Annotated in this window: 93 protein-coding genes (2 of these 93 running past the window's edge); 63 read left to right on the top strand and 30 right to left on the bottom strand. The window is 50.1% G+C overall.

Annotated elements, in window-relative coordinates:
* On the bottom strand, positions 1–467 hold the 5' end (the start) of the coding sequence (locus tag HH215_RS16010) for a sensor histidine kinase (protein WP_169280814.1). The gene continues 1351 nt to the left of window position 1, outside the view; 467 of the gene's 1818 nt are visible here — the first part of the coding sequence; the start codon lies at positions 465–467; its stop codon lies off the left edge, out of view.
* A gap of 211 nt (positions 468–678) precedes the next feature.
* Here HH215_RS16010 and HH215_RS16005 point away from each other — a divergent pair, with 211 nt between their 5' ends.
* From HH215_RS16005 to HH215_RS15980, 6 genes are all read left to right on the top strand, one after another.
* Positions 679–2103 carry an ABC transporter substrate-binding protein gene (locus tag HH215_RS16005; protein WP_169280813.1) on the top strand — a complete coding sequence of 475 codons (1425 nt, stop codon included), beginning with the start codon at positions 679–681 and terminating at the stop codon, positions 2101–2103.
* Between the two features lie 129 nt (positions 2104–2232).
* Entirely contained in the window at positions 2233–3141 is a 909-nt protein-coding gene (locus HH215_RS16000; RefSeq protein ID WP_169280812.1) for a carbohydrate ABC transporter permease, read from the top strand.
* Positions 3142–3156: 15 nt separating this feature from the next.
* Positions 3157–3996 carry a carbohydrate ABC transporter permease gene (locus HH215_RS15995; RefSeq protein WP_174887621.1) on the top strand — a complete coding sequence of 280 codons (840 nt, stop codon included), beginning with the start codon at positions 3157–3159 and terminating at the stop codon, positions 3994–3996.
* 65 nt (positions 3997–4061) lie between these two features.
* Positions 4062–6119, top strand: coding sequence for a DUF5107 domain-containing protein (locus HH215_RS15990; protein WP_169280811.1), 2058 nt, complete (start codon positions 4062–4064; stop codon positions 6117–6119).
* A gap of 225 nt (positions 6120–6344) precedes the next feature.
* Positions 6345–6704 (top strand): helix-turn-helix domain-containing protein, encoded by a 360-nt coding sequence (locus HH215_RS15985; protein ID WP_169278257.1) that lies wholly within the window; start codon positions 6345–6347, stop codon positions 6702–6704.
* Between the two features lie 17 nt (positions 6705–6721).
* Complete coding sequence (locus tag HH215_RS15980; protein ID WP_169278256.1) at positions 6722–7606, top strand: IS3 family transposase; 885 nt, start codon at positions 6722–6724, stop codon at positions 7604–7606.
* A gap of 1138 nt (positions 7607–8744) precedes the next feature.
* Here the strand turns inward: HH215_RS15980 and HH215_RS15975 are convergent.
* The 4 genes from HH215_RS15975 to HH215_RS15960 all read right to left on the bottom strand — a co-directional run bounded on the left by HH215_RS15975 (position 8745) and on the right by HH215_RS15960 (position 12548).
* Positions 8745–9569, bottom strand: a complete 825-nt coding sequence (locus HH215_RS15975; RefSeq protein ID WP_169280810.1) for a sugar phosphate isomerase/epimerase family protein — start codon at positions 9567–9569, stop codon at positions 8745–8747.
* Between the two features lie 119 nt (positions 9570–9688).
* Positions 9689–10606, bottom strand: a complete 918-nt coding sequence (locus HH215_RS15970; protein WP_169280809.1) for a helix-turn-helix domain-containing protein — start codon at positions 10604–10606, stop codon at positions 9689–9691.
* Positions 10607–10618: 12 nt separating this feature from the next.
* Positions 10619–11392 carry a sugar phosphate isomerase/epimerase family protein gene (locus tag HH215_RS15965; protein ID WP_169280808.1) on the bottom strand — a complete coding sequence of 258 codons (774 nt, stop codon included), beginning with the start codon at positions 11390–11392 and terminating at the stop codon, positions 10619–10621.
* 34 nt (positions 11393–11426) lie between these two features.
* A complete protein-coding gene (locus tag HH215_RS15960; RefSeq protein ID WP_174887620.1) occupies positions 11427–12548 on the bottom strand; it encodes a Gfo/Idh/MocA family protein in 1122 nt (373 codons plus the stop codon).
* A gap of 253 nt (positions 12549–12801) precedes the next feature.
* Between HH215_RS15960 and HH215_RS15955 the strand changes: the two genes are divergently transcribed.
* The gene (locus HH215_RS15955; RefSeq protein ID WP_169280807.1) at positions 12802–13383 is read left to right on the top strand and encodes an SLOG family protein; all 582 of its coding nucleotides are present in this window, start codon (positions 12802–12804) and stop codon (positions 13381–13383) included.
* A 175-nt stretch (positions 13384–13558) separates the two neighbouring features.
* The gene (locus tag HH215_RS15950) at positions 13559–15844 is read left to right on the top strand and encodes a carbohydrate-binding domain-containing protein (protein WP_174887690.1); all 2286 of its coding nucleotides are present in this window, start codon (positions 13559–13561) and stop codon (positions 15842–15844) included.
* Positions 15845–15951: 107 nt separating this feature from the next.
* Here the strand turns inward: HH215_RS15950 and HH215_RS15945 are convergent, their stop codons facing one another.
* Positions 15952–16749 carry an AraC family transcriptional regulator gene (locus HH215_RS15945; RefSeq protein ID WP_169280805.1) on the bottom strand — a complete coding sequence of 266 codons (798 nt, stop codon included), beginning with the start codon at positions 16747–16749 and terminating at the stop codon, positions 15952–15954.
* 187 nt (positions 16750–16936) lie between these two features.
* Here HH215_RS15945 and HH215_RS15940 point away from each other — a divergent pair, with 187 nt between their 5' ends.
* The 20 genes from HH215_RS15940 to lspA all read left to right on the top strand — a co-directional run bounded on the left by HH215_RS15940 (position 16937) and on the right by lspA (position 43969).
* Positions 16937–19960, top strand: coding sequence for a glycosyl hydrolase (locus HH215_RS15940; RefSeq protein ID WP_169280804.1), 3024 nt, complete (start codon positions 16937–16939; stop codon positions 19958–19960).
* 27 nt (positions 19961–19987) lie between these two features.
* Complete coding sequence (locus HH215_RS15935; RefSeq protein WP_169280803.1) at positions 19988–21430, top strand: L-fucose/L-arabinose isomerase family protein; 1443 nt, start codon at positions 19988–19990, stop codon at positions 21428–21430.
* A gap of 132 nt (positions 21431–21562) precedes the next feature.
* On the top strand, positions 21563–23143 hold the full coding sequence (locus HH215_RS15930) for an extracellular solute-binding protein (RefSeq protein WP_169280802.1): 1581 nt from the start codon (positions 21563–21565) through the stop codon (positions 23141–23143).
* A gap of 74 nt (positions 23144–23217) precedes the next feature.
* Positions 23218–24165, top strand: coding sequence for an ABC transporter permease (locus HH215_RS15925; protein WP_254450503.1), 948 nt, complete (start codon positions 23218–23220; stop codon positions 24163–24165).
* Positions 24166–24176: 11 nt separating this feature from the next.
* Positions 24177–25052, top strand: coding sequence for a carbohydrate ABC transporter permease (locus tag HH215_RS15920; protein WP_254450502.1), 876 nt, complete (start codon positions 24177–24179; stop codon positions 25050–25052).
* Between the two features lie 63 nt (positions 25053–25115).
* Entirely contained in the window at positions 25116–26927 is a 1812-nt protein-coding gene (locus tag HH215_RS15915; RefSeq protein ID WP_169280799.1) for a sensor histidine kinase, read from the top strand.
* Positions 26924–28012 carry a response regulator transcription factor gene (locus HH215_RS15910; protein ID WP_169280798.1) on the top strand — a complete coding sequence of 363 codons (1089 nt, stop codon included), beginning with the start codon at positions 26924–26926 and terminating at the stop codon, positions 28010–28012. Before HH215_RS15915 ends, HH215_RS15910 begins: the two co-directional genes overlap by 4 nt.
* A gap of 31 nt (positions 28013–28043) precedes the next feature.
* Positions 28044–31217, top strand: a complete 3174-nt coding sequence (locus HH215_RS15905) for a glycosyl hydrolase (protein ID WP_169280797.1) — start codon at positions 28044–28046, stop codon at positions 31215–31217.
* Positions 31218–31407: 190 nt separating this feature from the next.
* On the top strand, positions 31408–32391 hold the full coding sequence (locus HH215_RS15900) for an SGNH/GDSL hydrolase family protein (protein ID WP_169280796.1): 984 nt from the start codon (positions 31408–31410) through the stop codon (positions 32389–32391).
* Positions 32392–32663: 272 nt separating this feature from the next.
* Positions 32664–33680 (top strand): ABC transporter substrate-binding protein, encoded by a 1017-nt coding sequence (locus HH215_RS15895; protein ID WP_169280795.1) that lies wholly within the window; start codon positions 32664–32666, stop codon positions 33678–33680.
* Positions 33681–33695: 15 nt separating this feature from the next.
* Positions 33696–34685, top strand: coding sequence for a FecCD family ABC transporter permease (locus HH215_RS15890; RefSeq protein WP_375140506.1), 990 nt, complete (start codon positions 33696–33698; stop codon positions 34683–34685).
* A 1-nt stretch (position 34686) separates the two neighbouring features.
* Positions 34687–35466, top strand: coding sequence for an ABC transporter ATP-binding protein (locus tag HH215_RS15885; protein ID WP_169280793.1), 780 nt, complete (start codon positions 34687–34689; stop codon positions 35464–35466).
* 39 nt (positions 35467–35505) lie between these two features.
* Positions 35506–36012: a HugZ family pyridoxamine 5'-phosphate oxidase gene (locus HH215_RS15880; protein ID WP_169280792.1), complete on the top strand. Its 507-nt coding sequence runs from the start codon at positions 35506–35508 to the stop codon at positions 36010–36012.
* Between the two features lie 16 nt (positions 36013–36028).
* Complete coding sequence (locus tag HH215_RS15875) at positions 36029–36481, top strand: DinB family protein (RefSeq protein ID WP_169280791.1); 453 nt, start codon at positions 36029–36031, stop codon at positions 36479–36481.
* A 348-nt stretch (positions 36482–36829) separates the two neighbouring features.
* Complete coding sequence (locus HH215_RS15870) at positions 36830–38614, top strand: sensor histidine kinase (RefSeq protein WP_169280790.1); 1785 nt, start codon at positions 36830–36832, stop codon at positions 38612–38614.
* A 16-nt stretch (positions 38615–38630) separates the two neighbouring features.
* Positions 38631–39959, top strand: coding sequence for a response regulator (locus HH215_RS15865; protein ID WP_169280789.1), 1329 nt, complete (start codon positions 38631–38633; stop codon positions 39957–39959).
* A gap of 127 nt (positions 39960–40086) precedes the next feature.
* The gene (locus tag HH215_RS15860; protein WP_169280788.1) at positions 40087–41544 is read left to right on the top strand and encodes an ABC transporter substrate-binding protein; all 1458 of its coding nucleotides are present in this window, start codon (positions 40087–40089) and stop codon (positions 41542–41544) included.
* Positions 41545–41616: 72 nt separating this feature from the next.
* The gene (locus tag HH215_RS15855; RefSeq protein WP_169280787.1) at positions 41617–42522 is read left to right on the top strand and encodes a carbohydrate ABC transporter permease; all 906 of its coding nucleotides are present in this window, start codon (positions 41617–41619) and stop codon (positions 42520–42522) included.
* On the top strand, positions 42519–43394 hold the full coding sequence (locus HH215_RS15850) for a carbohydrate ABC transporter permease (RefSeq protein ID WP_310735600.1): 876 nt from the start codon (positions 42519–42521) through the stop codon (positions 43392–43394). Before HH215_RS15855 ends, HH215_RS15850 begins: the two co-directional genes overlap by 4 nt.
* Positions 43395–43519: 125 nt before the next feature.
* Entirely contained in the window at positions 43520–43969 is a 450-nt protein-coding gene (gene lspA / locus HH215_RS15845) for a signal peptidase II (RefSeq protein WP_169280786.1), read from the top strand.
* Between the two features lie 8 nt (positions 43970–43977).
* Here lspA and HH215_RS15840 read toward each other — a convergent pair whose 3' ends face one another.
* Complete coding sequence (locus HH215_RS15840) at positions 43978–44475, bottom strand: DinB family protein (protein WP_169280785.1); 498 nt, start codon at positions 44473–44475, stop codon at positions 43978–43980.
* Positions 44476–44696: 221 nt separating this feature from the next.
* Here HH215_RS15840 and HH215_RS15835 point away from each other — a divergent pair, with 221 nt between their 5' ends.
* Entirely contained in the window at positions 44697–45701 is a 1005-nt protein-coding gene (locus HH215_RS15835) for a stalk domain-containing protein (RefSeq protein ID WP_169280784.1), read from the top strand.
* A gap of 28 nt (positions 45702–45729) precedes the next feature.
* Positions 45730–46320 carry a P-loop nucleotide/nucleoside kinase family protein gene (locus HH215_RS15830; protein WP_169280783.1) on the top strand — a complete coding sequence of 197 codons (591 nt, stop codon included), beginning with the start codon at positions 45730–45732 and terminating at the stop codon, positions 46318–46320.
* Positions 46321–46380: 60 nt separating this feature from the next.
* Here HH215_RS15830 and HH215_RS15825 read toward each other — a convergent pair whose 3' ends face one another.
* Genes HH215_RS15825 through HH215_RS15815 form a run of 3 tightly spaced genes read right to left on the bottom strand, consistent with a single transcriptional unit; the run spans position 46381 to position 49873 of the window.
* Positions 46381–47967 (bottom strand): DUF3369 domain-containing protein, encoded by a 1587-nt coding sequence (locus HH215_RS15825; protein ID WP_169280782.1) that lies wholly within the window; start codon positions 47965–47967, stop codon positions 46381–46383.
* Positions 47968–47971: 4 nt separating this feature from the next.
* Positions 47972–49468: a sensor histidine kinase gene (locus HH215_RS15820; protein ID WP_169280781.1), complete on the bottom strand. Its 1497-nt coding sequence runs from the start codon at positions 49466–49468 to the stop codon at positions 47972–47974.
* Positions 49469–49492: 24 nt separating this feature from the next.
* Positions 49493–49873, bottom strand: coding sequence for a hypothetical protein (locus tag HH215_RS15815; protein WP_169280780.1), 381 nt, complete (start codon positions 49871–49873; stop codon positions 49493–49495).
* A 194-nt stretch (positions 49874–50067) separates the two neighbouring features.
* On the opposite strand from HH215_RS15815, the gene HH215_RS15810 reads away from it, so the two are divergent.
* Entirely contained in the window at positions 50068–50286 is a 219-nt protein-coding gene (locus tag HH215_RS15810) for a hypothetical protein (RefSeq protein WP_169280779.1), read from the top strand.
* A 120-nt stretch (positions 50287–50406) separates the two neighbouring features.
* Complete coding sequence (rnz, locus tag HH215_RS15805) at positions 50407–51342, top strand: ribonuclease Z (protein WP_169280778.1); 936 nt, start codon at positions 50407–50409, stop codon at positions 51340–51342.
* A gap of 36 nt (positions 51343–51378) precedes the next feature.
* Here the strand turns inward: rnz and HH215_RS15800 are convergent, their stop codons facing one another.
* Positions 51379–52719 carry an FAD-dependent oxidoreductase gene (locus HH215_RS15800; protein ID WP_169280777.1) on the bottom strand — a complete coding sequence of 447 codons (1341 nt, stop codon included), beginning with the start codon at positions 52717–52719 and terminating at the stop codon, positions 51379–51381.
* Between the two features lie 288 nt (positions 52720–53007).
* Here HH215_RS15800 and HH215_RS15795 point away from each other — a divergent pair, with 288 nt between their 5' ends.
* The 4 genes from HH215_RS15795 to HH215_RS15780 all read left to right on the top strand — a co-directional run bounded on the left by HH215_RS15795 (position 53008) and on the right by HH215_RS15780 (position 58556).
* On the top strand, positions 53008–54558 hold the full coding sequence (locus tag HH215_RS15795) for an ArnT family glycosyltransferase (protein WP_169280776.1): 1551 nt from the start codon (positions 53008–53010) through the stop codon (positions 54556–54558).
* A 113-nt stretch (positions 54559–54671) separates the two neighbouring features.
* Positions 54672–56264: a putative bifunctional diguanylate cyclase/phosphodiesterase gene (locus tag HH215_RS15790; RefSeq protein WP_169280775.1), complete on the top strand. Its 1593-nt coding sequence runs from the start codon at positions 54672–54674 to the stop codon at positions 56262–56264.
* A 142-nt stretch (positions 56265–56406) separates the two neighbouring features.
* Entirely contained in the window at positions 56407–57603 is a 1197-nt protein-coding gene (locus HH215_RS15785; RefSeq protein ID WP_169280774.1) for an ROK family transcriptional regulator, read from the top strand.
* Positions 57604–57611: 8 nt separating this feature from the next.
* Positions 57612–58556 (top strand): ROK family protein, encoded by a 945-nt coding sequence (locus HH215_RS15780; protein ID WP_169280773.1) that lies wholly within the window; start codon positions 57612–57614, stop codon positions 58554–58556.
* A 107-nt stretch (positions 58557–58663) separates the two neighbouring features.
* On the opposite strand, the gene HH215_RS15775 is transcribed toward HH215_RS15780, so the two are convergent.
* From HH215_RS15775 to HH215_RS15745, 7 genes are all read right to left on the bottom strand, one after another.
* Positions 58664–59833: a murein hydrolase activator EnvC family protein gene (locus HH215_RS15775; RefSeq protein ID WP_169280772.1), complete on the bottom strand. Its 1170-nt coding sequence runs from the start codon at positions 59831–59833 to the stop codon at positions 58664–58666.
* 250 nt (positions 59834–60083) lie between these two features.
* Positions 60084–60455, bottom strand: coding sequence for a LytTR family transcriptional regulator DNA-binding domain-containing protein (locus tag HH215_RS15770; RefSeq protein ID WP_169280771.1), 372 nt, complete (start codon positions 60453–60455; stop codon positions 60084–60086).
* 9 nt (positions 60456–60464) lie between these two features.
* Positions 60465–60593, bottom strand: a complete 129-nt coding sequence (locus HH215_RS15765) for a cyclic lactone autoinducer peptide (RefSeq protein ID WP_169280770.1) — start codon at positions 60591–60593, stop codon at positions 60465–60467.
* 14 nt (positions 60594–60607) lie between these two features.
* The gene (locus tag HH215_RS15760; protein ID WP_169280769.1) at positions 60608–61126 is read right to left on the bottom strand and encodes an accessory gene regulator B family protein; all 519 of its coding nucleotides are present in this window, start codon (positions 61124–61126) and stop codon (positions 60608–60610) included.
* The gene (locus HH215_RS15755) at positions 61123–61494 is read right to left on the bottom strand and encodes a hypothetical protein (RefSeq protein WP_169280768.1); all 372 of its coding nucleotides are present in this window, start codon (positions 61492–61494) and stop codon (positions 61123–61125) included. Before HH215_RS15755 ends, HH215_RS15760 begins: the two co-directional genes overlap by 4 nt.
* Before the next feature lie 756 nt (positions 61495–62250).
* Positions 62251–63525, bottom strand: coding sequence for a 2-oxoglutarate dehydrogenase complex dihydrolipoyllysine-residue succinyltransferase (odhB, locus tag HH215_RS15750; RefSeq protein ID WP_169280767.1), 1275 nt, complete (start codon positions 63523–63525; stop codon positions 62251–62253).
* Positions 63526–63531: 6 nt separating this feature from the next.
* Positions 63532–66429: a 2-oxoglutarate dehydrogenase E1 component gene (locus HH215_RS15745; protein WP_169280766.1), complete on the bottom strand. Its 2898-nt coding sequence runs from the start codon at positions 66427–66429 to the stop codon at positions 63532–63534.
* A 315-nt stretch (positions 66430–66744) separates the two neighbouring features.
* Between HH215_RS15745 and fliD the strand changes: the two genes are divergently transcribed.
* The gene (fliD, locus tag HH215_RS15740; RefSeq protein WP_169280765.1) at positions 66745–67992 is read left to right on the top strand and encodes a flagellar filament capping protein FliD; all 1248 of its coding nucleotides are present in this window, start codon (positions 66745–66747) and stop codon (positions 67990–67992) included.
* A gap of 321 nt (positions 67993–68313) precedes the next feature.
* Here fliD and HH215_RS15735 read toward each other — a convergent pair whose 3' ends face one another.
* Both HH215_RS15735 and HH215_RS15730 read right to left on the bottom strand, forming a co-directional pair.
* Complete coding sequence (locus HH215_RS15735) at positions 68314–69144, bottom strand: 1,4-dihydroxy-6-naphtoate synthase (protein ID WP_169280764.1); 831 nt, start codon at positions 69142–69144, stop codon at positions 68314–68316.
* The gene (locus HH215_RS15730; RefSeq protein WP_169280763.1) at positions 69141–69794 is read right to left on the bottom strand and encodes a futalosine hydrolase; all 654 of its coding nucleotides are present in this window, start codon (positions 69792–69794) and stop codon (positions 69141–69143) included. Before HH215_RS15730 ends, HH215_RS15735 begins: the two co-directional genes overlap by 4 nt.
* 159 nt (positions 69795–69953) lie before the next feature.
* On the opposite strand from HH215_RS15730, the gene HH215_RS15725 reads away from it, so the two are divergent.
* Positions 69954–70517, top strand: a complete 564-nt coding sequence (locus tag HH215_RS15725; RefSeq protein ID WP_375140523.1) for a ribonuclease H-like YkuK family protein — start codon at positions 69954–69956, stop codon at positions 70515–70517.
* Positions 70518–70559: 42 nt separating this feature from the next.
* On the opposite strand, the gene HH215_RS15720 is transcribed toward HH215_RS15725, so the two are convergent.
* A complete protein-coding gene (locus HH215_RS15720) occupies positions 70560–71438 on the bottom strand; it encodes an AraC family transcriptional regulator (protein WP_169280762.1) in 879 nt (292 codons plus the stop codon).
* A gap of 130 nt (positions 71439–71568) precedes the next feature.
* Here HH215_RS15720 and HH215_RS15715 point away from each other — a divergent pair, with 130 nt between their 5' ends.
* From HH215_RS15715 to HH215_RS15700, 4 genes are all read left to right on the top strand, one after another.
* Positions 71569–72630 carry a Gfo/Idh/MocA family protein gene (locus HH215_RS15715; RefSeq protein ID WP_169284417.1) on the top strand — a complete coding sequence of 354 codons (1062 nt, stop codon included), beginning with the start codon at positions 71569–71571 and terminating at the stop codon, positions 72628–72630.
* Entirely contained in the window at positions 72627–73484 is an 858-nt protein-coding gene (locus HH215_RS15710) for a sugar phosphate isomerase/epimerase family protein (RefSeq protein ID WP_169280761.1), read from the top strand. The genes HH215_RS15715 and HH215_RS15710 overlap by 4 nt, the downstream gene beginning before the upstream one ends.
* A 22-nt stretch (positions 73485–73506) precedes the next feature.
* A complete protein-coding gene (locus HH215_RS15705) occupies positions 73507–74391 on the top strand; it encodes a sugar phosphate isomerase/epimerase family protein (protein WP_169280760.1) in 885 nt (294 codons plus the stop codon).
* 155 nt (positions 74392–74546) lie between these two features.
* Positions 74547–74744, top strand: a complete 198-nt coding sequence (locus HH215_RS15700) for a cysteine-rich CWC family protein (RefSeq protein WP_254450501.1) — start codon at positions 74547–74549, stop codon at positions 74742–74744.
* Between the two features lie 661 nt (positions 74745–75405).
* Here the strand turns inward: HH215_RS15700 and HH215_RS15695 are convergent.
* The gene (locus HH215_RS15695) at positions 75406–76422 is read right to left on the bottom strand and encodes a transposase (protein ID WP_169278269.1); all 1017 of its coding nucleotides are present in this window, start codon (positions 76420–76422) and stop codon (positions 75406–75408) included.
* Between the two features lie 151 nt (positions 76423–76573).
* Between HH215_RS15695 and HH215_RS15690 the strand changes: the two genes are divergently transcribed.
* From HH215_RS15690 to HH215_RS15615, 16 genes are all read left to right on the top strand, one after another.
* Positions 76574–78322 (top strand): sensor histidine kinase, encoded by a 1749-nt coding sequence (locus HH215_RS15690; RefSeq protein WP_169280759.1) that lies wholly within the window; start codon positions 76574–76576, stop codon positions 78320–78322.
* Positions 78319–79992: a response regulator gene (locus tag HH215_RS15685; protein ID WP_169280758.1), complete on the top strand. Its 1674-nt coding sequence runs from the start codon at positions 78319–78321 to the stop codon at positions 79990–79992. The genes HH215_RS15690 and HH215_RS15685 overlap by 4 nt, the downstream gene beginning before the upstream one ends.
* 103 nt (positions 79993–80095) lie before the next feature.
* Positions 80096–81784 (top strand): extracellular solute-binding protein, encoded by a 1689-nt coding sequence (locus HH215_RS15680; RefSeq protein WP_169280757.1) that lies wholly within the window; start codon positions 80096–80098, stop codon positions 81782–81784.
* A gap of 51 nt (positions 81785–81835) precedes the next feature.
* Positions 81836–82882, top strand: coding sequence for a phosphotriesterase family protein (locus HH215_RS15675; protein ID WP_169280756.1), 1047 nt, complete (start codon positions 81836–81838; stop codon positions 82880–82882).
* Positions 82883–82898: 16 nt separating this feature from the next.
* Positions 82899–83684 carry an amidohydrolase family protein gene (locus HH215_RS15670; protein WP_169280755.1) on the top strand — a complete coding sequence of 262 codons (786 nt, stop codon included), beginning with the start codon at positions 82899–82901 and terminating at the stop codon, positions 83682–83684.
* Positions 83681–84532: an amidohydrolase family protein gene (locus HH215_RS15665; RefSeq protein WP_169280754.1), complete on the top strand. Its 852-nt coding sequence runs from the start codon at positions 83681–83683 to the stop codon at positions 84530–84532. Before HH215_RS15670 ends, HH215_RS15665 begins: the two co-directional genes overlap by 4 nt.
* On the top strand, positions 84529–86013 hold the full coding sequence (locus tag HH215_RS15660; protein WP_169280753.1) for a hypothetical protein: 1485 nt from the start codon (positions 84529–84531) through the stop codon (positions 86011–86013). Before HH215_RS15665 ends, HH215_RS15660 begins: the two co-directional genes overlap by 4 nt.
* 21 nt (positions 86014–86034) lie before the next feature.
* A complete protein-coding gene (locus HH215_RS15655; protein WP_169280752.1) occupies positions 86035–87231 on the top strand; it encodes a M24 family metallopeptidase in 1197 nt (398 codons plus the stop codon).
* A gap of 12 nt (positions 87232–87243) precedes the next feature.
* Positions 87244–87621: a sensory rhodopsin transducer gene (locus HH215_RS15650; protein ID WP_169280751.1), complete on the top strand. Its 378-nt coding sequence runs from the start codon at positions 87244–87246 to the stop codon at positions 87619–87621.
* A gap of 13 nt (positions 87622–87634) precedes the next feature.
* Positions 87635–88534 (top strand): ABC transporter permease, encoded by a 900-nt coding sequence (locus HH215_RS15645; RefSeq protein WP_169280750.1) that lies wholly within the window; start codon positions 87635–87637, stop codon positions 88532–88534.
* 17 nt (positions 88535–88551) lie between these two features.
* Positions 88552–89436: a carbohydrate ABC transporter permease gene (locus HH215_RS15640; RefSeq protein WP_169280749.1), complete on the top strand. Its 885-nt coding sequence runs from the start codon at positions 88552–88554 to the stop codon at positions 89434–89436.
* A 28-nt stretch (positions 89437–89464) separates the two neighbouring features.
* Entirely contained in the window at positions 89465–91498 is a 2034-nt protein-coding gene (locus tag HH215_RS15635; protein WP_169280748.1) for a hypothetical protein, read from the top strand.
* Positions 91495–93588, top strand: coding sequence for a glycoside hydrolase family 36 protein (locus HH215_RS15630; protein WP_169280747.1), 2094 nt, complete (start codon positions 91495–91497; stop codon positions 93586–93588). Before HH215_RS15635 ends, HH215_RS15630 begins: the two co-directional genes overlap by 4 nt.
* Positions 93589–93673: 85 nt before the next feature.
* On the top strand, positions 93674–94348 hold the full coding sequence (locus tag HH215_RS15625; protein WP_169280746.1) for an SGNH/GDSL hydrolase family protein: 675 nt from the start codon (positions 93674–93676) through the stop codon (positions 94346–94348).
* Between the two features lie 206 nt (positions 94349–94554).
* A complete protein-coding gene (locus HH215_RS15620) occupies positions 94555–99555 on the top strand; it encodes a DUF4838 domain-containing protein (protein ID WP_169280745.1) in 5001 nt (1666 codons plus the stop codon).
* 139 nt (positions 99556–99694) lie between these two features.
* Complete coding sequence (locus HH215_RS15615; protein WP_169280744.1) at positions 99695–99982, top strand: late competence development ComFB family protein; 288 nt, start codon at positions 99695–99697, stop codon at positions 99980–99982.
* Between the two features lie 207 nt (positions 99983–100189).
* Here HH215_RS15615 and HH215_RS15610 read toward each other — a convergent pair whose 3' ends face one another.
* Entirely contained in the window at positions 100190–102547 is a 2358-nt protein-coding gene (locus HH215_RS15610; protein WP_169280743.1) for a beta-propeller domain-containing protein, read from the bottom strand.
* A 175-nt stretch (positions 102548–102722) separates the two neighbouring features.
* On the opposite strand from HH215_RS15610, the gene HH215_RS15605 reads away from it, so the two are divergent.
* Positions 102723–104120: an MDR family MFS transporter gene (locus HH215_RS15605; RefSeq protein WP_169280742.1), complete on the top strand. Its 1398-nt coding sequence runs from the start codon at positions 102723–102725 to the stop codon at positions 104118–104120.
* 93 nt (positions 104121–104213) lie between these two features.
* On the opposite strand, the gene HH215_RS15600 is transcribed toward HH215_RS15605, so the two are convergent.
* From HH215_RS15600 to HH215_RS15585, 4 genes are all read right to left on the bottom strand, one after another.
* A complete protein-coding gene (locus tag HH215_RS15600; RefSeq protein WP_169280741.1) occupies positions 104214–104882 on the bottom strand; it encodes a hypothetical protein in 669 nt (222 codons plus the stop codon).
* 86 nt (positions 104883–104968) lie between these two features.
* Positions 104969–105727: an AAA family ATPase gene (locus HH215_RS15595; RefSeq protein ID WP_169280740.1), complete on the bottom strand. Its 759-nt coding sequence runs from the start codon at positions 105725–105727 to the stop codon at positions 104969–104971.
* 180 nt (positions 105728–105907) lie between these two features.
* Positions 105908–106267 (bottom strand): hypothetical protein, encoded by a 360-nt coding sequence (locus HH215_RS15590; RefSeq protein ID WP_169280739.1) that lies wholly within the window; start codon positions 106265–106267, stop codon positions 105908–105910.
* A 133-nt stretch (positions 106268–106400) separates the two neighbouring features.
* Positions 106401–106817, bottom strand: a complete 417-nt coding sequence (locus HH215_RS15585; protein ID WP_174887619.1) for a pyridoxamine 5'-phosphate oxidase family protein — start codon at positions 106815–106817, stop codon at positions 106401–106403.
* A 167-nt stretch (positions 106818–106984) separates the two neighbouring features.
* On the opposite strand from HH215_RS15585, the gene hprK reads away from it, so the two are divergent.
* From hprK to HH215_RS15570, 3 genes are all read left to right on the top strand, one after another.
* Positions 106985–107899: an HPr(Ser) kinase/phosphatase gene (hprK, locus tag HH215_RS15580; RefSeq protein WP_169280738.1), complete on the top strand. Its 915-nt coding sequence runs from the start codon at positions 106985–106987 to the stop codon at positions 107897–107899.
* A complete protein-coding gene (locus HH215_RS15575) occupies positions 107896–108921 on the top strand; it encodes a TraB/GumN family protein (protein ID WP_169280737.1) in 1026 nt (341 codons plus the stop codon). The genes hprK and HH215_RS15575 overlap by 4 nt, the downstream gene beginning before the upstream one ends.
* 84 nt (positions 108922–109005) lie before the next feature.
* Positions 109006–111009, top strand: a complete 2004-nt coding sequence (locus tag HH215_RS15570; protein WP_169280736.1) for a helix-turn-helix transcriptional regulator — start codon at positions 109006–109008, stop codon at positions 111007–111009.
* Positions 111010–111063: 54 nt separating this feature from the next.
* Here the strand turns inward: HH215_RS15570 and HH215_RS15565 are convergent, their stop codons facing one another.
* The 3 genes from HH215_RS15565 to HH215_RS15555 form a co-directional block, all read right to left on the bottom strand.
* Positions 111064–112320: a PQQ-binding-like beta-propeller repeat protein gene (locus tag HH215_RS15565; RefSeq protein ID WP_169280735.1), complete on the bottom strand. Its 1257-nt coding sequence runs from the start codon at positions 112318–112320 to the stop codon at positions 111064–111066.
* Positions 112321–112449: 129 nt separating this feature from the next.
* Entirely contained in the window at positions 112450–113526 is a 1077-nt protein-coding gene (locus HH215_RS15560; RefSeq protein WP_169280734.1) for a phosphodiester glycosidase family protein, read from the bottom strand.
* On the bottom strand, positions 113523–113963 hold the full coding sequence (locus HH215_RS15555) for a hypothetical protein (RefSeq protein WP_169280733.1): 441 nt from the start codon (positions 113961–113963) through the stop codon (positions 113523–113525). The genes HH215_RS15560 and HH215_RS15555 overlap by 4 nt, the downstream gene beginning before the upstream one ends.
* 391 nt (positions 113964–114354) lie before the next feature.
* Between HH215_RS15555 and HH215_RS15550 the strand changes: the two genes are divergently transcribed.
* Positions 114355–115343: the 5' portion of an ROK family transcriptional regulator gene (locus tag HH215_RS15550; RefSeq protein WP_217362296.1), read on the top strand. 211 nt of this gene lie beyond the right edge of the window; 989 of the gene's 1200 nt are visible here — the first part of the coding sequence; the start codon lies at positions 114355–114357; its stop codon lies beyond the right edge, outside the window.

The following is a 115343-nucleotide window of genomic DNA, read 5'->3' as shown; positions in this document are numbered from 1 at the left end:
TAACTGAACTCTTCGAATCCGCTGACGTACACAGTCGAGCTGTCTTGGATTTCCTTCTCCAACTGCTGAACGTAATCGATACCTCCGTTGAGACTGTACCTCGTGCCGTTCGTGCCGATTAAGACGATATCTTCGAACCCTTTCCGGCCGGCTTTAAGCGATATGATCTTGCGGTCCAGTTCCTTTGCCATTTCGTACGAGAGGCTCGGATCGTTCTGCACCATGAACTTCTGCACGGTGGGATCGTATCCGAGGTTAAGCATAATCTGACTGATCTCGTCGACCTTCTGCGAGATTCCGAGCCTGAATTTCCGAATCGTATCTTCCGAATATTGATTATTGTTCTTAATCACGATCTTGGAGGTTTGGGAATACAGGGAGTAAATGATCGCAAGCATGATGACCATGATACATGTAACCGCTATCAAGATTTGCGTTTTGATACGTAGCTTCTTTAGTAGGCCCATGAGAGAATCCCCCGTCTGAACAGTAAGGGACATAACGTTCGCTATACCCTGGTCGTGTGTTTACATTATAGCATCTTCGTTTTTATCATAGGGACTCTAGAACATAGACCTAACTTTTATCCATTTTTATATAACTGGAGAACATACTTTTGGCCCGTTTCATTGCCTATACTCAACTTGCATTCAAACCAATCGCAGGGGGAATTCATCCGTGAACAAGAAAAGAAAAGCATTCGGATCTTTATTACTCGCAGTGATGTTAACGCTTACAGTAGTGTTGGCAGGTTGCGGTAAATCCAACAACGCCGAGTCGTCTTCATCGCCTAGCGCTTCACCTAGCGCATCGCCATCTGAAACCGCTTCAGCGAGTGCGAGCGATAATGCTGAGACGCCTGCCGCTTCCGAACTGGAAGGCAAAGTCGTCTTCTGGTCGATGTGGAGCAACACGGAGCCTCAAGCCAAAGTCATCGACGAAGCCGTTGCCGATTTTAAGGCGGCTAATCCGAAGGTTGAGGTAGAAGTAAAATATAACGGCCGCGACATTAACAAGCTGATTAAACCGGCATTGGAAAGCGGGCAGCAGATCGATATTTTCGAACAAGATCCGGGCGCGGCTCTGGCCAATCTGAAAGATCACGTGCTTAAGCTAGACGACTTGCTCGAGCAGCAGTCGATCGGAATGGATGGGAAGTCGGTTAAGGATTCTATCATTCCTTCGCTTATCGAATGGGTAAAATCGTTATCCGGTCCGGCAGGTTTGGAAGAAGGATACTACGCGATCCCTCAGCAACCGTACGCCGTTCTGTTCTTCTACAACAAAGCGTTGTTCAACAAAGCGGGCATTACGGCAGTTCCTACTTCATGGGAAGAGTTTCTAGCCGCATGCGAGCAGCTTAAACAAGCGGGCATTGAACCGATCACGTTCGACGATGCTTACCGGAGCCTGTTTATCGGCGGATATTTGGGCAGCGCAATGGGCAGCGATTGGACGGATAGCCTAGTCAAAGATAAAACGGGCGACATGTGGAAGGATCCGATCGTGCTCCAATTCGCCAACGATATTCAGAATTTGAAGCAAAAAGAATACTTCTCCAAGAGGATCGCGGGCAATAAGTACCCTGCGGGACAACAGGATCTCGCTCTCGGAAAAGCGGCAATGTATTTGAACGGCTCATGGCTGCCTAATGAAATTGCCGCAACGGCCGGACCGGACTTCCAATGGGGCTCTTTCCAGTTTCCGACCGTTCCTAACGGCAACGACAAAGGAGGCCAACAAGGACTTACCTTTGGCGCGCAAGGCCTTCTCTTGAACAAAAACAGCAAAAACGTTCCTGCGGCTTTCGAATTGGTGAAATATTTGGTTAGCAAGAAAGCGCAAGAAGCGATGGCCGTCCAAGCGGTCGCGATTCCGGCTACCGTCGACTCTAAGTGGCCGGCACCGTTGGAGGACGCGGCTATCGCGTTCAATAACGCGAAAGTAAATATGCCATGGGGCGCGGGTATCGAGAACGGCGCGGACTTCTCTACGGGGACGGTAATCCCGGTATTCATGGAATTGGCCACCGGTAAAATCACCGCCGACGAGTACGTCGCCAAGATGGCCGCGGAAGCCAAGAAGTTCTACGCGGGCAAATAAGTAACTTTGTCTTCGTCCGAGCGCGGCGGATCGAATCATCGCCGCGCTCGGATTTTATGGTGGAGGTCCGTAAGCATCAGCACCAACATCAACATCAGATTGCGTGTGAAACGATTCGGAGGTGTTGCCATGAAGCTCAGCAAATCGATTATCGCGTTGTTTTTAATGCCGGCCGTCCTCGTTTATCTCGTCATTTTCTTATATCCGACCTTGCGAACGTTGGCCATGAGCTTTTATGAGATTCCTTCCTTATCAAGCAGAGTGAAGGAATGGGAATTCAAAGGCTTTCAGAATTACAACGATCTGATTCATAATTCGTATTTTCTGGAATCCGTGCGGAACGTGTTAGGGATATGGGCTATCGGAGGCGTTCTGATCTTTGCATTTGCCTTTCTGTTCGCTGTTATACTGACCTCGGGCATCCGGGGCAAAAGCTTCTGGAGATCGCTTATTTTTCTGCCGAACACCGTTTCGGCGGTTGTATTGTCGGTCGTATGGCTGCATTATATTTTCAATTCCAATTACGGTTTATTGACTACGGTATTTAATCGCCTCGGTTTAACGGCGCTTGCCAATATACAGTGGACGGACAACGAACATATTTATTTCTCGATGATCGTCGCTTTCAGCTTCGGCTCGATTGGATATTTCATGCTGATCCTGAACGCGGGAATCGACAGAATCCCGACCGATTATTACGAGGCGGCCACGCTGGACGGAGCGAGCGTCGTCGTGAAATTTTTCAAAATCACTTTGCCGCTGCTGCGAGACGTATTTCGAACGACTCTTGTTCTATGGACGATTAATGCGTTTAACTTCTTCGTATGGTCGGCAACGTTCGGTTTGGACGATCCCCATACGGTTACGCCGGGCTATTACATGTATCAGAAAGTGTTCGGCAAGGGAACCAGCGTGTATAGCGAGGAAGTGTTTAACGTCGGGGCGGGGGCCAGCGTCGGCATCTTGATTACGGTAGCCGTACTGATCGTCACCGCGCTCATCAACCGGTTATTCCCGAAAGACCGTTTAGAATATTAAGCAGGAGGGGACGTCATGCTTCAATCCAAGCCTATGCATCGCAAGAATCTATGGCCCGCGTATATCCCGCTTATCGCTTGGCTGATCTTTTCCGTCGTTCTGTTCGGGTGGGTCATCTTGGCTTCGTTGAGCACGACGAGAGAAATATTCACGAATACGTTGCTTGCCAGCGGCCCGAAATTTGCTAATTATATCGATTTGTTCAAAACTCAGGCAATGGGTCGCTATTTCATGAACAGCGTGATCTATACGGTGGCGTCTTGCATTGGCATCGTCGTCGTTGCCGCTCCGGCGGCTTATATTTTAGGGCGGGTACAATTCAGGGGCCGAAGTCTCGTGAACGCGATGTTCGTATCGGCGCTTGCCATCCCGGGATTATTGATCGCCATTCCGTTGTTCTCGTTGTTCGTGGAATTGAAGCTTACCGGCTCGATCGCGACGTTGGTATTGATCTATATTTTTACGAATGTGCCTTTCGGCGTATTTTTCCTGACCAGCTTCTTTACTTCCATTCCCAAGGAGTTCGAGGAATCTGCGGCGATGGACGGCTGCGGCCCGATCAAAAGCTTCATAAAGATCGTATTGCCGGTCGCGCAGCCTGGTATCATTACGCTATCGATCTTTAACTTCTTAGGGGTTTGGAACGAATACTTCTACGCCCTCATTTTCGCGAACGATCCGGGTACGCGCACGTTGGCCTTGTCCCTTCAGTCTATCGTCTACGGTTACTCCAATACGGGCAATTACGGTGGCATATTCGCGGCTTGCATGATCGTGTTCCTGCCGAGTTTTATCGTTTACTTATTCGTATCGAAGAGGATTATAGCAGGGATGACGTTGGGAGCGGTAAAATAAGAGGAGCGTAAGAAGCTTAGGGGCTGAGGAATTTTGAACAACCTCTTAAAAGGAGCGTGCTTGAGGTGCAGGTTTACAAGTCAACATTACGAATAGAAGGTTCGACGTTAGAAGGGGAAAATCCGTTACCGAAGTTTCGAAGCGACAATCGTCATCGCGAAGTTTCGGATAACGGGACTCTCCCGGAAGAGTTGAGAGATAAGCTAGGTTACGAAACCGGCGAAAGATATTTGCCTTATCGGATGCAGGATCGATATTCAAGAACGAGAACGGAGCTAGCCCTGGATACGATCGTCTTGGAGAACGAAATTTTGAAAGCCGTGTTCTTGCCCCAGTACGGAGGCCGGCTGTATTCCCTCGTCGAGAAAAAGACGAACCGCGATCTTCTCTACACGAATCCGGTTTTTCAACCGGCGAATCTGGCGATCTTAAACGCATGGTTCTCCGGGGGCATAGAGTGGAATATCGGCCAAATCGGCCATACGTTCACGACTTGCTCTCCGGTTCATGCGGCCAAGCTTACGGACGATAACGGGGACGAATTTCTGCGCATCTATGAATACGAGCGTTGCAAGAACGTGTTCTGGCATATCGATTTTCATCTGCCTTCACGGTCGGATAAGCTTCTCGTCCATGTCAGAATCGTCAATGACAACGCCGATTCGGTACCGATGTATTGGTGGACGAATATCGCCGTGGAGGAAACGGCCAGAACGCGCGTATTCTCCTCGACGTCCGAAGTCGTCTATATCGACCATAACGTGAAAGGGTTCGGCTTAGGAGAATTGCCGATGCTGCCTACGGTTCCGGATACGGACGTGACTTATCCGATGAACTTCCCGTTCGCGAACGAGTATTTCTTTCAAACGGCGGCGTCCTGCGAGGCTCCTTGGGAAGCGGTCGCTTACGAAGACGGCAGGTTATTCTACGAGCGTTCGACCTCAAGATTGCGTTATCGGAAAATGTTCTGCTGGGGTAACCACGCCGGCGGAAGGCGCTGGTGCGATTTTCTGTCCTCTCCCGGCAAAGGGGATTACCTCGAGATTCAAGGCGGCTTTGCGCCGACGCAATTGCACGGATTAGACATGCCGGCTCATTCGGAATGGGACTTCACGCAAGCGTTCGGTTTATCGGATATAGACACGGAACAGGCGTATCGCGAGGATTGGACTCAAGCGAATGATTATATTCGCGAATGCGTCGATCGGCATATCCGGCCCGATGAGATGACGAAGCTGCATCATGTTCTGCAAGGGTATGCCTCCCGTATTCCTGAGCTAGCGCTGCACCGCGGTTCGGTTTGGGGAGCTTTGGAGCAACGTCGCAGGGAAATGAAGGAGGGACGCTCCATTCCTGAGGGCTTCTTATTTTCCGGTGGAAAAGATGGTGGAAGCGATGGAGGAAAAGATAAAGGCGGCTCGGGTGAGCAAGATTGGCGCACGTTGTTGGAGAAGGGATACCTGCCGGAACGGGATGTCAATGAGGTGCCTATTCCTTGGATGATCCAGGAGGAATGGTTTGATTTATTGCACGCGAGTCTGGAAATCGCCGACCATCGGTCATGGAACGGATACATGCATCTAGGCGTGATGTTGTATGAAAAAGGACTAGCGGGCGAGGCGATCCGCGCGTGGGAAACATCGATTGAATTGAAGCCGTCCGCGTGGGTTTACCGCAATCTTGCCGAGGCTTGGAAACGAAGAGATCGCATGGATCTGGCTTTTGCCTATTGGGAGAAGGCGTTCGGGATTTCCGGTTCCTTCCCGGATCGAGCATTGGCCGAAGAATATTTGAGCTTGCTCGTCGAGCGACGCATGTATCAAGAAGCGTGGGAAACCTATTCGGCGCTGCCGGAAGATTACGCGAACGCGGACCGAATTCGGATCATCGTCGGGGTTGCGGCCCTTGAGCTGGATCAGACGGCGTTCGTCAATGGGTTGTTCGCGCATGAGTTCGCGGTCATTCGCGAAGGAGAAGTGTTGATCATCGACCTATGGTACAAGTACAACGCGAAGAACCTGGCCCGGGCCAGAAACGTGCCGATGTCCGATGCGATTCTCGAGGAGGCGAAGTCGATGTTCCCGCCTCCGAACAATATTGATTTCAGAGTCATTGGGGAGTAGGTTGAGGCTGTCGCTACTCCAGAAATAGAGCGGCCTAGCCGCCTTAAATCGGAAAAAGTGGCTCCGTAAGCAGAAATAGAGCGGTTTAGCCGCCTTAAATCGGAAAAAGTAGCTCCATAAGCATAAATAAAGCGGCCTAGCCGCTTTAAATCTATTAAGCCCCCTAAATGAATTGGAGAATGGCTAGGGAAATAAGGTAGTATTTCATTAGGGGGGCGAGCGGAAATGAGACAGCGAAATAATGCCTTTAAGGAAGTACGTTACAAAGCAGCACAAGAGGCTCTTGCGGGAATGAAAGCAGGCGTGCTGGCCAGAAAGTATGACGTGACTCCGAAAACAATTAGAGCATGGGTAGTGGAATATCAAGAGACGTTTGGGGCAGATTCATTGCCAACGATCGACGAACGAGTTATGGAGTCCAAGCGACTTGCAGATCTGGAAGAAAAGTACGAGCGTGCATTAAAGGCGTTAGGGCAAAAAGAGTTAGAGATCGAGGTGCTGCGCGAACTCGTAAAAAAGACGAACCCTGCCTCAATGACAAACTCGACGTTGCCCAGACGTTCATTGAGCAGGGACATACAGTAGCTAACATCTTAAGCATTGTGGGGGCCGCGTCTTCGACGTACTACGAACGAAAGAAAGCATCACGTGAGGATACAACTACAGAAACAAAAATGCCACTCCGAGGACGCCCTGTAACTAAGCATTCTCTAACGGTTTGCGGAAACGTAATAAGTAATGCACAGATTGAAGAGTGGTTAATGGAGCTGGTGTCTGGCGAAGAGCATAGCTACGGCTATCTGTTGTTAACAGAATGCTTACACGTACAGCGCCAACTCATCATCAATAAGAAAAAAGTGTACCGCCTCTGTAAGAAGCTCGGTATTCTTCATCCGCAACGACGTAAGAAGGTTCACTATCCAAGGCGCCTAGCACGCAATCACACGATAACAGGTTCCAACCAAGTCTGGCAGCTCGATATTAAGTATGGATACGTTGCGGGGTATGATCAGTTTTTCTACATCGCAGATATGATCGACGTTTACGATCGCAGTATCGTCGGCATCCATATCGGTACGAATTGCGAAGCCAAACACGTATGCGAAGCTGTGAAAAAGGCGTTACAGTCACGTCTAAAGCCCGAAGAGAGCAAGCCGATCATTCGCACCGATAACGGCCCCCAATTTATCAGCAAGGCGTTTGGAGAGTTATGCGAAGCAGAGGGAATTATGCATGAGCGCATTCCTCCAAAGACACCTAATATGAATGCATACATCGAGTCCTTTCATGCCACCCTTGAGCGAGATCTGCTTGGAAAAGAGAGCTTTGAATCTTTTCAGGAGGCACACGAAGCTGTACGGAATTACATTGATTTTTACAACAACCGCCGCATGCACAGAAGCCTGGGAAAACGGTCCCCAACGGCTTTCATGAAGTGGGTGGAGCAAACGACTGATTCTTTAGAAAAGTACACTCGAGCCGTTTAAGAATCGAAATCCTGAGGAAAACGCTAGTAAACCAAGTATTTTTACGACAGCAACGTATTTCATCAGTAATACTCCGGATTTAGGGGGTCTAACCGAAATCGGAAAAAGTGGCTCCGTAAGCAGAAATAGAGCGGCCTAGCCGCCTTAAATCGGAAAAAGTGACTCCGCAGGGAGAAAAAGAGCGGTTTAGCCGCCTTAAATCGGAAAAAGTGGCTCCGTAAGCAGAAATAAAGCGGCCTAGCCGCTTTAACTCCAAGCATGGAGCCGACTTCAGAGTTTTAAACCTGCTGGTCCGCTCTAAATCTCCACTCGGGAAGCCGTAAGCCGCTGAGGACGGTCAAATTGGTCGGATATCGAGGAAAAGTGTGCCGTAAGCCGCTGAGAACAGTCTAATTGGTCGGATATCTAGAAAAAGTGTGCTGTAAGCCGTTGAGAGCGGTCTAATTGGTCGGATATCTAGAAAAAGTGTGCTGTAAGCCGCTGAGAGCGGTCTAATTGGTCGGATATCTAGAAAAAGTGTGCTGTAAGTCGATGAGAGCGGTCTAATTGGTCGGATATCGAGAAAAAGTGTGCTGTAAGCCGTTGTGAGCTGTCTAATTGGTCGGATATCTAGGGAAAGTGTGCTGTAAGCCGTTAAGAGCGGTCTAATTGGTCGGATATCTAGAAAAAGTGTGCTGTGTGCCGCTGAGTATTTACAGAAGTGACTGAGTGGTGAGATAACGCACAAAAAGTGATATATCGGACGATAGTAACCAAAATCTAGGGTTAAACCGAAGAGCATTAGCAGGCTCGAGTTTGGCGGAATTTCCGTCTGTTCTCCTCCAGCGCCCGCTAGTTGGCTTGAGTTAAGCGGAAAATCCGTCTAATTCACCTCCAGAGCCCGCTAGCTTGCTCGAGACAGACGGATTTTCCGCCTATCAATCCTCCAGTACCCGTAAGTTATCCCGAAATAGCTGGTTTTTCCGCCTATCTTTCCTCCAAAGTACTCTAGTTGGCTCGAGATAGACGGATTTTCCGCCTATCAATCTTCCAGCGTCCCCCTATTGGCTCGAAGTAACCGGATTTTCCGCTTTTTCTCCTCTGCCATAGCCTAATTGGCCCAAAGTAGCCTCATGCACCGTATCCCACTTTGCTCGAGTCAGACGTCATAAGCGCTTTTGATTTTGGCTAACCCGTAAGCAGCCGTTTCCAAGGCGGATTTGCCGCCATAATCCGAAGCGAATAGCTCAAGCGACAAAAAACCTTGGTAGCCGCTCGCGGTTAGGAGCCTGGCAAACTCGGCCGATGGGGCGATTCCGTCCCCGGGAAAGAGGCGATCTTCATCCGTGATCGTTTCCCGTGGCGGCTGGAGCGGATAATCGTTCGCGTGAACGATTCCGATACTACTCCCGTTTATTGCCGACAGATCGTCGAGCGAGCTGCCCCCCGTATACATATGAAATGGATCGAGCAACAGCTTAACGTCACCTACGCCACTTTGCTTCGCAACGGAGACGGCTTCGCTTAGAGTAGATAATTTCTTGGCTCTGCCCCAGAATTCTAGGATCGGAGAGATGCCATAGCTGCGCGCTTGTTCGTTCAACTGTGCGAACCGAACCGCCATCTCCTCAAGCGTAACGCTCTCCACGTTCCCGAAAGGCGGAGCTGCGAATGCGGGACAGCCAAGCTCGGCGAGCAACGTCAACTCTTCGTCGGTTTGCAGCCTGCCTTTCGTACGGACGGCTTCATCCGCATCCGCCCATGGAAGGAACGAGATCGCGTTTACGATCTCGATTCCGAGATATGCCGCCCTGCTTCGAAGTCCGGCGACGGAACCGCCATTTTCCGCATAGGCTTGCAAATCCTTCATCCAGATTTCGATTCCAGCGTAACCTGCTTGCGCCGCGACTTGAATCTGCTCCCAGATTCCTAGCCGGTAAGGGAATAAAGTCGAGGCATTCAGAGATGCCCGAAATGGAAACATGGCTGCTCCTCCGTTCTTATCGTGTGTTCAAAACCGGTATGCTGGCTCAATACAAGACTCGATGCCGAATCCGCTTCTTGCTTCCTTCGCGATTGCAATTTGAATTTTTGAACTTCTTTTTACAACTCTCCGAAGAATACCCGATTGGAAGGATAAGGAGACTCCCTGTCATTGACGGGAGCCAAATCCCCATATCGCGGGTTGTAGTGCTTAACGCGGTATTCCGTTGCGGTAATGGCTTTGGCCGTCTTGAAGACGCGGCAAAAATAATTCTCGTCCGCGAATCCGACTTCGAAGGCGATTTCCTTAATACTCTTCTGTCCATACAACAGCAGATGACATGCGCGGTCGATCCTCTTCCGCTTGATCGCTTCCTTGGTCGATAACCCGAGATGGCGAACGAAAGAACGGGACAGATGCTCCGGCGTCCAACCGACCAGGCCGGCTAATCGTTCGACGGTATGATCGGATGACAGCGAAGAGTCGATCGTGTCCAATACGGTCGAGATCTGGGGCGGAAGCCGTTTCGTCGCTTCGGCGACCGGTTCATCGACGACGAGGGAGTGAATTTCCGCAAGCAGTGTCAGCAGAAGCAGGCTCCCCCGTTCTTGCAGCCGTTCCGGCTTCGCGTGCGCGATCGCCATGATCTGCTTCATAAGCAAGATCAGAAATTCTCCCTCGTAAGGAATAACGGAGGGACCGTTCTGCATTAACAAGGGCAATGAATCCGCCGGGAAGTCCCTTAACCAGAAGTGGATGAACAGATGTCTGGTCGGCTTATTCTTATCGTAAATATAACTATGAAGCTCTCCGGGCCGCGTAAGAATAAAGCAAGGGTGACTAAGCGTGTATTCCTGCCCGTTGATCCGGTAGATGGAATCCGAACCTTCGGGGAAACAGAGTACCTCGTAATCCGGGATATCCCGTTCGTTAATCCCCGTTCCTTGTTTACTTACGAAGTCGCCGAGCACGCGGATCGAGGGAAGGCTAAGCGACGAGCGAAGGGAAATCTCCGTCTCCAATGCGTGATCAGGCATAAAGATTTCCTCTTAGGATGGATTCGCGCGTTTGCTTGCGATCAAATCCATGTTAGCCAGATTGCGGTAGCTGATCGCCAAGCTCTCGAACGGATCCCGGCGGCATTGATCCTGCTCGACGACGAGCCATTCCGTGCCTACTTGTGCGGCGGTGTCCGCAATCGCCCGGAAGTCTAATATCCCTTCTCCGATCTCCGCGAAAAACTGATCCTCTCCGGCTTCGACGTCTTTGATATGCAGAAGCGGGCAACGGTTAGACAGCTTGCTTAAATAGGCTGCCGGATCCTCTCCGCCTTTGCGAACCCAATACGTATCGAGCTCCAGCTTGACGAGCTCGGGGTCGGTTTCGCGCAGGATGATATCCAGCACGTATTCGTTATCGTATTTCGCGAACTCCCAATCATGATTATGGTAGAGAAGAGTGGCATTGCCGTTCCGGCATAACTCGCCGATCGTATTGAATTGCTCGCACTTGCGCAGCACGTCGTCCTTGGAATCGAATCGCATCGACAAGGCGATATACTTGCCGCCCGTTCGATGAAGGTAATCGGTTAACCGCCCGAAGTCGACGTCCAAGTTGTCGAACGAGGCGTGCGTGCCGATGACTTGCAGGCCGAGACGATTCAGAAGCGCGATCTGTTCGTCGATCGTCATTCCTTCCGGAGGAAGACCAAGCTCGATTCCTTCATATCCGATTGCGGCAAGCTTCTCCAAGGTGCCTACGTAATCTTGGCTCATGGCTTCTCGAACGGTATAGGGCTGAATGGCGATTGGGAAACGGTTCATTGGGGTGACACTCCTTTTATCGGGTTATGGACTTTTATATATCGCTAACGTCGAGCCGGTTATATTTCAGCCCTAAACTCAGCGGCTCCGGGCGGTCGACGGTCGTTTCGAGCATCACGTGACGCCCTTCGTTCGAAGCATCGAAGATGCCGAGGGAAATATCGAGCACATGCCGCGCCAACCGACCGCTCGCGCGATGAGGTCGACCGTTGCGAATGGCGTAAGCCATATCCGCCAGACCGATTCCGCGTGTATCTTCGGTGAAGCCGTGGGAGTAGGGAATGTCCTTCGTTTCTCCGTTAGGAAACTGAATCGCGATTTTACCGCCGAAGAAGTTCGGATCCGGAACGATCAGGTTGCCCTCCGTTCCGAAGATTTCCAATCTCGGCAAGTAACCGAAGCTTTCTTTGGCCGCTTGAAGGCTAGCTACGGCTCCGTTTCGGAAATCAAGCACCGCTGAAACGTTAGTCGGAGCTTCGATCGCGACCTTCTCGCCGTAAAAGGGGGATTTCGGATTAATAACCGTAATTTCCTGATGCAACTGCCTAGCCGTCCCGGTTACTCTGCCAACGGGTCCCAACAGGAAAACGAGCGCTGTTAAGTAGTAGGGAGCCATATCCATGATCGGATCTCCGCCAAGCTTGAGGAAGTTCTGGAAATTCGGATGCATGCCTCCCGAAGCGTTACCCATGATGATCGTACCGTTGGCGGAATACGGCGTTCCGATCCAGCCCTCGTCGATCAGCTTACGGCAAGTTTGCAACCCGCCGCCGAAGAACGTATCCGGAGCGCATCCGACGAGGAGCCCCTTCTTGTCGGCGACTTGAAGCACCTCGTCCGCGTCCTCGCGCGTTAAGGCAAACGGCTTCTCCGTATAGACGTGCTTTCCGGCCCGCAAGGCGAGCAGGTTAATCTCTGCATGTACGACTGGCGCGGTCAGATTCAATACGATCTCGATTTCGGGATCGGCTAAGAGTTCCTCCACGGTCCATGCGTTCGGGATGCCGAACTGCTCCGCGCGTTTCCGCGCAAGCTCGACGACTTTGTCCGCAACCGCTTTCACTTCTACGATGGCGTCGAACGTTTCCGTCAGATTTTTCAAGTAAATCCCGCTAATTTGCCCCGTGCCGATAATACCGACTTTCACTTTGCGCATGATCGATCTCTCCTCCGCGAATAGCATGGCATGCTCTCATTATTGCTCATGATTGCGTCGATCTCAATGGAAAAAGAGGAGGTTATACTGGACGAATCTGATATTTATATGGATTTCAATCGGAGCGAGCCGCAGTCGATTGCCGCATGTTTTTTTCCGAAAGGGGTCGTCTATGGCAGTTGTCCCGAATTCCTGTTACAGTTAACGATGGACGGAAATCGGATAGGTCGGTTCAACCCGAAGGGAGCTCCAAATGAAAAATCTTCTGATCACCGGATATCGGGCGCACGAGCTTGGTATTTTCGATCAAAAACATAAAGGGATCGTCTTTATTCAGAAGACGATAACATCTAAGCTCATTCCCTTGATCGAGGAGGGTCTGGAATGGGTCATCACACCCGGTCAGTACGGCGTCGACCTGTGGGCTTGCGAAGCGGTCATAGGATTGAAACGGCAATATCCGCAACTGAAGCTGTCGATCATCACGGCATTCCTTAATCAAGAGGAGAAGTGGAAGGAAGACAAGAAGGCCTATTACGATGGTTTATTAAAAGACGTCGATTACGTAGGCGCGGTAAGCAAACAGCCTTATATCGGTCCATGGCAGTTCGCGGCTAGAGACGATCTCTTGTTGAGAAAATCGGATGGGATTCTCTTGGTCTACGACGAAGACTCTGGCGATGGCAGCCCTAAGTTTATGAAGGAAAAAGCTCTGCGCAAGTCCGCTACGGATGGTTACCGATATATCGGCATAAGCGCGGAGGATATCCAGGGCATGGCGAACGAAGAGGATTTCGGCGCATTCGAGTTCTCGGACGATTATCGACAAAACTAGCGATTGAAAAACGCGGAAGGTTGAATTATAGTTAAGAAAACGTTTTCTATATTTTTCAAAGGATGAAGAGGGAGGCTGGGAGCCTGGTTCTTTCAAAATGAAAGCGATTTCCGGATTGAGTTGCTGATTGACAAGCTAAACCATTTCTAATTCTATTGGAGGGTTCACTGTGAAAATGAGAATGTCTTCGCGGATTCTAGCTATCGTCATCGTAACGGGGATTATCGTGGCCTATTTGCCAGGGTCGAGCGGAGCTGCCGCGGAACAGGATAATGGCTCAAAAGCGGCCTATTCGCCGAGTAAATCGGAAGCCGAATATGCTCGGGTCATCGGAAAGGATGCCGTCATTAAACCTTCCAAGGGAGGAGCCTTGCGATTAGTAGCGAAAAACGGAATCAAAACTCTGAGCGATGCCAGCGGAAAACCGATTCAATTACGAGGAATGAGTACTCATGGCTTGCAATGGTTTCCCCAGATCGTCAACGACAATGCTTTCGCCGCTCTAGCCGAAGATTGGGAATCGAACGTAATCCGTCTTGCCATGTACGTAGGGGAAAACGGATATGCGTCTACTCCGGCCGTGATCAAACAAAGAGTCATTGACGGAATCGAATTCGCGATCAAGAACGATATGTACGTGATCGTGGATTGGCATGTTCATGCGCCCGGAGATCCGAATGCCGAAGTGTATGCCGGAGCCATGGATTTCTTCTCCGAAATATCCGATCTCTACCCGAACAACAAACATATTTTGTACGAATTGGCCAACGAGCCTAGCAGCAACGAGCCTGGAGTAACGAATGACGCTGCCGGATGGGCGACGGTCAAATCGTATGCGGAACCGATCGTCAAGATGCTTCGAGGCAAGGGCAACGATAATATCATTATCGTGGGCAGTCCGAACTGGAGCCAACGACCGGATCTGGCTGCCGACAATCCGATCATGGATCTCAATAAAGGAGTCGCGGATGCCAATACGATGTATACGGTGCATTTTTATACCGGTACCCACGCGGCTGCGGATAAGAGCTCCGATCGGACGAACGTTATGAGCAACGCCAGATACGCGCTCGAACATGGAGAAGCGCTGTTCGCGACGGAATGGGGAACAAGCGAGGCAAGCGGGAACAATGGACCATTTCTGCAGGAGGCCGATGTATGGCTCGATTTCCTTAACGAGAATAACATTAGTTGGGTGAATTGGTCGCTTACGAACAAGAACGAGACTTCGGGTGCGTTTACGCCATTCGAACTAGGGAAGACGGAAGCTACGAATCTTGATCCGGGTATCGATCGAAAATGGGACGTATCCGAATTGAGCATATCCGGCGAATATGTTCGGGCGAGAATCAAGGGGATTGCCTATGAGCCGAAGGAACGCGTTGTCGCAGAGCAAACGATCGTGAATGCTCCACTCGGTGTTCCTACGCTTCCTTCGAACTTCGAAGATTCGACGCTGCAGGGATGGGGTTGGGACGGAGCTTCGGGCGTCAAAGGAGCGCTGACGATCGAAGAGGCGAATGGCTCGAAGGCGGTTGCTTGGGAGGTCGCTTATCCCGAGGTCAAGCCTACCGACGGTTGGGCATCCGCTCCTCGCATCATGCTTGCCGGAATTAACGCGACTCGAGGAACCAATAGGTACTTAATTTTCGACTTGTTCCTTAAGCCGGTCCGAGCAAGCGAAGGCAAACTTTCCATTAATCTGGCGATGGCGCCTCCGAGTTTAGGATACTGGGCGCAAGCTTCGGATAATTACGATATTTCTCTTGCTAAGCTCGGAGAACGTCCGAAGACGGCCGACGGCTTATATCGTATCGAAGTCAGCTTCGATATGAACAAGATTAACGAGAATAAGTCGATCGAGGCGGAAACCGTTTTACGGGATCTTACGATTGTCGTCGCCGACGTCGATAGCGATTATGCGGGAACGATGTATCTGGATAACGTTAGGTTCGCGAATCAACCGAGTCAGTCGGGTGGCGAAAAAGGCGACGGTGGTGGCGAAGGAGAGGCTGTTGCGGTCGAGCAAGCGACTAGAGCGGAATTCGTGGCCGCGCTCGTGAAGGCGTTAGGGCTTACTGCATCCGCCGAAGGAAAGTCCGCGTTCGTCGACGTCGATCCGGCGAACGAGAACGCGGGAGCGATTGCCGCGGCGCATGAGGCCGGAATCGTTAAAGGCCGCAGCGGAGAACGGTTTGGTCCGAACGAAGCGATTACGCGCGAGGAGATGGCGGTAATGATCGCTCGTGCGTATGAGCATAAGTCGGGTAAGGAACCGCCAGCTGGCGAGCCGAATTTCGCGGATAATGCATTGATCAGCAGCTGGGCGAAAGCGGCCGTTGGAGCCGTTCAGGCTCTAGGGATCATGAAGGGGAGCGGAGACAAGAGATTCGATCCCAAGGGAACGGTAACCCCGGCGGCAAGCGAAGTGATCATTCGGCAATTGATGCGCAAAGCATAGCAAGTCGGGAAGAGGGGGCTGCCTGTATCATTGGGCAGCCTTTTTGCTGTGCCGATGCAGCCGGGGTTAAACCGCGGAATCGTCGCCATGTCCGCGGCGCTCCATGCTCACATCCCCTGAGGAGAAGCGAGGCCGTATCTGTACTCTTTAATAAACGCGGAAGGCGGAAGGCCTGTCGCCTTCTTAAACACTTTATTGAAGTATGATTGCTCGCAGAAACCGAGATGATTCGAGATTTCGCCGATCGTCATATGCGACTTGGTCAACAAATCGCGGGCGGCGGCAAGCCGGATTTGTTGCGTGTATTCGGTGATCGTTTGCCCCGTGACGGCACGGAAAACCGAGCTAATATAGCTGGGGGTGCGATTCACGAAGCGGGCTAGATCGGGCAATCCGATTTTCTCGCGATAATGCCTCGTGATGTATTCTTGAATTTGCAGCACCACATTGTTGGAGCTCGGATCGGCTTTGTGCGTGATTTCGATATTTAACAGAGTGAGCAGCTCTAGCAGCAGATAATGGCAGGTGATGTCGTAGTAGGTGTTCTTGCCTAACCATTGCTGCGTCAGCAAAGAAAACCGCTGCTTGTAGTAGGCTTCATTGGAGATGTTGGCATGGCAAGCCGTGCCCTCCACTAGAAGAGGCAACGCAACGGAATCAGGCTCGTAATGAAAATGCGCCACGTACATCTCGTGCTTTTGATCCAACTGATGGCTGGCGGAACGCAAGGAGCCTTTAGGCACATAAACGGCGTCTCCGCCTCTTAGAACGAAGGTTCGACCGTCGATCGTATATTGCATGATTCCCTCCGTTACAACCATTAAAAGGTGATTCTGAATCAAAGCTTCGGTGACTCCCCATCCCGAATCGCACTGTTCGAAATAAACGGCTATAGGCTTCAACATCTTCCGATCACTCCTCCTTATCCAATAATATATCATCTTTTCCGACTCCTTATCGCAGTTAGATAGGATCTTTTTTGTTTTCAATCGTAAAATTATTCAAAAAACAAAAAAGGAGTTCATTGCTTGGGAATATCGCGATTTCATATGATTAAGTCACATCCATCACGTGCAAAGGGGGAGAAGACATTTGATCTTTAATCCAGTTCGAAGTCCCGGACCGGCTTATCGGGGCGTGAACCTATGGTTCTTGAACGACCGATTAGAGGACGAGGAATTGACAAGGCAGCTTCAAACGCTCCACGAAGCGGGCTGCGGAGCAGTTATCGCGAGAACGTTCGACGGCTTGAGAACGGAGTACTTAAGCGAGGATTTCCTGAATCGGATGCGGACGATCGTAGAGCAAGCCGATGAACGAAGTATGAAAGTGTACTTGCAGGCCGGATATATGCCGGGTGGAATTCCCGAACTGAAGCCCGAGCATCGCGCCTGCGTCATTGCCGCGCTTGAAGAGGGTCAAGAGAAGGAGCCAGGAGATCAAGTTCTCTTGAAGGATGATCGTTTTACATACGTAAAACGGTACATCCCGAATTATATCAACCTGCTCGATCAAGAGGCCATAGCCACCTATTTGCGGCAATGCTACGATCAGCCGTGGGAGCGGATGCAGGATGCCTTTGGCCAAGGGATTTTCTCGGTGTGGGTCGATGAACCCGAGTTTTTCCCCCATCACGTTCCGTGGTCCGAGCAATTGCTCATCCGTTTCGAAGAAAAGTGGGGATATCGGCTGCAGGATCGCATTGCCGACCTGTTCCATCGTTCCGAGTCCTCTTATAAAGTCAGATATCATTACCGAAGAATTCAATTGTCGCTATTTATAGAAGCTTACTTCGAACAGGTATCCAAGTGGTGCGCCGAGAGGGGGCTGCAATTCAGCGGCCATCTTATGGGAGAAGACAGGCTGGATTCGCAAATCGGCTATACCGTCGCGGCGATGCCTCTGTACAGCTACATGCAGCTGCCGGGAATCGATCATCTGACCGGTAATCTAAGATGGACGGCCATGGATCGCTCCGGCGAAATGAGCATTCCTTTTATCATGACGCCCAAGCAGTGCTCCAGCATCGCGCATCAAGAAGGGAAAAAGACCGTTCTGGCCGAGCTGTACGGGGTGAGTTCCCAAGCGCTGACCTTTCAGGATCAAAAAAGAATTGCCGAATATATGGCCATTCTGGGTATCAATCATCGTTGCTTACATGGTTCTTTCTACTCGATGCGAGGCAGACGCAAACGAATCTATGTGCCGCATCTATCGGAACAGCAGCCATGGTGGGAGCAGTACGGATATGTTTCCGATTATTTCGCCCGGCTCAGTTACGCGCTGCATCAAGGAACTTTCGCGGCCGACGCTCTCGTCATTCATCCGATTGAATCCGCCTATGGTTCATATGATCCGCTGGATTTCATGAAGCGTCAGGCAACCGACTTGTCGGTGATGAATGACCAATTGACGCAACTCAGCATGAACCTGATGGCTGCCCAGATCGGCTTCGATTACGGAGACGAGCACGTCATGGAGCGGAAGGCGGCGGTCGATTCGGAGGGTAGCATTCGGATAGGCGAGATGTCGTACCGTACGGTGATCTTGCCGATGCTGACTACGATTCGCGAGTCGACCCTGCGCTTGCTTGAGAGGTTCGTCGAACTTGGCGGCGTTCTGATCGCGACTTCATCCTTCCCTACCCTCGTGGATTGCGAGGAGTCGGAATCCCTGCTGCGCCTGAAGGAGAAAGCGATCTTGATCGACAATAGCACGCAGGCTTTACGGAAGGCCGTTTATCCGCAAGCGCAGGAGCGAGCGGTTCAAGTGCTTGCAGGCGAGGAGATCGATTCGATATGGGTATATGAGCGAGTGTTGGATGATCAACGTCTCGTCTATGTGCTGAATACGAATGATTCGCGGAGAGCGGACGTCGAGTTACGGTCGAGTCGATACCGCTCGGCTCATCAATATGATTTAGAGAGCGGGCTATTGGTGACGCTGGCTAGCAATGAAAGCGAGAGCGTCAGTATCGAGTTCAGCTTGGAGCCATGGCAATCCAAAGTCATCGTCTTCGAACAAAGAACCGCCCTACCGGATCACAGTGCCAAGATATCGTCAGGTTCCTCCGTAAATTTAATAGATACAGTCTCGGTATCCGCAGAGCAAATGGCTATGCGCAGAGCCGACCCGAACGCCATGACGCTGGATTATTGCCAATATAGAAAAGGCGATGAGCCCTATTCGGTGACGGTACCGGTTATTGCGGTGCAGGAAATTCTTACCGAAGAGGATTACGAGGGACCGGTTACGCTGCGTTACGATTTTCAAGCCGAAGCTTTGCCTTCCTCCATGGCGGTAGTCGTTGAGGAAGCGGAGGATTATGACATTCTCGTGAATGGAACCCGCGTTCGCTATGATGGCTTGCCCTATTATATGGATCGCTCCTTCTTGCCGATTGAGATTACTTCCCTCATCGTGACAGGGGTGAATCGGATCGAGATGACGCGACGGTTCAGCCCGTTAAGAAAGACGAACTTTTTCCACGCGAACCGCTTTCAGAACATCCCCGGCGTGGAGCTCGAATCCATCTACCTGATCGGCGATTTCGCGGTATACGGCAACCTTTCCGAGCGGGTCGCCCGAAATCGCTGCGAACGTTTGACGCCTCGGCTTACAGTAGGTTCCGAGCGCGCGTCCGCGGGAGAGAACTGGCCGTCCGGCGGCTATCCTTTCTATTCCGGTACGATGGTATATGTGACGGAAGCGATCTTCGAAGTTGTAGCGCCGGATGAACGAATCGAGATTTCTTTATCGGGTTTGGAAGCATGCGTTGCGGTCGTGAAAATCAACGGTCAAGAAGCGTCGAAGCTGGCGTGGAAGCCTTTTAAGGCGGATATTACGGAGTGGGTGACGGAGGGAAGCAACTGCATCGAAATCCATGTGACCAACACGCTAAGAAACTTGTTAGGCCCGCATCATCAACCTAAAGGAGAAACGGATTATTGTTATGGCCAAGACTCCTACAGCGGACGCCGCTCGCCCGAGACGGGTACGAGTTATCCGAATTGGCATGCGAACAGAGACGAGGACACGTTGGCGTGGACGGACGATTATTTTTTCCTGGCCTATGGTTTAGCAGGGATTCAGATCAATAGATACTCGAACAAATAGATTTTCAACCAACAGGAGGAATAACAAATGAGAAACGCAACGGTACGCAAAAAAGCAAGAGTCGGAGTCGTAACGATCGGACATAAGCCTTATTGGGTTCAATTCCCGGGACTGGAAGCGGAACTGATCGGATATGGCAAACAATTGGAGGAGATTATTCGCGGTCATGAGGTGGAGGTCGTATCCGGAGGTTTCGTCGACGACATGGCCAGCTCCTTCGCGGTAGCCGAGATGTTGAAAAACAGCGATCTGGATTTGTTGTTCTGCAATCTCAGCACTTATGTGACTTCGGCGGTTGCAACGGGCGTCATTACGAACGTAGGGGTTCCGACGGTTTTGGTCGCTCTTCAGCCTAGACATGCTTTGGACTACGCGAACACGACGACTTACATGCAACTCGTCAACGATAACATATGCGCGTTGCCGGAAATCAGCGGCGTGTTGAGAAGAATCGGTAAACCGGCCGCGGGAATGGTCGTCGGCACGTTGAACGAGGATCCGAGAGCTCGCAACGAACTGAAGGATTGGTGTCTGGCCGCTAACGCGAAGCGTGCCTTCAAGCGTTCGAAGATCGGGTATCTCGGACATACGTATGAGGGCATGTACGATATGCACTCGGACCCGACCGCGTTTACTTCGGCTTTCGGAGCGCATGTGCAGATGCTGGAAATGTGCGACTTGGCCAAGCAGGTGAACAGCGTAACGGATCAGGAGCGGAAAGCCAAGCAAGAGGAGATTTTAAGCGTATTCGAAATCGCGGAGCCGTTCATCGATCCGATCACGAGGCTGGTCAAGCCAGAGGATATGGAGTGGGCATCGAAGGTTGCCGCGGGCATGGATCGTCTGATCGCGGAGGAGGATTTGGCGGGCATGGCTTATTATTATCGCGGAGTGGACGGGAACGAATACGAGCGTATCGCTTCCAACATGACTTTGGGTAATTCCCTACTGACCGGCAAAGGAATTCCGCTCGCGGGCGAAGCCGACCTGAAAACTTGCGCGGCAATGATGCTGATGGATCGTTTAGAGGCGGGCGGGTCATTCTCCGAGCTGCATCCGTGCGATTTCCATGACGATATCGTGCTTGTCGGGCATGACGGTCCTCATAATGTGAAAATAAGCGATGGAAAGCCGATTATTCGGGGATTGGATCTGTTCCATGGCAAGAGCGGCTCTGGAATCGGAGTGGAATTCAGTATCAAGGCGGGTCCGGTGACGTTGCTGTCGATTTCGCAAAATCAAGACGGAAGCTACCGGTTGATCGCAACGGAGGGTGAGTCGATCAAGGGCGATATTCCGAGGACGGGCAACACCAATACGAGATGCCAGTTCAACAGGGGAACCGCCGAGTTCGTAGAGAGCTGGTGCATGGCCGGCCCGACGCATCACTTCGCGCTTGGAATCGGCCATATCAACGGACGGTTGAAGAAGGTGGCCAGCTTGATGAATCTCGAATTGCACATCGTATAGACGAAACTCGGTATTTAACCCATGATCGGTATTTAACCCCACTAGATCGGTATCGAACCATCTGTTCTTGAAGCTATCCAGTCATTAAGATGGAGATGTACACAAATTCATAGACAAGCAGGAGGCATTCCATTGAAGAACGGACTTAAGATCGCATTACTGCTAGCGCTTTCGATGATGTTGCTTTTCTTAACGGCTTGCGGGGGCAATAACAACTCGAACGAAGAGCAGGCATCTACGCCAGCGCCGACGTCTTCACAGACGCCGCAAAGCACGGAAACAAGCTCGGCGGCGCCTACAGAGAAGCCTAAATTGACCGTGTTTTTCTCGGATCATAATTTACCGATGCCCACGGGCAAGTTGAACGAACTCGAAGTAATCAAATATATGTCCGACAAATTGAACATCGACATCAACCCTGTACCAATTACGCATTCGGGTTACGCGGATCAACTTAAGCTGAAATTCGCGAGCGGGGATACGCCGGATTGGTATCAAACTTGGGGAATCGCAGCCGATGAAACGGTCGCGAGCGGCAGAGCGCTTGTGCTGAACGATCTGCTTCAACAATACGGCAAAAACCTGCTCGAGCGAATTCCGCAAACCGCATGGGATGCCGTTACGGTGAATGGCAAGATCATGGGAATCCCGCAGCCGACGGCAGTAGATTCCAACAAGATTATGTTCGTTCGCAAGGACTGGATGGACAAGCTGAAGCTGGAAGTTCCTAGAACGTCGGACGAGTTTCTGGATATGCTGCGCGCCTTCCGCGACGGCGATCCGAACGGAAACGGCAAGAAGGACGAGATTCCATTCTCCATGCGCGAGAACTTAAGCTGGGCAGAAAATATTTTCGGAATGTTCGGAGTGAATCCGGATTCTCCGATGCTGGTTAACGACGAATTGATTCCGGGCATGATTCATCCGAATATGAAAAATGCGCTGGGCCTTATGAAAACGATGTACGACGAGAAGCTTCTCGATATCGAGTTCCTTACGAACTCCAGCCAAATTTGGACGCAGAAGATCAACTCGGATTTGGTCGGCGCATGGGTACACAACTCGTCGAACGGTTACCACTGGAGATTGCAGCATCTTGAATTCCTGCCGGACAAGAAAACCGAAATCATCGCGATCCCAACTCCTCAAGGCGTAGGATACGACGGACCTGTGGGCGTTAAGGAAACTTCGGTAAACAAGACTTACGTTCTGTTCGATAACGCGAAACATCCGGAAGAAATTATCAAAATGTACGATTGGTTGATTTCGGACGAAGGACAAATGTGGGCAGGCTTGGGCTTGGAAGGCCAAACTTACTTCAAGGAAGGCGAAGGCTATAGATACGATCGCGAAGCCGACGAGGCGAAGGGCTGGAACTGGCGCGTTGCGCCGTTCGGAATCTATGGCTTCAGCGAGAAGGTCGAGCGCGTCAAGAACGACGAAGCGGGTTTTAACGCGATGAAGCAAGGTATCGACGTCGCGATGAATGAAGGATTGGCGAATAGGGTCGAAGCGATGCCTGAGCCGAAAGCTTATAGCGACAATCCGGATTTGAAGCCATCGGGCTCGCTGTGGCTCGAAGCGGCGACTTTGATCATTCTTGGAGACAAGCCATTGGATTATTTCGATGAATTCGCGGCTCAATGGCGCAAGCAAGGCGGCAACGACGTGATTGCCCAGATGACGGAATGGTACAACAACAATAAGAAGTAAATCGTTAACGGGGGAATTGCCGGCGGATGACAGGCAATTCCCTCGCAACTTACACCAGGGCAAGGAGGAGCAAAGTGGCAACACCCCATGTAACTCTTAAAGCCGGTAAATTCCGACGGGAATCGTTCACGCGTTACGTTTCCAGAAACCATCCTCTATACGTCATGCTCATTCCATGTATCCTGTTCTTCATCGTCTTCAAGTACGTTCCGATCATGGGGAGCATCATCGCTTTTCAAGACTATAAAATCTTTGAAGGGATTTTGAAGAGCGAATGGGTAGGGTTTAAGTGGTTCGAACAGCTGTTCAGCTATCCGCAATTTACTCGCTTGATCGGCAACACGTTGTTGATTAGCTTCTACCAATTGATATTTTCGTTCCCTGCACCGATTATACTAGCTGTCTTGTTGAACGAAATTCGCTCGTCAGGCTTCAAGCGCACCATTCAAACGATCGTTTATTTGCCTCATTTTCTATCGTGGACCATTATCTTCGGATTCGTCTACATGCTGCTGTCGCCGCAGACGGGCATGATTAATGGCTTGATTGCGGATATGGGCTTCGAGAAGATTCATTTCCTTCAAAATAACGAATACATTCGTTCGATCATCGTCGGTTCAGGGGTTTGGAAGGAGATGGGCTGGAGCTCGATCATCTTCCTGGCAGCGATCGCGGGCATCAATCCTTCGCTGTACGAGGCGGCTCGAATCGACGGAGCTAGCCGTTGGAAGCAATTCTTGCACGTCACGTTTCCAGGCGTTTTGGCTGCTGTCGTGATCTTGCTGCTCCTGAAGATCGGACATCTTCTCGATCTCGGATTCGAACAGATTTATATTTTCCTGACTCCCGCCAACTTCAGCGTTGCGGACGTGCTGGACACGTACACCTATAGAATCGGTATCAAGAACGGTCAATACAGTCTGACGACGGCTATCGGATTCTTTAAATCGATCATTGGATTTTCCTTGCTTGTCGTCGCCAACCGAATGAGCAAATGGCTGACGGGAGAAGGATTATACTAGGAGTTGAGCTTGTGAAGAGAACGTTCGGAGAGAAGCTATTCGATGGATTGAACGTTACGATATTACTTTTGTTAAGCGCCTGTATCTTGATTCCTTTGTTGCACGTCCTTGCCGGATCGCTCAGCTCTTCCTATGCGCTGACGCATTCCATGGTGAAGATATGGCCGGTGGAACTTAACTTTAAGAACTACGAAATGGTATTGCAAAATCCTTTATTCTGGAATTCGTTAAAGATAACCGTCATTGTCGTGCTGATAGGAACGACCATCAATTTGGCTTTGACGAGCGTCAGCGCGTATCCCTTATCCAAACCTGATCTTAGGGGACGCAAAATTATTATGCTGTTCATCCTGTTTACGATGATCTTTAACGCGCCGATCATTCCGACCTATCTGGTCGTGAAGTCGCTTGGTATGATGAACACCATCTGGTCGCTCATCATTCCGACTGGAATTTCGGCGTTTAATCTTATTCTGTGCATCACGTTCTTCCGCAACTTGCCGTCCGAATTGTTCGATTCGGCCAAAGTCGACGGTCTGTCGGAGTACGGGATGGTATGGAGGATCGCGGTACCGTTATCGATGCCGATCATGGTGACCTTACTGCTGTTCTACGCCGTGGGGCACTGGAATAATTACTACATGCCGTTGCTCTACGTGACCGATATGGACTTGCGCACGCTGCAGCTCTACCTCTATTCTCTAATCGCCCAAAATAATACGAACGATGCGATGGCGGGCTCGGGTGGGATGGATCTCGTGAACATTTCTCCGCAAGGCTTGCAGATGGCAACGGTCGTAACGGCAACGATTCCTATCGCGATCGTTTACCCCTTTTTGCAAAGACATTTTATTAAGGGAGCTCTGCTGGGCTCGGTCAAGGGATAGACAACTGGCTATCTTGCCCACATACTGTTTAGAGGTATTTCCAAGCAGTGGGGAGAGAACATCATGAGAACGAAACTCAAGTCCATCAAATGGAAATTCATTTTAATCTTGATCATGGTCATTTCGCTCGCGACGATTCCGATCGGTTGGCTAAGCTATACCCAGACCTCCAAAAATATGATGAAAGACGTCGAACGATTCAGCAGCCAGGTTCTGACTCAGGTGAATCTGAATATCGATCGATACTTCCGCGAATATGAACAGGGCGTGTTCTTGCTCGGTTCCAGCAGCGAATTTTCCAATTGGCTGCAAGCGGAGCAAGGCAAAACGGCCGAAGTCGTTCTAAGATTCCGCAGGGTGGAAGAGAAGTATATTAAGCCTTTAATCGCCAGCCACCCGGAAATCTTGTCGATGACCTTCCTCAACGAGAACGGAAACGAGATGCATTACTCCCGTTCGCCCGGGCTAAGAAGCGGATATACGGCAAGGAACGATTCCGAATTGCTAGAGGTTCCCTTTAAGAAGCAGCTAACCGCTTATATCCGTAAGTCTAGCGATTATCTGAGCAACGATAGCAAGAGTATGGAGATGCAAGTCATTTCGCTCGTCAAGAAGCTGAGATACGGAACTTCTAGCGGATATATCAAAATCGATATTTCTCTTGAGCCTACGCTCGCTATTCTGAACGAGATTCAGCTTGGCGAAACCGGAGTCGGATTTATTACGAACGAAGCCGGGATGATTATGGCCCACCCTAACGATGATAAAGTAATGACCCTGCTAAGCCGAAAATGGATGGATAAGATGATGAAATCCTCTTCCGGCGCGTGGATGGATAAGGACTCCAACGAAATGGTTATTTTCGAGACGATCCCTTATACGAACTGGAAGAGCGTAGCTACCGTCCCTTATGACGAAATCGCGGAAGGCGTGTATCGGACAAGGGATTTGACGATTCTCATCGTGACGTCCAGCTTGATCTTCGTCAGCCTGTTAGGCATTGTCCTCTCCTCTTCCATCACGAATCGGATTCTAAGCTTAAGACGAGTCATGGCGCAGACTCAACTTGGCCATTTCCAAGCGAGAGTTAAGCTCGAAGGCGACGACGAGGTGACCGATTTGGGCAGAGCGTACAATAAGCTGCTCGACCGGTTGAAGTCCTCGATCGAACAGCTGACGGAGAGCAGAGTTCATCAACAAGAAGCGGTGCTGTCGATTCTTCAGTCGCAGATCAATTCACACTTCCTGTACAATGCGCTTGAGTCGATCAATTCCATGGCGACGTTGTCGGATCATAAAGAGATCAGCGCCACGACATTGTCTTTAGCCAATATGCTCCGTTATACGTCGAGCCATCAACATTCTATCGTCACGATTCAAGAGGAACTCGATCATCTGTCCGACTACTTGAGGATTATGGAAGCGTTATATCAAGACGACCTCGCTTGGGAATTCCATGTTTCCGAGGACGTAAAGGATGTCCCGTGTCTGAAAGCGATCCTGCAACCCATCGTTGAGAACTCCGTTAAACACGTCTTGGAGACGACCGGAAATCCCTTGCATGTCGTCGTAACGGCAGCGAGAATGGAGGATCGTTTCATTCGCATCATCATCGAAGATAATGGTAGGACTTTTACGCAGGATCAGCTGAACGATATTCAAGATCGACTGTCCGAAGTGTCGAACGCGGACAACTACAAGAGGCAAAAGTCGTTGGGTCTGACCAATGTGCATTACCGATTAAAAATGACCTATGCTCATGAGTACGCGGGTTTGGACGTCGCACAATCGCCGACCAGAGGCGCGCGAGTGACTTTGACTTTTCCGACTGCCATTGACGATAAGACGATCGTACGGGAGGTGACAGCGATATGAATCGGGTGCTCATAGTCGACAATTCGCCATTAATTCGCAATAGCTTAAGCAAACAAGTGGAGGAATCGGGGGATCATTACTGGCTAGCGGGAACGGCCGCCAACGGAATGCTTGCTTTGGAGTGGCTGGAGCAGAACTATGCGGATATATGCATTACGGATGTTCGAATGCCGGTCATGGACGGGATCGAATTGCTGCGGCAAATCCGCGCAAAGTATCCGTGGATGGTATGCATCATGGTTTCGAGTTACGACGAGTTTGCTTATGCGAAGGAAAGCATTCAACTGGAAGCCATCGATTATATTCTAAAACCGGTCGATCGCGATCTGCTTTATTCGACGCTGGCCAAATCGTCCGCCAAGCTGCAAGATGCCCGATACAACGAAGCGTACAAGCTGTTGTTGAAGTATTTGCCCAGTCATAGAGACATTTTGGCGAGATGGATGAACGAGTTGAAGCTGGCTCGGCGGGAGAACATCCCGTTATTGATCGTGGATATGCTCGATATTCTGACGAAGTGGACGGAAGGCAAGTACTACTTGCTGAATGGGCTCGCCATGGCTTGGCTGAACTTATTGGCCGAGGAGATGAAGCTGGAAAATCTGGAGATCACCTTATTCGAAGGAAAGGATTATGCCATTGGAGAATCCGTCCTGTCCGCGGACAAGGTGAGATATTATTATCGCGTATGCGCGGTTCGGCGTCTGGAGGAAGGAGCCGAGAAGTTTCTGGATCGCGTAACCGAGGCGTTGACGCAGCCTAACCGGAAAGTGGTCGAGCAGATCAAGCAATTGCTGCGGAAGCACTATATGGAGAAAATCGACTATCAGCTTCTTGCCTCTTCGGTCATGCTCAGTCGAAATTATATGTCGGATTTGTTCAAGCAAGAGACCGGTATGACCATGGGTCAATACGCGGTCTACTTGCGTATGGAAGAGGCCAAACGATTGCTTCAAGACACTTCGCTCAAAACCTACGAGGTCGCTCATCAGGTAGGCTATGAAGACTATATTCACTTCGCCAAGGTGTACAAGAAGTATTGCGAATTTAGTCCGATGGAATATCGAAAAAGGTTAGGTATTTAAAAGGGTGGATAAAGAAGGGGAGTTATCTAAAATGAGAAAAACGTATTCATTTTTGTTAGCGCTTACAGTATTTTTATCGATTTGTGTTAACGCTTCAGCTTCCGCATCGGCAATAAACCTGCAATCCGAAACCGAGCCTAACTACGACTTGGCGACTTTTAACTTCGATCAGGATTTGGAGGGATGGCAGGTTCGCAGCAGTTATCAAGCTTCTTTCGGCACCCCCGGTATCGAGCATTCTACGGCGATCGGCGGAGGAGCAATGCGAATCAATGCAGTGATAGGTACATCAACGAATTGGCAAGAACTCAAGCTGGTTCGCGCTCTTCCATCGATCGGGCAAGCGACGACGGTAACTTTCGACGTCTACATGGATATGTCCTTGATTGATTTAGAGCTGTACGGGGACAAAAAAATAAAGCCGTATATCGCGGTAGACCCGGGTTGGGTCAAATTCGGCCAAAATGAAAGCGTATCCTCCGTTAGTGATCTTCAGAGGGTGAACGAAGGCGGCAAAGAATACGGCGTTCTTCACGTAATTAGCAGATTGATCGGCGGCCACGAGGCGGGTACTCAATTAAACCTTAATTTCTTATCCGATGGAATCGTCTATACCGGACCGATCTATATCGATAACGTTAAAGTAAGCAACGCGCCCTTCAATGGCGGTTCAGGAGAAGAACCGGGGGTATTGCCGGATAATAACCAAACGCAGATCAGTACTTTGAACTTCGACACGAGCCCGATCAAGCTCGTAGATCGCGATGCCACAGCGGAGTCAAGATCGTTGTTCTCCTATCTGAAAAACGTGAGCGGTAATTATCTCTTATTCGGCCACCAGAATTCAACGACCAGAGGCGCGACGATCACTCAGAACAATGGAACGCAATCCGACGTTTACCAATCCGTCGGAGCCTTCCCGGCCGTTTACGGATGGGATACGAACGCGCTTGATGGGAGCGAGCCTCCGTATTCGCCCGAGGCTTTGCGCACCGCGATGAGACTGGCCTATGAAAGAGGCGGTATCGTTACTTTAAGCGCCCATATGCCGAACTTCGTGAGCGGAGGCAATTTCTACGATACCGTTAGGGTTGTCGAGAATATTTTGCCCGGTGCAAGCCATCATCAGCAATACCTAGACTATCTGGACAAGATCGCCGATTTCGCAAACAATCTGAAAGATTCAGAGGATACGTTGATCCCGGTCATCTTCCGACCTTTCCATGAGCATAACGGAAACTGGTTTTGGTGGGGGGCTCCGTATGCCAAAGGCGACGAATACATCGCACTTTATCGTTTTACGGTCGAGTACTTGAGAGATGTGAAAGGCGTCCGAAATTTCTTGTACGAGTTTTCGCCCAACGGATTCTTCAGCGGAGACAGTGAGCAATATCTGTATCGATATCCCGGCGATGAATACGTCGATATTCTGGGTTTCGATATCTACGACGGCAGCTACAATCAGATTTTCAGAGACCAGCTCGTGGAGGATGCGGCTATGCTCGTCCAACTGGCGGAATCCAAAGGAAAGATCGCGGCGCTTGCGGAGGCGGGCGTCCGCAATGGGCACACGGTGAGCGGCAATCCGAATTTGAACTGGTGGACGGAACTGATGGAGGATCTGAAGGCCGATCCGGTCGCCAGAAAACTGGCGTATATATTGACTTGGACGAATAGTTCGGCTAATTCCTTCTGGGTACCTTACCGCAATCATCCGGTATTCGGCAACAGCGAGATGCTGGAGGATTTCATTACGTTCTATAACGACGATTACACGGCGTTCGGAGATCGGTTGAGCGGCGTCTACGATCTTCAGGTTCAGATCGATTCGAACGATTCGCCTTATGCCTATCTAGCGACTCCCGTTCGAAACCAAATCGTGAAAGGACCGATCACGATTCGAGCTGGCGCCTACGGAGATACGGTCACGAGCGTCGTCTACTCGATAGCGGGAGGACAACCGCAACAGATGCAGTGGAATCCGGGCACCGGATATTATGAAGCAGCTTGGACTCCGGGGCCGGAGTTGAACGGTCAAACAGTGGATATTCAAGCGCAAGTCGCTTTCGGTTCGACGATAATTAACGAGCAAGCGCAGGTCGCCGTGCGGATGGATACGATCCAGCAACAATTTGCTTTCGGCGATGCGAACGAAGCGCTCCAATTTTCGAACGGAGGCACCTACAACGCGGCTAACGGAACACCGGCCTTGGAGCATGACTCCGCGCTGGAGGCGCTTCGGATTAACGCCGACATAAGCGGCTCTAACGCGAGCCAGACGTGGCAAGAACTTAAGGTGAAGATCAATCAAATTCAGAATGCGGTTCCGCTCGCGAACATAGACAAGATCAAGTTCGACGTTCTTATTCCGACGGCTTCGTTGCCGACGACTTTGAATCAGGCGGAAGTCAAGTTGCTGCCGAATCTTTATTTGTTCCCGAATACGCAAGTAAAGTACGGCAAAACGAACCCACAGGCGAGGCTGGCGGATCTACCTAGAGTGCTCCGGAACGGCTCCGAATTCGCGAAGCATTCCGTCAGCATCGACTTGACCGGCGAAGATAAAAAAACGGCGACGGATTTGGTTATCGCGCTTGTGTTCGGCAAATTGAACTATATCGGTCCGATCTATATGGATAATGTTCAGTTTATTGTCGCGGCTAATGAAGGCACGATCGTCGATCCGAGTATAATCGATGATTTCGAAACGTATGACGATGACAATAATGCACTTAGGGAAGTATTTACGAGCGTAGGCGATACCAATAAGATTTCGCTCGCGCAGGCTCCTAAGCATAACGGGCAGTACGCCATGAAATTCGACTATCGGCTTGCGACCAATGGCTATTCGGGAATCCAGAAGCTGATGGGGAATTCCGATTGGCGTGCCTACGACAAGTTGAATTTCTGGTACAAGCCCGACGGGTCGGGACAGAAGATGGTCGTGCAAATCAAGGCACAGGGCATATCGTTCGAATATTATCCGTCATTGGCGGGAACGGGCGAGGATTTGTTGGAGATTCCGTTCAGCGCATTTCGACCGGCTCCATACGAGGCCAATCAGAACGCGGTGCTCGATGCGTCTAATTTGCAGAAAATCGAGAAATTCTCGATTTTCGTGAATGCCGCCTCTCCGGGATATGTCGGAAACGGAACGCTCTATTTGGACGAAATTCGGTTATCCGGCGCGTCGATCGCGCTCTGAAGAGAATTAAGCAACCAAGGGGGGTTCGGGAAAACCGAACGCTCCTTGGTGTGCGCTTGGCAGCGCAACAGCCCTGCTGGCTGACAAGATCGGATGTCCCTGTGCCAAAAGGGGATGTCCAATACACCAAGGATCTCGGAAGTTAGGAGGACTGGATTCGGGGTGAACCGATAAATGAGGAGGATTAAGAATGTCCGGCAATGTGCAACTGCTTAAATCTCTTTTTACCGGTTGCTTGGACGTGACCGAAACGGAGGAAGGTGTAGCCCCGGTTCGATTCACGGAACGGCAGCTAAACGTATACGCTCCCAATGAAGGTCTTAGTATCCGAAGCCGCTGTCTGGCAGGATGCCGGTTGGAGTTGCGGACGGATAGCGAATATATTAGGTTTGATTTTATCCGAAAGAGCTCAGTTCGTAATTTCATCTATTTCGATATTTGGGTCGATGGCAGATGGGTGGCGGATATCGGGGAAGACAACCCGGAAGGACAAGCAGGATCATTTTGTTATGAAACAAGCAGTAGCGTGGGTGAGGTAAGACATATTTGTATATACCTTCCTCATTGCGCGGAAATCATATTCCGCTCTTTCGAGCTTTCGCCTAACGCTGTTTGCGAGCCTGTTGGTCAGACTTATAGCGGTTTATTGTGCCTAGGCGACTCCATCTCGCAAGGAATGGACGCTAAGCACCCGTCCAGCACATATGCGACTTTGCTAGCTCGATCTCTCGATATGCCACTGCTCAATCAAGGCGTTGGCGGGTACATATTCAACGCTGACAGCTTGGACGAGAATATGCCTTACAAGCCGCAAATTGTCACGGTTGCGTATGGAACGAACGATTGGGTCCTGCATGAAACGATAGCACGGTTCCGCGACAAATGTGCTGGATACATCGATACCGTCTGCCAGCAGTACGCTTATGCCCGCATATATGTCATAACTCCGATATGGCGCAGCATCAGGAATGAACAGAAACCGCTCGGTACGTTCGATGAGCTTGTGCAGATGATCAAAGAGATATGCGCCGGGTTCCCCGAAATACATGTAATAGACGGGGAAAGCCTAGTTGCTAATTACGGCAGACTATTTGCGGACGGCACTCATCCTATCGACGAGGGCTTCGTTCATATGGCATTGAATTTGTATAAGCAAATCCGGAACACGTTGTAACCGTCAACAAAACCTTGGCGCTTTATTTGGATGAATCCATCGGAAATGTGGGCCAAATGGCATCAGTTAGCTTAATGGGGCATATTTCACGAAATAATTGTGAGAAGAGTGAAGACCGGGTGCAAGTTGCTCGGTTTTTTTGTTCGAAATGGAGTTATGGAAGAAAGATACATTGACTTTAGTTAATGATAACGATTATCATTATTAAGCAATTGATAATCATTATCAAAAAAGAGATCATTCATTTGATGCAAACCTCGGGGGGATTTATTTTGAAAAAGTTTTTATTGCTTACTTTAATCGCAATGGTTACGGTCGTATCCGCATGTTCGTCTAATAACGCTAAAGATAACGGGGCTAGCCCGTCCGCGAATACGGAAAGTCCGTCGAACAGCGAAGCGGCAGAGACGGGTTCGAGCGAGCCTGCCGGAACGGAATACAGCCTAGAGAACGATGGCGTCGATCAAGCGGCTTTGGACGAGGCGCTAAGCCAATTCCCGGCGACGGTCCCGACTAAGATCGTAACGACTTCCGTGCCCCTTACGGAGATGCTTCACGTGTTAGGCATTACGCCGATCGGAGTTCCGACTTCGACCAATCCGATTCCTGCCGATTTCGATGCCGTTCCTAGAATCGGTTCTCCTATGCAGCCGGATCTGGAAGTCGTAACGAAGCTTGAGCCGGAATTGCTTCTTGGCGCGGAATCGCTTCGTAGCACGTTGGATAAAAGCTTGGAAGGCATTGCAATCGAGAAAGCCTATCTGAAGACGGAATCGTTCGACGACTTAAAATTGAGCTTCAAGGCTCTCGGTACATATTTCAAGAAGACCGGCGAGATGAACGCGGTGCTGACCAAAATCCTGAACAAGGAAAATGAACTGGCCAAACAAGCCGAAGGCAAAACGTTGCCTAGCGTCATGCTAATGATCGGGACGGCGGAGTCGTTCATGGTCATGAGCGAGCGTTCTTATCTGGGCAGCCTCGTGAAGAAGCTTGGCGCGGACAATATCGCGACATCCGTGCTGAAGGTAACGGATACGTACTCGCCGATTAATATGGAAAGCGTAGTTGCGGCAGATCCGGACGTTATTCTCGTTCTGGCATCCGGAGACCACGGCGCTTCGGAGGACAAATTCCAGAAGGAAGTCGAGAAGAACGATGCTTGGACCAAATTGACGGCTTACAAAAACGATAAAATCCGAATTTTGGATTACAGCACATTCGGCGTAACGTCGATTAACAATGTGGAAAAAGCGCTGGGCGATATCGCAAAATACTTCTATGAATAACTAAGGAGCATGCAGGTGATCCGTATATCTCGTAACTGGACGATTGTCATTGTCACGTTCCTTCTCGCAATCGTAGCCGCGATCGTCGCGATGGGATTGGGAAGCGTGACCCTATCGATACAAGACATCTTGGCAACGGTTTTCTCTACGTCGTCGAAAGCCGTGAACGATACGATCATATGGGATATTCGATTACCCCGCGTGCTGTTGGCGTTGATCATCGGAGCGAATATCGCGATCTCGGGAGCTTTATTGCAAGCGGTAATGGGTAACCCGCTTGCGGACCCGGGTTTGACGGGCGTGACGAGCGGTGCGGCTGCTTGCGTACTGGTCATTATGTTAGCCGCGCCTAAATATACTCAATTTATTCCGCTGGCCGCGTTCGTCGGCGGATTAGTTGCGGCGAGCATCGTGTATGCGCTCGCTTGGAGAAGGAACGGCATATCGCCGATCACGATCATTTTGTCGGGGGTCGCGGTTAACGCTCTCTGTGGAGGCGTAATCGGATGCCTGACGATCTTGTACAGCGATCGGTTGCCCGGCGCCGTTCAATGGCTGAACGGAAGCCTCGCGGCCAAAGGCAACAAAGCTTTGTTTATGGTATTTCCTTACGCAATGGCCGGTTGGATCTTCTCGATCTTCGCCATTCGCAAAGCGAATATTATCCGATTAGGCGAGCAAGTGGCCTCGAATCTGGGCGAGAACGTAAATCGCATCCGCATTTTGCTTTCTTTATTGGCGGTATTCTTGTCGGCGATCTCCGTAGCCGCGATAGGGATGATCGGATTCGTCGGATTGGTCGTTCCTCATATGGCAAGGCTGATCGTGGGATCCGACTACAAGTACATGCTCCCGATGAGCATGGCGCTCGGCGCTTTGGTATTGCTGTTGGCCGATACGGGAGGGCGTACCTTGTTCGCTCCGCTCGACATCCCTGCCGGCATTCTAATGGCGGTCATCGGCGCTCCTTATTTCTTGTACTTGATGAGAAGGAGGACATTCTAACATGTTCACGGTGGACTCGATTTCGATTCGGTATGAACAGAAGAGCGTCATCCGGGATTTTTCTTTTTCCGTGAACCAAGGGGAGGTCGTGTCGATTATCGGTCCTAACGGCTCCGGCAAATCGACTTTGCTGAAGGGGATTTCCCGGAATGTTCCCTTTCATTCCGGTCAGGTGGAGCTCGAAGGCACGAACATCAAGTCGCTGAGCTCCAAGCAGGTTGCCCGCAAGATGTGCATGCTCAGCCAGAAGAATCAGGCTCCGAGCGATATGACCGTTATCGATCTTGTCTCGTACGGCAGATATCCGCACAAAAAGTGGTTCGAGAAATTGAACCAGGAAGATATGGACATCGTTCATTGGGCGTTGGAGAAGACGCACTTGACCTCGCATAAGGACCGTACCGTGTCCTCGATGTCCGGCGGGGAATCCCAACGCGCATGGATCGCGATGGCGCTCGCGCAACGGCCGAAAATCCTGTTGCTGGACGAACCGACGACGTATCTCGATATTTCTCATCAATACGAAGTGCTTGAACTGGTACGCGAGCTCAATCAGGAAACGGGAATGACCGTCTTAATGGTATTGCATGACCTGAACCACGCGGCGAGCTACAGCGATAACATTATCGTCGTGCAGGCCGGGGAGAAAGCGATGAGCGGTAAGCCGAACGAAGTGATGACGACGGATATGATTCGGCGGATTTACCGGATGGATTCCGAAATTCAATATGTAGCGACGGAGAAAAAGCCCCGCATTCATTTGTTAAGCACCGCGAGATAGCGGAACCCAATATTGAGTTATCCGATGGAGGAACAGACCATGAAAAAACCCGTGGACGTAGAGAAAAACAAAGAAAACTATTTGCAGTTTATCGCGAACCGCAAAAACATGATATTAAGCTTAATCGACGACGAAGGTAAGCCTTTCATCAGCTATGCTCCTTTCGTGAAAAAAGAAGGCAAGTTTTATATCTATATTAGTAAAATCGCCGACCACTATCGATTCATGGAAAACAACGATTTCGTCGATGCGTTGCTCATCGCGGACGAATCGGCAACGAACAACAAATTCGCGACGGAACGCGCTCGTTGGAATTGTACGTCGCAGAATATCGGCAACGAGGGGCACGATGAAATTTTCGCGTTGTTCAACGAGTCGCACGGGGCTCCGATGATGGATTTATTGCGCGGGTTGGACTTCTCGCTGTTCGAACTCACTCCGCTGCGCGGACGTTACGTCGTCGGCTTCGGTTTGGCGTTCGATCTCGATATCGACGCTACTTTCTTTAATCATGTCGTCGTGGACAAGAAGAGCGATAAAGCATAGAGGAGTCGATCCAGCCATGTCATTCTCAACCGTATTGCCGATCTGGCAAGCCGTACAACAAAGATTCCATAAGACGGCCAAAGCATTGCCGGAACAAGATTTAGATTTGCAATCGGGGTCCTCTACGATTGGGTCTTTGCTTCGCCATAACGCGGAAGTCGAGTTCATGTTCGCGGAATGGTACTTCGGCAGAAGCATCCCGGAAGAAGCGAAGGCTGCTTTAAGCCGCGGTAAAGAGGGCAACGATGAGCCGCCTCTTAATAAAGAGGAGTTAATCGCCTTGCTCGAAGCATCGAACGACAATCTCATCGAAGCGATGAGAAGTCTTACGGATGAAGCCTGGCAACAACGCGTGGAGTCTTCCTTCGGCGCGTCGTCTCCTCTGGAAGCAGTCGGAAGGTTAATGTATCATACCGGAATTCATTCGGGGCAAATCTCGTTTATTCAAAAAAACGGACGCAGCCAGTAAGCTGAGCGGTCCGATTGGATCTAATACAATACATTCGAATAATGCGCGGAGAGCCATCCCGAAGTCATTGGACTGGGGATGGCTCTTTTTGTATGCCGATAATAACGGCCGATAACGTAAGCGTCAGGATTGACGGCCTGACGAAGTGTGGGATAATCACAATAAACGGATAGCGATCGTAACAAAACACCGCATATTCATGAAATCGAACATCGCCCCCGGTCCTCGAGGTTCCTATGATAGATGGAGAGGCCATCTGAACGCTCTATATGAACGACTCTATTGTCGACTTAAGCTCGACGAAGTCGTTCGGCTTTACAATACGAGTGCAGGACGGATGATTCAGTCATGTTGAGATGGCTATCGAGAATGAATTTGATTCAGAAACTGGTCGTATTCATCATTATTCTTGTCGTGATTCCGATCTTGGTCGCTTATTGGATCGTGTCGGTTAAGGTAGCCGAGATAACCGAGGACCAGATGGGCGACACGTTGTTCGAATTGGTCAAGACGAGCCATCTTACGTTGGACCGGGATATTACGTCGGTCGACGGGACGACGGAGAAGCTCATGTTCACGCCGGAAACGCAGATGATGTTCGATACGACCGAACTTAGCGAATACGATCACCTGCAGAAATATTTATCGCTGGATAAGCTGCTTACCGGTTACTCCAAGAACGCCATCAACTTCGCGGTGTTCATTCCCGCCATCGCGGACGATTATCCTTTTGCGCCTCCTTCGGACGTTAAGCAGAACGGGGTGTTTTTCGCATGCGATACTTCTTCGTCAAGTTGGTTTCAAGACGCGATTAACGCGAGGGGAACAGGCATTATTCGAATTATGAACCAACTGGGGAATAACCCGAACGGACTCAAGACGGCCGCGTACATTCGCAGCATGAATAACGATCTGGACGATGGTACGCCGAGCGGCGTCATCGTAATGACGGGTTTGGACTCGCTGCTGCAGAAGGACCTGGAGTCGCTTAAGATTCCGAAGGACGGGCAGATCGTCCTGTTGAACAAAGCGAACGAGGTGCTGGCGAACACGTCCGATCTTGGGATCGGCACCGTGTTCAGGCTTCCGCAGCAAATTTTCCGCGCCTCGGAAGGCGTATTTATCGATCGCGGCGGCAACGAATCGTGGCTCTATGCCGTTCATAGAAGCTTCAGCAGCGACACGAAGCTTCTATTTAAGATCCCGATCAGTTCTATCATAGGGGAGCACGAAGCGGTAAGGCAGCTCGTGAACTACCTGATGATCGTCTATTTCTGCGTGCTGTTGATCGCGAGCATTTATTTTTTCCGGCATATCCTTAGTCCCCTCTCGAGATTAGCCAGATTAAGCCGGTCATTTGAGCCGGGAAGACCGCTTACGAACGATTTCAAGGTGACGCGGCGGGACGAGATCGGCCTGCTCAACAACGCTTTCATAGAGATGACCAAGCGGCTGAACCAGACGATACACGACAAGTACGACTTGGAGCTCAAGCATAAGGAAGCCGAGCTTACGATTCTGCATTCCCAGATTAATCCCCACTTGCTCTATAACACGCTCGAATCGATCTTCTGGCGTACGACGATAGAGGGCAATACGGAATCGGCGGAGATGATACGGGATCTCTCCCTCTTGATGAGAATCGGCTTAAGCCGCGGGAAAACGTTGATTCCGATCGCGGAGGAACTGAACCATATCGAAGCTTATTTGAGATTGCAGTTGAAGCGAAACAACTATGTTTTCTCGATCGTTTGGGACATCGACGAAGCCGTCAAGCCGTACCTTATACCGAAGGTCGTGCTTCAGCCGTTGGCGGAGAACGCTATTATTCACGGCATCCGTAAAATGGACAGCGAAGGGCAACTGCGGATCGCGATGGAAATCCGGGAGCAAGAGGTGCTTATCGCGATCGAGGATAACGGGTATAAATCGGCGGATATCGACAAGTTCAACGCCATTGCGAACGGAACCCATACCCGGGAAGGCTTCGGCATTCTGAACGTCAATAAGAGAATCAAGCTGCATTTCGGCGAGGAATACGGCATAAGGTTCGAACGGCGATTCGGGGGCGGAACAAGAGTGCTTATGACCCTTCCGGCAACTACGGAAGACCATTCTAGCGAGCAAGAATAGAGCAGGGGGAGATCCTATGTATCACGTGCTGGTGGTAGACGATGAGCCGATGATCTGCATGGGCGTCGCTACCGTATTGATGAACGCTGGAATCGGCATCGCCGAAGTGTTCGTCGCCAATAACGGATTCGAAGCGCTCGATTATATTCGGCTGGAGAAAATCGATCTGATCATCACCGACATCCAGATGGATTTGATGAGCGGTATCGAACTGATCGAGACGATATTCACGGAAAACCCGATGGTTCCGATTATCGTTTTGTCGGCGCACGGAGAATTCGAGTACGCGCAGAAGGCGTTGCGGTTCGGCGTGAAGGAGTACATCGTCAAGCCCGTCGTTCCAGCAGAGCTCGTGCGGGCGGTACATACGTTCCTGACCGAACGGGATACGCAGCGGCGTTCGATATCGGAAGCCACCTTTCACCAGAAGTTCGTCTTCGAGGATATGGCCTCGAATCGCAATCATATCTTGAACGAGCTCGTGTCGGAAGGAGTCGCCGAAGAAGAGGTCGATGAAGTGTTCGCCTACCTAGGCTGCCGGTTCGAGGGACCCTTTTATTGCATGCTCGCGATCGAACTGAACTTATCGAAAGCGGGGCTGTTCAAAACCGACATTCGCTCCTTCCGTGACAGGAACCTGTTAAGGTATGCCGCTCTGAACGTCGTAGAAGAAACGTTAAGCCGTTGGGATAGCCTCGTTTTCTATAGCGGAAGCCACACGCTCGCGGTCGTTCTGCAGTTTACGGAGGATGAGATGGCTAGTCCGACCCAACTGAACGAGCAGACGATGATCGCCCAATTGCTCCATAACAACCTGCTGAAATTTATCCATCTGCATAACGTGATCGGAATTAGCCGCGTCCGGGAAGGGATTCCCGCTTGGGTATCGCTCTATAAGGAAGCGAACGAAGCGATTCGCTGGAGCGGCGTGCATAGCGACCATAACGTATTTTACATTGGGGATTTCGGCAAGCACGAAGAGCTTCCTTCGACCGGAGGGATCCCTATCACGAAACAGATTCTCGAGGATAACAACTCTTTTATCCATAGCGCCATTCAATATATCGACGGGAATTACCGTCAGAAGGGCTTGAAGCTTCAGGAAATCGCGGAGTCGATCTGTCTGAGTCCGAATTATCTTAGCTACTTGTTTAAGAAAATCGCGGGCATGAATCTATGGGATTACGTGACGAAGCTGCGAATGGAAGAGGCCAAACGGTTGTTATTGACGACGGACATGCGCAGATACGAGATTTCCGACGAGATCGGTTATGAGTCGCCGGAGCATTTCAGCAAAATCTTCAAGAAGCATTTCGGCGTGAATCCATCGGAAATCAAAAGTTGATCGAATGGACGCCGATCATAATTTATCCCTTCTCAAACGATATATCGCACATCGACTTGGGATATATCGGGGTTTTATGATAAATATGCAAGATGAATCGAAGAGTCGAGAGGGGATAAGGTTAAAAATGAAACGGAGAAAAAGTTTGCTAATCAGCGCGCTGGCGCTCATGATCCTGTTGTTGGCAGGTTGCGGTAGCGGAAATAACGAACCGTCCGCTTCGAGCGAGGTTTCGCCATCGGCGACTTCTTCCGATCCTGCCGCGGAGGGAAGCTCGGCGGAGCCGTCGCCATCGCCGGCGAACGCGGATCCGGTCAGCATCGTCGCTTATGCGTTCCCTGCGGATAAGACCGAGGAAAACGCGACCTTGGACGCGAAGATCAAACGGTTCGAAGCCAAAAATCCGAACGTAACGATAACGCCGAAATACTGGAAGTACGAAAATACGGAAATCGCGATCAAGATGGCATCGAACAGCGCCCAAACGGAATTCACGACGTGGGCGACGGAAGGCAAACTGTTATCTAGCAAAAAATGGATCATCGATTTGACCGATCATCTCGCCAACTGGCCGTATGCGAAAGATCTGAACGAATTCGCGTTGGCGCCCTACGTCATCGAAGGCAAAACATACGGCATTCCGATCGATGCTTACGGAATGACGATTACGATCAACAAGAAGCTGTTCGAAGCGAAAGGGGTTCCGTTGCCTCCGCTCGACTGGACATGGGACGAATTGATCGAAGCCGCGAAAGCCGTTAACGATCCGGCCAAGGGCATCGCGGGTTTCATCCCGATGGGCAAAGGAACCGAAGCCGGATGGAACTGGACGAACTTCCTCTATTCGGCCGGAGGGGAGGTTCAGACCGTCGCGGACGGCAAAGTAACGGCGGCCTTCAACTCCGAAGCGGGGCTCCAAGCGTTACAGTTCTATAAGGATCTGAAGGACGCGAACGTCATTCCGAAAAACTGGGCATTGGGTTACGGAGACGCTCTAACGCTGTTTAACCAAGGACGCGGAGCGATGGTCATGTGCGGAAGCGGCAACGCGCTCGACGGAGCGATCAATCAAGGCGGCATCAACAAGGACGACGTGCTGCTCTATCCGATTCCTTCCGTGACGAAGGGCGGCAAGCATGTCGGAGTGGCCGGCGGCAATTATAAGGTCATCAACGGATTGGCTACGAAGGAACAACAGAAAGCCGCATTCGATTTCGTCGTCGATGAATATTTCACCGATGCGTACCTGGATTCGATCGATGCGCAAATTACTTCGCAGAAAGCGAAAAATCAAGTCTATGTTCCGCAACTGATCAACTATTGGAACGACAGCTCGGAATACGGCAAGAAATACGAAGAGATCTTAGCGAAGCACGACAACGTCTATCAATATTCCCCGGAGCTCAGCAAGCTGATGGAATCCAAACCTGAAGCGACCTATGAGACTCAAGCCTACTACGGCGAGATGGCAAACGCGATCCAGAAGGTGTTCACGAGCAAAGGCGATCTGGATCTGCAGAAAATTCTCGACGATACGGCAGCCAAGCTTCAGAAGGGCTCCTTCGACAAAGTGAAAATCGAATAGCAACGAGGGAAAACGAGAAGGGTCTATACGGAAGCCCGTATAGACCCTGATCCATAGACGGGGAGTGGGAAGATGGAGCTGCAATTGGATTCTCCGATCGGAAAACCGGTAAAGCCTAGGCGCAAGCCGTGGTATTTCTGGGGATTGCTCTTCCTGGTGCCGGAGATCGTTATTTTTTTTATCTTCTTATGGATGCCGATTATTAAGGGAGTGTCTTACAGCTTCTATAATGTAGATTTCGTTAGCGGAAATGCCTTCGTCGGATGGCAAAATTACGATGAAGTTCTAAGCAATCCGGATTTCTACACGGCTATCCAAAATACGCTCGTTTATATGGGATTGGCTCTATTGATCGGGTTCTGGGTACCGATCGCGATGGCGATAGCCGTGTCCGAACTGAAATGGTTTCAGGGACCCGCCAGGGTCATCGGTTATCTGCCCAGCATTATTCCGGCCATCGTGCTGTACGGGATGTGGCAATGGTTCTACGATCCGGTAGGTCCTATCAATTCGTTCTTGAATTTCTTGGGATTGCCTAGCTTTGATTTCTATAGCAAAGAGCATGCCGTATTTTCGCTGATCATCTTGGAGACGTGGCAGAACTTCGGTAGCGCGACGTTGATCTACATTGCCGGACTAGCCGCCATCCCGAAGGATCTGTACGAGGCGTCGGAGCTGGACGGAGCGGGCGTGTGGGCCAGAATCCGGTACGTGACGCTTCCCAGCTTGAAAAACTTGATCGTGCTGCTAGCCGTTCTGCAGTTGATCGCAACGTCTCAAGCGTTCCAATCGCAGCTGCTCATGTTCGGCGGAGGACCCGATAACGCGACGTTAACGTATCTTCTTCTTACGACGAGAGAGGCATTCACTTTCTTTAATTTCGGGAAAGCAAGCGCGATGGGAGTGCTTATGTTCGTCGTCTTGGTCATCTTCTCGATCTTGACGATCAAGTTTCGCAAGGGAGGCGACGAAGCTTGAAGGCAGCCCATGAACGAGCGATCATGTCGCGCTACGATTTTCGCAAATTCGGCGTAAAAGTCGTGTACGCCGCGATGGTTGCGTGCATTGCACTGATCTCGCTATCGATGTTGTATCCGTTCGTCAATACGTTCTTGAATTCGCTGAAATCGACGGAAGAATTTTTCGCTTTTCCCGCCCCTTTCTTTCCGAGCGAATGGTTATGGGGGAATTATCGGGAATCGTTAACCTATCTGAACATCGGCTTGCACTTCAAGAATACGATCTTGATTTTCGCTGGGAATACGTTCTTCTCGCTGATCTTCATGGGACTCGCCGCATTCAGCCTATCGCACTTAAGGGTGCCTGCTAAGAAATGGATCACTCTGTACTTCATGACGACGTTGCTGATCCCATCGGCGTCTTATCTGATTCCGAACTTCTTGAACCTCAAGGAGTTGGGGCTGTTAAACAGCTATTGGGCTTTCTGGCTCCCTGCCTGCGCGAACGCGTTCTACTTGCTTCTTCTGAAAAATTTTTTCGACGGCATCCACAAAGAGCTGTTCGAATCGGCGAGAATGGACGGAGCTTCCGAATGGCGTTGTTTTATCGGCATTGCCGTTCCGCTGTCCGCGCCGATTCTGATGACTCTCGTATTATTGGGATTTTCGACGGCCTGGAACGACTTCTATTGGTCTAGCTTGGTCATGCAGGAAGATAAGCTGCCGCTTGCCGCGGCGATCTATACGAAGATTATTTATCCGGGTTCGACGATTAATTGGAACGTACGGTTCGCGATACTGAGCATGACGCTATTACCCCCGTTAATGGTGTTTCTCTTTTTCCAGAGGTATATTATTAGAGGGTTAAGCCTTGGCGCGGTGAAGGGATAGGAATATATAGAGAGACAACGTCCTGTTCTCGGCGGCAAAAAGCATCCTTTCGCAGGATGCTTTTTTTGCCGTCGAGTCGAGATGAGCTATACTGGAGGGACAACCGGCAAGGGAGTTGGAGCTTCATGTTGTTCTATGTCATTGCGTTGTTCGTCGTCTTGGTTGATCAGATGACGAAAATACTCGTTCGTATCCACATTGAAGTCGGAGAGTACGCGACGCTTTGGGGAATCCGGTTTACGCATTACGAGAATAGCGGCATGGCCAGCAGCCTATTCCAAGGTTACGGGAGACTGTTCGGCGTGTTAGCGGTTCTATTCGTCATCGGAGTCGTCTATTATCGGCGTTCTGGCCAAGCGAAAGGCGCACTTATCGGTATAAGCTTGGGTTTTCTCGTGGGAGGCGCCGTAGGGAACGGGGTGGATCGCCTATTGTTCGGCCAAGTGACCGATTTTATCATCCGCTCGGGAGGCATTCTTAACGTGGCGGATCATGCGATAGAAGTCGGCGTGTTGCTGTTCCTCGTAAACGGCTTTGCCGGCTGGTTGAAAAATCGAAAACGGGTCGACCCTTAAACGTCGTATTAGCTAAGCGCTTTGAGATTTTTGATTTGCTCGATATGTCTTTGCTCGTGTAAATATAACAGTTCGATCCATTGATCCAGAGGCAATTCATCGAACCGAGGATTATACACGGTTATTTCCTTCAAAATGGAGGGGTCTTCGATCTTGTCGAGAACGCCCAAGAACTTATTTCTCGAGTCGCTTAATAGTTCGATGATCCGTGGAACTTGAAAAGGGCCCGAACCGGGTTCTGATATTTTAGGCGCCGAATACTTCGTGGACATATCCGATACGACTTGAATCGGTTTTCGTTCCGTTCGCGACGAAGTTCCTTGGTCAAGCCCATTTAAAATCGCTTTTCCGAACAAAGTTTCCGTTTTCCACAAATGATGACAGATTTGAGCGATACTCCAACGGCTCGTCTCGAATGTACGATTGAATTCATCGTCGCTTAGGGATGAAATCTCGTTCAACAATCGCTCTCTAGTTGTCAGAAGATTTTTCGCAAAGTCATCCATCTGATCTCCTCCGTTAGCTAATGGTGATTTCCAATCAAATTATATAATAAGATACTAAGACTTGATACTAATATTTGCGATTCGCCAAACGGACGACACGTGAGATTTCGTTCCTGCGCCGCCATTTGCAATCGGACTTGCGGGAAAAGTCCTGTCGATTAAAGGGATTTTCGCTCACAGGAGCGAATAGATAGGCAAAAGCACCCGAAAGGTCGGACAAAATGCGAAAACAAAACATACTGATCACTTTGGGATTATGCGTTGTACTTAGCCTGCCATCACAGATCTATGCTTCTGAGTCCAAATCCTTATATGCAACCCAGATCGTCCTGAACGATAATCTCGTCGAGTTCCCGAAAACTCTTCCGGCCGTCGTAAACAACGGACGAGTGTTCGTTCCCGTCCGGTTCGTCGAGCATCCGCAAATTCAGGGTCAGTTTCTAATCGCGGAAGAGCAGGGTACCCGATCCGTTTCCATTTATCGCGACGATGTGAACATCGGCTTCGTGCTCGGTCAGGGGACATTCCGGTACCGTCAGATGAGCGGAGAAAGGGAAACCTCCCATACGGGCGATCTCGAAGGAGCCGTTCCGTTCCTGCAAGGAGAAGAAGCTATGATTCCGCTGCGTCCTTTCGCGGAAGCGCTCGGAATCGAAGTAAAATGGGATAACCGGACCAAATCCGCGCTAGTGATTACAGGGGAGAAGTACCGCAGCGAATTGGAATCGCCGGAGGAATGGGCGGAATGGGTTGGCGAATATCCGGTCGAATGGGATGAAGAGGCCGCTAAGGCGATTACGGAAGAGGAACTGAAGGCCTATATCGCCGAACGTAAACTCCCGATCGTCGATTATAAGCTCGTTTCCAAATACGAGGCCGTCGTTCTGGAGGTTAGAGAGGACGAAGCCAGCACATACTCCATTCAACGATTGCGCAACGGGAAGCTTGGGCAGGAAAATATGATGATCTCCGTCGGAGAGGACAAGGAAGGCATATCGTTCAAGAGATCGCATGGATATATGAGCGTCGTCATTTACGATAAAGCTAAGGGACATCGAATAACTTCATGCGTCATCTCTGTGTCTAACAAGGGAGAGACGAAGAAGCTGAAGTTCGATATCGGGGACCAAAGAGGTTATCTGTTGCCTCTAAGCAAAGGCATTACTTCGGGGTTGATTAACTTGTACGGCGAGGACGGATTCGTTTACGAGGAAATTTTCTGGTAACGATCAGGAATGACGGGAGAAAACTCGAATGCCGAAATTGGTATTTTTCATAGGAGGAGCCGGCGGGGGAAAGACGACGTTGGCTAAGCGGGTAGCGGGCAAGCGCGGAGCCGCGGTACTCGACATGGATACGCTGCTGCGTCCGGCGGCGGAAGCGATAATGACGTTAGCCGGGTTAGATCCTCAGGATCGGGATTCCCCGGAATATAAGTGTTTGTGCCGGGATCTGGGCTATCGGATCACGATGGATGCCGCGCTCGAGAACGCGGCGATCGGGACGGATGTTTTCGTAATCGGTCCATTCACGAAGGAGAGCGAAGATCCGAATTGGATTCGGCAGCAGTTGCATCGAATCGGTGATTCCTCTGATCCCGTAGAGGTTAAGGTCGTCGTCGTTCATCTTGCGAGTATAGACGATTATCGTGATCGAATCGGGATGAGAGCGACGGAGCTGGATCGTTGGAAGCTCGAGCATTGGGATGAATTCAGTCGTTCGTTAGCGGTGAGGTTGCCGAAGTGGGAACTTCCCGCGAACAGCGTATTGATGTTCGACAACACGGGACCGCTGAACGAAGATCGGTTGGCGGTCATCGAACGGTTCTTGTACACGGCTCAGTAAATCAGTCGAATATGAAAAGGAGAGTCCCGTCGACCGGGACTCTCCTTTTCGGTTGAAGGTTCAGGTTAAAGCTTCAGGTTCGCTTTGGTAATTAGCGGCGTCCGTATACTGATCTCTGATCTTAAGAATTCCCGGAAGATTATCGAAGAAAATCGACACGAGGCGGGGGTCGAAATGCTGTCCGCTCTCTTGTCTGAAATAATCCAGTATCTCTTCGAGCGGCCAAGCCTTCTTATAGACTCTTTCGCTTCCAAGAGCGTCGAATACGTCGGCCAATGCGGCGATTCTTCCGTAAATATGGATGTTCTCCCCCGACAATCCGTTCGGGTAGCCTTGTCCGTTGAACTTCTCGTGATGTTGATGGGCGATAATGGCCGCGGTCTTAATAATCTCGCGGTTCGAATGGTTAAGCATCGCATAGCCATGGATGGTATGGTTCTTGATCGTTTCGAATTCTTCGGATGTGAGCTTGCCCGGTTTATTCAAGATCGCATCGGGTACGGCGACTTTGCCGACGTCGTGCATGGAAGAGGCCAGCCTGACGATTTCGGCTTCTTCCTCGGGCATCCCGTATTTGAGTGCGAGCAGCTTGGAATATTCCGCGACTCTCTTCACGTGGTACCCGGTTTCTTTGGAACGGGTTTCGGCGATCTCGCCCAACGTAAAAATGATTTCCTTCTGGGTGTTCTCGACTTCCTCGTTCAGATAGATGTTCTCGAAAGCGACGGATACGTTAGAGCAATAGATTTCGATCAAATACCGGTTCCATTCGTTTAATTTGACGGAGCCTTCGAAATAGATGACGTTCTCGCTCCCCGTCTTGCTTTCGAAATACCAAGTAAAGTGGTCGTCGAAGAAATCTCCTTTTTTTTCCCGGAACGTATTTTCGATACTTCTCAGGACGTGCTCGGGAACGACTTCTTCGACTCTAACGTTCTCATCCGGGCAATAATCGCCCGTCGCCGCCAGAATATATATGGCTTCCTGGCCTTTGGAAACGGCATAGCTATTGCAATGAAGCGCGTTCTTGTTCAAATTCATGATCGAGGTCAATTGAGTTAGAACGCCGGAAGCGAATTTTCTCATCGATTTTAATTCGAATAAATCGGCGGACGAATTAATGATCTTTTCCAAGCCGATCTTGTTGTTCTCGATGACCATAATATCCCTGAAGGAACGCAACGCCGACATGATCGTCGTGAACAGCTTCTGCGAAGTTAACTCGGTTTTCTCTTTATAGTCGTTAATATCGTAGTTCGTGATGACGATCTTCTCCGGAGCTTGTCCGGGCTGTCCCGTACGCAAAATAATTCGAACCCAATGGTACTTTAACTGCTCGCGTATGTATTTAACGATTCTTAATCCCGAGTCGTCCTGATCCATAACGACGTCGAGCAGAATGATGGCCGTATCCGGATTGTCCTTAATCACTTGGAGCGCTTCCGTTTCGTTATATGCGCTAATGAACTCCAACGATTTGCCATCGAACTCGAAGTCGCTCAACACCATGCGGGTAACGTTATGGACTTCCGTTTCATCGTCCACGATAATGACTTTCCAACGTTCTTTGACATATCCGGCTCCGGCGATATTTTCTTGTTCATCCTCTGCAAAGATAAGGAAATCGTCTTGTTGATTGCGATCCATTATGTCATCCCTCGTTCATCATTGGAATTTGGATAATAAAATGCGTACCTTCGCCTACGGTGCTCTCGCATCTAATCGTTCCGTACAAAGACTGCGTGACTAGATTGTAGACGATATGCATGCCTAGTCCGGTACCGCCGCCGCCCCGGTTCGTCGTGAAGAAAGGATTGAAAATTTGATCGACGATTTCCTGGGACATGCCTTTTCCGTCGTCCGAATAGTGCAATGTAAGCTCGTTGAGATGAGAGGTCACGTCGATCTGGATATGGCCTACGTCTTCCTGCGAGTAAGCGTGGATAATCGAATTCATGATTAAGTTAGTGATGATTTGCGAGATTGCGCCGGGATCGCTGAATAGCAAGAGCTCTTCCTTGCCGGTTAGCGAAACCCGATGTTTCGTTTTCTTCAGATTAGGTTGAAGACTAATAAGGACTTCCTGGATATATTCCTTCATCATGAACCTGCGCTTGGTATCGATAGAACGGTCCACGGCGACTTGCTTGAAGCTTCGTATGAGCTCAGAAGCACGGAATAGATTACTTTGGATCATCCCAGTCGTCTCCCGAACGGTCTTGAGATAGTCTTCGAGGTCCGACCGTTTCATTTTGCCGTCTTGGAACAGGGCTAGGAAAGCTTTGGACTTCTCGTCCATGTACGAGGCCGCCGTAACGCCGATTCCGATCGGCGTGTTGATCTCATGCGATACCCCGGCAACCAGATTGCCTAGCGCGACCATCTTCTCGGATTCCACGAGCTGCTTCTGCGCGAGCTGGAGCTCTTTGTATCGGCCTTCCAGATTATGAACCATTTCGTTGAAGGCTGAGGCAACCTCGTTAATCTCCTGGCTGGAGTCGAGGACGATCTCCTTGTAGGCAGAGCCTTTTTTCACGGAGATGGCGGCTTCCCGAATTTTCAATAACGGACGGATCAGCAATTTGCGGATGATAAGGGACAATGCGAACAACAGGAGCACGGATATCGATAGTCCGACGCCGATGATGAATTGGATTCGGTCTTGAATCAACTCCCTGCTTTCGGAAGTGTTCACGAGCAATTCGATGGCCCCGATGGTCACGCCGTCTTCCTTAAGCGGTGCCGTAAGCTTGTCTTTGGGAATGCCGTCGTCATCGTGACGGATGCGATCGACGAGCGTTTTTTCAAGCTCGAGCGCATGCAGCAGTCCTGGCGGGGCGGGTTGACCGATCAAATTGCGGTCCGTCGAGGCCAGAACTTCGTCTTCTCCGTACAGGGTAAGCTGCAATACGTTGCCGTCTTTGTACTGGATATAGTCGAATATTTGCTGGACGTCTTGTATGGAGTGGGATTCTTCATATCTGCCGTTGATGGCCGTCGTCATCCCGTCCAATTGGCTTACGTAGGTTTCTTCGACGGATTTCTGCAGGCTGTAGGAATCGAACCAGACGATAACGGACATCAAGAGGACGGTTACGGTGGTGACGAGAATGATAATTCGACTTTGCAGGCTTAGTTTTCTGTGCATGACGTTTCTCCTGTATTAAGGAAGTTATTGAATATCGAAGTCGTAGGTTTCAGTCACGTCATACGGGGTGTGATCATTGTTGTGCAAGGATACTTTTAATTTATGCTTGCCGGAGGTAAGATCGGAGAACACGTGTTGACCCTCCGTAACGCTGATTTTATTTTGGTCGTCCAAATACATATGGATATGTCCTTCTCCTGCTTTGCGTCCCTTGCCATAGTGCTCCGGCGAGATCGTCATGTCCGTGTCCACGGTTACGGTAACCTGATTTCCAGTGACGTTCAGTTTGACATCCAACGTCGGTTTATGGGCTGCGTGCGCATTATCGCTGGAGTTTGATTTCGAGCCATTGCCGCAGGCCGTCAAAATAAGACAGCAAACGAGTAACAAACCTATAAATCTCATCGCTTACACCCCGCAAGTATAATTGCTATCTACTCTATTATAAGGATTATTGTCCAATTGTGTTGGAATTTCTTTCCGATCGATCGGGAGAATCTCTCGGATCGAACGATGGGAAATGGGGAATAGATTTAGATGATGATGAAAGGGCTTCGATGTTGTAAAATAGACAAGTAAAACGGATATGGGGTGATCAAATGAGCGACAATCATACAAATCGCGTCGACCCTAACGTCGACGCGGACCAATCGAAGAAGCCGAGTCAGGCAGACGCGATCAAACGTATTCTGGAGAGAAAAAAACAGGCGCAGCAGCAAGCGAACGGGCGACAAGGCAATCACTCGACGGATGGCAAGAAAATGAAAACTCAGATTCACAAGGTGCAAAATAATCAAAAGCGGCGTACCGGGGTTTAATCGCTTCCGGTTCATTTTCCGCAGCTTGCTGCGAGAAGTGGCATGATGTGCCGGTGGGTGAGTTGCATAGATTAAAGAGCACGCACATGGCACAAGCTATACCCGTGAGGGGGGAAGGAAATGGAGCTTTGGTTCTTAGGAACAAGCGCCGGCATGCCTATTTCGGGTAGGAACGTGACGTCCATCGCGCTGCGCATGCCGCAGGATAGGGGAACGTTCTGGTTGTTCGATTGCGGGGAAGGGACTCAGCATCAGTTGTTGAGCACGCCTTTCCGATTAAGCCGCTTAGAGAAGCTGTTCATTACTCACCTTCACGGCGATCATCTCTTCGGACTTCCGGGTATATTAAGCAGCAGGGCGTCGCTAGGCGGAACCGAACCGTTGGAGCTGTACGGACCGCCGGGACTGCGCGAGTTTACCGAAACCGCGTTGCGGATTTCCGAAACTCATTTGGGGTATCCTTTGCACATTCGTGAAATCGAGGAAGGAACGGTGTTCGAGGATGGGGCTTTCAGCGTAGAAGCAGCCCTATTGGATCACCGGATCGATAGCTTCGGATACAGAGTCGTCGAGCTTCCTAGAGTCGGAGCCCTCAATACTCGGTTGCTTGCCGAGTTGGGCGTTCCTTCAGGTCCCGCTTACGGCAGGCTGAAATCGGGCGAAGACGTGGTATTGGAAGACGGGCGGACGGTTCGCTCATCGAATGTGGTCGGCCATCCGATAGCCGGTCGCGTCGTCGTGGTATTGGGGGATACGAAGCCATGCCCCAATGCCGTGAAGCTGGCGCAAGGCGCGGATCTGTTGGTTCACGAGGCGACGTTCGCGCATGATCTCGCCGATAAAGCCGATGAATACGGTCACGCCACCTCGGTGCAGGCTGCGGAAACCGCGCGGGATGCGGAGGTTGGACGGCTGATCCTTACGCACTTCAGCTCCCGCTACAAACCGGAGGATCTGGCGGTCTTGGAAGCGGAAGCGAGAAATACGTTCCTGGCCACGGATGCGGCTATTGAATTAACGCCTTACTTGATTCCGAGATCATCCTTGTCGGAATAACTCCGGGTAGAACATGAAGCCGGGAATCCGGTTGGATCAACCGACCGTCGAATAGGCTTGCAAACCCGCTTGGTTCAGCAAGTTCCAAGGTTTGTTGTAATGAGGTTGGAAGAAGAAGTCGACGAATCCGAGCTCGTCCATCGTCATGTTGTTCTGGATACATACCGATAGGGTGTTGATCGATTGCGTCAGATCCGCTTTCGATAGAACCTGCGCGCCGACGATTCTTCCGCTTTCTTCTTCGTAAACGACCTTCAACAACGCTTTTTCATGCGTAGGCATGAAATCCGGACGGTAGTCGTCGTTTATTGTGATTTCTTTCACATTCATTCCCGCGTCAAGAGCGGCTTGTTCCGTCATCCCCGTCGATGCGATATTATAGTCGAAAATCTTAATTCCCGAAGTGCCTTGCGTTCCTAGGTACTTAATCGTTGGTTTAATCAAATTGCGGGCAACGAGCGTTCCCATCCGGACGGCGTTCGTGGCCAGAGGAATGTAAGCGTGTTTGCCGGTCGGGTTAAACCGGATCGCGCAGCTATCGCCGGCGGCATATACATCCGGACAACTCGTGCGCATGTATTCATCAACGAGGATAGCGCCGTTAGGGAGCATTTCCACTTGATCTTGCAGCAAAGCCGTATTAGGGCGGAATCCGATGCAAAGAATAACAAGATCGGCTTCGTATTGACCGGCGGTCGTCGTGACTTTATGAACCTGATTATTTTCTCCGGTAAATGCTGTAACGCACTGTCCGAGCGCTAACTCGACTCCCCGTGTTTTTAACTCGGTTTCCACCAGATCCGTAAAGGGCTCATCCAAATACTTGAACAGTACGCGCGGCGTATTATCGATCAAAGTAACCTGTTTGCCTAATTGCTCGAAAGCTTCCACAAGCTCGATTCCGATATATCCGGCGCCTACGACGACGATCTTTCTTGCGCTTTCGGCTTTTTGAATGATGGTCTGGGCATGCGCGTAATTTTTGCATAGTAAAATGTTGTCCAACCCGATGCCTTCCATTTGCGGAATAATCGGCCACGAGCCCGTTGTCACTACCAACTTGTCATAAGTGTCAATGTTGGTTTCTCTGGTTACGAGGTTGCGTACTCTTACGGTTTTTCGATCCGTATTGATGCTGAGGACGTCATGGCGCATTTTTGTGTTGATGCCGAGTCTTTTCAATTGTTCAGGGTTCGAATAGAAAAGCTGCTCCGCATTATTAACGACGCCCCCGACATGAAGCGCAATGCCGCACGATAGGAAAGATACGTTATCATTACGCTCGTATACGGTAATATCGGCATCAGGGTAAAGCTTAGCCATTTGGGTAACGGTAGCCGTTCCGGCATGGGTGCAACCAATAACGATGATTTTCATAGAGGGTTCCTCCTAGATAGTATTGTGATTTATTTCACATAATAAGGTGCGGAGCAGCATCGATACCAAGCACCAAACACCAAGCACCAAGAACCAAGCACCAAACACCAAACACCAAACCGATAATGTGATTTAATTCACATTCTTTCGATGTCCCTATCATAATCTTATTGCTCTGCCATTTCAATAGGCATTTTATTTTGTCACAATATCGTTTCATTCCTGAAATTTATCCAACTTGCGAAAAGCTATAATGGATGAGGAGCGAGGAGGAGGAGTACAAAACATATGAACGATCACGGACAACGAAGTCATCCCGTACCCTTAAACGCAATGAGAATTTTGATGTGGTCTGGCCTTTTGTTCTTTATATCCATAGTCATAATCGCTCTTCTCGATAGAATAAGAGTAACGGGTTCGATCACCGCCACTGTAGGATTTACGCTTAGCGCGGTTATTGGGTACGGGGTGATCTCACGCTGGCTTAACCGTCCGATTTCCCGGGGGATTTACGCTGTTGTTTTGATTGTTATCGCGCTGGGTTCCCGGGTTGCATGGGTTCTATCCGTGGACACCCAGCCCGTGTCGGACTTTAAGGTGATGTACGATTATGCGATTAAGGCTGCCGACGGGGATTTTTCATTCAGTAAAATGGATTATTATATCCGATGGGTTTACCAACTGGGCTACACTTTATATGAAGGATTAATTGTGCGGATTTTCGGAGCTTCATTAGTTCCGCTTAAGCTATTTAACGCATTGTTCGAGACGCTGACCGTATGGATCGTGTACCGTATGGCGGCAAGCCTATTCGGGGAAACGAGCGGGCGAATAGCCGGACTTATGTATGCGACTTACATTCCTAATATCATTATGAGCTCGGTACTAACGAACCAGCATCTATCGACGTTGTTATTCGCGGCAGGTTGCTGCATCGCCGTGACGCATAGAGGAAGAAACGGAATATCGGGCTCGATGGCGGTCGCCTTGTGCTTTGCTCTAGGGTCGGTTTTCCGTCCTATGGGCTCCTTTTATGTTGGTATATTTTTGTTGTTCGTCGTTTTGTTCGAATCGATGAAAGCGGGAAGATGGCAGCAACGAGTCGGCACGATTGTCAAAAAAGGCGCGAGTTTCATCGCTGTATATATCGTCGTACAACAGCTCGTTAGCTATTCCTTGATCGCTGCCGGTATAACGGAATTAAAGCTAAACTCGAACCAGGAACCCTACTGGAAATTCATGGTGGGGTTAAATGCGGAATCGGGAGGACAATGGAACGATAAAGATGCTCGGTACGTAGTGAATTATCCTTTGGGTCCCGAACGGAATGAAGTGGAGTTAGCGATCCTAAAGGAACGGCTAAACGATCCGGTTGAAGTTGCTGCGCTTTTCCTGGAAAAATGGTCCATAATGTGGGCAGGCACGGATGATTCGGTGAATTGGAGCTTAGGAGCGATCGAAAATACGTACGATTGGCAATTGAAGCTAGTTGCGGTCGAAAGAAGTCAATATGCGGCGTATGCTCTCTTCGGATGGTTTTCGATAATCATGCTATTGTTTCACCAATGGAAAAGCACTCGTTCCGGAGGCGCGGGAACACTCCTATCGACTTGGCGAATATCGGCTATATCGTTTCCAATATTACTTTTACTAGCCTATTCGGCGCTTCATTTGATCATTGAAATTCAAACTCGTTATCGATTGGATGTCCTTCCTTTCTTTATTGTAATAGCTAGCTTTGGCTGTACATCTCTTGCCGTATCTTCACGGAAATGGAAGCTCACTCGAAGAAAAAGGACCTCGCATACCGAGTCGCCTTCGAATACGGTTTCTTCCTAATAGTAGGAGTTTGATCGAGCGTGAAGGATTCCCTTGTTTTATGGAGAATTGTGTTACTAAAGGTCGTCGCGGAGAACACAGCCCGTGCATCTCAACGCAGGGGAGGCCGAGCCATGAGGGAGCAAGTTCAATACCAAGATCGGAAGCCGAATCATTCAACAAAGTTGCAGGCCGGCTTGCCGTTCGCGGCATCGTTAAGAATATCATTGGTATATTTGATCTGCGGAGCATTGTGGATCTTGTTCTCGGATCAGGCTTTGAATGCCCTTGTGCCGAACAAAGAGCTGTTTGCCCGTTTTAGCTTAATCAAGGGTTGGTTTTATATCGGAATGACGGCTTTGCTGCTATTCTATCTGATTTATCGGACCACCTTCCGCATGAGCGTGACGGAACGTAAGCTCCAACATCAATACTCGCAATTGCTGCAAAGCCGGGAAGAGCTTCGCCAGGTTGCTTTTCGCGATCAACTCACCGGACTTTCGAATCGACTGGCTTTGTATGAGAACTTGCGAATATTAAAGGACGTATCTCTGTTTTACATTGATTTGGATGATTTCAAATACGTCAATGACACGCTGGGGCATGCATTCGGCGACCGGCTAATTAAGGAAATCTCTGCTCGGTTAACCGACTGGCTTAATCCCGCAGAGCAGCTTTACCGGCTTGGAGGCGACGAGTGGGTCGTCGTGACCCGACAATCCAAGGATCGATTGCAGGTGAGGGTCGAGATGCTGATGGATTTGTTCGAGAGCTCTTTCGCGGTTGGCGAACACAGGATGCATATGACATGCAGCGTGGGGATCTCGCATTTTCCGACGCATGGCCGTACGCTGGATCAATTGCTGAAGAACGCGGATATCGCCCTTTACCAGGTGAAGCGGAACAGAAAAAATAGCTTCGCTTTCTACGAGGACGCTTTAAGCGTTCCTCTTCAACATAGGGCGGAAATGGAACGTCTTCTTCGCTTCGCTATGGATAACGGGGAGTTCGTGCTTCACTATCAGCCGCAGATTCACCTAGGCAGCTCCGACGCGGCGGGGTTCGAAGCTTTAATCCGATGGAACAGTCCCGAACTCGGCTTCATTCCGCCCGATCAATTCATTAAGATCGCCGAGGAAACGCATCTGATCGTTCCGATCGGGGAATGGGTTCTCCGTACGGCTTGCGAATTCATCAAGACCGTCCATGAGGCCGGTCACCTTGCGCCGATCGTCTCCGTGAACGTGTCCGTCGTCCAATTGCTGGGGCATCGTTACGTCGAAACGGTCATGAATGTTTTGCGCGAAACGGGATTGGATCCGCGTTACTTGGAACTCGAGGTGACGGAATCAATGGTCATCGAATCTTTGGATCAGATTGCGGACAAGCTCTCCCGACTGAAAGAGCACGGCGTGAACATCGCATTGGACGACTTCGGCAGAGGGTTCTCGTCGCTTAGTCATCTTATGAAGCTTCCGATTACGACGCTTAAGATCGACAAGAGCTTCATCGAGCAAATTCCGGACAACATGGATCACCAACCGTTAACCGGACTCGTCATCCGATTGGCCCAGGGATTGGGAATCAAGGTGGTGGCGGAAGGCGTTGAAACGTACGCGCAGTTGGACTATTTGAAGAAATACGAATGCGATTGCATCCAAGGTTACTTGTTCAGCAAGCCGCTCCCTGCTAAACAAGCCAGAGATTGGATAAAGACGGTGAGTTGAGAGCGGACGGAATTTAATTCGGTTTTGCCAGGTTAAGCGAGAGAAATAGGGTTGGCGGAATTAATTAAGTCCAGTGAATTAAATAATTCGATTTTATGATAAACTGTGTAGAATGAAGTTCGGTTAGGAGGGTAGGTGGGCTTTGCGCATAAAGGGAAACTTGCAGTTAATGAAGGAAATTAATACGGCGATGATCATGAATTTGCTTCATAGATCGGGGAGAATCACCCGGGCCGAGCTCACAAAGATGACAAAACTTAGCGCTACGACGGTTTCCGTCCTTATAGAACAATTAATGGCAAAGAACTTCGTAGAAGAAGTCGGCGAGAAGCCGTCATCCGGAGCGGGAAGAAGAGCGATATCTCTGCAGATCAACAAAAACGGCGGATACGTCATCGGAATCTCGATAGGGAATCAATCGTTAATCTGCGCAGTGATGAACCTTCACGGGCAATGCATTACCGAGATGAAGACTACGATAGCGATCGGCAACGATTCCTTGGCTGAACAGATCAACGCCGCGCTGAAAGATTGCATGAACCAGGTTGAATCCTTAAATGCAGAGTTGATTATGGGGATCGGGATATCGACTCCGGGAATTATCGACGAGAACGAAGAGACCGTCCTCTATTCCAGCTTCTTGAAGCTTTCGAATTTCAACCTGAGAAAACAAATTTCGGAAGTGTTCCCGAACGTTCCCGTCAGAATCGTTAACGATTCCAACGCGGCCGCTTTCGCCGAGCATTATTTCGGAGCAGGCAAAGATAAGAGCAGTCTGCTCTATCTAACGATCAACGAAGGCATCGGAGCGGGAATTATCCTGAATTCGCAAATTCATTCGGGATATAACGGAGCGGCGGGCGAAATCGGTCATATTCCGGTCGATCCTAACGGGAAAATCTGTAATTGCGGTCAAATCGGTTGCGTGGAAACGGTTCTCACCAGCCCGTTCATTCTGAACAAATGCCAATTCCTCGCCAAGGAACAAGGTTTGGCGATCCCTGAATCTTTCGACGAGGTTATCGCTCGCTACGAAGAGGGCGAGAGTTGGTTGGAACCGGTATTCGACCATATCATTAGCGTGACAAGGTTAACGATCGCAAGCACGGTTAATTTCATCAGTCCCGAGGTCGTCGTTCTTGAAGGCTGGATGAATCGTTCCGCCAAACTTACGGAGAAGCTGAGAGCGGCGCTTGAAAGCTTTCCGTTTCCGTTCAAGTTTACGAGAGAGAGGGTTCTGCAAGCTTCCTTCGGCGAGAAAGGGGCTTTGTACGGCTCGGCTACGTTAATGCTTCAAAAAATATTCAGCGCATCCGTTCTGGATTCACATGGAGGTTAGTTCTAGTTATGAATAACAAAGTTTATGCAGGCATCGATTTAGGCGGCACTAAAATTCTAGCGGTCATATTGAACGAGCAAGGAGAAATCCTAAAGAAATCGGAAACGAGCACGAACGCGCACGAGGGCTCCGAACCCGTTATTCGGAGAATGATCGAATTGATTAAATCCTGTTTGGAGCCGTCCCAACAGCTCGCAAGCATCGGCGTTGCGACCGCGGGTACGTTAAATGCGGAAGAAGGAATCGTCGCTTATGCTTCGAACCTGGGCTGGAATCAAGTTCCGCTAGGTAAACTGTTGGGGCAGGAGTTCGGAGTTCCCGTGAATTTGGAAAATGACGCGAATGCGGCGGCATACGGAGAATGGGCGGTAGGAGCCGGACGGGGAACGAAAAACTGCGTCTACGTCACGGTGTCCACCGGCATCGGAGCGGGATTGATCAGCGCGGGCAAGCTAATCCGCGGCAGAGATTCAAGCGCAGGGGAGCTTGGTCATATTACGATCGATTTGAATGGCCCTCGCTGTCTCTGCGGCAATGTCGGATGTTTGGAATTGTACGCTTCGGGAACGGCGATCGGAAGGCGGGCACAGCAACTCGTAGCCGAGTTCCCGGAGAAGGCCGCTCTTCTAACGGAGAAGGCCGGCGGAAATCCGATTACGTCCCGTCACGTCGCGGAAGCGGCTGCGCTCGGAGACGAGCTTTCCGTCGGAGTGTTGCGCGATGCGGGACAGGCGCTGGGCAATGGATTGGTGAGTCTCATTCATATGATGAATCCGGAGGTCATCGTGCTCGGGGGCGGGGCTTCCAGCATCGGCGCTCCGTTGTTAGAACCGATGAACGAGGCGATTGCCGATCGCGGTATCGGCTCGATGAGATCGAACGTGAAGATCGTTAGTCCGCTTCTAGGCAAAGAAGCAGGAGCGATCGGGGCAGCTCTGCTAGTAGCCGATTGAAGAATCATGCGCGAATACGAAATCCCGTTCCGCGATATGCGCGGAACGGGATTTTTGCTTGTAAGGACGTTGTAAGCCGGAATGCAAATATCGGACGAATGTGCCCCCTACTTCAAATAAGGCTCGGGGTTAACCCGTTCATAATCTTTGCGAACCTCGAAGTGCAGATGATTGCCGGTCGAGACGCCGGTGGAGCCTACGAGTCCGATTTTCTCGCCTCTTTTGACGGTCTCGCCTTCCTTCACGTGAATAGCGCTTAAATGACCATATAGAGTCGATAAGTTGCCTCCATGATCGATAACGATCGCATTGCCGTAATCATTCATCCAGCGAGCTCCGAGAACGACTCCCGATTCTGCGGCATAAACAGCCGTTCCCTTAGGAGCAGCCATATCCAAGCCTCCATGAAGCTTACTTTTCCCGGTGATGGGATGAATGCGATAACCGAATGGGGAGGACAGGCGATAATCGTCTTTCAACGGCATGCCTAATTTGCCGCCCTTATAATAGTTCTTGATCCGATTTTTTTTCGCCTCAAGGGCCGAAGCCTTCTTTACGAATTCCGTCAGCTGTTTCTCGGCTTCTTCGCTGATTTCTTCCAGGCTTTCGATCTTCTTGTCAAGGTTAGCGATCATGACTTCTTTATCCAATTCTTGCTGCTGCAGCTCGGCCTTTTGGGTTTGCAGCCGAGCGTAGAGTGCTTTCACATTGTTTAACTCTTGTCCTCTTTGTTCCTTTTTCTGCGCGACCGACTCCGAATAGTTTTGATGCTCCTGCGCAATGTTGCGGTCTTGCGCCGCGATCGATTCCACCGTGTTGAAGCGATCTAGGAAATCAGAAAAGCTTGCGGAGCTAAACAGAACGTCCAAATAGGAAACAGGTCCCGCGGTGTAAGCCATGCGAATTCTGGAGTCCATCAGTTCTTTGCGATTATTTAACTGCTTAATAGCTTCTTCCAGCTCTTCTCCCGTACGGAGCAACTTTTCTTCCGCTATTGCTATGTTTGATTGCGTCGTATCCAGTTTCTGCTGAATCTGATCGATTCGTCCGATAATGGCTTCTAAATCTTCTTTGGAAGCTTGCTTTTTGCCGGTTAATTCTTGGACGCTTTTCTTTGCGTATCTCTGCTGATGTTGTGCCCTATCCATATCTTCTTTGAGGCTTTTCAGTTCATTGTCGATTTTCTCGATATCGGATAAAGCTTGTCCATGGTAAGGATGAGTAATTAGTCCGACTGCCAAGAACATGGCTACCAACAGTAATAATTTCCGTTTCACGAAAGCTCTCCTTTTCCATGGTGATCTTATCGACATTTTGCCTTATTTTAACCCTTTTGTCGACCTTTTCCTCGTAAAACAAGCATAAACGTTCTTCGCCGTCCTTAGGGATGGCGGGGGAACGTTTATGTCGGAGACATATCAGAAGAGTATAGAAAATCATTTATACTTTCTGATATGTGAAGAAAAGCTCTTCGCCGAGTAGGCGGAGAACTTTTAACGATTGGATTGTTAATATTAAAGGATCGCTCTATTTCGAGCGATCCTTTAATATTTTCGCGGCTTTCCTGTAATTGCTTTCCGAGAAGATCACATATTTGGCCGTACCCTCGAAGTAACCTCTGTACTGAAAAAACTCGGTTTTCTCGATATGGCTAATTCGTCGATAATCTGCGACCTGCGCACGATCGGTTTTCTCGAAATGGAATCCCGAGTTGTTGAGGTTATCGACAAGCAAGCTTAGATTGCTCCCTAACGTGAAGTAATACATTTCTGTTGCGGTATGGACTTGAATAACGGCCTCGTAGAAGTGGATATATAGAATGGAGTCCAATGGCAATGACACGATGCCTGTTGCACCTTTAGGGTCTCGGCTTACAGGGAGCTCCTTTATCCATTCCATAAGCTCCTCCTACTGCAATTCTTCAGGTAGTTCAGGGTCGTACATACCTAACTGGCAAGCAAAGGAAGCTTGTGCAAAGGCAACGATTCCTAAAATAGAAGAAAGCGCGAACAATGACATTAGCTTGATTTTTTTCATGTTCTTTCACCTCCTCATCTTCTGAAGTGTATAAGAGTTAAAGCTTGCAGGAAAAATGCTATGGCGAGAACGGGAGACATGACCAGTAAATTTACGGTGATAATCGCCCCTCCTACAAGCTTGATAATCTGTTGTTGCTTGATGATGGCGCGTTTTCCTTGCGGAGCAAATACGAGACATAGCAGAAGACTTCCTAGAGTTAGAGCAAGTGTAGCGGATGTCGATTGAATATTTTGGGCGAGCATCGGTATTGTGTTAAAGCCAATAATTGTCGTTATAATGCAAGCAGTAGGCGATTTGAAATGGTGACCGCCTGTTACAAATCGTAACAGGGGAAAAGCGACTATTACAGTGAGAACTTGTAACGCTTGTTCGAGTAAGAGACCCAAAAATAATGAAATGATAATTATTGTTGTATTCGTAACAATCGTTTCGATCGCATATCTCTGGACAGGAAGACTGATCGGATGATGAGGATTGGCCGCGTGAATTTTAAGCGCTAAGTTGTCTGCTAACTTACGGCTCCAATTCATTTTAGGTTGTCCTCCTTCTCCAATTTCTGACTCAGAATAAGCAGTACTGAAAGAGTAGCACCGACAGCAATCGTCAAGGTTAGGTTGTTAACTAGAAGAAATCGAAAGATAAGGGCAATCAATAAGACTTCTAGCAGGACTAGCCAGAGGTGCTTCCACCGCCACGAAGGAAAATCATAGGTGAACCCGAAACCGCGATAATAATAGAAGAAGGAAAAGGGGAATGCAATGGCAGCTGTTAGAACTTGTCCTAATACCAAGTACGATAGACTGCCTTGGACGGTCGCCATTTCCACTCCGAAAGCATCATAGAGCAGAAATACGATCATTTGAACGGTACCGACGAGAGCGTAACCCGTTATCATCATAACGGACGCCCATAAAATCCGAATTTTACTGACGAATTTAATAAACAGGGTGTAGGAAATAAGATAAGTTACAGGCACGATAATGGTAAATTCATTAATGACTGTTATATCTCTTGTCGAATAAGAGAATGTAGCTAAGAGGACGCTGAGAATTAATTTTTTTCCGATAAACTCTTTGAAAGGGAACCGAAACATCATATAGCTAGCCGAAATCGTACAAAACGCTTCAAGAGTATAAATGAGTATGTAGATGAGAGACTCCAACCAGCTACGCTCCCCTCAGCATTTATTTACTTAATTATACATAATTTTCTTGAAGTATACGAGAGTGGAAAAAAATTAATAGATAGGGGAGCATAACGCCCTCCAAGAGAGTTGCTTTCTAACGGAACCCATCGACGTTATTTTGACGAAAACGGGCGTATTCAAATTGTAACGGAACTAGGAGCCTTTATTTATGCTCATGTGACTTGTTTTCGTTGGAAAATACTTGAATAAGAGCGCTCATTTCCGTTAGAATTCGAAAAGTAACTTTTTAAGCAGAATAAGAGCTGTGGGCTCCGTTAGACTGAAACTATCGAAGTGAGCAGCCTGAACAATGTGCGATTCCTAATGCGATTGGATTGCCTTAGAGCATATCGCTAATCGGTGGATTAACCGTAATTTTGCGAACGCGCAAAAAACCCCCATATCCCTGCTAGCACACAGAGGTGCAGACAGTGAGATAGGGGGCGTTTTCACTTCTTCTATAGGATATTAACCTTCGAGAAGCAGCGTTTCCGGATCTTCGAGCATTTCCTTGATTTTGACGAGGAATTGCACGGCTTCCGCTCCGTCCACGATTCTGTGGTCGTAGGAGAGGGCGATGTACATCATCGGACGGTTTTCCATGCGCTCGGCATCGATCGCGACCGGACGAAGTTGGATCTTGTGCATGCCTAGGATACCGACTTGAGGCGCGTTCAGGATCGGCGTCGACAGCAAGGAGCCGAATACGCCGCCGTTCGTGATCGTGAACGTTCCGCCTTGCAGCTCGGACAATTCCAGCGTATTGTTGCGGGCTTTGCCGGCGAGTTGAACGATCGTGCGCTCGATTTCGGCGAAACCGAGACGGTCGGCTTCGCGGAGAACCGGAACGACCAAACCTTCTTTAGCGGAAACGGCGATGCCGATGTCGTAGTATTTTTTGACGATAATATCTTCGCCGTTGATTTCAGCGTTCAAGTGCGGGAATGCTTTCAACGCGCCTACGACCGCTTTGGTGAAGAAGGACATAAAGCCCAATCCGACTTCGTGTTTCTCCTTGAAGGAGTCTTTGCGGCGTTTACGAATCTCGAGAATGGCGGACATGTCGACTTCGTTAAAAGTCGTGAGCATGGCAGCTGTTTGCTGCGCTTCGACCAACCGTTTGGCAATGGTCAAGCGACGGCGGGACATCCGTTTGCGCTCTTCCGGTTTGTTCGAGTTGGAAGTCGGCTTGTCGACGGCCGGTGCTTTCGCTGCCGCCGCTTGCGGCGCGGGTGCAGGTGCGCCAGCAGACGCAGTACCCGCCGAAGCGACATCGTTCGCATGGATACGACCGATCGGATCGCGCGCAGGCAACGTATTCAGGTCGATGCCTTTCTCGCGTGCGAGCTTTCTTGCTGCCGGAGTGGCCAGCGTGGAAGAGCTATCGTTTCCGCCGGAAGCTACCGCCGGTTGTGCCGGAGCAGCAACTGGCGCAGCAGGAGCTGGGGCCGCTGCCGGGGCGCTAGCTTGCACAGGTGCAGGAGCAGCTGCCGGAGCCGTTGCTTGGCCGGCCGCGCCGATTTTACCGACGGATTCGCCGATTTTTACCGTATCGCCTTCGCCTGCAAGAATCTCGGAGATCACGCCGTCTTGCTCGGCGCTTATTTCCAAGTTTACTTTATCCGTTTCAAGCTCCAGTAAGAGGTCGCCTTGTTTGACGCTGTCTCCGACTTTGACGATCCATTTGGAAATCGTTCCTTCCGTAATGGATTCGCCCATCGCTGGTACTATAATGTCATGCATTGCTGTTTACCTCCCGGATTTAACTGCGGATTTCTTTTTCTGAACCAAGGTTTGATTAATAATAAACTGCTGCTCGAAAGCGTGAATTTGTTGGTAGCCGCTCGCCGGGCTGGAACGTTTCGGACGTCCGTTATAGCTGACCGTCGTCTTGGAAGTTTCGACGATGTCGCGAATACGCGGTTCGATATAGCTCCACGCGCCCATGTTTCTCGGTTCTTCTTGAACCCACAGAACTTCGGTCAAGTTCGGATAACGGTCCACGATCGCTTTGAGCTCATGTTTCGGGAACGGATAGAGCTGCTCGACGCGGACGATATGCAACCAATCGCGGTTAACGTCCGCCGATTTGTTCAGTTCTTCCGCCAAGTCGATCGCGACTTTACCGGTACACAATACAAGTCTTTCCACGCGGGCCGGATTCAGACCCAGTCCAGGCTGTTCGACGACGGTTTGGAAAGAACCTTCGCTAAGCAGATTAGCCGGAGACGCGACGAGCGGGTTGCGGATCATGCTCTTAGGCGCCATCACGATAAGCGGACGAGCGTCTTTCGTATTCATGATCGATGCTTGACGGCGAAGCAGGTGGAAATATTGGGCGGCGCTGGACAAATACGCGACGGTCCAGTTAGCCTCGCCGGACATCTGAAGGAACCGTTCCATCCGCGCGCTGGAGTGCTCGGGTCCTTGACCCTCGTATCCATGCGGCAACAGCATGACCAATCCGGAACGTTGCGACCATTTGGATTGACCCGCGGAAATAAATTGATCGATGATCACTTGCGCGGCATTCATGAAATCGCCGAATTGCGCTTCCCAGATAACCATCGTTTCGGGAGCATAAACATTGTAGCCGTATTCCAATCCAAGCACGCCGGCTTCGGATAATGGACTGTTATGAATCGCGAAGGAAGCATTCGCTTCCGGGAGCGAATGAAGCGGGCAGAAAGTATCGCCCGTCTCGGAATCGTGAAGAACGAGGTTCCGGTGAGCGAAAGTCGCTCTTTCCACGTCTTGTCCGCTCAGCCTCATCGGCGTTCCGTCCGCAAGTATCGTAGCGAACGCCAACGTCTCGGCATGGCTCCAATCGACTTTCTCGCCGTCGTTAAGCGCATCGGCCCGACGCTCGAGAATACGTTGCAGCTTTCCGTAGACTTTGAACGTTTCCGGCCACTTGAGCAAGCCCTTATTGATGCTGCGAAGCTTATCCATCGGAACGGACGTTGCCGGCTTGGCTTCGCTTGGGTTAAAGGCAGTCGGCTGCGATTGGTGGACGGAGTCTTTGTGCTCCTGACCTTTGACTTGATCGTAAGCCGTCTTCAGCTTGTTCTGTACGTCGCGCTTGATCTGTTCAGCGGCATCTTCCGACAAGTGCCCTTCTTTGATCAGTTTGTCCGCATAAAGACGGCTGACCGTGGAATGAGCTCTTACTTTTTTGTAAATCAGCGGTTGCGTCGTTTCCGGATCGTCCGTTTCGTTGTGGCCGTAACGGCGGTAGCCGACCAGATCGATCAAGAAATCCTTCTTGAATAAAGTGCGATATTCGCTGGCCATACGAGCAGCCGCGATGACGGCTTCCGGTTCGTCCGCGTTAACGTGGACGATCGGGATTTCGAAGCCTTTAGCTAGATCGCTCGCGTAGTGAGTGGAGCGGGAATCATGGCTCTCCGTCGTAAAACCGATCCGGTTGTTGGCAATAATATGAATCGTTCCGCCGCTCGTGTAACCGCGCAGATTGTTGAAGTTAAGCGTCTCGGCAACGATGCCTTCGCCTGAGAACGCCGCATCGCCGTGAATAACGATGGACGCGGCCAAATCGAGATTTTGCACCGGGTAACCCGGCTTGCTGCGATCTTCTTGCGCCGCTCGGGCATACCCGCCGACAACCGGGTTCACGTACTCGAGATGGCTCGGGTTGTTCGCCAACGTAATACGCGTTTCCGCCGTCTCGCCGGATTGAATGGAACGGTTTGCGCCCAAATGGTATTTCACGTCTCCGGTCCAGCCGTAATTAATGCCGATCGAACCTTCCGACGGGATGAGATTTTTGTTAGGCGAGTGATGGAATTCCGAGAATATATTGCCGTAAGGCTTGCCCAGTACGTGGGCGAGCACGTTCAAACGACCGCGATGAGCCATGCCGATAGCAATGTGGCGCGCTCCGTCGTTCGTAAGCTCGTGAACGATTTCGTCCGCAAGCGGAATAAGCGCTTCGACCCCTTCGGCGGAAAAACGTTTCTGTCCGACGAAAGTGCGCTGTAGGAAATCTTCGAATTGTTCGGCTTCAAGCAATTTTCTAAGTAAAGCTTCGCGTTCGGAACTCAACAGCTTAGTGGAAGGAATGACGGCTTCCGCGCGTTGGTTCAGCCATTTGCGTTCCGCTTCGGCATGGACGTGTCCGAATTCGAAAGCGATCGGGCCCGTATAGACCTCGCGCAGCTTCTGAGCGGCTTCCCACGCATTGTTCAGCGCATAAGGAGCGTCTTCCCAGATACAGTCGGGAGGCAGTTGTTTGAGATCATCTTCATTTAATCCGTAAGTGCTTGGCTCGATCATCTCAGAGCTTGCTTTGAAGCTAAGGCCGAGCGGATCGATGTCCGCGGCAAGATGACCGAAAGCGCGTATATTCCAAGCCAATTGGCCTGCAGCGATAGCTTTCTTAAGCAAACTAGCGTCGGTTACAGCCGACGTTCCGCGCGTTTGCGGTTGTTCGACGGAGGATTTCTGAGCAACGGTGCCCTCTTCAATGCGAGGAGGAGCGCCATATTGGGCGAATAACTCGCGGTATTGCGGGCTAACCGCATCGGCGTTCTGTAAGTAAATATCGTACTGTTCTTGGATGTAGCCTAGATTAGGACCGAAAAACTGCTGCCATAACCCTTGCATTTTTTCATTGTGATCTGACATTGTGCATCCCTCTGCATTCATGTTAGTCAAAACATCGGCGCCAAGTTGAAGCCGTACGCACCTGTTTCCATTCTAATGCATTTCTTTGTTCGGAAATAGTCATTATTATGCATTGGAATGATCTACTTAATAGATCGATTTCCATTTGCCCTCAATAAAGGATAGATTGCGCCAATTGAGCTCTTTTGACTCCTCATCGTGCATGCGAATTTCACGATTTGTTTCTTTAATTGGTTGATTGTGTAAAAAAGATGAGGATGTTATATTGAAATTACGTGAAAATGAGAAAATTTGGGCGATGAGGAGGCTGGCAACTTGTTATATTCCATTGGCGCCGCTAACAAAACCGTACCTCCGGTTTCGCGGGAATTGTATACTCCGTTCCATTCGTCGACCTATAGGCAACCGGCGAATTCTTGGTTGAACTCCTATCCGAATCCGTACGAGCGATTCGTGAAGACCGCCGCGACCGGCATCGTTGACTTTCTTGCGTCAACCCAGAAGGTCCAGACGACGGCGAACGGCTTGTTGAACAAAAGCACTTCGTCCTTGCAAGCACGAGAGGCGTTATCTTCCGATAATAAGGCCGTATCCGCATCCGCGCGAAACGAAGCTTCAATAGGAAGCTATAAAATCAAAACACAATCGATCGCCCAATCGCAGATCAACAGCGGGACGGAATTAAATAAAGGAAGCCAGACCGCGATACAGAGCGGAGAAAATCGATTTAAGTTAACGATAGGCGGTAAATCGACTACGATCTCGAGCCATATCGCGGCGACGGATACGAACGAACAAGCGCTAACGAAGTTGAAGAACGCGATTAACGAAGCGAAAACGGGAATTACGGCAAACGTGGTTAACGACTCCGAGACGGGGAAGAGCAAGCTCGTGTTGAGCAGCGATAAGACGGGGACGGATCAGGCATTCGACGTGACGGACGAGTCGGGGAACGCCGCGGCTTCCTCCGGGATTGCTTCGGTAACTTCGGCAGCTACTAATGCGATCTATACCGTGAACGGCGGAGCGGCCCAGACTTCGCAATCCAACGCGATCGAACTAGAGAAGGGGAAGGTTTCCGCGACGTTGCTTAAGCCGACAACATCGGAAGAGATCGAGATCACGGTTCGCCCGGACGGGAAAAAGGCGCTAGAGCAAGTTGGAGCTTTGATCTCCGGATATAATGCGATGCGCGACCGATTAAAGGAAGCGAGCGGCTACATGAGTCCGACAGTCGCTAGAAGTCTGGGGGATGCGGTGAGCTCGGCTTCCTATGAGCGAATCGGCATTAGGCAAAACGCGGACGGCACGTTGAAGCTGGACGAAGCCGCGTTCACGAAAAGCTTAAACGCTAATTTCGAACAAACGAGCAAAACGATCAGCGGGATCGGCGGACTGGCAAGAAGCTTGGATAAAGCGACTGATCGCTTCAATGACGTTTCTGCAAGCAGTTTATTGAACAAGCAAATGCATACCATGCAACAATACGCGACTTACCAGTCAACTATGCAATCCTATTTACCCTTCCCGACGACCGGACTATTGGTTAACGGATTTATGTGACGAGAGCGAGCTTCTAGAGCTCAAGTGAATGGCAATTATTGAAAACCTCCAGTGCCTACGTGAGCTTATTGAGCTCATGCGGACTGGAGGTTTTTTATTTTTGTATTTGGTTATTCCTTCGGTTCCCCGCCATAGTCGCATTTTGCGACAATGAGAGAGCGTTGCGTTTGGATTGCCCCGCCATAGTCGCATTTTGCGACAATGAGAGAGCGTTGCGTTTGGATTGCCCCGCCATTGTCGCATTTTGCGACAATGAGAGTGCGTTTCGTTTGGATTGCTCCGCCATAGTCGCATTTTGCGACAATGGTGAGGCCACGAGGGTTATCGAAGAGAAGCCAAGTCCATCCACGGAACCAAACCTTCGTCCATGGCACGTTGGAGCAAGGTCGTCACGGCCGCGAAGCCGTCGTCGCCCAAGTCGGCCGTGAACTCGTTCACGTAGAGGTCGATGTGGGATTGGGCTACGCTCGGATCCATTTCCTGGGCATGCTCCATCACGTAGCTTCTGGACGCCTCGGGATTGTTCCATGCGTATTCAACGGAAGCTTGAATCCATTCGCGAATCGCACTCAGATCCAAAGAACGGCGAGCGATGATCGCTCCCAACGGGATAGGCAGACCGGTGTCGCCTTCCCACCAATTGCCCAGATCGACGACTTGGGAGAGGCCATAGTTCTGATAAGTAAAGCGAGCTTCGTGTATGACGAGACCGGCATCCATGATTCCGTCGCGAACGGCGGGCATGATTTCGTGAAACGGCATCACGACGATTTCGCCGACGCCTCCGGGAACGTTCCGAGCAGCCCACAGCCGGAATAGCAGGTAAGCCGTTGAACGTTCGCTCGGAACGGCGACCCGTTTGCCCGACAGGGAGGCGGCATTCCCATCGCCTCCGGCGGTTAATACGAGCGGGCCGCAACCTCGACCGAGCGCTCCTCCGCAAGGGATGAGTTTATACTCGGGCAGAATCCATGGCAATGCGGCATAGGATATTTTCATGATATCCAAATCGTTCGAGCTTGCGGCCAAGTTGTTCGTAATATGGATATCGGCATAGGTCACCTCGAAAGAGGGAGCGCCCGGGATAAGGCCGTGTACCAATGCGTGGAAAACGAAAGTATCGTTCGGACACGGAGAATACGCGATTTTCATGATGAAATAGCCTCCAATAAATGATAGCTTGCCGTTTCCAATGCGGCTAGAGCGTCGCCGATTCGCCAAGCGGCTCTATCGCGCGGTCCGACCGCATTTGAAATGGCGCGAATTTCGACGAAAGGTACGCCGCGGCGACTGGCCGCTTCGGCAACGCCATAACCCTCCATCGCTTCGGCGGCGGCGCCCGGAATACGTTCAGCCAACAACGCGGCTGTCTCCGCGGTACCGGTTACCGTAGACAAAGTAAGGACCGGGCCATAACGGACGGCTTGCCCGTCCGCCTTTAGAGCCTCAACCCATCGGGAGCTCAGCTTCTCCTCCACAGGCAACCGGTTCGTGCCGAACCCTAACTTGTCCACTCCGGTGAACCCTTCCGGCGTTTCCGCGCCTAGATCCGCCGCGATCGATTCGCTGGCGATGACGATCGAGCCGATATCGGCTTGTCCAACGAATCCGCCGCCTATACCGGCGCTAACGACCAGATCGTATTCGAACGCGCTGGACGACAAGACCATAGCCGTGCTTACCGCTGCCGAGACCGGTCCGACTCCCGCCTCATGAACATCAAACCGGCTATCCCCGCGAACGCCTCGCAGAAACGCTTCTTTTTCCGCCTCTACGGCGGTCATAACCAAAATCCTTTTCATGATATTCAATCCCCTTTAGCTGGGCATTCGCGTCAACCTACTTTACTTATTATAGTGCGCGTCGTCCATGGAGTAAAATGTCGTGGTTCGAGTCCGGTCGTCATCGCCATACACTAGTCATGGATAACAGCATGCATCGCAGAGGTGAAAACGGTGACGATGATGAGCACGATCTCGACTTGGGATCAGCTTTGCTTTCAGAATTTGTCGGAAAAAGATTTGAGTCTGGATCAGGTGCTTGAGCGAATTCTTCGTTTTATCTCGAAGGATCCCAGTAGCACCTACCATTTCGTAATCGGTACGGATAGTCAGGTACACCGCGGTCATACCAAATTCGTAACGGGAATCGTCATTCACAGAGTCGGAAGAGGCGCGTGGGCTTGTTACCGGCAATTAGCCGTTCCGAGGCAATTAACTTCCATTCGGGAGAAGCTGACGCTGGAAACGTCTTTTTCGCAAAGGGTGGCCGGATATTTCGATGCGGGGGTCGTCACTCGGATGGAGGATTTGTTGCTTCCTTATGTGTATCAAGGGGCAATGCTGGAGACGTTTATCGATATCGATGCGGGGACGGAGCCGGTCGTCAATAAAACCGCATTATACGTTCAGGAAATGGTCGAACGGGTGGAGGCGATGGGCATGTACGCTCCGCGAGTGAAGCCGGATGCGTGCGTCGCCTCCTCTTATGCGAATCGTTTTACGAAAAATCGGATGTTGTTATAGAAGCGGGTACGTAAGTTGATTGGGGATAATCGGCTCTTGCGATTATAAGATACTGTTCCTCCATTCGGAGGGGGACACTTTCTTGAATTTCTTGAACGTGCGGCTGAAGTAGTAAATATCGCTAAAGCCCGTCGCAAGGGCGATCTCCGAGATGTTCATCTGCTTGCCGCGGAGCAGGCGCTCGGATTTGTTGATCCTCACCAGATTAATGTAGTCGACTAACGACTTGTCCGTCACTTGCTTGAATAATCGGCTGAAATGGAATCTGCTCAGACCGGCGAGATCGGCGAGTTGCTGCACCGGCAGCTTGTCCCGGTAATTATCGTCGATGTGCTTCAACACGGGAGCGAGACGTTCGAGTTCTTTCAGTTTATGCCGATATTCGTCGAGCTCCGACACTGTCGCTACATAATTGCGCACGAGGAGCGAAAGGAGCAAATATAAGTAGGATTTAATCGAGAGTTCGTAGCCCAGTTCCTTATGTTCGAGTTCCCTTACGATCGCGAACATGCAACGGGAAATTTCTTTGTCGCCCGTGATTCGGTTCTGGAACAAAATCCGATTTTTCGTGATTGGTGTAATGAACTTCGTCTCTATCGCGTCGACGGCATGGCTGTGAAGCAAAGAGAGATCGACGATCATCGCATAATAGGATATATCCTCGCTTCCGCAAATCCCGTAGTGCAGCTCATTGCTATTCACGACGCATAGATCGCCGGCTTGGAACGCGATCGGGACGGAGCCGCACTCGATGGTCGCGCTTCCGGTGATGAAAAACAAGAATTCCATGTGTTCATGCCAATGATGGACGAATAAAGTTTCTCCTACTACCCTTTTTTCGGTTTGCAGGGGGTTGATCTTAATGGGGAACGATGGATCAGGCATAGGCATCGGTTCACGTAAATGGGATATCTTTTCCAAGTTTACCACTCCTAGTAGAGCACGATCGTACAAATAAAGAGCATGCTATTGCATGGTAACCGCTCATATTCCCATTATAATACGAATTGAGAACAAAAGTGAGCATAGGGAGTGTTGAGCTTTGAGTAATGTGAAACGGATTCGAATTGGCGTCATCGGTACAGGCTCTATTTCGGAGACGCATTTAACAGCGTATGCAAGCAATCCGGATGCGGTAATCTCCGCGATCTGCGACGTAAACGAAGATAGAGCTCGCCAGGTCGCAACGAAATATGGAGCGGACAAAGTATTTACCGATTACCGCGAGCTGCTTGCGGATTCGGACATTGACGCGGTCAGCATCTGCACGTGGAACAACACTCACGCTCCGATCAGCATTGCCGCCCTTAAGGCCGGCAAGCATGTGCTCGTGGAAAAACCGCTCTGCCGCACGATGGAAGAAGCGTACGAAGTCGAAGAAGCGGTGCGTTCTTCCGGCAAGCTGCTTCAAGTCGGGTACGTTCGAAGATACGATCCCAACGTGGTCATGCTTCGCGATTTCGTGGATAAGGGAGAATTCGGAGATCTGTATTACGCCAAAGCATCGACTCTGCGCCGGCTTGGCAATCCGGGAGGTTGGTTCGCGGACGTCGAGCGTTCCGGAGGCGGGCCTTTGATCGATATCGGCGTGCACGTCATCGACCTTTGCTGGTATTTGATGGGCAAGCCCAAAGCGACGGCGGTTAGCGCCAACACTTACAACAAGCTAGGCAATCGTTCCAACGTCAAGCATTTGTCCTTCTACAAAGCGGCGGATTACGACGCTTCTAAAAATACGGTCGAGGATCTCGCCAGCGCGATCATCCGTTTCGAGAACGGCGCATCCATTATGGTCGACGTCAGTTATTCGCTGCATGCGAAAAAAGACGAAGGCTTGGTCAGGGTTTACGGCGAGAAAGGCAGCTTCGAGATCGATCCGGAAATTGCAATCGTGACCGAGAAGTACGATACGATACTTAACATTCAGCCGCAAACCGACAGTACGGCCGGATTTACGGGACAACCGGCGTTCAATAACGAAATTAATCATTTTATAGATTGCATCGTTAACGGGACGAAACAGATCAGCCCGGTTGAAGACGGCGTGGAAATCATGAAAATATTGTGCGGAATCTATGAATCTGCGGCCAAGGGCGAGGAAGTCAAACTATGAAATTAGGAATCAGTTCATATAGTTTGTGGCAGGCCGTGCAAAGCGGGGAATTGGATTTCGTCGGAGTCGTCGGACGCGTCGCGGAGCTAGGCGGAGAGCATGTCGAGATCGTTCCTCTAGGGTTTGATCTGACTAATGATCCGGCAATGGTGGAAGCGATTAAGAGCAAAGCCGCGGAAGCGGGAATCGAGATATCCAACTACGCGATCGGAGCTAATTTCGCGGGGTTAAACGACGAAGCGTTCGCGCTTGAGATCGAACGCGTGAAACGCGAGGTCGACGTCGCGGCAGCGCTAGGCGCGAAGCTGATGCGGCATGACGTCGCGAATTCCAAGGATACGTCGATTCGGCAGTTCATGGCCGATTTTCCGAAATTGGTGGAGGCTTGCCGCACGATCGCGGACTACGCGTCGCAATACGGCATCACGACAAGCATCGAAAACCATGGGTACTATGTACAAGCGAGCGATCGCGTGCACGCTATCGTAAACGAAGTCGATCGCGAGAACTTCCGCACTACGCTCGATATCGGCAATTTCGTGTGCGTAGACGAGAATCCGGTCGTCGGCGTGCGGAATAACGTTAAGATTGCCTCCATTGTACACGTTAAGGACTTCTATATTCGGCCGGAAACCGTTAATCCGGGAGACGGCTGGTTCCGATCCGCGAACGGCGCTTACTTGCGCGGAGCGATCGCGGGCCAAGGGGATCTCGATACCCGGGCATCGTTGCGCGCGGTGAAGGAGTCGGGATTCGACGGGTACTTGTCTATCGAGTTCGAAGGCATGGAGCCTTGCATTCAAGCGACTAAGATCGCTTTGGACAACGTTCGGCGGATATGGGAAGAAATCTAAATCTAATAGGGAGTGATAGGGAATGTCAGGGATCATTCAACCATGGAAAATCGGAGTTATCGTGGATAGCTTTCGCGTCGGAGTAAGAGAAGGACTCGTTAAAGCCAAGAACGTAGGGGCGGACGGAGTGCAAATATACGCCGTGTCGGGAGAGATGGATCCGGCGAACTTATCCGCGGCGGCGCGTCAAGAGTGGAAATCGTATATCGGATCGCTAGGGTTGCAAATCTCGGCTTTGGTAGGCGATCTCGGAGGCCATGGATTCCAAGATAAGAACGCCAATCCGGCGAAAATCGAGAAGTCCAAGCGAATTCTGGATTTGGCCGTAGAACTCGGAACGAACGTCGTGACGACCCATATCGGCATCGTGCCGGAAGATAGGAATAGCGAAGTGTACGAATCGCTGCATCTGGCTTGCGACGAGCTTAGCAGATACGCGACGAGCATGAACGCTTATTTCGCTATCGAGACGGGACCGGAAACTTCGGCGCATCTGAAGAGTTTCCTCGACGGACTAAGCTCGAAGGGTTTATCCGTCAACTTTGACCCGGCGAACATGGTTATGGTAACCGGAGACGATCCGGCTCAAGGCGTCCACAATCTGAAAGATTATATCGTTCATACGCATGCCAAAGACGGCATTCGTCTGCGCGAAGTCGATCCGCGCTTGATCTACGGAGCGTTGGGCTTCGATCCGCTCGATCACGAGAAGATCGCGCAGGATGCCGAATCGGGAGACGCGTTCCGCGAAGTTCCGCTCGGAGAGGGCGGCGTCGATTGGGATGCCTACCTGAAAGCGCTCAGGGACATCGGTTACAATGGATACCTGACGATCGAGCGCGAAGTCGGCGCGAATCCGGAAGCGGACATCGCCGCTGCGGTTAAATTCCTTAAAGCTAGAAACTAATGCATGTGGACTGTCCCGGAGCGGGGCGGTCTTTTTTCTATTCATCGGGAAGGCAGCCTTGACATCACGGCTTCCGTTTCGTAATCTGCTAGAATAGTTACCGTGGGACATCGAATCGAACTAGAAACAAGGAATAAGGAACGGAGTGGTGACGCGTGACGAACGACAAAGTGGATCCGAGTTTATGCCCTTTATGCGGAGAAAGCAACGGATGCGGAAATTTGATCGGAATGCCGCAAGGGACTTGTTGGTGCAGCAGCGCGACTTTTCCGCCGGAAATATTCAAGTCCATTCCCGATGAGAAAAGAAGGAAAGCGTGCATTTGCAAGGCCTGCGTGGAGAAATTCGGTTAAGGCAGGATTAGATAATAATCGAGTGCATGGAAAATAAATAGGATAGATGCATCCGCTCCGATCATAAGCCGGGGCGTTTTTTTTCTACGACTGACCAATTAACATGCAATACTTATTTTCAAGTGCTTGAAGATACTTTGCAGGGTTTCTTCTAAATCGTCGACGTTTGGTGGTTTCCTCTAATCGACGAAACCATCTTTGCCGCTCGTTTTGGAATTCGGCATAGCTTACACTTTGAAGTCGTTCAATGAGATTGCTTTGGCGGAGTGCATCATCGACGAACACAACAAACTCTCCGGAGCGGACGATATATTCGTTCCAGCTTCGGAGTCCTGTCATCCTACGGTGTCGTGTCTTCGTTTTACGAAAAAATCTTTCGTGGTCATTATTCGTACGATGAAGATAAGGGTAGTCGTAACAGGTAAACAAACCCTTCCAAAACCCTTTTGTGTAACTCTTTAAATTAGATAACATCGGATGGTCGGATTCTTTTGAGTAAGTTACATCTAGCCATTGAAGTAAGCAATGCATATGGAACCGTACGGAATCGCTGCTTTGGTCAACTGTGGGATTGAGGACGGTGGCGACATGCTGTAGAGCGTATGACCAGCGCTTTACTTCTTCATACAATGAGCGATACTCTTCAAGTTTACTGAAAATTCTAAATACGTTTTGGAGTAGAGATGGCTCTTTTTTTACTCAGGCAGCTTAGCAGCGATGCCTGTATGACTTCGGATGTTTCAAACACTCGAATGCCTGGCAAATCTAAAGGAGGGTTCCCATCTTCAAGTAGTACCGAGCGCACAGCGGCTAGATAATCCTTCGCAATTTCTGAATCCTCGGAGTTGTCTTTAACCAGCTTCCGTTCAATAGCTCGGATTCCTCGGAGACTTTTCTTGATGCCGGTTTTTAATTTCCGATCCAGTTCTACAATGGGCTTGGCAATATCCTTCAAGTAATGATACTGGCAGTACTGATAGGGCACTTCAGGAAGCAGGGATTCCATGGCAAGCCGAATAGACTGTTGTCCGTCTGTCACGATTCCGATGATTGGAAATCCAAGATCGATAACGGGTTGAATAAGACTTTTTAGTTCTTCAGTAGAACTGCTTTTGACGTTCTTGGCGACAAGAATCGTTCCGCTGAATACTTCTCGAATAACATACAGGGTTTCATTACCTTTCTCTGGCTGCACACCATCCATCGAGATCATAATTCCTTTACGTAGATCGACAACCTGCTTAAGCTGTTCTTTTACAAATTCCGTTACACTTGAACGCAATAGCGTCAGATAACGCTCATAAAGTCTTTGGGCATTTCGCTCTGATGTGGCCACACCCCGTCCAGTTAGTTCTTCCGTGATCTCAGCTATGGTCATATGATGCTTGAAACGTAGCTGACCAACTAAAGCAAGCACGTCAAAACCATATGAAGTGTGCTTCATAGCCAGTGAATCTGCTTCCACTGATTTGTAGTAGGTTTTTGGAAATGAACAGCTTGGATTTGCGCATACATAAGCCATGCTCCAAGCTTGAATGACACCATGTAAGGTGGATATATTTTTCTTCCAAGCTGTGTGACTTCGTTTCAACTTTCCACCACATTGAACACAACAAGTAACTTCTGGTTTAAAGTAAATCTTTTGTTCCGGAATGATTCGGTTCTTAGGCAATGGCATGAGAAACCTCCGTCAAAGTGAGTTCTAATTATCTTCGACAGAGGCTAATGGAAATCCTTGTTAGTTAATTCGTCAGTCGTAGTTTTTTTTGTCTTGGATAAAAATAGTTGCCGTCGTATACTGTGGAGAAAAAAAGGAGGAGGGAGTCGTTTTGATAGAGATTAAGCGAAGAATCGATAATATTCCCATTTTTCCGAAGCTTGTCCTCACGTTTCTCGTCATCACTTTGCCGTTATTTACGCTAAGTCTCGTGCTGAACAATCTGGGTAAGCAAGAAGTAAAAAATCAAATATCCAACTCGATTACGATGAATATCCATTATTATTTCACGTTGCTCGAGAAGGAACTCGAGAGGGTCATTCGGACGCAACAACAATTCGTTAACGATGAGGATCTCATGCAGCTCAGCAACTCCTTATCGATTATGTCCGATTATCAGCGTACGAAGGCGATCAACGATCTTAAGCTTAAGCTAACGACTTTGAAGGAGTCCAGCGTTTATATTAAAGACATCAGCGTGTACATCCATTCGCTTAACGGTACCGTATCGACATCAAGCGCGGAGGATACGCCGACTTCGGCGGAGGAAGCGGTGGCAATTGCCAAAGCTACCTATACGAGCGGAATTCCGATTACCGCGTGGCAGGATCGTTTATATTTGAATTTAACGTACCCGAGCAACTTGTCGAAGACGGAGAAAGTTCCTCAATTCATACAAAACATCGAGCTTTCAATGGAAGCGCTAACAAACGCGTTGAATACTTTTCCGCAGGACGGCGGGGCAATTCTGTTCAACGAGAATTGGATGATTGCCAACGATAAATATCCGGAACCGTTGGCCGAAATCAGGGAGAAAGTAGCGGAGAACATCGATCGGTCCGCGATTTTCGCGAGGCAAGTGGAAGTCGGCAAGGAAAAGTACATGGCCGTCTACGAAAAATCGACGTTTCTTGACGCTTCGCTCCTCTTCTATTTTCCTGAGAACGTGATCGTAGGGCAGTTAAAAACTTACGGGATCTGGTTCTGGCTGCTCGTTATCAGTTCTTTTATCATTGTCGTTTTATTCTCCTACGGGATTTATCTCTTGATCCATCGTCCGCTTCAGAGTTTGATCAAACGATTCAGAAGCGTGGAGGCAGGCAATTTCAGCTCGGCGCTTCCGTCGTCCCGGCAGGACGAATTCGGGTATATCTTTAATCGCTTCGAAAGAACCGTACTGAATCTGAAGACGTTGATCGACGAGCTTTACGTGCAGAAGATCAGGCTGCAGCAGTCCGAGTTGAAGCAGCTTCAGATGCAGATCACCCCTCATTTCCTCTATAACACCTTTTTTATTTTGCACAGGCTGATTAAGCACGACGAGAATGAAACGGCTGAATTGGTTTCCAAAAATCTAGGAGACTATTTTCACTATATTACGAGAAACGGGCTTGAAGAAGTACCGGTCGAACACGAGGTTATCCATGTCCGCTCATACGTGGAAATTCAGAACGTCCGATTCTCCAATCGAATTCTCGTGGATTTCGAGCCGCTACCCGAACAATTCCATGGCGTTACAATCCCGCGCTTGATCTTGCAGCCGCTCGTAGAGAACGCCTATGAACACGGGCTCGGCGAAGTCGTATCGGAAGGCAGATTGGAGATTCGGTTCGCTTCGGACGCGGACAAATTCATCTTCACGGTAGAGGATAACGGGATTGGTTTGTCGGATGAGCAATGGGCCGCCATGAACCGGAAGCTATCGTCCGAGGAAGAAGGAGAGACCACGGGGCTAATAAACATCCAGCGCCGTTTGAAGCTGAAGTACGGCGAACGCGGCGGATTGGAGATCGAGCGGGGTTCCATGGGCGGTATGCGGGTTTGGATTTATATCCCTAACGACAAAGGAGAACAGACATGAAACGACTACTGATCGTCGACGACGAGCCCGTGATCGTCAACAGCATTTACCGAATGCTGGAGGAAACCTCGCATTTGGAGCTGGAGGCTTACCGCGCTTACAACGTATACGAGGCATTGGACCGCCTTAAGCAAACCCGGATCGACGTCGTCATTTCGGATATTCGCATGCCGGGAATGAGCGGAATCGAGCTGCACAAGCAAATCGTCGAGAGCTGGCCTCGCTGCAAGGTGATCTTCCTGACGGGGTACAACGACTTCGATTACGCGCGCCATGCCATTCGAGCCGGCGGCGTCGTGGATTACGTGCTGAAAAACGAGGATGATCACGTCATTCTCGCAGCCGTGGACAAGGCGTTCGCGGAGTTGGATCAAGCGGAAGACGGCGCGCGTTATCTGTTGAACGCGAAAAAGAAGCTGCAGCTGGCGATTCCGGCGTTGCAAAGAAATACGCTTTTCGAGTTGATGCGCGAACCTTCATCTTCCCTGAAAGAAGTCCGGAAAAGATTCGAAGAGTCCGAGATTCCACTCAAGTCGGATAAGAAAGTATTTCTGGTCATGGGCAGGGTTGACGAGTGGATGGAAGGCGCAAGCGAAGTAGACCGTACATTGCTTCTCAATGCTTGTCAGAACGTAGCGGAAGAATATTTGTCCCCGACGGTCTCAAGCGTATCCGTAACGTTCGAATCCAATAAACTGGCGTGGTTTATGCAGCCCAAGCCTTATTCTCGGACGGATAATCGGGAGGAAGAGCAAGAGAGTCGGGACTATGAGCAGATGAGAACAAGGGTATACGGCATCATGGAAGCCGTGCAACAAACGTGCAAACGATTGTTGAAGTTATCGATCTCTCTCGTCATGGCGCGGGAGCCATCCGAATGGAGCTACGTCGGAGCGCAATTTCACTACCTGAAAGCTTTGCTAGGACAGAGTTCGTACAGCGGGCAAGAGCTGTTGATCCAAGACTCGAATCAGTTCGGACAACGCTCGGCGTCTACCCGCGGCATTCCCTTCGCGGAATCTCAACACGTTAAAAAGCAGATCGAGCTTCTGGAGCAATATTTGGCAAGCGGGCATAGGGAGAGCTTCAAACGGTTGTTGGACGACATCGTGAATCAAGTCGCTTTGCCCGAATATCCTTATCGGCTGGAAACCTTTCACACTCTATCGTTGATTCTGATTTCTTATGCGATTCGAATAGGGGTATTCCACGATTTGTTCGTGAGAATGGATCTTGGGAAAACGACGCAATATGACGCCCATGGATCTTGGGACGAAGCCGTTGCTTATTTGGCCGCGGTAGCCGACGATCTTCTGGAGCATTGCGAGCCTGCGCCCGAAGAGCAGAGCGAGCGATTGATCGCCACTATCCATAGCTACGTTCAGTCCCATCTCGGAGGAGACCTTTCTTTGACCAAGCTCTCGATGTTAGTGCACCACAGTCCAACTTATTTGTCCCGCATCTACAAACGAATGACCGGAAGAATGCTCTCCGATTACATTACCGAGGAGAGAATGGGCAAAGCGCAGGATTTATTGGCGCAATCCGAATTGAAGATTCAAGAGATCGCGACCCGAGTCGGTTACGAAGCCGCTCCGCAATTCAACCGATCGTTCAAGAAAGCGTTCAAAATGACGCCGCAAGAATATAGGGATCTCTATCATAAATAGAAGAGCGCAATAGATGTCAAGGAAAGCAAGATTGGCAAATAGCTACGCTTTTTTCGATCTTTTATACTTACGGAGCAGGCAAAAATAAGTAGGGGGATAAGACATGAAGAGGAAGTCCGCAAAATGGATCGGGTTTACCGTATTGGCTTGTATGCTTGTTCTTGCTTCGGCTTGCGCGAAGGAAAACGAAGGGAATAACGCGCAACCGTCCAATTCGCAGGCAAGCCAAACGAATGAAGGCGCCGCGAACGGCGGAGGCGAAACCGCGATCGATCCGATGGGCAAGATCGATCCGCCGATCGAGGTGACCGCCATCAGAACGCTAGATCCGACGACGAAGTTCGAAAACGGAGAAACGATCGACAACAACGCTTGGACGAAATTATACGAGAACGAATTCGGCATCAAGCTTAAATATTTATGGGTATCCGATCCGTCGCAATACGAGCAAAAATTCAACATTGCCATGGCCTCCGGTCAACTGGCGGACATTATGCCCGTCAACGGCATTCAATTCAACCAACTGGTGGAAGCCGATCAACTGGTCGATTTAACCGAAGCTCTGGAGAAATACGGTACTCCTCTTGCCAAAGAAATGTTAAAGAAGGACGGCGGGGTAGGTCTCGAATCGGCTACTTTTAACGGCAAGTTGCTGGGGTTGCCGGTGAACCCGGGATCATTCGATTTCGCTTCCCTGCTTTGGATACGTACGGATTGGCTGGAAAAGCTTAATCTGCCCGAACCGAAAACGATGGAGGACGTCTTCAAGATCGCGGAAGCGTTCGTCAATCAGGATCCGGACGGCAACAATAAGAAAGATACTCAGGGATTGGGAGCCACTAAAGATTTCTACGGTCTAGAACCGGGTCTGGACGGATTCTTCAACGGTTATCACGCCTATCCGAAAAGCTGGGTTGCGGATGCATCGGGCAATATCGTATACGGAAGCATTCAGCCGGAAATGAAACAAGCGTTGGAGAAGCTGCAGCAAATGTATAAAGACGGCTATATCGACCGCGAGTTCGGAGTGAAAGACAAGGAGAAGTTCATCCAAACCGCCAATGCCGGCAAACTGGGAATGTTCTTCGGCGCGGATTGGTCTCCGTTGTTGTTCTTGGATGGTAAAGCGCTGGACGAAAACATGGAGTGGAAACCGTTCCAACTTCCATCGATCGACGGGCAGAAGGCTAAGCCGCAAACCCCTTACAATGTCAATCAATATTACGTCGTTCGCAAAGGGATGGAGCACCCGGAGGCCGTGGTTAAACTGCTTAACGCAGCCAGTTATCAGTGGGATAGAACGAAATATCCTTTGACCGACATGAATCAGAATGGCGATGTCGGCAAATGGCAATATGCATTGGTTCAAGCTTCCAATCCCATTCAGAACGTCGAGTTGTACGAGGACGTGAAGAACGCGCTGGAGAAGCAGGACGAATCTCTCCTGAACATAGCGAGCAATCCCGGTCAAGCGAGTTTCTATAAAGCCATCAATGCTTTCAATGGCGGAGATAAATCCGGTTGGGGATATACCCGATTCTATGACGCTATCGAACTACTCTATGACTACCATAAGAACGACGGTTTTCAAATGACCGAGTTTATTTCCGGCCCTACGCCGACGATGGTCGAGAAACAAGCGACGTTGCTGAAAATGGAATTGGAGACGTTCACGAAAATCGTGATGGGAGAGTCTTCGATCGATGCTTTCGATGAATTCGCGGCGAATTGGAAGAAGCTTGGCGGAGATACCATAACGGAAGAAGTAGCAAAGTGGAAAGCTAGCAGATAAAGCTTCAATGCCCGGGAGGTATGAAGCACGAGGATGCAGGAGGCGAAAAGGATGTCCGTTATGACCGTAACGGGAAGCGTTCGGGCGGATAGCTTGGGATGGGTATTGCCGCATGAGCATGCCTTCATTGATTTAAGAAGCTTAGTGCCCGCCGTCAGCGAGATCTCACGCAAAAAATTGGCGCGGGAGCAAGTCGACCTCACGAATATCGGTAAATTAATGCGTAATCCTTATGCCGTTCTAGACAATGCGGTGATAGACGACGAGGGGGTCGTCAGGGATGAGTTGCTGAAGTTCAAGAAAGCCGGAGGGACGACTTTTGTCGATCTTACGCTGCGGGACATAGGCAGGGATCCCTCTTTGCTAGCCGGGTTATCAAGGGAATTGGACATCAAGATCGTAGCCGGCTGCGGGTACTATATTAACAAATCGCATCCAGGCGACATGGACGGCAAGACGATAGAGGGAATCGCCGAAGAAATTTTATCCGAGATCGAATACGGCATGGATGGAACGGATATTAAAGCGGGCGTAATAGGCGAGATCGGAACAAGCGAGATCATCTATCCGAACGAGAAGAAGACTTTGATCGCATCGGCGATCGTTCAAAAAGAGACCGGTCTTGGATTGCACGTGCATACGGATCTGTATGCTACGAACGGTTATGAAGTCGTGAACATTCTTACCGAGCATGGCGCCGCGGCTGAAAAAATATGCATCAATCACATTGACGTCGATATTAAGATGGATTATTTGAAGGACCTTCTTAACCTGGGAGTCTACGTGGAATTCGATAATTTCGGCAAGGAATTTTACGCCGACAAGAGGGACAGAAGCGTTTTAAGGGGACTCTTCGCCAGAGACATCGAGAGAGTCAGAGCGATAAAGCAACTCATCGACGCGGGTTTTCTTTCGAAAATATTAATCTCCAACGACGTTTGCCTGAAAACCTGTTTGCACCGTTACGGCGGGTGGGGGTATGACCATGTTCTTACGAACATTATTCCCATGATGGAAGACGAAGGGATTACTTCCGAGCAGATTAAAACCTTAATGTGTCGAAATCCGGCCGAGTTTCTGGACGACGGCAAAGATTGAATTCAAGAGGTGCTTCATGAAAATCATGGATTGCAGCTGCTCAATCGGCTACAAGACGGTGAATTACGAAGTGGTTAACCATGAGAACCTTATCGTGAGAGAGAAGGTAGAACAAGCTCGTAATGCAGAGGAGCTGCTTGAGGCGCTTGATTTCTGCGGAATCGACGGAGCGGTAGTCAGCCACAATACGATGGCGGACGTCGATCCGGATTACGGGAACCGGGCAATCGTTGCCGAGACGGTCAAATCGCCGGATCGGTTGCTTCCGACTTGGACGATTTTGCCGCCGATCACCGAAAGCCAATATGCGCCCGAGCATTTGTTTCCGGCGATGAAGGCGAACGGGGTGAAACTGCTCAGAGCTTATCCGGAACGTAATCGGTATCAATTGAACTCCGTCGCGATGGGTGAATTGTTAGGCGAAATCGCCGCGGCGGGAATTCCGCTGTACCTCTCTCCAAGCGAAGGGTGGCAGGGAATCTATAGCGTTCTGCGGGAATATCCGAACATGACGGTCATTCTCCATAATTACGGTTTATGGAGCCACTCCCGGCTTACCTTCCCCTTATTCAGGAGCTACAAAAACTTCTATATCGAGACGGGGGATATGCAGGCCTCCGGGGAGATCAAGGAAATTTGCGACAAATTCGGATCGGAACGCCTGCTCTTCGGTTCGGATTTCCCTAGCAACGCGATCGGCGGACCGCTGGCCGCATTGCTCGGTTCAGGAATTGCCAGAGAGCACATCGAGAATATCGCGCATGTCAATCTGGAGAGAATGCTCGGCGAGGTGAAATTATGAGCCTACGGACAATGACGAATAAGTCGCAATTGGCCAGGGAGTTCGCGGAGACCGGGAAATTGTCGAGCGTGTCCATGATAGACATGCATACGCACATGGGAGCTTTCTACGGCACCTATCTGCCCGAAGCGAAGCTGGAGACGATGATTCGGACAATGGAACGGGAAAATATAGAATGGATTATTTCGGCTCCGCATAGCGCGTTGTTCGATCCGGTCGGCGGGAATTCGGAAATCCGGGAGGCCATGAAGCGACATCCCGATAAAATTTACGGTTACTATGTCGTAAATCCCCACTATGATCATGATCTGGAAAGGGATCTGGCCGAGTTCGACGGCGTGGAAGGTTACGTTGGATTCAAGCTGCTTCCCGATTATCACAAATACCCGCTTACGGGGGAGAAGTTTCGCAAAATTTACGAATTCGCCAACGAACGAGGATTGCTTCTACTTTCCCATACGTGGGGACACAGTGCGTATAATCCTCCGCAGATGATCGCTGAATTGGCGCGCACCTATAAGAATATTCAGTTTCTGCTCGGGCACTCTGCGCCTGGAGAGACCGATTACGCCATTCAGCTTGCCAAGTCGCAGCCTAATGTCTATTTGGAATTATGCGATACGGGCCGCCTGAACGGGATGGTTCGGAAGATGGTACGGGAAGCTTCCTCGGAGAAGGTGCTGTTCGGGACGGACTTCCCTTGGTACGACCCGCATTATATGCTCGGAAGCGTTCTGTTCTCCGGTATCGGGGACGAGGATATTCGTAATATTATCCACGATAACGCGGTTCGTTTGTTGGGGAACAGCTTAAAATATAGAGCTTTGAAAGGAAATGGAACGCAATGACTGAAACGATAGAATCGTTTGAAACCGCGAAAGGCAACGTTTTCGGAGATTTACTGACCGCTAGGGTCAAGGATAAACCATTGAAGATCGGATTGATCACGTTAGGGTTTTTCGAATACTGGCGGATGTTTCCGGACACCTTGAAAGCCAACGTTACGGCGGATATGACTTGCGTATACGATCATTTACGCCGGTACCTGAATCGGGACGAAGTCGTCTGGTCGGGAATAATCGATACGTTGGATGCGGCGGAGGCCGCGGGCCAGAAGCTCGCTAACGAGCGGGTCGATCTGATCGTGTACGTAGCCGGAACGTATTGCCCCGATTATATGGCGATCCAAGCTTTGGAGCATGTCCGCCACGTTCCGGTCATTTTATTCAACACGCAGCATAATAACAAGATTAATCTTGCCACGAATTATGAGAATATTCTGAGAAATAGTGCCTTAATCGCCAATCTGCAGTTAGCCGCGACTTTCAAGAAGATGGGCTGGTACCGCGATCTTAAAGTCGTCGTGGGCTCGATCCAAGATAGTGCCGCTTACGAGGAAATGACCAAATATATTCGTGCTTACAAAGCCTATTTAAGCCTCAAAAGCACGAACATCGGCGTCATCGGGCATGTATTCCGAGGCATGTACGACTTCGAATACGATAAGACGATGATCAAGGGGACGTTGGGACCGAACATCATTGCCATTCAGGTGGATCATTTGCTCGATCAGTTCGGCAAAGCGACAGAGGAAGAAGTAGAAGCCATCATCGCGCAGACGACGGATCGGTTCAATATTGTCGGATTAAACGAGGACGATATTTATAAATCCTCCCGGTTTTACGTGGCGCTTCGAAACACGCTGGAGAGGTTCAGGCTGGACGCGCTTACGCTGCTGGGCCAACACTACGTAGAACAGAAGACAGGTACGACCTCCTACTTGGCCAACACGATGATGCATGAAGAAGGCAAGTACGTCGTGAATACCGAAGGGGACGTCCATGGGCTAATTGTCATGACGTTGATGAACATGCTCAGCGGTCAGGTTCCGGCTTACGCGGAATGGGGCGAATACGACGAAGAGCTTAATGCCTTGCTTATGGTTCACCATGGATATGCAGATACGGATTACGCGACGGACAAGAGTACGGTCAAGGTCAACCGTTCGCCCGAGCAATGGGGATTGCAAGGGGCGGGATTCGGTTTCGAATATACGTTAAAGCCGGGAGAAGTGACGATCAGCCATCTGATCATCGATGCCGAGGGCTACAAAATGCTTATCGTAAAAGGCGAGGCGCTGCACATTCCGCAAAATATTCCCTGCGAAGAAATCACCGCCGTCGTGAAGTTCAATACGCCGATCAAGTCGTTCCTTGCCGCGTTAATCAAAGAGGGATTCGCCCATCACTGCATTATCGGCTACGGGGATTTGACGGAAGAGCTTTCGAACGTCGCCGATTTTATGGGAATTCGGAAAGTCGTTTACTAGAAACCCGGGAGGTAATGTTTCGTGTTCAAAATTCCTAAAGAAGAATTCGCCGCAAGAGTCGATAAATTAAAAGTTCTGATGAGAGAACATGAGATGCAAGCCTGTTTGATCTACGGCGATGAGTACAGGAAGGAAAATTTGCGTTATATGGGCAATTACTGGCCCTTGTTCGAAAGAGGAGCCGTCATGGTTACTCTGACAGGCGAGCCTTTCGTGATCGCCGCTCCGGAAGGCGAAATGTTCTGCCGGGAGATGAGCGCTTGGCCGGATGTTCGGCTTCTTCCGGAATTCGCGTGCGTGACCGTGCCCGATAAGATCGAATATCCGCAAGCTCACTATACGAGCTTGACCGAGATTCGCAAGGGAATACAGGGAAAAGAACCCTTACGCCGGTTAGGAATCGTCGGCATCGATGCGATGCCGGAGCCTTTAATGAAGGTCATCGCCCACAGCTTCGAGGGTATCGAAATCGTGGATGCGAACGAGTTGTTGTTCAAGCTCAGAATGACCAAGACGGCAAGCGAAGTCGCCTGTTTGCAAGAAGCGGCGAGGATTGCTGACGAGGGCTACAAGCTTATGATCGAGCAAGTGAAGCCGGGCATGACGGAGCTTGAACTGGCGTCGCTCGCATACGGGGAATGCACGAAACAAGGAGCGGAGAATATTCCGTTCTGTCTCTTAACAAGCGGGAAACGGGTCAATACGATCATCGGAAGAGCATCCGGCAAAGTAATAGAAGACGGAGACATGATTATGGCCGCTATTGCGGTTCAGGTCGAGGGATACGTGGCTACGATGAATTTCCCTTTCGTCGCCGGCGAGATGAGCAAGGAACAAAAGGAATTTATCGATATTCTGGTCGAAGCCGAGGATGCCGCGTTAAGCCGGATAAAAGCGGGAGCTAATCAGAGCGAAGTGGTACGGGCGGTTAAAGCGTACTTCAAAGAAAAAAACGTCACCGAATACGACCTGTACCCGCCTTTGCACGGCTGCGGGTTGGCGGAAGCCGAATCTCCTTACCCGGACGAGAACTCCGAAGCGATATTCGTTGCGGGAATGACGGTGAATACGGACGTGAGTCTCTTCGGACATCCGCATGGGTCGAACCGGATCGAAGAAAGTTTGCTCGTAACCGAAACCGGATACGAATCGATGTCGAAGCTGGTCAGGCATTTAAGTAAAACTTGGAAAGAAACGGCGACGATTTCGGTTCGATAAGGAGGGGTGGACATGAGCAAAGAGGGAGCTAAAAACTGGTACATCGTCGATGGATATTTGCCTTATAAAGGCAGAGTGGACGAAGAAATTTTCGAAGGCCACGAAGCGATAATGATTCTGAATTGCCACGACGAGGACGCGGAAATCTTCATGGATATTTATTACGAGGATCGCGAACCGGACGAGAATATTAAAATCGCTTCGCCGGCCAAACGGGTCAAATGCATTCGAATGGACCATCCGGACGAAATCGGTGGAATCCGGCTCGATAGGCAGCTCCAGTATTCGCTGCGTTTCAGAAGCAATATCGAAGTCATTATCCAATACGGCAGGATGGATATCGCCCAATCCAATCTGGCTTATATCGGGATGATGGGATACTCGGAATAAAGGACTGAACAAGATGAATATGAAGAAAACGAAGCGCGAACTGCCCTTGCATTTGATGCTCGTACCCGGCGTGCTCATCCTATTAATCTATTGCTACTATCCGATGGTCGGCTTCGTTATCGCCTTTCAGAAATTTATTCCCATCAACGGCTTGTTCGGCTCCGATTGGATCGGCTTCGGAAACTTTCGGTACGTGCTGCAAATGCCCGATATTTGGCAAGTGCTCGGCAATACCGTGTTCATCGCTTCCATGAAAATTTTATTAGGCTTAGCGGTACCAATTCTAGTTGCCGTCCTACTAAACGAATTGAAGCACGTGCTGATTAAACGGGGAGTTCAGACGCTTATCTATTTACCGCATTTCCTATCCTGGGTTATTCTCGGCGGCGTGCTCGTCGATATTCTGTCGCCTTCCGAAGGGATTATTAACCAACTTCTGAATGCGGTTGGCATGGATTCGATCTTTTTCCTGGGCAGCAACAAATGGTTTCCGGCCGTGCTTATTTTCTCCGACGTCTGGAAGGAGTTCGGGTTTAGCACGATCGTGTTTCTGGCCGCCATTACGGGAATTAACCCCTCTTTATACGAAGCGGCGATCGTCGACGGAGCGAATCATACGAGACAGGCGTGGCATATCACGCTGCCGGGAATGGTACCGGTCATCGTTCTGATGGCTACGTTAAGTTTGGGCAACGTTCTGAATGCCGGATTCGATCAAGTCTTTAACCTATACAGTCCGAGCGTGTATCAAAGCGGGGATATCCTAGACACGTTAATCTACCGTATCGGTTTGCTCGACGCGCAGTTCGGCGTTGCGACGGCGATCGGATTATTCAAATCGTTCGTTTCGTTCGTCCTCATCACGATTTCTTATTTCTTGGCTTATCGCTTGGTCAACTATCGCATTTTCTGACGAGAGGAATGTTTCCAATGCAACATCGGATGTCCTTTGGCCGAAAAGTGTTCGTCGCGGGAAACTACGCTTTCCTCGTTGCGCTTTCCTTACTTTGCCTTCTGCCGTTGATTCAGGTGCTGTCGATCTCGTTTAGTTCCAGCGCTGCGGCATCGGCGGGTTTGGTGAAACTGCTTCCCGTCGATCTAACCTTATCATCCTATAAGTATATTTTGCAGAAGCAGGAATTCATTAGCTCGTTCGGCATCACGCTCCAGCGGCTTGTCCTTGGTTTTGTCATCAATATGGGCCTGTCGCTTCTGTGCGCTTATCCGCTCTCCAAAGAACGCAAAGATTTAAGGATTCGCAGCTATTATGCTTGGTTTTTCGTATTCACGATCCTGTTCAGCGGCGGCCTTATTCCAACGTATATGGTAATCAGCATGACAGGTTTGATCGATACGATCTGGGCGCTCGTCATTCCGAGCGCGGTTTCCGTCTTCAATGTCATTCTGCTGCTCAATTTCTTTCGGGGATTACCCAAAGAGATCGAAGAATCGGCCTTCATGGACGGGGCGGGACATTGGCTCGTCTTGCGGAAGATGTACGTGCCCATGTCTTATCCGGTCCTGGCCACCGTATCCTTGTTTACGATGGTCTTTCATTGGAACGCTTGGTTCGACGGGCTGATCTATATGAATTTCCCGAAAAATTATCCGCTCTCTACTTATTTGCAGTTGTTGGTCATTAACAGCAATCCCATGAAAATGGATCCGAAAAATCTAGCGGGAATTCTCGAAATTTCCGAGCGTACGACGAGGGCGGCGCAAATCTTCCTAGGCGCGCTTCCGATTCTTATCGTCTATCCTTTCTTGCAGAAGTTTTTCGTGAAAGGGATCGTGCTCGGAAGCGTTAAGGGATGACAGTAATTCCATTGATAAGAGGTGCGAGATGAAAGCCGCGAGTTATGAAAAATGGATCTGGATTGAATTAATCGGGTTCGATAATCGGGAAAGCGATTACGGCGTTGCCGCCTATTTAGATACTGTGGGGTTCATCCCGGAGAGTATTTTCCTCCTCTTGTATACGCCCGACTTCGTTCACGCGCATAAAGGCATGGATACGGAGTGGCAGTTGCCGATGGAAGCATGCTCATACGGAGCGCGCCCTTACGGCAAGCTGCACGATAGACAAGAGTGGACCAACCTGCAACTCCGCGATCTCGTAGCGGAATTGCGGAAACATGGCATCGACGTCTATTGCAGCTTCTTCGATATTTATCAATTTCATGTCGGAGATACGTTGCGGGCAGGCGAATGGTGCGCCGCTCATCCGGAACTATACGAGATGAGGAAGACGGGAGAAGCCTTCCCGGCGATCAATCCGCTTAAGCGCTTTAAGGATGGAAGATGGTATGAAGACGCGTTCGTTCAAGATCTGATAAAAGTGATGTCGGATTATGGTTTTGACGGTTATCATGGCGCAGACGGATACACAAGTCCGCGGCTTAGCCTGGCGGAGACGGATTACTCGGATGATATGGTCGAGCAGTTCATCGCGGCTACCGGAGTCGAACTCCATACAGGATTAGAGGTTCGTTGCGACGGAAATCCGCTAGACATGGAACGGCGTGCCGATTGGATCTGGAATAACAGGCGTCTCGAATGGATTCGATTTCATTGCGAACGATGGGGACGCCTATGGGACAAAATCATGTTAGCCATACGCAAGGAAGGGAAAAAGGCTTTCCTGAACACGGCTTGGACCCGAGATCCTTTTGAAGCCGTATATCGCTACGGCGTCGATTATCGCCGGCTTGCGAAATCGGGGATCGACGGCTTTGTCGTCGAAACCGTCGGAGCATCGCTCTCCGCCGGCGCTGGAGAAACGGAATACGAGCCGGGTGCGGAATTCGCGGCGATGCTGTTATCCATTAAAGCTTATGTGCCGGATCAGAAGCTGATCTGCTTGAACGCGATCCAAGATACGAACGAGCAATGGGATGCCCTTAGCCATGCGCCGACCGTGCTGGAAAGGGATATTTATTCTTTGGCCAACCTGTATTTGCAAGATTCGTCGGGGACAAGCCGCTGTTCCGGAGGTTTTATGGCTTGCCTTGGAGACGGCATTAGCCGGGATGGATGGCATTGGATAGCCAAGCGGTGGGATGGGGCGTTCGACGGGGAGCCCCGTCAGACTGCCGGTGTTCGTATGGTGTGGTCCGATCGGCTGCTCCACCGATCTTTGGAGGATTATGCCGTTACCCGTCACTGGCCCGTTCACAAATATATGACGGAATTGATCTCCCGGGGCGCTCCTCTCCATACGATCGTAAACGTGATGGATATTCCCGAAACGGATGGACCGATTCTCGTTACTCTGTTGCATCTATTGCCCGATGATGAATTGCAAAGCGTACTAGCTTATCGGAACGGTTCGTCGGTTCTGATCGGCAGGATGACGGAGCGTTTTTCCCGGATCGAGACAATCGCCGAGTGGCGGATAGGCTGCGAGGTTAACGGGTTATTCTGCGTAACAAGGGATCGAAACGGTGAAGTGGTAGAAGCTTTTGCGATGGAGCATAGCGTAGAGTTTGAACGACAAGAGGAGCTTCGAGCTTCCGGGATCAAAGAGGGAATATCTTGGGTCGAGAGCCTCTATTTCAGTCCGGTCAGCGAAGCGTTCTTGAGCAAATGCGTCGAGGCAATCATCGATCGGACGAACGTTCCCAAGGCGTTGAAAAACGAGGCGTTCATTCGCGCTGCCGTACTGGAGATGGCTCCCCATCGCTGGCGAGTCCTCATCTCCAATCTGCATATCAATTACAAATCGGCGCATCTTGATGCGGGTCGTCCTATCGACAAGATAACCGTCTTAACCGATTTCCCCGGAATTCCGGTCCATCCGCGAGGCTCGGAATTCAGCTTATACGTACCCGGCAGGGGAATCGTCATGATTGAGCTCGCGTTGCAGGAGGAATTATGAAACAACAATCGATCGACGTTCAAGAGAACGGAATTTATTTGAATATAGAGATTACGGATAGCGGGGATGTACGTCTGCTGCATCTCTCCGCTTCTCCTTCGGATGAGGGGAATCTTGTAGCCGAGGAAGAACGCCGGGTGCGCCGAATCGTGGAGATACAGGTAACGGGCGAGGATCAGAACGACCACCACGCTGCCAAATATACGGGGACGATGCCGGGCGGACGGTTAAAATACGTCATCCATCGGGATATCCGCAACGACGATGGACGAAAATTAGAAATAACGATGGAGGACGGAACGACGCGGGTAACCGTGCATTACCAGTTCTACGATGGGATTTCCGTCATTCGTTCTTGGACGGAGGTAACCAATGGCGGAATGGAGTCGCTCCCCTTGCAATACGTATCTTCCTTTGCGCTTACGGGATTAGCCAAGGAAGGCGCGGGAACATGGGAAGAGAAAAGCCGCCTGCACGTCCCGCACAATACGTGGCATGGCGAATTGCAATGGAGAAGCCATACGCTGCCTGAATTAGGGCTTTCCAGGGCTAACGACTTTTCCTTGAAGCGGCTTTCCTACAGCAAATCGGGCACTTGGTCTTCCGCCGATTTCCTGCCGATGGGGGCTTACGAGAATACGGAAGCCGAAACCGTATGGTGTTGGCAGATCGAGAATAACGGTTCCTGGCACTGGGAGATTAGCGATGCGATCCAAGGGCAACTCTATTTGCAGATCAGCGGTCCGACCGAGAATGAAAACCATTGGTGGAAAAACGTCGCGCCGGGCGAAACGTTCGTTTCGGTACCGGCCGCCATTGCTATCGTTCATGGTAATTTCGAACGGGCGATCGGCGAATTGACGCGATACCGCAGAGCGATTCGCCGCCGGAACGAGGATAACGAGAAGCTACCCGTAATCTTCAACGACTATATGAATTGCTTGTTCGCCGATCCGACGACGGAGAAAACCTTGCCATTGGTCGATGCCGCGGCGAAGGCCGGATGCGAATATTATTGCATCGATGCCGGCTGGTACGCGGACGGGGAATGGTGGAGCGACGTCGGACTGTGGCAGCCGGCGACGAGACGGTTTCCGGGCGGATTTCAAGAGGTGCTCGACTATATTCGGGCCAAAGGCTTGATTCCGGGATTATGGCTCGAGTTAGAGGTTATGGGCATTCATTGTCCTTTGGCGGATCAAGTTCCGAACGAATGGTTTTTTATGCGTCACGGAAAACGGGTCATTGACCATGGAAGGTATCAATTGGATTATCGTCACCCCGGGGTGGTTCAATATGCCGATGAAGTGATCGACCGATTGGTTACGCAATACAAGGTCGGTTACATCAAGATGGATTACAACATTAATGCGGGAATCGGCACCGAGGTCGATGCGGATAGTTTCGGCGAAGGTTTGCTCCGGCATAATCGGGCGTATTTAGCGTGGCTTGATCAGGTATTCGCGCGTTATCCCGGCTTGGTCATCGAGAATTGCGGCAGCGGAGGCATGCGCATGGACTATGCTTTGCTGGCCCGTCACAGCGTGCAATCGATAAGCGATCAGACGGATTACCGCAAGTTCGCCGCGATTAGCGCCGCCGCTCCGACGGCGGTAACCCCCGAGCAAGCTGCGGCATGGTCTTATCCGCTGAAAGAAGGAGACGAAGAAGAAGTTATTTTCAATATGGTGAATAGCCTCCTCATGCGCGTGCATCAAAGCGGTCATTTGGCGGAAATCCAGCCCGACCGGTTCGAGTTGATTCGCGAAGGGATTTCCTACTATAAGAGCATTCGGAACGATATTCCGCAAGCACTCCCATTCTGGCCGATCGGATTGCCTAAATTCGGAGATTCATGGCTTAGCTTAGGATTGCGCGGACCGGAGAAGACTTATTTAGCCGTATGGCGTTTGCAAGGCGGAACGAAGGACGTAAAGCTTCCGATCCAAGGATACGGGGGCAAGGAATTATCGGTGCGATGCGGGTATCCGAACCGGGCGGATTGCGATTGGTATTGGGATAAGGAGGAAGGTCATCTCGCCGTTACGCTTCCCGCTGAATTTACGGCGCGTATTTTTGAATTGCGGTGAGCGATGCGAGCATTGGAGTCAAATTCGTAACAGCCTCTCGGGTGAACTACTCCGCGAGGCTGTTACTATCTATGGAGGGAACCGAATGTCGAAGCCGTGGGTTAAGCTCTTAAATCGTGAAAAAGGTTTTATCGTTTGTATTGGCGATTCCATAACCGAGCAAAACTATCATGCGCACGGCAAACTGAATTATGTAGGCAAATTAAACGAAAAACTGTTAAATAAGTTCGGTCGAAAGCATCTATTGCTCAATGCCGGAGTAAGCGACGATACAACGTGGGGAATCATTGAACGATTGAGTCGAGATGCGCTGCGCTTTCAGCCTTCCCTCATTACCCTCATGATCGGTATGAACGATTCTACTAAAGGGATGGAACGACTGGAAGAATTTAAGAGTAACTTGACTTCAATTGTTCGACAAGTCCGGGCAATGGGAATTGAAATGATCCTTATTACGCCGAATCCGATTAATCCGAATCTTCCGGAAAATGCTATCCGGCTCTGTTACCCGCACTACGTCGATGCGATCCGTGAAATTGCCGCAATCGAACGGATTCCGTTATGCGATGTGTATCGGGAATGGGAGGAGCTAGTGCTCCAAGAATCAGATAACCAATGGTCGACAATGAACGATAGCATTCATCCTAACGAATACGGGCATGATTTTATCGCGCAGGTTTTATTTCGGTTTCTCGGGATTTCGGATGGATGCCGCCTTGCGGACGAGTCGCGCGAATGCGCGACTAGAACACCGCAATAGATGTCAAGGAAAGCAAGATTGGCAAATAGCACCGCTAATTTATGTGATTTATAGTTGTTTTGTAAGCGTTTTATATTCGTGTCTATAGGGGGGACATATGGAATAGCTCGAACCATAAGCAAGCCTCGATTCGATGAGAAGCGGAACGACGGATGGCTGTGGGTTCTTTGGTATGCTCGTTAATCTATTTAAGAGGGGCTGATCTTGTGGGAAGGGTACGTTCTAAACGTGTACTATCGTTCGTGTTGATTGCAAGCATGATCGTAATGGTCTTGATGCCGGCTCAAGCTATGGCGTTAAACGAAAAGGCCAATAGCGAGCAAAGAACAGCGGATGTTTCGAATCATTGGGCGCAGGGGGTCTTGGATAAATGGATAGGACTCGGTTTGCTCAAGGGATACGAAGATCAGGACTACCGGCCGGATAATCCGGTCACCCGTTCCGAGTTCGCCGCCTTGATTAATCGGGTCGTCAACTTGCCGGCTGCTCTATCCGGCATCGATCCGTTCTCGGATGTGGGAGCAAAGGATTGGTACGCGCAAGATGTCATCAGACTTCACGCTGCCGGTATTATTAAGGGAGCAGGCGGCAATCGGTTCGAGCCTAACAAACCGATTACGCGACAAGACGCCGCGGTTATCGTTGCCCGCGCGTTCAAGGTGAAGACGGACGATAAGGCTAACAAAGGCTTTACGGATTCGTCGTCTATAGCCCCCTACGCTCTCTCGGACGTGTCGGCTTTAAGAGCAAAAGGGTACTTGAAAGGGAATGGGGCTAGTCAGTTCAAACCCAAAGAAAATACGACGCGCTCCGAAGTCGTGCAATTAATAGATAACGTAATGGGAACTTTGGATAAAGACAAGGGAGATTACAAGTCCGACGTTGACGGAAATCTCGTCGTGAATACGGACGGCGTTTCTCTGAAGAATATGGTCGTTTCCGGCGACCTATTTATCACGCAAGGCGCGGGAGAAGGAGAGATCTTGCTGGACGGCGTAACGGTCAAGGGATCGACTTACGTTCTGGGCGGCGGAGAAAACAGCATTCTCATTCGGGATTCCAGGCTGTCGGGTCCATTGTTCGTTGACAAGTGGAACTCTAAGATTCGAATCGTGGTTGAGGGAACAACGGAGATTCAAGAAGTTCAAATGCTCTCGGGAGGAATTCTGAAAGAAGGAAAATTGCAAGGCAAGGGATTCGTGACAGTCGTCGTCCTCGTTCCGAACGAACAAGTCGACGCTAGGATCGTTCTGGATGGACAATTCGATGAAGTCCGGCATATGACCGGAAGGGTAAACTTCGAACTGGGCAGCTCCGCTAAAGTGATAGTCATGATATTTAATGCTCCTGCGATCATTAGCGGCGATGGAGTCGTTCAGACCGTTACGCTTAACGTTAGCGGCGTTAAGTTCGGGAAGTGGCCCGATAAGGTGATCTTCTTACCGAATGTAACGGCTACGATCGGAAATGAGCTTGTTTCGTCCGATCAACGGAATACGATAGGGAACCCGGGAGGAGGCGGTGGCGGCGGTGTATCAAATCCAACACCGACACCGACACCAACACCGACACCGACACCGACACCGACGCCGACACCGACACCATCACCAACACCGACACCAACACCAACACCAACACCGACACCATCACCATCACCATCCGCGACGATCGTTGAATCCGGAATTGCCAAAGCAGACATTTTCGTCGGCTCGTCCGCGAACGAGAAGTTGTCGCTTGCCGCGAAAGAGCTTCAAAATACGATAAAGCTGGTTAGCGGCGCCGAACTACCGATCTATAAGTGGAATTCGGACGCGTCCGTTAGCGCGGCGCTATCGGTTAACGAACTGGATATTAAGAAAAGCGGACAGTACCCGATTCAACTCCATCTCGTCAATAACGAAGAAGCCCCGGTACATGTCAACTTAGCGCAAAGTCAAGTCGGACCCATTACCGTGAGTTTCCCTGAAGGAATCGAACTGGCCAGGTACGAAAACAAATCCGTGGTCGGCTCCGTGTATGTTACGAGCGCGACGGCGATCGGAAATCATAATATTTCAATACAGGCCAGCGTAGGCGAGTCGTCGTTAAGCCCGATGACATTAACGGTACATTACGAGCCCAACCTTCTGGCAAACCCCGGATTCGAATTATCGAATTCGAACGGAAGCAGCCCGACCGGCTGGTATTCGCCTTCCGGCGGAAGAGACAATGCGGTAGGGCACGGCGGTGCATACTCCCTGAGGTTAGATTTGGGGAACTCCGCCTATATGTTTGCGCGCACGGATCAAAACATAAAACTGGAACAAGGAAAGCGGTATAAATTAAGCGCGTGGGTTAAAGCAACCGGCGCCGGTGAAATGAATATGGAAATTCACGAGATGCTGGCAAGCGGGGGAAATAATCCGGTTACCGCTCGTGCCGTTGGTACCTTAAGCGATCAATGGCAGCTTATAGAACTGGAATATCGTCCAGCCGAGAATGCGCAATACGATTATAACCGTATTTTTTTCTTCATGTCGGGTACGGAATCCATGTGGGTGGATGACGTCTCTTTGACGGAGATCGTAGAAGAGCCTTCCCATGAACTCATGTACAATTCCGGGTTTGAAATTGCGAATGCGGCCGGAACCTTCCCGGACGGCTGGTATTCGCCTGCGGCGGCATGGGACGATCAACAACCGAAGAGCGGAGCGCGTGCTTTAAGGTTGGAATTGCAAGGCTCGGATTATATGTTTGCCAGGGCTCTGCAAGATCTGGATTTGCAACCGGGCAAACGGTATAGGCTGAGCGCATGGGTGAAGGGAGCCTCCGCCGGATCCGTCAACATGGAGATTCACGAGATATTGGCTAACGGCGGGAATAACCCGGTTACCGCGCGGACTGCTGTCAACGTAAACGATCAATGGCAACGTATTGAGTTGGAATATGCGCCTGATGCGAACTCCGTATACGAGTATAACTGGATCTATTTTTTCATGTCGGGTACGGAATCGCTGTGGATCGATGACGTGACGTTAACGGAAATCGTCGACGATGCCGAACCGGCAGACGGAAACGGTAGCGGAAGCGCTAGCGGCGACGACCGTGTCCGGATCATTCTGGCAACTCCCGATACGAATGCGGAGTTATCCGAAATGTATCCCGAGGACCTTGCCTACTTAAACGGGACGGACGGGTTCGCCATACGAAAGTCCGGTAACAAGATTTATATTTTCGGGGATAATGCCAGAGGCGCGTTAAACGGCGCGTACGATTTTCTGACCGAAAATGCCGGCGTTCTGTGGACGAGGTCGACGGACTTCGGAACGCTTTACGAGAATCAACCCACCCTTGTTGCGAACAAAATCGACTTTAGGGAAAAATCGCCGTTTGAGCTGCGCGGATGGCATACGACCGGCTCCGGGAAAGCGGGAGAGTTTCATGCGGACGCGGACAGCGAATCGATGTTGGCTCGGAACAAGTTAAACGCGAAGCTGGCCGAGATCGGAAATATCGATTATTGGGATCGGCAATCTGCTCTTGGTCTTAATCCTGTCCTTCTTGGACACAATTTGGATTTCTGGCTTCCGAACGAGAAATATTTTGCCGATCATCCCGATTACTACAATGAAATTAACGGGGAATACGTTCCCGTATCGCTGGAGCATTCCCAAATCAATTTCTATCATCCGGACGTTCCCGGGGTTATCGCGAATGAAATGAGGCAGCTTCTCTCCGTTCAGGACATGGAATACCTTGGAGTCGGAATCATGGATAACCAGGTTTTCGACCAAGGACAATTAAGCAGGCAGCCTTTCACGACGCCTGACGGTCTTGTCGTCCAACCCGAGGATCCGGCTTATAAGTCGACGGTATTCTTCACTTTTCTCAATAAAATAGCGGCCGATATTAAAACAACCCATCCCAAGGTGAAAATTACGACTTTTGCTTACTTTTTTACGGATACCCCTCCGAAAGTCGAGCTAGAGGACAATATCATCATCGTTATGGCACCGGCTGCCGAAGACGTCAGAGTCCCTTTCAATACGAGCGATCAGAGCAATTCGAATTATGCCTATAAGCTTAAGCTCGAAAGCTGGGTACAGAAAACGCACAATGTTCTTATGTACAATTATTACGGATGCTGCGCCACGGACGTCTACGAAAGGCCGATTGCCGAGAAGGTGCAGGTGGACGTGCAGTATTATCGCGATCTAGGCATCATGGGCGTGTTGCCGGAAGGACAATTGGACAACGGGGTCGTATGGGGCGTGAACGCGATGCAGTATTGGCTCATCAATCAATTGTTCTGGAATCCGGATGCGGACCTAGAGGCGCTAAAAACCGAATTTTTGGAGAAGGCATACGGTGCTGCCGCGGAATCGATGAGAAATTATTACGATCTGATCGAGCAGGGCTGGAACTATGATCAGCAGGCGGTTGGCGTCTATTCCAGGGCAAGCCAGTTAATCGGCAATTACGTCATCAAAGCCGGCATTAAAGATGCCGCTCAATCCGCTTTGGATGAAGCATGGCAACTGGCGGATCCGCAAGCGAAGAAAAGGATCGAACCAATTAAAACGACATTCGAAACGATGGTTTATCTCGTGGGAGAGCTCCCTAATTTGTCTGCAACCGTAACGAAAACGACCTACGGCAAAGCCCAAATCATGAATGCGCTGGACTTCGGCGCCGGGCCTTGGGTTGGCGTTCAACCGGTAACCGAATTCCGCGAGATGGGTACCCGAAATCAAGTGCAGGAAGTAACGAAAGTGTATCTCTTGTGGGACGACGAAAATTTATATGTAGGATATGAAAATCTCGATGACGATTTGGAGGGCATGGTCGTAAGCGAGGACGCTCCCGGAGAGTGGTGGAGAAGCGGGGCGGACGACTCGGTTGAAACGTACGTGACGGGCGACAAGAGCGGAACCTATTACGGATTTTTCTCTAATCCGCTGAAAGTGAAGTTCGAATACAAGTCGTTCCAGGACCCGACGTACAACGGGATCTGGCAAGTCAATGCCGAAGTAGGGACGGATCGTTGGAATACGATTCAAGCGATCCCGTTCGCGAGCATCGGCGTCGATCCAAGCGAAACGGATACGTTATACGGATTCTTCTTCCGTAATTTCCATGGCAAAGAACGTTTCATTACGTGGGGAGGCGGAATGGTGTGGAATCCGTCCGAGTTTTATCCGATTCATCTCGACGGAGGCAATAATTAAGATCCGAATCATTTCAAGAGACTCATAGAATCATCCAGTAGATAGATTCGTCGCCGGATAATTTAATAATGTGTTCCGCTCTTATATTCAGTATAATGATACTGAATTCCCATTCGCTAACCAATGGAGAGTGTACACAATGATTTTCTCTCGCGACTTGCCTATCCTTAACGCCATGGAACCTATTGTCGGTAATCTATTCGAAGATAACTACGTGAAAACAGGAATCCTCAAGTGCGATTGCGAGAAATGTCGGATCGATATTATTTTGCTCAGCTTAAATCACCTTTCTCCGCATTATACTTCGAGTCAAGCGGGAGAGGCTTACGTCAAGGCTCTTTATTTAGAACCGCAGCTTCAATCCGACGTTCTCAGAGAGCTGACCAAAGCGGTCAAAGTGATCGAAGAACGTCCGAATCATACTTGATGACCTGTTGACTGAGTCTAGCATCGCTAAAACCCATTCGATTCTCAACAGAATTGCTTTGACGAAATAATAGAAAAGGGCACGTAAACCAGATACTGGCTTACGTGCCCTATTTTTTGCAGGTTAGGCTTGTTGCGGATAGAAATGTTCGGCGACTCTGATGGAAATAGACGCGCGTAATCGACTATCTGTAGCCGTACTTTTAATTTAAGGCGCCGAAGGATAATCGAGAACCCCTTTGTCGGCAAGGGTAACAAGATCATTTGCTTTCAATATCCGTTCGGACAACGTATACAAGGTGTCGCCCGAGTAGAGGATACGCCGGACGGTTTTGCCGTAGTCGTAGCCGTATTGCCCGCTCTTGAGCAGATCGTCCTGGGAAAGATGGGTGACGCGTCCCCGCAGAGTAAAGCCCTTGATCGGATCGATATTGTATACGTATGCGCCTTGATAAGCGAACTGTCCATAAGCCGGGACGTTACCCTGTTGTTCAAGATTGCTCTTGTCTTTGATTTCCATTAACTCCACAGGAAAAGCGAGCAGGCCTTTGGATTTGGAGAACAATAGAGCTTTCGGGTTGCTCAATAGTTCGGAACCGGTTCCCCGGTCGCCGATGATCATTTTGAATTTCTCTTTCGGTTGGGTAACGTCGGATACGTCGAATAGGGCAACTTTCATTCCTTGGTAGTAGGCCGTCGTTTGATCTTTACCAGTTCCTTTGGCCGGGAGCTCCACGGTATCCTTGCCGAATCCGATGATGTGATTGTCATCGTAAGGGTGTAGATAGTCGCTATAACCGGGAATCTTCAATTGGCCGAGCACCGTCGGCTTGGTCGGGTTGCGCAGGTCGATCGCGAATAAAGGATCGACGTTGCGGAAGGTAACCATATATGCGCGGCCGCCCATGAACCGCGTAGAATAAATCCTTTCGCCCGGAGCTAGATTTTCCAACGACCCTATCGTTTTCATCTGCTCGTCAAGGACGTATAGATTATTCGTAGAGGGCTCCTCCGTTCCTCTCGTCCAAGAATTCCCCTTGGTCGTGGCGATCCGGAAGTAGCCGTCGTGCTCATCCATCGCGTATTGATTCAGAATCGATCCTGGCACTTCGCCACTGCCTACATAAACGATGCTGCCTTGATCCAGCCGAAACTTATGAATCTGCGTTTCTTGCCTGTAGGTACTCCCGTCTTGGATATACTTATCGATTGCGACGTAAAGGTGCTTCGTTGAGGCATAGAGAGTTTGGCTGGATCCGAGATAGGCGGACACTTGCATTTCTTCCGCGGAACGATCCAGATCTAGCGCGCCGATGAGCAACGTGTTGCTATCGGGCGAATCCGGGAAATAACGAATTCGGTCAAGCGTCAGCCTCCTTAACTTATCGGAAACGCCGGTGTCGCCGTAAAGTGGCTCATATTCGTCCGAATCCGAATTGTTCATCGGATATACGAAATAGTTGGATTTGTTCGCGATGACGTATAGCGCTCCGTCGATTTTGCGAGAAGATAGATAGCTGCCCTCCAGCGTCGTTTCGCGAACAAGCTTAGGTTGCCCGGCATCGTTCAATTCGTAAATCTTCGTTTGCACGGAACTTCTTACCGTTCCGGGAGGTAAAATCGTCAATCCTTCTGCGGAGGGAGATACCGTATTACTTAACGATTTGTTATCGCCCGAATCGATACGAGGAGAGAGTAACGATTCTTTCTGCCCGATAACGATCAGCCGCTTGCCGTCTACGTACATCTCCCGCGGGTAAAAATCGGTTTTCGATCCGAAGTTCAAAGTCGCCGCGAGCTTGGGCGAGTTCGGATCGGAAATATCGGAGACGAACAACCGGGTGCCGCTGATTTGGTAGATGAAGCGGCCGTCCGTTTTCGCCCAATCGGCTTCATCGACCCCGTTGACTTGCACGTTCGTCTGGGAATAGTTCGCGCTTTCGCTTGCAGGCAACTCGGAGTTGACAACGGGCTGAAGGGGGCCGGACGTCAAGGTCGACTCACCGCCTAGAACTTGGAGCGCCTCCCGACGAAATAATCCGTTGGTGGTGCTCATGCTTTGGATCAAATCGTCCAGTTTAGCCTTCGAGCCGATGACGGGAAGAACGGCGGGATCGTCTATGCGAACGACTTGCCGGATTCCGTCCCAAGCAACGACCGTCCCAAGCGCTTCGGATAGCGCGCGCAGGGGAACTAAAGCAACGTTCCCGACGAGTCGCGGCGCGGCTTCGAGCTTAACGGATCGTCCGTTTGCCGTTAGAAGAGCCGATCCTATCGTGAAGGTTGCCGAACGATCGCCGCGGCTGAGCAATATGTTTCTCCTATTGGCAGAGTCTGTTTGCCATGTCGTCTTGGCTTTAAGGGCGTTCGCGACTTCAAGCAATGGAACGAGTAGCGTTTTCTTCTCTGCGTAAACCGGAGTAGACAAGATTAGCTGCGAGCCGTTTACCCATACTTTAATGCTCTTTTTCGATAGGGCCTGTGGAGTAGCAGTTGCTCCGGTTATCGATGGAATGGCTAGCAAGATGCACATTAACCATAGGATAATTGACGTTTTTCTTAGCATGGAGATCCCCCTTGATTGGAACTTTGGTTGCCTTTAAAATCATAGACGCAAGTTGGAAGGTTTTGGTTGCGATAGTCGGGCTGGAACCGGGATAAGCGTTGACAAAGCGCGATGCCGCACCTATGATCGTTAAAGATTGAAGTAAGCTATTTAATGTAGGGAGAAGGAAGTTGACATGTCGCAGTCGCTTAAAAAAACGAATCGGACGTTCGTAACCGCCGGGTTGCTTGCGGCTCTGTTTATCGGAGCTCTGGACTCGACCGTGGTAACGACCGCTACGACTAGCATCGCTAAAGATTTGAACGGATTAAGCTTGATCAGTTGGATATTTTCCATCTATACGCTTACGACTTGCGTCACGACCCCGATTTTCGGCAAGCTGGCGGATCTGTATGGGAGAAAGTCGATTTTTACGATCGGGTTGATTTTATTTTTGGTAGGCTCCGTATTGTGCGGGGCGGCGCAATCGATGACCGAGTTGATCTGGTTCCGGGCGATTCAAGGGATCGGAGCGGGGGCGTTAACGCCGGTTACTTTTACGATTATCGGGGATTTGTACACGGGCGAGCAGAGGGGCAAGGTTCAAGGCGTGCTTGCGTCCGTATGGTCGATTGCCGGGCTGATCGGGCCGTTCGTCGGCGGTTATTTCGTGGATACGATATCCTGGCGCTGGATTTTCTATATGAACGTTCCCGTAAGCATCATTTCATTTATTCTCGTCTTCGGATTTCTGCACGAACGTTTCGCGAAAACGTCCAAGAGCATCGATTACATCGGAGCGCTTACCTTCACGATCTGTATATCCAGCTTGCTGCTTGCGCTGCTAACGGGCGGGGCAACGTACGCTTGGGATTCATCGACGATTCTCGTCCTTTTCGCTGTAGCGGCAATTTTTCTGTTCATCTTCTTGAAAGTTGAATCGCTGGCGAAGGAGCCCATGATTCCGCTCTTATTGTTCCGGGAAAGACGGTTGGTCGTTCCTTACGCGCTCGGTTTCATCGGATTTTGCATCGTGGCGGGAGTGACGATCTATATTCCGCTCTGGATCCAAAACATTATGGGCTATAGCGCTACGAAATCCGGCTTAATGCTTATGCCGATGTCGCTGGCGTGGCCGATCGCTTCCAATCTGTCGGGCAGATACATGTTCCGTTTCGGCGTAAAAAAATTCATGCTAATGGGCGCGTTTTTCGTGGCTTGCGGGGCATTCTGGTTGTTTACGGTGGATATGAACACCTCGTACTTGCACTTGATCGGGATCGTGGTCGTTATCGGATTCGGCATGGGTTGCATTAGCACGCCTGCCATCGTAGCGATTCAGAATGCGGCGGCAGCGAATATGCGCGGCGTGGCGACATCGACGAATTCGCTCATGGGAGCGCTCGGTCAGACCGTTGCGGTCGCCGTGTTCGGGATGCTGTTCAACCGAATGGTCATCGAGGAAACTCCGTCGCAAATGGCGGACGGCATGCACTTGATCTTCATCGTCATTCTGGCGATCGCGATATTTAAGTTAGTCGTCGCTAATTTGTTGCCTTCGGCGAAGAAGTCCGAGGAAAGTCAGGCAGCTTAAGTCGGAGAACGGCCATAGATGAAAATAACGAAAAACCATGAAAGGCCTGCGGGGCTTTTCATGGTTTTTTTCGTAGCGCGCGACATAGGTACTCTAATCGCCGCTGTTTTGTTGCTGATTCTGGCCTCGGCGTCCACCTCCACCCATGCCACCGAAACCTCCGCCTTCGCTTAACGTGATCGTAACGGCATTTTGCGTTCCGTCTTCCAGATCAACGCTTAAGACGTCGTCGGCTTTAAGATCGGCGAGGGTGATTTCGGTTTCTTTCCGTTCTTGATTCTCGAATGTCATTTTAACGATTTTGGTCGCGGACGTTACCTGGACATCGACGGTTTCATCCGAGAACATTTCCGCCATACCAGGTCTTCCTCTTCCTTGTCCTTCCCCTTGAGCAGGAGGACTGCCTTCCCCGCTTGGTGGTTGAGGATTTCCGTCTTGGTTTCCGCTATTGGGGTTATTCCCGCCATCTTGTCCTTCATTTGGAGGCCGTTGTCCGCCATCTCCACCGCGAGCGCCGGGCACGAAGCTGGATTTGTACAGCGTAATCGTCTCCCCGTCGATGCTTTTGACTTTACCCATTAGATCGGCGCCCATCATCGGAGATCTCCCCATCCCTTGACCTGCCGCCTGGTCTTGTTGCTGATCTTGGGCGTTGCCGTCGACGTTTGCCCCCGCGGCTTGATTCGTCGAATCGTTGCCGCATCCCGTCAATAGAATCAGAGCGACGATTGTCGTAACGATGAACTTTTGCTTTATTGCCATAGCCTATCTCCCCTTAACGATTAACCTTGAATGGAACTTACGCCTTAACTACGAATTCAAGGTTCGTAAAGTATCGGTGGAGAGTATTAATCTTCACGTATTGTATCGTCGTCTACGGCGAACAGATCGCGGAAGACGGCTTTCCTGTTCTCGAGGAATCTTCTCGTTAACTGGTAATGGGCGGTATCCTCGTAAGCGATTTCCCTGATCGGAGTTTCGTCGAACGTAAAGATTTGCGCGTCGGGGTAGCCAAGCAGAATCGGAGAATGGGTGGCGATGATGAACTGCGCATACGGACTGAGTTGATGAAGGATCGACAGCAGATTTAGCTGGCGCGCCGGCGATAAGGCAGCCTCGGGCTCGTCCAGAAGATAGATGGCGTTCCTGCCGAAACGGTTGCGGAACAAGGAAAGAAAGGATTCTCCGTGGGAGCGCTCATGCAACGACTTGCCTCCGAAGGACGCGTAAATTTGTTCCCGAAACTCCGGTTGTATTTTCGCTTCGTAATCCAAATAATTGGCGAAGTTGTAGAAGGATTCCGCCCGCAGGAAGAATCCGTTGCGCACTTTGGGAAGCCAAGACAGACGGATGTAAGGCCCGAATACGGACTCGCTATTGTCCAACTCGTAGATTTGGTTAACCCCTCCACCTGCCGTATGAAACCCGCTTTGCCATGCGATTGCCTCCAGCAAAGTGGATTTACCCGAGCCGTTCTCTCCGACGAAGAAAGTGACAGGCCTCGTGAGTTGTAATTTCGAAGTCCGTCTGAGCGAAGGGATTGAGAACGGATATTCGCTTGCGGAACCGAACTTTTCATGAAGCAAGGTTACTTCTTTAAGAAACATGCGGATTACTCCTTACTGTCTTGAAGGTTCTTCTTTACAACGGATTGGAATGAAAAAAGTTTCGAACGAAATAAAGCCAAGTCTGCATTCCTTGGTTTCAGCTCTCGTCGAAGAGCGCTTAAGGATGCGGACTTGGCTATTAAGCGGAACGGACGATCTAGGAACGTAAAAGCTGGATCGTTAAGGCTGAGGGCGAACGACGGGAGTAACGTAAAGATAAGGAGTGCGGGTTGTCGTGTAAGTACCTTCCAGCGAGTTCTCGGTTAAGAGATTCGCTTTCACGAGGGCGGAGATTTTGGCGGAATCGGCTTTGAATAACGCCTTCCACAAGTCGGGATCGGGCAGGGCTTCGATCAACAATTGATCATTATAGTGTTTCTTTTCTTGATACAGTACTTTAAGCGTGTAGTCATCAAGACGGAATTCCGAATCCTGCGGATATTCCTTCGTAATCTCCCTACGGAGATCCTCTAGTTCGTCTTCCCATTGTTTGATCTGGGTTTTCAATTGGCAGAAGCGGGTAAGTTTATCGGCGTTCATTCGACAACCTCCATCCATAGCGTTAGTCATATGTATGTGCGGAAAGGCTGTTTTATGAGAACGGCCGGCGCGCCGCAGCGACGATTCATGACAATGCGGCGGCCCCGCCGGGACCGCCGCATTTTCCTTAACGTTAAGCGTTCCATACTTGACGTTCCCGATCCTCGCCGGTGTACTCGATTCTCGAAGGAGAGATCTCGAGAATGACGTAGTTCGGGTCATTGGGACCGTCGAACCAGCGCTTGAATTCCTCGCTCCAGAACTTCTCGCGAAGGGAATCGTTCTTGGTCACTTCCGCGGAGCCCTGAATCTCCACGACTTCTTTGGGCCAATTGCCGTCATACCCGAGCAGCAAGTACACGTTAGGATTTTCCTTGAGCTCTTCGACTTTATGGGTTTGGCGATCCGAGGCGAGATAAATTTTAAGTCCGTCATGGAAGACCGCCATGTAGCGCGCCTTCGGCCGGTTGCCTTCGATCGTTGCGAATGCCGCGATGCGATGCGTATCCAGCGCTTTCATAATTTTACTTTCCAATTCTTGTTGCGTCATGTGAATAAGCTCTCCTATCCCTAGGGAAATTTTCATTATTATTTTACCCCTAGCGGTTAAAGCTGAACCCTCCAAACCCGAATAAGAACGGTTATGTAACGCAACCTCAAACGACTTCTTTTTTTGCTATAATGAAGGCAATACGTCGACATGTAAGGAGGAGCAGGATGAAGTCCATTACCGTAAAACAACTGCAGGATAGATTCAAGCTCGAAGTGCTCGCCGGCGATAATCAGATGCATCGCGAGATTACCAGGCCGAGAGCTCATCGACCGGGTTTGGAGTTCGTCGGCTATTTCGATTTTTTTCCCATGAACCGGGTTCAGGTGCTGGGCAGGAAAGAGATTAATTATTTGCACAAGCAGACGGAGGAAGAACGGAACTTGCACATCGGCAACGTCGTTAAGTACCATCCTCCTTGTTTTATCGTAACGAGCCAGCAGGAAGGTCTCAAATACTTGATGATCTACTGCCAGCAAGAGGGGATTCCGTTACTTCGGACGAACGAAACGACGACGGAATTTCTAGGCAAGCTCGATGCTTACCTCATTCAAGCGCTTGCGCCGGAAATTTCGATTCATGGCGTATGCGTGAACGTATCCGGGATCGGGATTCTGTTAAGGGGAAAATCGGGCATCGGCAAGAGCGAGACGGCGCATACGCTTATTCGCAGGGGACATCGGCTTGTGGCCGACGACATCGTCGTGTTGAAGAAGCTAAGCTCGCAGACGCTGCTCGGAACGCATAACGGAACGACTAAGGAGTTTCTAGCTCTGCGCAGTATCGGACTTATTAACGTCGTACGCTTATATGGCAGGAAAGCTTTTCAGGACGAGACGCGAATCGTACTCGATATCGAATTGTGCCCATGGCAGGATCAGGCGCTAAACAACGAGCTCGAGCTCGAGCCGAAATATACCGAATACTTAGGAGTTCGCATTCCGCATATCGAAATTCAGCTTCAACCGGGCAGGGACGTCGCGGGCATGATCGAAGCCGCGGCGAATAGCTGGTATTTGAAGCAACAGGGCTACAGCGCTGCGGAAGAGTTCATGAAGCGAATCGAAGGAGACATGAAATGAGCAGTCGCAAGATCGGGTTCGCTTTCAACCGGTTCATCCTAGCGCTAATCCTCATATTGACGTTGTCGGCATGCAACTCGGATAAGGCCAACAACAAAACAACCGAACAAGCAACGTCGTCCCCTTCGCCGACCGCAACCGAGCAGCAGCCTGCCTCCAAGGACGCCGAACCGGCCAAAGCAGGCTCTAAAGGATACTTATGGAAAATAACCGGAGACCATAATTCCGGATACTTGGCGGGCACCATTCATATCGCTAGGAAAGACATGTATCCGCTGGATGAGGACTTGGAGCAGGCAATCGACGAGGCGGACTATATCGCGTTGGAACTGGATTTAACGAAGGTCGATCAGAAGAAGACCGTGGAGTTAGTCAATGAAAAAGCGCTGCTGACGGATGGCACAACGCTAAGGGACCATGTCGCGGAAGAGGATTACGAGAAATTCCGGAGCATCTTGAAGAAGTCGATCCTTAGCGCAGCCGCGGCGACATTCGATCAATACGAACCGTGGTATGCGGCGATGACACTGGAGAGCCTTCCCGCCATGAAGTATATGACGACGGACGGAATCGACCAATACATCGCCAAACAAGCTCATAAAGAAGGCAAAACGATCATCGAGCTCGAAAGCATGGAGTCGCAGTTGGGGATCTTCGATAGTTTCTCGAAGGAGATGCAGGAGCAATATTTTCACCAAACGGTAGAGAGCGCCGGGACGGCATCTACGGGACTCAAGCAACTGCTCGACATGTGGACGCTAGGAAATCTGAAATTGCTCGAGACGACGCACGATCAGTTCGAAGAGGAAGGCAAGAAAACAATGGGCGAACAATTCAAAGCCTATAACGATACTTTCCTAGTGAATAGGAACGTCGAGATGGCGAACAAGATCGATCAATATTTAGCCGAGGGAGAGGAAGGCACTTACTTGGTCGCGGTCGGTTCGTTGCACATGGTCGGCGAGCAAGGCTTGGTGTCTCTTTTGGAGAAGAAAGGGTATACGGTCGAATTCGTGAAATAAGCGATGATCGGCCCTTCTCCAAACCAATTGTTGACTGAATTTACGGATCTAGGTAATATCGATTTAAGAGGTGATCCGTGAGCGATGTCTAACGCGATTGATCTAATGGAGCAACATTATCTTGTAGGGAGAGACGACGAGGTTGCCGTCTTTAACGAACGATTGGGGTTAGACTCCACGCAAGAACGGATTATCAACGTATACGGGACCGGCGGAATCGGGAAAAGCTTCTTGCTGAACGAGTTTCGCCGCCACTCCGAACAAGACGGTGCAATGTTTCTCCTCATAGACGGCCGCGTGTTTGTAACTCCGCAAGAATTTTGTTATCAACTTCTTCGAGCCTTACGCTATCCTATCAATGAGATCCCGATGACAGATGATTTAAGCTTATTAACGGATATATGCTTGGACGCGATGCATGAAGCAACAGGGAAAGGGAAAACGGTTCTTGCCCTGGATACGTTCGAAGAGTTCGGCGATTCGGAGCACTGGCTGCGGGAAGAGTTTCTGGCGCGCATAAGCCCACGGGTTCTAATCGTCATTAGCGGCAGGCTTCCATTGCAAGGCCGGTGGCTCTACTCCCCGGCATGGAGAAATTTGATCTATCGGATGCCGCTTAGCGATCTGGATTACGAGTCCGTGAAGCGGTATTTGGTTCGGTCGGGTATCGACGGCGAGGAGACGGTGCATCGCATCTGGGTTCAGACCAAGGGGCATCCGTTGACCTTGGCTTTATTCGCTTCGACGACGTTAGTCCGAAACCAGCATAAAGCAAAGTTGATGGGCACGGATGAAATATTCGTTCACGTCGTTAACGTGTGGCTAAAAGAAGTTCCCGAAGCTTACAGGATGTTAGTCGAGACGGCATCCGCGTTAAGGCATTTCAATCAGGAATTGCTGAGCTTCGTATTGGAGAAGCCGATTACGGCGAATCAGTTCAAGAAGCTTGCCGAGCTTTCGTTCGTCCAGCGGGCGGACCGCGGCTGGTTGCTCCATGATCTTCTGCGCGATGCCGTCAGCCGTGAATTAAGATTGCGAGAACCGGATCGCTATGAACGGCTTTGGAAACGCTGCGTCCTCTATTATTATTATAAAATCAAGAACGCGGCAGGCAAGAAGTCGGTAGGCTGGGACAATGCGGAGTGGTTCTATTATATCGGAGATCAATTAATCCAGTCCGCTTTTTACCAACATTCTCTGCCGTATAGCTCTGAACCGCTTACTCTCTCGAATTGGAAGGAAGCCGAGCAGTACATCGACGATCGCTATCGTCATACGAAAGATGTTCGGATTCCGCTAATGGATCCGAACACCGGTGAACCGTACGAATATCTCTATAAAGCCGAAGTCAGCCTATATGGACTCAAACACATCCACTTGAAGGAATTATTCGAACTGGATACCGGAATCGTAAAGTTAACCCGGGATTCGAGCGGGATCGTACGCGGTTTATCCGCGATTATTCCGATCAATGGGCATACGTTGGACTATTTGAAATCGAAGCCCCTCTCTTCCGCCTACTTCAATAGTTTATCCCAATCCGAGCTTAATGCTCTCAATGTTCCCCGCCATACGAGAGCAGGATACTTCTTCAAAACTCTCGACGTCCATGATTCATCCGATCTTCCCATGCTTCAGTGGACGGGGATAACTTTCATCTCCCATATCTTATCCTCTACCTTTATCGTAGCCGCACCGCCTCCCGATCCTTTTTGCCATTCGATCTTTTATAGTTTGGGTTGCCAAATCACGAAGAATGTCGTCCATTTCGATTACGAGGACCGGACTCCGGCCCCGTTGTTCGTTATCGATACGAGAGGGGAAAAGCTGCACGACTATTTAAAGGGAATGATCGCTTCAAACGGTATTGTGACGGAGGACGAAGAGAGGGATATCCCTTCCGCACAACTTACCGTTAAGGAAAGGGAGATCGTCGAACTGATCGTCAAAGGTCATACGAACATGGAAATCGCCAATCTTCTTTTTATTAGCGAAGCGACGGTCAAGAAACATCTCTCGAATATATTCAAGAAGTGGGACATCAAGAGCCGGACGCGACTGATTAACTTTTATCTGAAATCGCGATAGATCCAAGAGACCCCGTCGTTTCCGCGATAAATCTCTATAGACCAAAAGAGAAGATCACTTGATCTTCTCGATAGCCAAGATCTGATTATCGATCATGATAATCGTCAGTTTATCGGAAATTGATAATATTCGGGAAAAATAGGAATGCTTATTGTTCATCTCTACGATAAAACGGGGTTTACCGGACGGATCGAGAGAATACACCGTTCCTACGTTTGCGCTGAAGTAGACGTTGCCCGCAGTGTCGCCCGTCATTGTAAACGCCGCGAGGCTTCGCCCCCATGCGATATCTTTTTTCGTCAGGCTATACTTCCATTTGATTTTCCCGGATTTATCGCGATTAAGTACCGTGTTCGTTTTCTCGTCCAGCTCATAGGTTCCGCCCCGCAAGTCGCCGATCCCCCGATTCGTAACGCCGGAAACCGGATCGGGAACAAGGCTGCCGTCCTTTTCCGAAATCGAATAGGTTGTATAATGAGGGCTCATAGTAGCCGCATCGAAAGTCCACGAGACTAGTTTTCCCCTCTGAGCCATATAGAAAATGCCGGGTCCGGGCAAGGATTTGCTCCATAAGACGTTACCCTGCCCGTCTAATTTCAGAAGACGATCCTTCGTTTGGGCATAGATGTTGCCCGATTCATCGGAGAACAGATTAAGAAATTCATAGACGCTAAGCTTCCGATCCCGATCTTCGACGGTTTCGCGCTGCCAAGCTACGGAGCCGTCCGGATGATAAAGCGTCAATCCTTGTCCGGTTCCGGCTAGCAGAATCAAGTTTCCATAGTCATCCGCCGAGTAGACGGGGTAGTCGAGAGAGAACCCTTGCTCGTTCTTCGGAGCGTATAGGGTGGTTGCGGGAATGATGATTTTCCGCCCATCTTCGTCCACGCGTACGATTTGGTCGATAATAAGGGAAGTCTCGTCCGCGTATTCTAAATTCCCTTGATAGAATCGATAGTACGCGTCGTCGCCGATCAGCTCGAACGTATTTAATTCGCTCGGCAGCGATTGCTTCCACTTGATGTTGCCTTGCGTATCTACGGCCATGAGATAGTCGAAGGCAATGAAATAGACGAGGCCGTTACTCCCCGTATAAGCTTGGAAATGTTGATAAGGGCTCGGGTCCTGGATAGACCACTTCAATCGAAATTGTCTGGCGTTGTGAAGAACGAGATTGTTACCGCGATCGTCGACCAGCTTCAACCGTTGCGTGACTTGGATGTCTTTTAAGGATGGAGCTGCCGCGAATATCGTATTAGGCAAGCAAAAGAGGCAGCAGACGGCAAGCAACGATAACAGGTTTTTTTTCACGTGAAGACATCCCTTCGATAGATAGACTTGGGCGATTTGTCAAAATCTATCATACAATAGGAATAACCCGAAGAGATATAGCAAAAAGGAGACCTCCAATAGAGATCTCCTTAGACGATAGACTAACGATCACTTGAAAAACAAAAAGTTCGTAGGAAGCTTGCGTAAGTTTCCGTCGGAAGGATTATTAATAACTCGTCCGTTGAACACGAGCGAGGTTGAGCCGCCGCCGTCCAAGTTGTAACCGTCTAGTGCTCCGTAACGCTGCAACAGAATTTGCATCTCGGCCAACGTTGCGCCGGAGCTGCCTTTTTCGTTATACCCGTCGACGACCAGGAACAAGATCTGGTCGTCTTTGTAATTTCCGATGACCGTGCGAGGCGCTCGCTTCGGACTGGTTTGCCACTTGGACGGGATTTCCGTTTTTCTTCCGTTCTGCAGGAGTACGGGAACGAACGATGCGCCGAACTTCGGATCAAGCGCGTCTAGCTGATCCTTGCTGGCAAATTTCCCGCCGATCAATTTATTGTCCCCGTTCACGCCCACGAAGAACAAATCCTTGTAAGTAGGATGAAATCCCCCTATGTAATCTCCATCGACGACCGTCGTGCTTAACGGATAACGCTTGCCTCCGCTGTCCGCGAAACCTCCGGCATTGACGCCGATCGCGGCATTATTCCGTTTGACCGCGGCCAGCGTCGTCTCGGCTCCGCCTTGTACGTCGTTGCCTAGGGCGAGCTTCATCGCGTCGCTCTTCTTAAGCTTGATCTTGAGAGCGTAGCTCTTGAAGTTCTGCGTGCCTAAGTAAAATAGCTGGGCTTGAAGCTTGTCCGATTGAATCGTCGCGGCGGGTTTGCCTAGCTTATTGGTAATCCGACGATCGTAGATTTGATAAGGGCGCGCGGCTTGGGTGGAGGCCAGGGACGCTATCGTTTTCATATCGGCGTTGGTTTTTTTGTAAAGCGTAATTTGTTTTTTAAGCGATTGCCCGGTTCCTTGGGCAATGACCTTGGCTTGGTCTAATCCTTCGTGAACAATGCCCGCGGTCACGCTTGGATCCTCTAGGCGTATGTCATGCATAGGAAACGATGCCGAAGGCAGCAAGATTCCGATATCGGCTACTAACATCCATATTAACATGCCTAGAAAAGGGGTACAGGCCAGCAACAGCGTGCGGTTAACGGAACGAATCGATGCCGAACTCATTTCAGCACGTCCAGGCTTTTCTTCAATTCCGCGAGCTGTTTCTTCACTTCGGCCAATTGAGAGTAAAGCTTGTTGCTGTTGTCGGTCTTCGTATCGGCATTATCTTTCGCGAAGGTCAGCAGTTCGTTAAGCGCTTCGATCTTGCTTCCCATCTGGGCGAGTTGTTCCTTGTAGTCGCTCTCTAGCTTCGTCATTCGGATATCGTAATCTTGTTGCATCGAAGCGATCTGGCTGGCCGTTTGCCGTTCGAGATCGGAAGACACTTGCTGTTGAATGCGGTCGGAATACCATTTCGCTCCGGTAACTCCTCCGGCGATAAGGACAAGCCATAGAATGGCAAAAACGAGAAAGGCGCCGCGGCGCTTTTTCCTTGGCGGTGTTTCTCGATAAGTGTCGGTTAACGTAGGTTGGTTTCTCTCTGCTCCTAATTCTCTCATCTCTCTGTTTATTGCACCTCTCTTGTTGTCGTTGCGATAACGAGCTTCAGTTTGACTTGACGTAATATGAACGAATGCTAGCTTGAAAAGTTGCGCCTGTCATGGGATTGTAACACACAAATTGTCTTTTTTTCACGAATAAGGGGCAGGCGAATGTTTCCATTCGGCAAGAGCGGAGGATTTATTCGTGGGAATGCCCCATACGACCGAACTTCCCGGAAGGCTCAATAGGGGAAAGGTGACAAAAATGGATTTAGCGATTGACACGTTATATTAGTTTGTATAGAATACAAACAAATAGGAAGTAATATCATATCTTGTCGAAATATCGGGTTGATGATAGACGGAGTAATGAACATAGAGCGAACCTATTGGAAGGCAGTGAATTCTAATGCAGCAATCAAGTTTGCCAAGCACGATCAGAGCGATGAACAAATCGCTCGTCCTGAACGTAGTCAGACAGGAGGGGCCGATATCGCGGGCGCAAGTGGCCAAGAAAACCAATATTACGCGGGCGACCGTATCGGATATCGTTAACGATCTGATCGCGGACGGAGCCATATACGAAGGCGGGGAAGATAATTCTCCGGTTGGAAGAAAAGGAATCCTGCTCAATTATAACGCCTCGTTAGGCTTTGGCGTTGGCGTCGATATCGGCGGGACTAAAATCTCTTTCGGGTTGTTCGACGTGAACGCGGAATTATTGGCAACGAAGACGGTCGAAACCTATAAAGTTGTCACTAACGACATATTTATCTCTTTGCTGGCGGACTCGATCAGAGAATTTATCGCCGAGAATAATAGGGACCTGACTTCTCTTCAAGTGATCGGAATCGCGACGCCCGGAATCGTGGATTACAAGAAGGGAATCGTCGTAGAAGGCTCCCCCAATCTGCCCGGATGGGAAAACTTGAATTTGAGCGCGCGCATTACGGAGCATCTGGGAGTACCCGTCGTTCTGGAGAATGACGTGAGAGCGGCTCTGGTAGGCGAAGTGTGGAAAGGACAATGCCAGAACGTGCAGAGCGCCATCCTTCTAGCGGTTGGCACGGGTATCGGATCGGCGCTTCTGATGGACGGCAATATTATTCGGGGTTTCGGCAATGCGGCCGGCGAGATCGGGTACATGCTGTTCGAACGCGAGCAGCTCCATATGAATTGGGACAATAAAGGCTGCTTCGAATCTCTTGCCTCGGGGTCCGGATTGGCCGCGAGAATGAAAGGCGAGGGCGAGCAAACCGCGGAACAAACGGAAACGGCAGCGGATATTTTCGTCGCGGCCAAACGAGGCGATGCCGTAGCTAAACGGCTAGTCGAGGAGTTTACGGATTATCTCTCGATCGCCATCCTGAATCTGGTCTCGGTCGTTAACCCGGAGAA

The sequence above is a fragment of the Cohnella herbarum genome, assembly GCF_012849095.1.
Lineage (GTDB): Bacteria > Bacillota > Bacilli > Paenibacillales > Paenibacillaceae > Cohnella > Cohnella herbarum.
This window is presented reverse-complemented; position numbering and strand designations above follow the sequence as displayed.

Coding starts and splice junctions, on each gene's coding strand:
- HH215_RS16000 (WP_169280812.1), top strand. CDS start 2,233: ATGAAGCTCAGCAAATCGATTATCGCGTTGTTTTTAATGCCGGCCGTC.
- HH215_RS15995 (WP_174887621.1), top strand. CDS start 3,157: ATGCTTCAATCCAAGCCTATGCATCGCAAGAATCTATGGCCCGCGTAT.
- HH215_RS15985 (WP_169278257.1), top strand. CDS start 6,345: ATGAGACAGCGAAATAATGCCTTTAAGGAAGTACGTTACAAAGCAGCA.
- HH215_RS15975 (WP_169280810.1), bottom strand. CDS start 9,569: ATGTTTCCATTTCGGGCATCTCTGAATGCCTCGACTTTATTCCCTTAC.
- HH215_RS15970 (WP_169280809.1), bottom strand. CDS start 10,606: ATGCCTGATCACGCATTGGAGACGGAGATTTCCCTTCGCTCGTCGCTT.
- HH215_RS15965 (WP_169280808.1), bottom strand. CDS start 11,392: ATGAACCGTTTCCCAATCGCCATTCAGCCCTATACCGTTCGAGAAGCC.
- HH215_RS15960 (WP_174887620.1), bottom strand. CDS start 12,548: ATGCGCAAAGTGAAAGTCGGTATTATCGGCACGGGGCAAATTAGCGGG.
- HH215_RS15955 (WP_169280807.1), top strand. CDS start 12,802: ATGAAAAATCTTCTGATCACCGGATATCGGGCGCACGAGCTTGGTATT.
- HH215_RS15950 (WP_174887690.1), top strand. CDS start 13,559: ATGAGAATGTCTTCGCGGATTCTAGCTATCGTCATCGTAACGGGGATT.
- HH215_RS15945 (WP_169280805.1), bottom strand. CDS start 16,749: ATGTTGAAGCCTATAGCCGTTTATTTCGAACAGTGCGATTCGGGATGG.
- HH215_RS15935 (WP_169280803.1), top strand. CDS start 19,988: ATGAGAAACGCAACGGTACGCAAAAAAGCAAGAGTCGGAGTCGTAACG.
- HH215_RS15915 (WP_169280799.1), top strand. CDS start 25,116: ATGAGAACGAAACTCAAGTCCATCAAATGGAAATTCATTTTAATCTTG.
- HH215_RS15910 (WP_169280798.1), top strand. CDS start 26,924: ATGAATCGGGTGCTCATAGTCGACAATTCGCCATTAATTCGCAATAGC.
- HH215_RS15905 (WP_169280797.1), top strand. CDS start 28,044: ATGAGAAAAACGTATTCATTTTTGTTAGCGCTTACAGTATTTTTATCG.
- HH215_RS15900 (WP_169280796.1), top strand. CDS start 31,408: ATGTCCGGCAATGTGCAACTGCTTAAATCTCTTTTTACCGGTTGCTTG.
- HH215_RS15885 (WP_169280793.1), top strand. CDS start 34,687: ATGTTCACGGTGGACTCGATTTCGATTCGGTATGAACAGAAGAGCGTC.
- HH215_RS15880 (WP_169280792.1), top strand. CDS start 35,506: ATGAAAAAACCCGTGGACGTAGAGAAAAACAAAGAAAACTATTTGCAG.
- HH215_RS15875 (WP_169280791.1), top strand. CDS start 36,029: ATGTCATTCTCAACCGTATTGCCGATCTGGCAAGCCGTACAACAAAGA.
- HH215_RS15870 (WP_169280790.1), top strand. CDS start 36,830: ATGTTGAGATGGCTATCGAGAATGAATTTGATTCAGAAACTGGTCGTA.
- HH215_RS15865 (WP_169280789.1), top strand. CDS start 38,631: ATGTATCACGTGCTGGTGGTAGACGATGAGCCGATGATCTGCATGGGC.
- HH215_RS15860 (WP_169280788.1), top strand. CDS start 40,087: ATGAAACGGAGAAAAAGTTTGCTAATCAGCGCGCTGGCGCTCATGATC.
- HH215_RS15855 (WP_169280787.1), top strand. CDS start 41,617: ATGGAGCTGCAATTGGATTCTCCGATCGGAAAACCGGTAAAGCCTAGG.
- lspA (WP_169280786.1), top strand. CDS start 43,520: ATGTTGTTCTATGTCATTGCGTTGTTCGTCGTCTTGGTTGATCAGATG.
- HH215_RS15840 (WP_169280785.1), bottom strand. CDS start 44,475: ATGGATGACTTTGCGAAAAATCTTCTGACAACTAGAGAGCGATTGTTG.
- HH215_RS15835 (WP_169280784.1), top strand. CDS start 44,697: ATGCGAAAACAAAACATACTGATCACTTTGGGATTATGCGTTGTACTT.
- HH215_RS15830 (WP_169280783.1), top strand. CDS start 45,730: ATGCCGAAATTGGTATTTTTCATAGGAGGAGCCGGCGGGGGAAAGACG.
- HH215_RS15825 (WP_169280782.1), bottom strand. CDS start 47,967: ATGGATCGCAATCAACAAGACGATTTCCTTATCTTTGCAGAGGATGAA.
- HH215_RS15820 (WP_169280781.1), bottom strand. CDS start 49,468: ATGCACAGAAAACTAAGCCTGCAAAGTCGAATTATCATTCTCGTCACC.
- HH215_RS15815 (WP_169280780.1), bottom strand. CDS start 49,873: ATGAGATTTATAGGTTTGTTACTCGTTTGCTGTCTTATTTTGACGGCC.
- HH215_RS15810 (WP_169280779.1), top strand. CDS start 50,068: ATGAGCGACAATCATACAAATCGCGTCGACCCTAACGTCGACGCGGAC.
- rnz (WP_169280778.1), top strand. CDS start 50,407: ATGGAGCTTTGGTTCTTAGGAACAAGCGCCGGCATGCCTATTTCGGGT.
- HH215_RS15800 (WP_169280777.1), bottom strand. CDS start 52,719: ATGAAAATCATCGTTATTGGTTGCACCCATGCCGGAACGGCTACCGTT.
- HH215_RS15795 (WP_169280776.1), top strand. CDS start 53,008: ATGAACGATCACGGACAACGAAGTCATCCCGTACCCTTAAACGCAATG.
- HH215_RS15790 (WP_169280775.1), top strand. CDS start 54,672: ATGAGGGAGCAAGTTCAATACCAAGATCGGAAGCCGAATCATTCAACA.
- HH215_RS15780 (WP_169280773.1), top strand. CDS start 57,612: ATGAATAACAAAGTTTATGCAGGCATCGATTTAGGCGGCACTAAAATT.
- HH215_RS15770 (WP_169280771.1), bottom strand. CDS start 60,455: ATGGAATGGATAAAGGAGCTCCCTGTAAGCCGAGACCCTAAAGGTGCA.
- HH215_RS15765 (WP_169280770.1), bottom strand. CDS start 60,593: ATGAAAAAAATCAAGCTAATGTCATTGTTCGCGCTTTCTTCTATTTTA.
- HH215_RS15760 (WP_169280769.1), bottom strand. CDS start 61,126: ATGAATTGGAGCCGTAAGTTAGCAGACAACTTAGCGCTTAAAATTCAC.
- HH215_RS15755 (WP_169280768.1), bottom strand. CDS start 61,494: ATGATGATAACGGGTTACGCTCTCGTCGGTACCGTTCAAATGATCGTA.
- odhB (WP_169280767.1), bottom strand. CDS start 63,525: ATGCATGACATTATAGTACCAGCGATGGGCGAATCCATTACGGAAGGA.
- HH215_RS15745 (WP_169280766.1), bottom strand. CDS start 66,429: ATGTCAGATCACAATGAAAAAATGCAAGGGTTATGGCAGCAGTTTTTC.
- HH215_RS15735 (WP_169280764.1), bottom strand. CDS start 69,144: ATGAAAATCGCGTATTCTCCGTGTCCGAACGATACTTTCGTTTTCCAC.
- HH215_RS15730 (WP_169280763.1), bottom strand. CDS start 69,794: ATGAAAAGGATTTTGGTTATGACCGCCGTAGAGGCGGAAAAAGAAGCG.
- HH215_RS15725 (WP_375140523.1), top strand. CDS start 69,954: ATGATGAGCACGATCTCGACTTGGGATCAGCTTTGCTTTCAGAATTTG.
- HH215_RS15710 (WP_169280761.1), top strand. CDS start 72,627: ATGAAATTAGGAATCAGTTCATATAGTTTGTGGCAGGCCGTGCAAAGC.
- HH215_RS15705 (WP_169280760.1), top strand. CDS start 73,507: ATGTCAGGGATCATTCAACCATGGAAAATCGGAGTTATCGTGGATAGC.
- HH215_RS15695 (WP_169278269.1), bottom strand. CDS start 76,422: ATGCCATTGCCTAAGAACCGAATCATTCCGGAACAAAAGATTTACTTT.
- HH215_RS15685 (WP_169280758.1), top strand. CDS start 78,319: ATGAAACGACTACTGATCGTCGACGACGAGCCCGTGATCGTCAACAGC.
- HH215_RS15680 (WP_169280757.1), top strand. CDS start 80,096: ATGAAGAGGAAGTCCGCAAAATGGATCGGGTTTACCGTATTGGCTTGT.
- HH215_RS15675 (WP_169280756.1), top strand. CDS start 81,836: ATGTCCGTTATGACCGTAACGGGAAGCGTTCGGGCGGATAGCTTGGGA.
- HH215_RS15670 (WP_169280755.1), top strand. CDS start 82,899: ATGAAAATCATGGATTGCAGCTGCTCAATCGGCTACAAGACGGTGAAT.
- HH215_RS15665 (WP_169280754.1), top strand. CDS start 83,681: ATGAGCCTACGGACAATGACGAATAAGTCGCAATTGGCCAGGGAGTTC.
- HH215_RS15660 (WP_169280753.1), top strand. CDS start 84,529: ATGACTGAAACGATAGAATCGTTTGAAACCGCGAAAGGCAACGTTTTC.
- HH215_RS15650 (WP_169280751.1), top strand. CDS start 87,244: ATGAGCAAAGAGGGAGCTAAAAACTGGTACATCGTCGATGGATATTTG.
- HH215_RS15645 (WP_169280750.1), top strand. CDS start 87,635: ATGAATATGAAGAAAACGAAGCGCGAACTGCCCTTGCATTTGATGCTC.
- HH215_RS15640 (WP_169280749.1), top strand. CDS start 88,552: ATGCAACATCGGATGTCCTTTGGCCGAAAAGTGTTCGTCGCGGGAAAC.
- HH215_RS15635 (WP_169280748.1), top strand. CDS start 89,465: ATGAAAGCCGCGAGTTATGAAAAATGGATCTGGATTGAATTAATCGGG.
- HH215_RS15630 (WP_169280747.1), top strand. CDS start 91,495: ATGAAACAACAATCGATCGACGTTCAAGAGAACGGAATTTATTTGAAT.
- HH215_RS15625 (WP_169280746.1), top strand. CDS start 93,674: ATGTCGAAGCCGTGGGTTAAGCTCTTAAATCGTGAAAAAGGTTTTATC.
- HH215_RS15615 (WP_169280744.1), top strand. CDS start 99,695: ATGATTTTCTCTCGCGACTTGCCTATCCTTAACGCCATGGAACCTATT.
- HH215_RS15610 (WP_169280743.1), bottom strand. CDS start 102,547: ATGCTAAGAAAAACGTCAATTATCCTATGGTTAATGTGCATCTTGCTA.
- HH215_RS15605 (WP_169280742.1), top strand. CDS start 102,723: ATGTCGCAGTCGCTTAAAAAAACGAATCGGACGTTCGTAACCGCCGGG.
- HH215_RS15600 (WP_169280741.1), bottom strand. CDS start 104,882: ATGGCAATAAAGCAAAAGTTCATCGTTACGACAATCGTCGCTCTGATT.
- HH215_RS15595 (WP_169280740.1), bottom strand. CDS start 105,727: ATGTTTCTTAAAGAAGTAACCTTGCTTCATGAAAAGTTCGGTTCCGCA.
- HH215_RS15590 (WP_169280739.1), bottom strand. CDS start 106,267: ATGAACGCCGATAAACTTACCCGCTTCTGCCAATTGAAAACCCAGATC.
- HH215_RS15585 (WP_174887619.1), bottom strand. CDS start 106,817: ATGACGCAACAAGAATTGGAAAGTAAAATTATGAAAGCGCTGGATACG.
- hprK (WP_169280738.1), top strand. CDS start 106,985: ATGAAGTCCATTACCGTAAAACAACTGCAGGATAGATTCAAGCTCGAA.
- HH215_RS15575 (WP_169280737.1), top strand. CDS start 107,896: ATGAGCAGTCGCAAGATCGGGTTCGCTTTCAACCGGTTCATCCTAGCG.
- HH215_RS15570 (WP_169280736.1), top strand. CDS start 109,006: ATGTCTAACGCGATTGATCTAATGGAGCAACATTATCTTGTAGGGAGA.
- HH215_RS15560 (WP_169280734.1), bottom strand. CDS start 113,526: ATGAGTTCGGCATCGATTCGTTCCGTTAACCGCACGCTGTTGCTGGCC.
- HH215_RS15555 (WP_169280733.1), bottom strand. CDS start 113,963: ATGAGAGAATTAGGAGCAGAGAGAAACCAACCTACGTTAACCGACACT.